The sequence below is a fragment of the Streptomyces endophytica genome (assembly GCF_026153355.1).
In the GTDB taxonomy this organism is placed as follows: Bacteria; Actinomycetota; Actinomycetes; order Streptomycetales; family Streptomycetaceae; genus Streptomyces; species Streptomyces endophytica.
In genome coordinates this window covers 2585965-2701307 of the sequence record NZ_CP110636.1, presented here as the reverse complement: position 1 = coordinate 2701307, position 115343 = coordinate 2585965, and the positions used below count along the sequence as shown (strand labels likewise).

At 72.3% G+C, this 115343-nt stretch carries 80 protein-coding genes, 1 tRNA gene and 14 pseudogenes (1 of these 95 running past the window's edge); 48 read left to right on the top strand and 47 right to left on the bottom strand.

What is annotated here, in order from left to right:
- The 3 genes and pseudogenes from moaC to galU form a co-directional block, all read right to left on the bottom strand.
- On the bottom strand, window positions 1-336 hold the 5' portion of the coding sequence (gene moaC, locus OJ254_RS12195) for a cyclic pyranopterin monophosphate synthase MoaC (protein WP_265362343.1). The gene continues 147 nt to the left of window position 1, outside the view; the window shows 336 of its 483 coding nt (coding positions 1-336); it begins with the start codon at window positions 334-336; its stop codon lies beyond the left edge, outside the window.
- A gap of 87 nt (window positions 337-423) precedes the next feature.
- Window positions 424-1739 (bottom strand): annotated as a pseudogene (gene glp / locus OJ254_RS12190) (molybdotransferase-like divisome protein Glp).
- A 4-nt stretch (window positions 1740-1743) separates the two neighbouring features.
- On the bottom strand, window positions 1744-2646 hold the full coding sequence (galU, locus tag OJ254_RS12185) for a UTP--glucose-1-phosphate uridylyltransferase GalU (RefSeq protein WP_261950938.1): 903 nt from the start codon (window positions 2644-2646) through the stop codon (window positions 1744-1746).
- Between the two features lie 111 nt (window positions 2647-2757).
- Here galU and OJ254_RS12180 point away from each other — a divergent pair, with 111 nt between their 5' ends.
- Window positions 2758-3360: a 5-formyltetrahydrofolate cyclo-ligase gene (locus OJ254_RS12180; RefSeq protein WP_265362342.1), complete on the top strand. Its 603-nt coding sequence runs from the start codon at window positions 2758-2760 to the stop codon at window positions 3358-3360.
- A 148-nt stretch (window positions 3361-3508) separates the two neighbouring features.
- Here the strand turns inward: OJ254_RS12180 and OJ254_RS12175 are convergent, their stop codons facing one another.
- Window positions 3509-6226, bottom strand: a complete 2718-nt coding sequence (locus OJ254_RS12175; protein ID WP_265362341.1) for a penicillin acylase family protein — start codon at window positions 6224-6226, stop codon at window positions 3509-3511.
- A 207-nt stretch (window positions 6227-6433) separates the two neighbouring features.
- On the opposite strand from OJ254_RS12175, the gene OJ254_RS12170 reads away from it, so the two are divergent.
- From OJ254_RS12170 to mscL, 5 genes and pseudogenes are all read left to right on the top strand, one after another.
- Window positions 6434-7954 (top strand): potassium/proton antiporter, encoded by a 1521-nt coding sequence (locus OJ254_RS12170; protein WP_265365130.1) that lies wholly within the window; start codon window positions 6434-6436, stop codon window positions 7952-7954.
- Window positions 7955-8270: 316 nt separating this feature from the next.
- A complete protein-coding gene (locus OJ254_RS12165; RefSeq protein ID WP_265362340.1) occupies window positions 8271-9572 on the top strand; it encodes an MFS transporter in 1302 nt (433 codons plus the stop codon).
- 194 nt (window positions 9573-9766) lie between these two features.
- A complete protein-coding gene (locus tag OJ254_RS12160) occupies window positions 9767-10102 on the top strand; it encodes an FmdB family zinc ribbon protein (protein ID WP_265362339.1) in 336 nt (111 codons plus the stop codon).
- Window positions 10103-10274: 172 nt separating this feature from the next.
- Window positions 10275-11107, top strand: a pseudogene (locus tag OJ254_RS12155) (S-methyl-5'-thioadenosine phosphorylase).
- Between the two features lie 950 nt (window positions 11108-12057).
- Entirely contained in the window at window positions 12058-12561 is a 504-nt protein-coding gene (mscL, locus tag OJ254_RS12150) for a large conductance mechanosensitive channel protein MscL (RefSeq protein WP_265362338.1), read from the top strand.
- Window positions 12562-13005: 444 nt separating this feature from the next.
- Here the strand turns inward: mscL and OJ254_RS31580 are convergent.
- The 4 genes and pseudogenes from OJ254_RS31580 to OJ254_RS12125 form a co-directional block, all read right to left on the bottom strand.
- Window positions 13006-14519: pseudogene (locus OJ254_RS31580) on the bottom strand (MFS transporter).
- Between the two features lie 470 nt (window positions 14520-14989).
- Complete coding sequence (locus OJ254_RS12135) at window positions 14990-15613, bottom strand: hypothetical protein (RefSeq protein WP_423835883.1); 624 nt, start codon at window positions 15611-15613, stop codon at window positions 14990-14992.
- Window positions 15614-15954: 341 nt separating this feature from the next.
- A complete protein-coding gene (locus OJ254_RS12130) occupies window positions 15955-16491 on the bottom strand; it encodes an AMP-binding protein (protein ID WP_265362336.1) in 537 nt (178 codons plus the stop codon).
- A 644-nt stretch (window positions 16492-17135) separates the two neighbouring features.
- Window positions 17136-18592: pseudogene (locus OJ254_RS12125) on the bottom strand (rhodanese-like domain-containing protein).
- Between the two features lie 357 nt (window positions 18593-18949).
- Here OJ254_RS12125 and OJ254_RS12120 point away from each other — a divergent pair.
- Window positions 18950-20545, top strand: a complete 1596-nt coding sequence (locus OJ254_RS12120) for a TSUP family transporter (RefSeq protein WP_265362335.1) — start codon at window positions 18950-18952, stop codon at window positions 20543-20545.
- Window positions 20546-20607: 62 nt separating this feature from the next.
- A pseudogene (locus tag OJ254_RS12115) lies at window positions 20608-21812 on the top strand (NAD(P)/FAD-dependent oxidoreductase).
- 17 nt (window positions 21813-21829) lie between these two features.
- On the opposite strand, the gene OJ254_RS12110 reads toward OJ254_RS12115, so the two are convergent.
- Window positions 21830-23011, bottom strand: coding sequence for a MerR family transcriptional regulator (locus tag OJ254_RS12110; protein WP_265365129.1), 1182 nt, complete (start codon window positions 23009-23011; stop codon window positions 21830-21832).
- Window positions 23012-23135: 124 nt separating this feature from the next.
- Window positions 23136-24449 carry an amidohydrolase gene (locus OJ254_RS12105; RefSeq protein WP_265362334.1) on the bottom strand — a complete coding sequence of 438 codons (1314 nt, stop codon included), beginning with the start codon at window positions 24447-24449 and terminating at the stop codon, window positions 23136-23138.
- Window positions 24450-24635: 186 nt separating this feature from the next.
- Here OJ254_RS12105 and OJ254_RS12100 point away from each other — a divergent pair, with 186 nt between their 5' ends.
- The 4 genes from OJ254_RS12100 (at window position 24636) to OJ254_RS12085 (ending at window position 29263) form a co-directional block, all read left to right on the top strand.
- Window positions 24636-25667 (top strand): methyltransferase, encoded by a 1032-nt coding sequence (locus OJ254_RS12100; protein ID WP_265362333.1) that lies wholly within the window; start codon window positions 24636-24638, stop codon window positions 25665-25667.
- 144 nt (window positions 25668-25811) lie between these two features.
- Window positions 25812-26969 carry a low temperature requirement protein A gene (locus OJ254_RS12095; protein WP_265362332.1) on the top strand — a complete coding sequence of 386 codons (1158 nt, stop codon included), beginning with the start codon at window positions 25812-25814 and terminating at the stop codon, window positions 26967-26969.
- Between the two features lie 358 nt (window positions 26970-27327).
- Window positions 27328-28161 (top strand): L,D-transpeptidase family protein, encoded by an 834-nt coding sequence (locus tag OJ254_RS12090; protein WP_265362331.1) that lies wholly within the window; start codon window positions 27328-27330, stop codon window positions 28159-28161.
- Window positions 28154-29263, top strand: a complete 1110-nt coding sequence (locus OJ254_RS12085; RefSeq protein WP_265365128.1) for a P1 family peptidase — start codon at window positions 28154-28156, stop codon at window positions 29261-29263. The genes OJ254_RS12090 and OJ254_RS12085 overlap by 8 nt, the downstream gene beginning before the upstream one ends.
- A 91-nt stretch (window positions 29264-29354) precedes the next feature.
- On the opposite strand, the gene OJ254_RS12080 is transcribed toward OJ254_RS12085, so the two are convergent.
- The gene (locus OJ254_RS12080) at window positions 29355-30071 is read right to left on the bottom strand and encodes a VIT1/CCC1 transporter family protein (protein WP_265362330.1); all 717 of its coding nucleotides are present in this window, start codon (window positions 30069-30071) and stop codon (window positions 29355-29357) included.
- A gap of 84 nt (window positions 30072-30155) precedes the next feature.
- Between OJ254_RS12080 and OJ254_RS12075 the strand changes: the two genes are divergently transcribed.
- Entirely contained in the window at window positions 30156-30788 is a 633-nt protein-coding gene (locus tag OJ254_RS12075; RefSeq protein ID WP_265362329.1) for a YIP1 family protein, read from the top strand.
- A gap of 64 nt (window positions 30789-30852) precedes the next feature.
- Here OJ254_RS12075 and OJ254_RS12070 read toward each other — a convergent pair whose 3' ends face one another.
- Window positions 30853-31167 carry a hypothetical protein gene (locus tag OJ254_RS12070; protein ID WP_265362328.1) on the bottom strand — a complete coding sequence of 105 codons (315 nt, stop codon included), beginning with the start codon at window positions 31165-31167 and terminating at the stop codon, window positions 30853-30855.
- Between the two features lie 284 nt (window positions 31168-31451).
- Between OJ254_RS12070 and OJ254_RS12065 the strand changes: the two genes are divergently transcribed.
- Both OJ254_RS12065 and OJ254_RS12060 read left to right on the top strand, forming a co-directional pair.
- Window positions 31452-32654 (top strand): CaiB/BaiF CoA transferase family protein, encoded by a 1203-nt coding sequence (locus OJ254_RS12065; protein ID WP_265362327.1) that lies wholly within the window; start codon window positions 31452-31454, stop codon window positions 32652-32654.
- A gap of 83 nt (window positions 32655-32737) precedes the next feature.
- Window positions 32738-34069: a L,D-transpeptidase gene (locus OJ254_RS12060; protein WP_265362326.1), complete on the top strand. Its 1332-nt coding sequence runs from the start codon at window positions 32738-32740 to the stop codon at window positions 34067-34069.
- 86 nt (window positions 34070-34155) lie between these two features.
- Here the strand turns inward: OJ254_RS12060 and OJ254_RS12055 are convergent, their stop codons facing one another.
- From OJ254_RS12055 to OJ254_RS12035, 5 genes and pseudogenes are all read right to left on the bottom strand, one after another.
- Window positions 34156-35031 (bottom strand): NAD(P)-dependent oxidoreductase, encoded by an 876-nt coding sequence (locus OJ254_RS12055; RefSeq protein ID WP_423835882.1) that lies wholly within the window; start codon window positions 35029-35031, stop codon window positions 34156-34158.
- 262 nt (window positions 35032-35293) lie between these two features.
- A pseudogene (locus OJ254_RS12050) lies at window positions 35294-37428 on the bottom strand (PTS fructose transporter subunit IIABC).
- Between the two features lie 223 nt (window positions 37429-37651).
- Window positions 37652-38598: pseudogene (gene pfkB, locus OJ254_RS12045) on the bottom strand (1-phosphofructokinase).
- Window positions 38599-38615: 17 nt separating this feature from the next.
- Window positions 38616-39422, bottom strand: coding sequence for a DeoR/GlpR family DNA-binding transcription regulator (locus OJ254_RS12040; protein WP_265362324.1), 807 nt, complete (start codon window positions 39420-39422; stop codon window positions 38616-38618).
- A 273-nt stretch (window positions 39423-39695) separates the two neighbouring features.
- Complete coding sequence (locus OJ254_RS12035; RefSeq protein ID WP_261950912.1) at window positions 39696-40697, bottom strand: sigma-70 family RNA polymerase sigma factor; 1002 nt, start codon at window positions 40695-40697, stop codon at window positions 39696-39698.
- Window positions 40698-40956: 259 nt separating this feature from the next.
- On the opposite strand from OJ254_RS12035, the gene OJ254_RS12030 reads away from it, so the two are divergent.
- Together OJ254_RS12030 and OJ254_RS12025 are read left to right on the top strand one after the other, a co-directional pair.
- The gene (locus OJ254_RS12030) at window positions 40957-41520 is read left to right on the top strand and encodes a GNAT family N-acetyltransferase (RefSeq protein ID WP_265362323.1); all 564 of its coding nucleotides are present in this window, start codon (window positions 40957-40959) and stop codon (window positions 41518-41520) included.
- A 192-nt stretch (window positions 41521-41712) separates the two neighbouring features.
- Window positions 41713-42291: a hypothetical protein gene (locus tag OJ254_RS12025; RefSeq protein WP_265362322.1), complete on the top strand. Its 579-nt coding sequence runs from the start codon at window positions 41713-41715 to the stop codon at window positions 42289-42291.
- A 68-nt stretch (window positions 42292-42359) separates the two neighbouring features.
- Here OJ254_RS12025 and OJ254_RS12020 read toward each other — a convergent pair whose 3' ends face one another.
- The gene (locus OJ254_RS12020) at window positions 42360-42893 is read right to left on the bottom strand and encodes a pyridoxamine 5'-phosphate oxidase family protein (RefSeq protein WP_265365127.1); all 534 of its coding nucleotides are present in this window, start codon (window positions 42891-42893) and stop codon (window positions 42360-42362) included.
- Window positions 42894-43049: 156 nt separating this feature from the next.
- Between OJ254_RS12020 and OJ254_RS12015 the strand changes: the two genes are divergently transcribed.
- Window positions 43050-44099, top strand: a complete 1050-nt coding sequence (locus tag OJ254_RS12015) for a questin oxidase family protein (RefSeq protein ID WP_265362321.1) — start codon at window positions 43050-43052, stop codon at window positions 44097-44099.
- Window positions 44100-44167: 68 nt separating this feature from the next.
- On the opposite strand, the gene OJ254_RS12010 is transcribed toward OJ254_RS12015, so the two are convergent.
- The gene (locus OJ254_RS12010; RefSeq protein ID WP_265362320.1) at window positions 44168-44944 is read right to left on the bottom strand and encodes a dioxygenase family protein; all 777 of its coding nucleotides are present in this window, start codon (window positions 44942-44944) and stop codon (window positions 44168-44170) included.
- A gap of 156 nt (window positions 44945-45100) precedes the next feature.
- Between OJ254_RS12010 and OJ254_RS12005 the strand changes: the two genes are divergently transcribed.
- The gene (locus tag OJ254_RS12005; RefSeq protein WP_265362319.1) at window positions 45101-45598 is read left to right on the top strand and encodes a MarR family winged helix-turn-helix transcriptional regulator; all 498 of its coding nucleotides are present in this window, start codon (window positions 45101-45103) and stop codon (window positions 45596-45598) included.
- A 146-nt stretch (window positions 45599-45744) separates the two neighbouring features.
- Here the strand turns inward: OJ254_RS12005 and OJ254_RS12000 are convergent, their stop codons facing one another.
- Together OJ254_RS12000 and OJ254_RS11995 are read right to left on the bottom strand one after the other, a co-directional pair.
- Window positions 45745-47271: an MFS transporter gene (locus OJ254_RS12000; protein WP_265362318.1), complete on the bottom strand. Its 1527-nt coding sequence runs from the start codon at window positions 47269-47271 to the stop codon at window positions 45745-45747.
- A gap of 146 nt (window positions 47272-47417) precedes the next feature.
- Window positions 47418-48092 (bottom strand): TetR/AcrR family transcriptional regulator, encoded by a 675-nt coding sequence (locus tag OJ254_RS11995; RefSeq protein WP_265362317.1) that lies wholly within the window; start codon window positions 48090-48092, stop codon window positions 47418-47420.
- A 298-nt stretch (window positions 48093-48390) separates the two neighbouring features.
- On the opposite strand from OJ254_RS11995, the gene OJ254_RS11990 reads away from it, so the two are divergent.
- Window positions 48391-49638, top strand: coding sequence for a M6 family metalloprotease domain-containing protein (locus OJ254_RS11990; RefSeq protein ID WP_265362316.1), 1248 nt, complete (start codon window positions 48391-48393; stop codon window positions 49636-49638).
- Here the strand turns inward: OJ254_RS11990 and OJ254_RS11985 are convergent.
- Entirely contained in the window at window positions 49619-50323 is a 705-nt protein-coding gene (locus OJ254_RS11985; RefSeq protein WP_265362315.1) for a TetR family transcriptional regulator, read from the bottom strand. The two genes, OJ254_RS11990 and OJ254_RS11985, sit on opposite strands and share 20 nt — an antisense overlap.
- A 39-nt stretch (window positions 50324-50362) precedes the next feature.
- On the opposite strand from OJ254_RS11985, the gene OJ254_RS11980 reads away from it, so the two are divergent.
- The 3 genes from OJ254_RS11980 to OJ254_RS11970 all read left to right on the top strand — a co-directional run bounded on the left by OJ254_RS11980 (window position 50363) and on the right by OJ254_RS11970 (window position 51084).
- Window positions 50363-50590, top strand: a complete 228-nt coding sequence (locus OJ254_RS11980) for a hypothetical protein (RefSeq protein ID WP_261957572.1) — start codon at window positions 50363-50365, stop codon at window positions 50588-50590.
- Complete coding sequence (locus OJ254_RS11975) at window positions 50587-50889, top strand: hypothetical protein (protein WP_265362314.1); 303 nt, start codon at window positions 50587-50589, stop codon at window positions 50887-50889. Before OJ254_RS11980 ends, OJ254_RS11975 begins: the two co-directional genes overlap by 4 nt.
- A gap of 122 nt (window positions 50890-51011) precedes the next feature.
- Window positions 51012-51084, top strand: a tRNA-Arg gene (locus OJ254_RS11970).
- A gap of 1330 nt (window positions 51085-52414) precedes the next feature.
- Here OJ254_RS11970 and OJ254_RS11965 read toward each other — a convergent pair.
- Together OJ254_RS11965 and OJ254_RS11960 are read right to left on the bottom strand one after the other, a co-directional pair.
- Window positions 52415-53932, bottom strand: a complete 1518-nt coding sequence (locus tag OJ254_RS11965) for a DEAD/DEAH box helicase (RefSeq protein WP_265362313.1) — start codon at window positions 53930-53932, stop codon at window positions 52415-52417.
- Between the two features lie 348 nt (window positions 53933-54280).
- The gene (locus OJ254_RS11960) at window positions 54281-54484 is read right to left on the bottom strand and encodes a cold-shock protein (RefSeq protein WP_069775160.1); all 204 of its coding nucleotides are present in this window, start codon (window positions 54482-54484) and stop codon (window positions 54281-54283) included.
- A gap of 986 nt (window positions 54485-55470) precedes the next feature.
- Between OJ254_RS11960 and OJ254_RS11955 the strand changes: the two genes are divergently transcribed.
- The gene (locus OJ254_RS11955; protein ID WP_265362312.1) at window positions 55471-55818 is read left to right on the top strand and encodes a helix-turn-helix domain-containing protein; all 348 of its coding nucleotides are present in this window, start codon (window positions 55471-55473) and stop codon (window positions 55816-55818) included.
- A gap of 379 nt (window positions 55819-56197) precedes the next feature.
- Here the strand turns inward: OJ254_RS11955 and OJ254_RS11950 are convergent, their stop codons facing one another.
- Complete coding sequence (locus tag OJ254_RS11950; protein WP_265362311.1) at window positions 56198-56518, bottom strand: GYD domain-containing protein; 321 nt, start codon at window positions 56516-56518, stop codon at window positions 56198-56200.
- A gap of 249 nt (window positions 56519-56767) precedes the next feature.
- On the opposite strand from OJ254_RS11950, the gene recQ reads away from it, so the two are divergent.
- Entirely contained in the window at window positions 56768-58777 is a 2010-nt protein-coding gene (gene recQ, locus OJ254_RS11945; RefSeq protein WP_423836009.1) for a DNA helicase RecQ, read from the top strand.
- A 363-nt stretch (window positions 58778-59140) separates the two neighbouring features.
- A complete protein-coding gene (locus OJ254_RS11940; RefSeq protein ID WP_265362309.1) occupies window positions 59141-59425 on the top strand; it encodes a hypothetical protein in 285 nt (94 codons plus the stop codon).
- 17 nt (window positions 59426-59442) lie between these two features.
- Here OJ254_RS11940 and OJ254_RS11935 read toward each other — a convergent pair whose 3' ends face one another.
- Window positions 59443-60276: an isocitrate lyase/PEP mutase family protein gene (locus OJ254_RS11935; protein ID WP_265362308.1), complete on the bottom strand. Its 834-nt coding sequence runs from the start codon at window positions 60274-60276 to the stop codon at window positions 59443-59445.
- A 63-nt stretch (window positions 60277-60339) separates the two neighbouring features.
- On the opposite strand from OJ254_RS11935, the pseudogene OJ254_RS11930 reads away from it, so the two are divergent.
- A pseudogene (locus OJ254_RS11930) lies at window positions 60340-60862 on the top strand (winged helix-turn-helix domain-containing protein); the annotation flags it as partial.
- 225 nt (window positions 60863-61087) lie between these two features.
- Here the strand turns inward: OJ254_RS11930 and OJ254_RS11925 are convergent.
- Together OJ254_RS11925 and OJ254_RS11920 are read right to left on the bottom strand one after the other, a co-directional pair.
- Window positions 61088-62575: a glycosyltransferase family 39 protein gene (locus OJ254_RS11925; RefSeq protein ID WP_265362307.1), complete on the bottom strand. Its 1488-nt coding sequence runs from the start codon at window positions 62573-62575 to the stop codon at window positions 61088-61090.
- A gap of 214 nt (window positions 62576-62789) precedes the next feature.
- A complete protein-coding gene (locus tag OJ254_RS11920) occupies window positions 62790-63974 on the bottom strand; it encodes a serine hydrolase (RefSeq protein ID WP_265362306.1) in 1185 nt (394 codons plus the stop codon).
- A 1826-nt stretch (window positions 63975-65800) separates the two neighbouring features.
- Here OJ254_RS11920 and OJ254_RS11915 point away from each other — a divergent pair.
- From OJ254_RS11915 to OJ254_RS11905, 3 genes and pseudogenes are all read left to right on the top strand, one after another.
- A pseudogene (locus tag OJ254_RS11915) lies at window positions 65801-66561 on the top strand (GOLPH3/VPS74 family protein).
- A 288-nt stretch (window positions 66562-66849) separates the two neighbouring features.
- Window positions 66850-67716, top strand: a complete 867-nt coding sequence (locus tag OJ254_RS11910) for a helix-turn-helix domain-containing protein (RefSeq protein ID WP_261950883.1) — start codon at window positions 66850-66852, stop codon at window positions 67714-67716.
- Window positions 67717-67967: 251 nt separating this feature from the next.
- Complete coding sequence (locus OJ254_RS11905; RefSeq protein WP_265362305.1) at window positions 67968-68177, top strand: DUF397 domain-containing protein; 210 nt, start codon at window positions 67968-67970, stop codon at window positions 68175-68177.
- 138 nt (window positions 68178-68315) lie between these two features.
- Here the strand turns inward: OJ254_RS11905 and OJ254_RS11900 are convergent.
- Window positions 68316-69196 (bottom strand): annotated as a pseudogene (locus tag OJ254_RS11900) (hypothetical protein).
- Window positions 69197-69352: 156 nt separating this feature from the next.
- On the opposite strand from OJ254_RS11900, the gene OJ254_RS11895 reads away from it, so the two are divergent.
- From OJ254_RS11895 to OJ254_RS11875, 5 genes are all read left to right on the top strand, one after another.
- A complete protein-coding gene (locus tag OJ254_RS11895) occupies window positions 69353-70612 on the top strand; it encodes an aminotransferase-like domain-containing protein (RefSeq protein ID WP_265362304.1) in 1260 nt (419 codons plus the stop codon).
- A gap of 105 nt (window positions 70613-70717) precedes the next feature.
- Window positions 70718-70936, top strand: coding sequence for a hypothetical protein (locus tag OJ254_RS11890; protein WP_265362303.1), 219 nt, complete (start codon window positions 70718-70720; stop codon window positions 70934-70936).
- Window positions 70937-71059: 123 nt separating this feature from the next.
- Window positions 71060-71845, top strand: a complete 786-nt coding sequence (locus tag OJ254_RS11885; protein ID WP_265362301.1) for an SDR family oxidoreductase — start codon at window positions 71060-71062, stop codon at window positions 71843-71845.
- 431 nt (window positions 71846-72276) lie between these two features.
- On the top strand, window positions 72277-73863 hold the full coding sequence (locus OJ254_RS11880) for a sodium:solute symporter family protein (protein WP_265362300.1): 1587 nt from the start codon (window positions 72277-72279) through the stop codon (window positions 73861-73863).
- A 241-nt stretch (window positions 73864-74104) separates the two neighbouring features.
- The gene (locus OJ254_RS11875) at window positions 74105-75268 is read left to right on the top strand and encodes an IS701 family transposase (RefSeq protein WP_265365060.1); all 1164 of its coding nucleotides are present in this window, start codon (window positions 74105-74107) and stop codon (window positions 75266-75268) included.
- Window positions 75269-75556: 288 nt separating this feature from the next.
- Here OJ254_RS11875 and OJ254_RS11870 read toward each other — a convergent pair whose 3' ends face one another.
- A complete protein-coding gene (locus OJ254_RS11870) occupies window positions 75557-76678 on the bottom strand; it encodes an ADP-ribosylglycohydrolase family protein (RefSeq protein WP_265362299.1) in 1122 nt (373 codons plus the stop codon).
- 176 nt (window positions 76679-76854) lie between these two features.
- Here OJ254_RS11870 and OJ254_RS11865 point away from each other — a divergent pair, with 176 nt between their 5' ends.
- On the top strand, window positions 76855-77814 hold the full coding sequence (locus OJ254_RS11865) for a D-2-hydroxyacid dehydrogenase family protein (RefSeq protein WP_265362298.1): 960 nt from the start codon (window positions 76855-76857) through the stop codon (window positions 77812-77814).
- 64 nt (window positions 77815-77878) lie between these two features.
- The gene (locus OJ254_RS11860; RefSeq protein WP_030415575.1) at window positions 77879-78133 is read left to right on the top strand and encodes a hypothetical protein; all 255 of its coding nucleotides are present in this window, start codon (window positions 77879-77881) and stop codon (window positions 78131-78133) included.
- A gap of 97 nt (window positions 78134-78230) precedes the next feature.
- On the opposite strand, the gene OJ254_RS11855 is transcribed toward OJ254_RS11860, so the two are convergent.
- The 6 genes from OJ254_RS11855 to OJ254_RS11830 all read right to left on the bottom strand — a co-directional run bounded on the left by OJ254_RS11855 (window position 78231) and on the right by OJ254_RS11830 (window position 86153).
- On the bottom strand, window positions 78231-80903 hold the full coding sequence (locus tag OJ254_RS11855) for a bifunctional FO biosynthesis protein CofGH (RefSeq protein WP_265362297.1): 2673 nt from the start codon (window positions 80901-80903) through the stop codon (window positions 78231-78233).
- 127 nt (window positions 80904-81030) lie between these two features.
- Window positions 81031-81432 carry a VOC family protein gene (locus OJ254_RS11850; RefSeq protein ID WP_265362296.1) on the bottom strand — a complete coding sequence of 134 codons (402 nt, stop codon included), beginning with the start codon at window positions 81430-81432 and terminating at the stop codon, window positions 81031-81033.
- Window positions 81433-81683: 251 nt separating this feature from the next.
- Window positions 81684-82889, bottom strand: coding sequence for a S8 family peptidase (locus OJ254_RS11845; protein WP_265362295.1), 1206 nt, complete (start codon window positions 82887-82889; stop codon window positions 81684-81686).
- 244 nt (window positions 82890-83133) lie between these two features.
- Window positions 83134-83757: an HAD family acid phosphatase gene (locus OJ254_RS11840; protein ID WP_265362294.1), complete on the bottom strand. Its 624-nt coding sequence runs from the start codon at window positions 83755-83757 to the stop codon at window positions 83134-83136.
- A gap of 279 nt (window positions 83758-84036) precedes the next feature.
- The gene (locus OJ254_RS11835) at window positions 84037-85023 is read right to left on the bottom strand and encodes a helix-turn-helix transcriptional regulator (RefSeq protein WP_265362293.1); all 987 of its coding nucleotides are present in this window, start codon (window positions 85021-85023) and stop codon (window positions 84037-84039) included.
- Between the two features lie 305 nt (window positions 85024-85328).
- The gene (locus OJ254_RS11830) at window positions 85329-86153 is read right to left on the bottom strand and encodes a TIGR03619 family F420-dependent LLM class oxidoreductase (RefSeq protein ID WP_265362292.1); all 825 of its coding nucleotides are present in this window, start codon (window positions 86151-86153) and stop codon (window positions 85329-85331) included.
- Window positions 86154-86298: 145 nt separating this feature from the next.
- Between OJ254_RS11830 and OJ254_RS11825 the strand changes: the two genes are divergently transcribed.
- Window positions 86299-87867, top strand: coding sequence for a CehA/McbA family metallohydrolase (locus OJ254_RS11825; RefSeq protein ID WP_265362291.1), 1569 nt, complete (start codon window positions 86299-86301; stop codon window positions 87865-87867).
- Window positions 87868-88100: 233 nt separating this feature from the next.
- Here OJ254_RS11825 and OJ254_RS11820 read toward each other — a convergent pair whose 3' ends face one another.
- From OJ254_RS11820 to OJ254_RS11790, 7 genes and pseudogenes are all read right to left on the bottom strand, one after another.
- Window positions 88101-89579, bottom strand: a complete 1479-nt coding sequence (locus tag OJ254_RS11820) for an aldehyde dehydrogenase family protein (RefSeq protein WP_265362290.1) — start codon at window positions 89577-89579, stop codon at window positions 88101-88103.
- A 40-nt stretch (window positions 89580-89619) separates the two neighbouring features.
- Entirely contained in the window at window positions 89620-91359 is a 1740-nt protein-coding gene (locus tag OJ254_RS11815) for an N-acyl-D-amino-acid deacylase family protein (protein WP_265362289.1), read from the bottom strand.
- 69 nt (window positions 91360-91428) lie between these two features.
- The gene (locus tag OJ254_RS11810) at window positions 91429-92553 is read right to left on the bottom strand and encodes an LLM class flavin-dependent oxidoreductase (RefSeq protein ID WP_265362288.1); all 1125 of its coding nucleotides are present in this window, start codon (window positions 92551-92553) and stop codon (window positions 91429-91431) included.
- Window positions 92554-92731: 178 nt separating this feature from the next.
- Window positions 92732-93517: an SDR family NAD(P)-dependent oxidoreductase gene (locus OJ254_RS11805; protein WP_265362287.1), complete on the bottom strand. Its 786-nt coding sequence runs from the start codon at window positions 93515-93517 to the stop codon at window positions 92732-92734.
- Between the two features lie 158 nt (window positions 93518-93675).
- Window positions 93676-94640, bottom strand: a pseudogene (locus OJ254_RS11800) (TIGR03619 family F420-dependent LLM class oxidoreductase).
- A gap of 192 nt (window positions 94641-94832) precedes the next feature.
- On the bottom strand, window positions 94833-95147 hold the full coding sequence (locus OJ254_RS11795; RefSeq protein WP_265362286.1) for a hypothetical protein: 315 nt from the start codon (window positions 95145-95147) through the stop codon (window positions 94833-94835).
- A 260-nt stretch (window positions 95148-95407) separates the two neighbouring features.
- Window positions 95408-96658, bottom strand: a complete 1251-nt coding sequence (locus OJ254_RS11790) for a helix-turn-helix domain-containing protein (RefSeq protein ID WP_265362285.1) — start codon at window positions 96656-96658, stop codon at window positions 95408-95410.
- A gap of 691 nt (window positions 96659-97349) precedes the next feature.
- On the opposite strand from OJ254_RS11790, the gene OJ254_RS31005 reads away from it, so the two are divergent.
- Window positions 97350-97634 (top strand): hypothetical protein, encoded by a 285-nt coding sequence (locus OJ254_RS31005; protein WP_341483600.1) that lies wholly within the window; start codon window positions 97350-97352, stop codon window positions 97632-97634.
- 133 nt (window positions 97635-97767) lie between these two features.
- Here OJ254_RS31005 and OJ254_RS11780 read toward each other — a convergent pair.
- Window positions 97768-98980, bottom strand: a pseudogene (locus tag OJ254_RS11780) (amidohydrolase family protein).
- 339 nt (window positions 98981-99319) lie between these two features.
- On the opposite strand from OJ254_RS11780, the gene afsR reads away from it, so the two are divergent.
- The 5 genes and pseudogenes from afsR to OJ254_RS11755 all read left to right on the top strand — a co-directional run bounded on the left by afsR (window position 99320) and on the right by OJ254_RS11755 (window position 105704).
- Window positions 99320-102256 (top strand): SARP-family global regulator AfsR, encoded by a 2937-nt coding sequence (afsR, locus tag OJ254_RS11775; RefSeq protein ID WP_265362284.1) that lies wholly within the window; start codon window positions 99320-99322, stop codon window positions 102254-102256.
- A 236-nt stretch (window positions 102257-102492) separates the two neighbouring features.
- The gene (locus tag OJ254_RS11770) at window positions 102493-102696 is read left to right on the top strand and encodes a hypothetical protein (RefSeq protein WP_265362283.1); all 204 of its coding nucleotides are present in this window, start codon (window positions 102493-102495) and stop codon (window positions 102694-102696) included.
- A 246-nt stretch (window positions 102697-102942) separates the two neighbouring features.
- Window positions 102943-103221, top strand: a complete 279-nt coding sequence (locus OJ254_RS11765) for a hypothetical protein (RefSeq protein WP_265362282.1) — start codon at window positions 102943-102945, stop codon at window positions 103219-103221.
- A gap of 166 nt (window positions 103222-103387) precedes the next feature.
- Window positions 103388-104937: pseudogene (locus OJ254_RS11760) on the top strand (class I adenylate-forming enzyme family protein).
- A gap of 176 nt (window positions 104938-105113) precedes the next feature.
- Window positions 105114-105704, top strand: a complete 591-nt coding sequence (locus OJ254_RS11755; RefSeq protein WP_265362281.1) for a TIGR03086 family metal-binding protein — start codon at window positions 105114-105116, stop codon at window positions 105702-105704.
- Window positions 105705-106207: 503 nt separating this feature from the next.
- On the opposite strand, the pseudogene OJ254_RS11750 reads toward OJ254_RS11755, so the two are convergent.
- A pseudogene (locus OJ254_RS11750) lies at window positions 106208-107781 on the bottom strand (FadD3 family acyl-CoA ligase); the annotation flags it as partial.
- A gap of 130 nt (window positions 107782-107911) precedes the next feature.
- Here OJ254_RS11750 and OJ254_RS11745 point away from each other — a divergent pair.
- The 3 genes from OJ254_RS11745 to OJ254_RS11735 are packed head-to-tail and all read left to right on the top strand — an operon-like array spanning window position 107912 to window position 110305.
- Window positions 107912-109063, top strand: a complete 1152-nt coding sequence (locus OJ254_RS11745; protein ID WP_265362280.1) for a lipid-transfer protein — start codon at window positions 107912-107914, stop codon at window positions 109061-109063.
- Window position 109064: 1 nt separating this feature from the next.
- Window positions 109065-109496, top strand: a complete 432-nt coding sequence (locus OJ254_RS11740; RefSeq protein ID WP_265362279.1) for a Zn-ribbon domain-containing OB-fold protein — start codon at window positions 109065-109067, stop codon at window positions 109494-109496.
- On the top strand, window positions 109493-110305 hold the full coding sequence (locus OJ254_RS11735; protein ID WP_265362278.1) for an enoyl-CoA hydratase/isomerase family protein: 813 nt from the start codon (window positions 109493-109495) through the stop codon (window positions 110303-110305). The genes OJ254_RS11740 and OJ254_RS11735 overlap by 4 nt, the downstream gene beginning before the upstream one ends.
- A 46-nt stretch (window positions 110306-110351) precedes the next feature.
- Here OJ254_RS11735 and OJ254_RS11730 read toward each other — a convergent pair whose 3' ends face one another.
- On the bottom strand, window positions 110352-110906 hold the full coding sequence (locus tag OJ254_RS11730; protein ID WP_265362277.1) for a hypothetical protein: 555 nt from the start codon (window positions 110904-110906) through the stop codon (window positions 110352-110354).
- A gap of 196 nt (window positions 110907-111102) precedes the next feature.
- On the opposite strand from OJ254_RS11730, the gene OJ254_RS31575 reads away from it, so the two are divergent.
- The gene (locus OJ254_RS31575) at window positions 111103-112179 is read left to right on the top strand and encodes a hypothetical protein (RefSeq protein WP_423835880.1); all 1077 of its coding nucleotides are present in this window, start codon (window positions 111103-111105) and stop codon (window positions 112177-112179) included.
- Here the strand turns inward: OJ254_RS31575 and afsK are convergent.
- Window positions 112070-114697, bottom strand: coding sequence for a protein serine/threonine kinase AfsK (gene afsK, locus OJ254_RS11720; RefSeq protein WP_265362276.1), 2628 nt, complete (start codon window positions 114695-114697; stop codon window positions 112070-112072). The two genes, OJ254_RS31575 and afsK, sit on opposite strands and share 110 nt — an antisense overlap.
- Window positions 114698-115343 lie beyond the last annotated feature (646 nt).

Genomic DNA, 115343 nt, shown 5'->3' with positions numbered 1-115343 from the left:
GCCGGTGCGGTCGGTGGTCTTGACGGTGGCGGCGATCTCCACGGCCTCGTCGGTGACCGAGAGGTCCACCTTCACGCCGGAGACGGCCAGCGGGTGGCAGAGCGGGATCAGCTCGGGGGTGCGCTTGGCGCCCATGATCCCGGCGATCCGGGCGGTGGCCAGGGCGTCGCCCTTGGGCATGCCCTCGCCCCGCAGCAACTCGACGACCTGCGGTGACACCAGCACCCGGCCGCGGGCGCGGGCGGTGCGGGCGGTGACGTCCTTGGCCGAGACGTCGACCATCCGGGCCGCGCCCGCCGCGTCGAGGTGGGTGAGGTGTTGCTGGCCGCTGCTCATCGTTCTCCCGGTCCAAACTGCCGCCTGTGGGACGACACCGTACCTCCGGTGGCCGCGGAGCACCCGGTACGGGTTTTCGGGGGCCGGTTATCCGAGCGGGACGACCTCCACGTCGGCGCCCTCGGGGACCTCGGTGGTGTCCTCGGGGACGACGATCAGGGCGTTGGCGTGCGCCATGGCCTTGATCAGGTGGGAGCCGGCGCCGCCGACCGGGGTGACGGTGCCGGCGTCGGCGTCGTAGGAGCCGCGCAGGAACTGCCGCTTACCCTTGGGCGAGGAGGCGAGGGCGGCGGTGCAGCGGGCCGTGGCCGTCGTGCGGTGCACGTCCGGCAGGCCCATCAGGGCGCGGATGACCGGGCGGACGAACAGCTCGAAGGAGACGTAGCTGCTGACGGGGTTGCCGGGCAGGGCCAGCAGCGGGATGCGGTCGGGGCCGATGAGGCCGAAGCCCTGGGGCTTGCCGGGCTGCATCGCGAGCTTGCGGAACTCGACCTTCCCCTCGTCGTCGGAGAGGCCGGCCAGGGTCTCCTTGACCACGTCGTACGCGCCGACGCTGACGCCGCCGCTGGTGACGAGGACGTCGGCCCGGATGAGCTGGTCCTCCAGGGTGGCGCGCAGGGTCTCGGCGTCGTCGGCGACCGCGCCGACGCGGTAGGCGAGGGCGCCGGCGGCGCGGGCCGCGGCGGTGAGCTGGAAGCTGTTGGAGTCGTGGATCTGGCCGGGGCCCAACGCCTCGCCGGGCTGGACCAGTTCGCTGCCGGTGGACAGCACCACGACGCGGGGGCGCGGGCGGACCCGGACCGTGCCGCGGCCGAGGGCGGCGAGCAAGCCGATCTGGGAGGGCCCGAGGAGGGTGCCGGTGCGCAGGGCGAGTTCGCCCTGGGTGACGTCGCTGCCGCGGGCGCGGACGTGGGCGCCGGCCGGGCCGGGCGGTGGATGCGGACCTCGCCGCCGGCGCCCTCGGGGGCGGCGCTGGCCGCCCGCATCGTGGCGGCCGGGCCGGCTCCGGCGCCGCCGTCGGTCCATTCGACGGGGACGACCGCCTCGGCGCCGGGCGGGAGGGGGGCGCCGGTCATGATGCGGGCGGCCTGGCCGGGGCCGACCTCGGGGAGCTCGCCGCTGCCGGCCGCGACGTCGCCGATGACGGTCAGGGTGGCCGGGGCGGCCTCGGTGGCCCCGGCGACGTCGGCGGCGCGGACCGCGTAGCCGTCCATGGAGCTGTTGTCGAAGGGCGGCAGGGGGACGGTGACGGTGACGTCCTCGACCAGGACGCAGCCCTGGGCGTCGAGGAGCTGCAGCTCGATCGGGTCCAGCGGGGCGATCTTCGACAGGACGTCGTCGAGGTGCTCGGCCACCGACCAGACGCGGTCCGGGTGGCTGGTCTGGCCGGTGGCGTGGTTCAACGTCCTACATCTCCTCGGTGACGTAACTGCGAAGCCAGGCCCGGAAGTCGGGGCCCAGGTCCTCACGTTCGCATGCCAGTCTGACAATGGCACGCAGGTAGTCGCCACGGTCACCGGTGTCATAGCGCCGGCCCTTGAAGACGACGCCGTGCACCGGGCCGCCCAGCGACGGGTCGGCGGCGAGCGCCTGGAGGGCGTCGGTGAGCTGGATCTCGCCGCCGCGGCCGGGGTCGGTCTTGCGCAGCACCTCGAAGACGGCCGGGTCGAGGACGTAGCGGCCGATGATCGCGAGGTTGCTGGGGGCCTCGGACGGGTCGGGCTTCTCGACCAGGTCGGAGACGGTGACCACGTCGTCGTCGCCGGTGGGCGCGGCGGCCGCGCAGCCGTAGAGGTGGATCTGGGCCGGGTCGACCTCCATGAGGGCGATGACCGAGCCGCCGTACTGCTCCTGCACCTCGACCATGCGGGCCAGCAGGGGGTCGCGGGGGTCGATCAGGTCGTCACCGAGGAGCACGGCGAAGGGCTGGTCGCCCACGTGGGGCGCGGCGCACAGCACCGCGTGGCCGAGGCCCTTGGGGTCGCCCTGGCGGACGTAGTGCATGGTCGCGAGGTCGCTGGATTCCTGGACCTTGGCGAGGCGGGACTCGTCGCCCTTGCGGTGCAGGGCCTCTTCGAGTTCGTAGTTGCGGTCGAAGTGGTCCTCGAGGGGGCGCTTGTTGCGGCCGGTGACCATCAGGACGTCGGAGAGCCCGGCGGCGGCCGCCTCCTCCACCACGTACTGGATGGCGGGCTTGTCGACGACCGGGAGCATCTCCTTGGGTGTGGCCTTCGTAGCGGGGAGAAACCGGGTGCCGAGGCCGGCTGCCGGAATGACAGCCTTGCTGATCCGTGTGTGCGATGGAGTCATGCGCGACACCATAACCGGCCCATTCGGAACGATGATGAGGGTCCGGTGAATAGAGCATGAGAGCGGGAGCAAGGGCACACAGTGAGCAAGCAGCACGATAGGAAACGAAGGTTGCGGCGGGATCTCCAGGAGGTAAGGAGATCGTTGCCACCGGATGTCCTCGCGGCGGCGGGCGAGGCACTGGCCCGACGGACCCTGGAACTGGAGGAGTTGGCGCCGTTCCTCGCCCCGTCGGCGGGGGACGAGGGGGCCGCCCGCCGGCCGACGGTGGCGGCGTACGTGTCGATGGGCTCGGAGCCGCCCACCGGGGCGCTGCTGGACCGGCTGCGGGACGCGGGGGTGCGGGTGCTGCTGCCGGTGCTGATGCCGGACAACGACCTCGACTGGGCGCCGTACGAGGGCGCCGGCGGTCTGGTGCCGGCGGGCTGGGGGCTGCACGAGCCGGCCGGTGAGCGGCTGGGCCCGCAGGCGGTCACGCGGGCGGACGTGGTGCTGCTGCCGGGGCTGGCGGTGGACCGCGACGGGGTGCGGCTGGGCCGCGGCGGCGGCTCGTACGACCGGGTGCTGGAGCGGCTGGACCGGGCCGGGGCGCCGGCGCACCTGGTGGTGCTGCTGTTCGACGCGGAGGTGCGGGACGAGGTGCCGGCCGAGCCGCACGACCGGCGGGTGCACGCCGCGGTGACCCCGTCGGGGGTGCACCGGTTCCGGCACTGAGCCCGCCGGACCGCTGCGTACGCCGGAACCGCCGGGCGCCCCCGGGCGCCGCGGCCCCTCCGGACCGGGCCCGAACGCCGCCGGGCGGGCCGGAGATCGTCCCGTGGGAGATCTCCGGCCCGCCCGGCGGCTCGTTGCGGCTGCGGCCTTACGGCGACAGCGTCAGGGTGTCCTTGCCGGCCTTCTTGACGGCGTCCTCGCTGTACGGCCAGGACAGCAGCTCGCCCTTGGCCCACTTGTCGGTCTGGTCGTAGTAGTGGGCCTCGTAGGCGTGCCCGGAGGCGCCGGTGAGGTTGATCCAGCGGGACTTGTCGAGGTCGGCGAGGTTGACCACCATCCGCATGGACGGGACCCAGGTGACCTTGTAGCCGCTGGCCGCGTTCCAGCCGGTGGCGTCGACCGCGGCCTCACCGCCGCCGACGTTCCACGGGCCGCGGTTGAACAGGCCCTGCAGCATCCCGGGGCCGTCGGTGCCCAGGGTCTGGTTCTTCAGGAACATCTGGTGCAGCCGGCCCCAGGTCCAGTTGTCGATGTTCTTGCCCAGCTTGGAGGTCAGCTCGTAGCGGGCGTCCTTCATGGCGTGCGCGAGGAGCTGGTCGCGGTTCTTGTCGCCGGGGCGGCCGGGCCGGTCCTCGGTCTTCCACCAGGCGTTGCCGGGGTCGTCGAGGATGTTGCGGACGACCTCGTACCAGCGGTCGCCGCCGTCGGGCTGGGCGGTGTCGCCGGCCCGCTCGCCGCATTCGCGGACGTACTTGTCGTTCTCGTCGGCGGGGCCGGTCTCGTCGGCCGGGCGGACGGTGAGGCACTGGCCCTCGGGGCGCAGTTCCTTGGGCATCTTGTTGCCGAAGGCGAGCTTGAGGGTGTTGCGCCAGACGGCGTTGAAGTAGGCGGCCGCGGCGGAGTCGGGCTCCTGGGTGAAGTCCCAGCCCTCCAGCAGCTGCTGGGCGTCGCGGACGTACTTGTCCTTGATGTCGATCTTCGTCAGGTAGGGCGTCAGCAGCCGGGCGATCTCACTGCTGTTGTCCTTCTGGAAGGCCTGCATGTCGTCGGTGGAGACCTTGCCGCCGTCCTTGATCTTCGACTGGATCAGGTCGTTGATCCGCTGGCTGCGGGAGCCGTAGCCCCAGTCCTTGGTGATCAGGTACGGGTACTTCTCGTCGGTGACGGCCTGGTTGGCGGTGACGATGTAGCCGCGCTCGGGGTTGTACTCGTACGGCAGGGCGGACTGCGGGATGTAGCCCTTCCACTGGTAGCGGGAGTCCCAGCCGGGCGCCGGGTAGGTGCCGTCGAAGTGGCCGTCGCCCTTGCCGCGGACCGGGATCCGGCCGGGTGCCTGGTAGCCGATGTTGCCCTTGGTGTCGGCGTAGATCAGGTTCTGCGAGGGCACCTCGAAGTGCGCGGCGGCCTTGCGGAAGCCGGTCCAGTCGTGGGCGCGGTCGAGCTCGAAGACGGCGTCCATGGAACGGCCGGGGTCGAGCGCGGTCCAGCGGAGCGAGACGGCGTAGCCGTCGCCGCGGTCCGGGGCGGCGTTGCCCACGGGGGCGTCCTTGCCGACGTTGCCGAGCTCGTCGTCGCGGTCGGAGACGATCGGTCCGTTCCTGGTGGAGCGGACGGTGATCTGGTGGCTCCCGCCGCCGGCGACCTTGATGGTCTCCTTGCGCACGAGGAACGGCCGCTGCTTGTCGTCGAAGAGGTAGCCGTCGGCGTTGACCTTCTCCAGGTACAGGTCGGTGACGTCGGCGCCGAGGTTGGTCATGCCCCAGGAGATGTCCTGGTTGTGGCCGATGACGACGCCGGGCATCCCGGAGAAGGTGAAGCCGGAGACGTCGTAGCCGCACTTGGGGCCGGTGTTACGGCAGTGCAGGCCCATCTGGTACCAGAGCGAGGGCATCTGCGGTGCCAGGTGCGGGTCGTTGGCGAGCAGCGGCTTGCCGGTGGGGGTGTGCGCGCCGGAGACGACCCAGGAGTTGGAGCCGATGCCGTTGCCGTTGGGGCCGAGCAGCGCCGGGACCTCGTTCACCGTCTTGGACAGCGAGCTCAGCTGGGACCGCAGTCCGGTGACGGCGCCGCCGGCCGGGGTGGCGTTGGCCGAGCCCTTGGGCGTGAACTTCTTGGTGGCCGGGTCGACCGCGCCGCCGTCCACGATCGGCTTGTTCCGCTGGTACGGGTATGCCGGGTAGAGCTCGTTGATCTGCTGCTGGGTGAAGCGGCTGGTCATCAGGGACCGGTCGATCTCCTCCTGCATGTTGCCGCGCAGGTCCCAGGCCATCGCCTTGAGCCAGGCCACCGAGTCGGCCGGCGTCCACTTCTCCGGCTTGTAGTCGTTCTCGAAGTCCAGCGCCGCGTACTCCAGGGAGAGCGCGGAACCCTCGTGGTCCTTGAGGTAGGCGTTGACACCGGCGGAGTACGCCTGGAGGTACTTCTTGGTGCTGGGCGAGAGCTTGGTGTCGTACTCCTGCTGCGCCACCCGGTGCCAGCCCAGGGTGCGCAGGAACTCATCGGTCTTGACCTGGCTCTTGCCGAACATCTCGGACAGCCGGCCGGCGGTCATGTGGCGCCGGACGTCCATCTCCCAGAAGCGGTCCTGGGCCTGGACGTAGCCCTGGGCGCGGAAGAGGTCCTCGTCGGTGTCGGCGTAGATCTGCGGGATGCCGTTGGCGTCGCGGACGACGTCCACCGGGTCGGTCAGGCCCGGGAGTTTGAGCGAGCCGGTGGTCTGCGGGAACGAGGCTCGGACGGTGCTGACTCCCCAGTACGCGCCGAAGCCGATGCCCGCCACGAGCAGCAGCACGACCGTGATGGCGACGAGGCGGCCGCGCCGCCCCTTCTTCTTCCTGGGGACTGGGCCGGACTTGTTGGCGGGCATCTCTGTCCTTCGAGGGGCAGGGTGGGAGTGCTGGAGCAACCATAGGCGCACGGGTTCGGCGACCCCTACGCGGAGTCACCGCCAGCACCCCCAACCTTCAAGTAATGGTAAATTGTTAGTCTCAGTAACTAGATACGGTAAGGAAAGAGCCCCCGAAGACCACCCCCGGACCGTCGTTTCGGAACCCGTGCGAGGAAGGACCAGCTCCTGACTGTCGACCACCTCAACCAACTCCTGCTGCTCTGCTCGCTCGTGCTGCTCATCGCGGTCGCCGCAGTACGGCTTTCCTCGCGCAGCGGGCTCCCCAGCCTGCTCATCTACCTGGGGATAGGCATCGCCATGGGGCAGGACGGCCTCGGCGGGGTCGTCTTCGACGACGCTCAGCTGACCCAACTCCTGGGCTATGCCGCGCTGGTCGTGATCCTCGCCGAGGGCGGTCTGGGCACCAAATGGAAAGAGATCAAGCCGGCCCTGCCCCAGGCGGCGATGCTGTCGACGGTCGGCGTCGCGGTGAGCGTGGGGGTCACCGCGGCCGGAGCGCACTACCTCGCCGGGCTCGGCTGGCGGCAGGCGCTGCTGATCGGCGCCGTGGTCTCGTCCACGGACGCCGCGGCGGTCTTCTCGGTCCTGCGCAGCGTGCCGCTGCCGGCCCGGCTGACGGGTGTCCTCGAAGCGGAGTCCGGGTTCAACGACGCCCCGGTGGTCATCCTGGTCGTCGCCTTCTCCACCTCGCGAGAGGTCGACCACTGGTACGTCCTGCTCGGCGAGATCGCCCTGGAGCTGGCGATCGGCGCCGCGCTCGGCCTGGCGATCGGCTGGCTCGGCGCCTACTGCATGCGGCACGTGGCACTGCCGGCCTCCGGCCTCTACCCCATCGCCGTCATGGCCATCGCGGTCTCCGCCTACGCCGCCGGCGCACTGGCGCACGGCTCGGGCTTCCTCGCCGTCTATCTGGCCGCGATGATCCTCGGCAACGCCAAACTGCCGCACGCCCCGGCCACCCGCGGCTTCGCCGAGGGGCTCGGCTGGATCGGCCAGATCGGCATGTTCGTCCTGCTGGGCCTGCTGGTCACCCCGCACAATCTCCTCGACGACGTGGTGCCGGCCCTGGTCATCGGCATGATCCTCACCCTCGTCGCCCGCCCGACGTCGGTCTTCGTCTCGCTGCTGCCGTTCCGGGTGCCCTGGCAGGAGAAGACCCTGCTGTCGTGGGCCGGGCTGCGCGGCGCGGTCCCCATCGTGCTGGCCACCATCCCGATGGTGGGCGCCGTCCCCGGCAGCGAGGGCGTCTTCAACGTCGTCTTCGTCCTGGTCGTGGTCTACACCCTGATCCAGGGGCCGACCCTGCCCTGGCTCGCCCGGCACCTCCGGCTGGGCGACGGCGAGGAGCCCGCCGACCTGGGCATCGAGTCCGCCCCGCTGGAGCGGCTGCGCGGCCATCTGCTGTCCACGTCCATCGGACCGGCCTCCCGGATGCACGGCGTCGAGGTCGGCGAGCTGCGGATGCCGGCGGGCGCCGCGGTCACCCTCGTCGTCCGGGACGGCTCCAGCTTCGTGCCCTCGCCGACGACCGTGCTGCGGCGCGGCGACGAGCTGCTGGTGGTCGCCACGGACCCGGTGCGCGACGCGGCCGAGCGACGGTTGCAGGCGGTCTCCCGGGGCGGCAAGCTGGCCGGCTGGCTGGGCACCGGCGCCGCCCCGCGGCGGCACGGTCACGGCCGCCACTGAGCCGCCGTGGGCCCGTCGGGGCGCAATGTGGCGGACATCTCCAAGAAACCCAAGGAAAAGCGGGTGAAGCACTGGCTAATCCCAGGGCCTCACCCGCTCGGGCCTGTACAATGAAGAAGGAACAACGACGAACCACCTCTGCCTGATGCAGAGCTGGCGCGACCGCTCGGCGGCCGCGGTCCCCTGCCATCTGCAGCCACCTCTCGGGGTGCGGACCACGCGGTATCACTCGGTCCAGCGCGAGAGGACAGCTCTCGGCGCGTACCTGTGACGACCTCGCGGGCGACGCGCTACCAGGCGGCAGAAAGGCCCGGCCGTGGCATCCGCGGTCAAGCAATCCCGTCCCGGTTACGGACAACTGCTGCGCACCCCTGGTGCGTGGACCTTCCTCCTTCCCGGTTTCCTGGCCCGGCAGCCGTTCGCGATGCTGACGATCGGCATCGTGCTGCTCGTCCAGTCCACCACCGGCTCCTACGGCACCGCCGGCGCGGTCTCGGCCGCCACCGGCGTCTCGATGGCGCTGTTCGCCCCGCAGAGCGGCAAGCTCGCCGACCGCTTCGGCCAGCGCGCGGTGCTGATCCCCGGCATCCTCGTGCACACCGCCGGCGTCGCGACGCTGATCGTCCTGGCCCTGGCGCACGCCCCCCTGTGGGCGCTGCTCGCCGTGGCCGTCCCCACGGGCGCCTCGACGCCGCAGGTCGGCCCGATGGTGCGGGCCCGCTGGGCGTCCCGGCTCGGCGGCAGCCCGCTGATGCCGACGGCGGCCGCCTTCGAGTCGGTGACCGACGAGTTCACCTTCGTGGTCGGCCCGGTCCTGGCGACCGCGCTGTGCACCGGCCTCCACCCGGCCGCCGGCCTGATCGCCGAGGCCGCGCTGACCCTGGCCGGCGGTCTGCTCTTCGCCTCCCAGCGCCGCACCCAGCCCCCCGTCCACCAAGCGCAGGCCGACGACCGGCCGCGCGTCTCGGCCCTGTCGGTCCCCGGCGTCCGCGTCCTGATCGTGGCGTTCCTCGGCATCGGCGCCGTCTTCGGCGGCATGCAGGTCTCGCTGACCGCGTTCACCCAGGCCATCGGCCAGCCCGGCATCAACGGCCTGCTCTACGGGATCTTCGCCGGCGGCAACATGCTCGCCGGGATCGTCTGCGGCACCCTCGCCTGGAAGGTCGGCCCGCGCCGCCGGCTGCTGGTCGCCTACGGGCTGCTGGCGCTGGCCACCACCCCGCTGTGGGCGGTGACCGCGGTACCGCTGCTGGCCGCCGTCGGCCTGGTCGTCGGCCTGTGCATCGCCCCCGCGCTGATCACCGGCTACACCCTGGTCGAGTCCCTGGTCCCGGCCGCCGCCCGCACCGAGGCCTTCACCTGGCTGACCGGTGCGGTCGCCCTGGGCCAGGCCGTCGCCGCCACCTCCGCCGGCCAGCTCACCGACCGCTTCGGCCCCAGCAGCGGCTTCCTGGTCCCCCTGGCCGGCACCGCCCTGGCCCTGGTGGTGCTGCTGGCCCTCCGCGCCCACCTGCTGCCGCGCACCTCGTCCGTGGTGGCCGGCCCGGATCTGCCGGACCCGGCGGCCGAGACGGGCCCGGCGGCCGAGGACCGCGAACGGGAGCTGGCGAACGCCTGACGAACGGCGCCCGGACGGTTGCCGGCGCACGCCCGCAGCCGTCCGTTCCGGACCGGTTCCACGCCCCGGCTCGGGCCTCCGCCGGACGTGGGGTCGGTCACCGTCTGCCCGGTCGCAGTGGACTGACGCGGCGGAATACTGCAATATGGAGCGTCGTTAGCACTCATCGAGTGAGAGTGCCAGGAGGAAGTCAAGTGCCGACCTACCAGTACCAGTGCACCGCGTGCGGCGAGGGCCTTGAGGCGGTGCAGAAGTTCACCGACGACGCGCTCACGGAGTGCCCGAGCTGCCAGGGACGCCTCAAGAAGGTGTTCTCCGCGGTCGGCATCGTCTTCAAGGGCTCCGGCTTCTACCGCAACGACAGCCGCGGCTCGTCGTCCAGCAGCAGCCCCGCGAAGAGCTCCTCCTCGTCGAGCACGACGTCGTCCTCGGACTCCGCCGGCTCCTCGTCGAGCAGTTCCGACAGCAAGTCGTCCACCGCCACCACGTCGTCCTCCGGCAGCGCGTCGAGCACCAGCTCCGCGGCCTGAGCCCGGCCGGCGGCGCCGGCGGCACAGACGTCTTCGGGCCCCGCCGTCTTCGGACGGCGGGGCCCGCTGCATGCCGGCCCGCTCCATGCCGGCCCGCTCCATGCCGGCCCGCTCCACGTACGCCTCCGGGGCGGCGGCCCTCGTGCCGGCCGGCCCCGCTAAGGTGACCGCCATGGCTGACGCGGAAATAGGCGTAATCGGTGGATCGGGCTTCTACTCCTTCCTCGACGACGTGACCGAGGTCACGGTCGACACCCCCTACGGCCGCCCCAGCGACTCGGTGTTCCTCGGCGAGATCGCCGGCCGCCAGGTCGCCTTCCTCCCCCGGCACGGCCGCGACCACCGCCTCCCGCCGCACCGCATCAACTACCGCGCCAACCTGTGGGCGCTGCGCTCGCTCGGCGTACGGCAGGTCCTCGGCCCGTGCGCGGTGGGCGGGCTGCGCCCCGAATACGGCCCCGGCACACTGCTGGTCCCCGACCAGCTCGTGGACCGCACCAAGGCCCGCGTCCAGACCTACTTCGACGGCGAGCCGCTGCCCGGAGGGAGCGTCCCCAACGTCGTCCACCTGACGTTCGCCGACCCCTACTGCCCCGCCGGCCGCCAGGCCGCCCTCGCGGCCGCCCGCGGCCGCGCGTGGGAACCGGTCGACGGCGGGACGCTCGTCGTCATCGAGGGCCCGCGCTTCTCGACCCGCGCCGAATCGCGCTGGCACGCCGCCCAGGGCTGGTCGGTGGTCGGCATGACCGGCCACCCGAAGCCGTCCTGGCCCGCGAACTGAGCCTCTGCTACACCTCGTTGACCCTGGTCACCGACCTGGACGCGGGCACCGAGACCGGCCACGGCGTCTCCCACGAGGAAGTCCTCCAGGTCTTCGCCCAGAACGTCGGCCGGCTCCGCGAGGTCCTCTTCGACGCGGTCGCCGCCCTGCCCGAGACCACCGACCGCGCCTGCCCCTGCGCCGACGCCCACGCGGGCTGGGACCTGGGCATCGAACTGCCGTAAGGCCCTGGCGGGCCGGGGACCGGACCCGGGCCCGCCACCTCTCCCCCACTCCGGGCCGCCCTCTCCTGCCCGCTCGTCCCCCACCCGAGCGGCGAAGTTGTCCACATCCCGGAGCTTCTCCACAGGCCACAGCGGGCGCGGGCGCGATACGGCACGGTGGTGCTCGCCGATTCCACCGAGGCCCGTCCGACCTCCTGGTCGCCGACGAGCCCCTCACCCAGGCGGTGCCACCATGCCCACGACGCCTTACCTCCCGCCGACCACCAGGTCGTACCCCCCGTCCACCCCCCTCGCCTCGCCCTCCCCCGTTCCCTCCCCTGATCCCTTGTCCGATCCCTCGTCTGCTCTCTCGCCCGACCTCTCGTCTGATCCCTCATCGCCGCCCCTCCCCACTCCCCCGCGGTGTGAAGTGCCCCACTTTCCACCGGTACGAGCCGGCGGCGGCAGACGCGGATGGGGGCGGACCGGGACGCGCCGGATGCTGATCGCCGGGCTCGCGATGGCCGCCGCAGCACTGGCCGGGGCGGCCTCGTACGGAGCCGTACGAGCCTTACCCGCGACGGGCTGCCCGCCGGCGGCGGCCCTGGGAGGGCCGTAGCGGTGCCGCAAGATCGAGTGGCTTCTCCGCACACCGGCCGGGAGACTGCTGCGAGTGGCGGGGCATCTGCCGCGGGGGGGCCGGGGCCGGCCGCGCCAACGGTGGCGCGCCGCTCTCACCGGGGCTGTCGGACCGGTCCACCCCACGAAACCCGTCCGCCGGACCCGCACAGACGCACTGGCCGATCGCCGGTGTGATCGCGGGCGTGATCGCCGGTTCGATCACTGGTCGGTGTTGCCCGGCTGGACATCTCCGCCGTGCCCTGCCGTAAGTTGCGGTGCTGATTGTTCGTGCACCGTTTGTTCGTGCACCGTCCATGGTGAACGTCGTGAGCGTGGAAAGAGGCTGTCAGGTGAGCGAGAGCAAGGGCGTCCTGCAGGGATTCAAGGATTTCCTGATGCGGGGCAACGTCATCGAACTCGCGGTCGCGGTCGTTGTCGGTGCTGCCTTCACCAACATCGTCAACGCCGTGGTCAAGGGCGTGATCAACCCGATCGTCGGCGCCCTGGGTTCGCAGAACCTCGACAACTACAAGGCGTGCCTCACCACCTGCCACACGGACAAGAAGACGGGCGCGTTCACCGACGGGATCTACATCCTCTGGGGCTCGGTGCTCAGCTCCGCGCTGACCTTCCTGATCACCGCCGGGGTCGTCTACTTCCTCATGATCCTTCCGATGAACAAGTGGAAGGAGCGCCAGGCGGCCAGGAAGCCGGTCGACGACACCCCGCTGGCCCTGACCGAGGTCGAGCTGCTCACCGAGATCCGCGACGCCCTCGTCGCCCAGCGCGCCGCCTCTCCCGCCGTGCCCTTCTCCACCTCCGGCACGATCGGCGCGCAGAAGACGCAGGACTAGCAGGTCGGAGGCGGCCGCGCCCGGCGGCCGCCCCGGAGATCTCCGAGCTCTCCGAGATCTTCGAGCTCTCCGGGACTTCCGAAACCTCCGGGGCCCCGAGACGCCGAGACCATCGGGACTTCGCCGATGCCATCGGGATTTCGCCGAGACTCCCGGGATGTCGCCCAGACCCCCGGGATCTCGTGGATCTCAGAGGTGGTGCGGTGGCTTCTCGTCGAGGAAACGGGCGAGGTCGGTGGCGCTGTCTCCACCGGCCGGCCGTTCGCCCCAGCCCCTGTCGGTGTCGTCCGAGGACTGCTGGTTCAGCGGGTCGTCGAAGATCAGCGCCGCGGCGGACTTGGGGCAGGATCGGCCTGGGGCTCGGCGTCCGGCTCGAAATCAGGGGTGGTGCTCACCCCTCCAGAGTACGGGCGGCCCGACCGAGGCCACGCCGTCGACTGCCGCTCATGACCGCTCGTCCGGCCCTCGCCTCCTGGTTCCTCGTGCGGTGCGGGTCACGATCAGCGGCGCGGTGACGCACGCGGCGACGAGGAGGATGCCGAAGCCGACGGTCAGGGCGGTGGTGTAGCCGTGCACGGAGGCCGCGGTCGACGTGGCATGGCGGGCCGACGCCAGATAGGTGGCGGTGGTGCCGGCCGCGATGGTGTTGAGCAGTGCGGTCCCGAGTGCTGCTCCGAGTTGCTGAGAGGCGTTGTAGGCGGCCGATGCGGCTCCGATGTCGTGCCCGGTCACGCCCGCGGTGGCCAGGCCGGCGGTCGGGGGGATGACGCAGCCGAGGCCGATGCCGGTCAGTACCAGGGCGGGCACCAGGTGCAGCGGCAGGACGTCCGTGCTCTGCGGCGTCAAACGGGTCAGGATCAGCATGCCGACGGCCGCGGCGATCAGACCCGCCAGGATCAACGCCGCAGGCACGACGCGTCCGTGCAGCTTCCCGGCGATGAAGGTGGAACCGAGCAGCGCGGCCAGGGCGTTGATGATCAGCGTCAGGCCGGCCTGGACCGGTGAGTAGCCGAGGACGGTCTGCGTGTAGTAGCTCATGAACAGGTAGAAGCCGAACATCGCGACGAACATCAGGGTGATCGAGAGGAACGCACCCGCACGCGCGCGGTGCAGGAGGAGACGCATCGGCAGCAACGGGCGGGAGGCGCGGACCTCGACGACAGCGAACCCGGCCAGCAAGAGGACGCCAGCAGCCATCGGGCCAGCACCCGCGGGGAATCCCAGCCGAGCGGTTCGGCTTCGTCGAAGGCATAGGCCACGGCGGCGAAGCCCGCGGCGCTGAGCAATGCGCCCGGGATGTCGAGCCGGCCGCCGCCGCGGAGGGGGCGGTCCGGTGGCACGAACGTCGTGCCGAGCACGGCGATCAGGGCGACGGGGACGTTGATGTACAGGCACCAGCGCCAGCTGGCGTACTCGGTGAGCAGTCCCCCCGTGACCAGACCGAGGGCCGATCCGGCCGCACCGACCGCGGCGAACACCCCGAACGCCCGGCCGCGTTCGCGCGGCTCGGTGAACGTCGTGGTCAGCAAGGACAATCCCGCGGGTGCGAGCGCGGCGGCGAAGGCGCCCTGAAGGGCCCGCGCGCCGAAGAGCATTTCGGGATTCACGGCGGCCCCGCCGAGCGCGGACGAGGCGGCGAAGCCGGCCAGGCCGATGATGAACGTGCGCCGGTGGCCGAGCGACCCGCTGATTCTGCCGCCGATCAACAGCAGTCCGCCGAAGGCCAGGGCGTACGCGGTGATCGCCCATTGCCGGCTCGCGTCGGACATGCCCAGCGCGCTCTGGGCGGAGGGCAGCGCGATGTTCACGATCGTCCCGTCCAGCACCACGAGGAGCTGGGCCGCGCTCACCGCCCACAGCGTCCACCACCGCCGCTGTGCGGAGGCCGGTCCTGCCGTGTGGTCTCGGGTCGCGACGTCAGGCTCCGCCACGGGCGGTTCGATGTCTCGAACAGTCATATCTGCAAGTGTTTCGTTGAAGCGATCCCGGAGACTTTTCCTCCCTTCCGCCCGTCAACTCAGGGCCGATAAGCGGAAATCTTCAACCCCCGCTTGAGCCTGGCGGATGGCTCCCGGACTGGCGGGCGTCCGCCGGCCAGCGGGTGTCTGCCGGCCAGCGGGTGTCTGCCGGACTCGCGAACATCCCCGCCAGGGGCGCCCCGGTGCCTCCCGGGCGGCGCGCCGTTTTCTAGTGACCCTTGTCGTGGGTGGGTATGGGGCGCGGGCGCCGGCCGCCGTCGGGTCTGGTCGGCGGGCTCTGTGAGGCGTGGCTGCGTTTGTGCGGACGGGTGCGGTCGGTGCTGCCGGGAAGGGGGTGGCGAGCGGATGCGGAGGGCATGGGGATCGGTCACCTTTCCGAGGTAGCGGGATGGGTCAGCGGTCGGTCTTGTCGACGGACCAGAGGGTGCGGACGGCGAGGAAGAAGACCGTCAGGAAGGCTGCGCACCACCAGGCGGTCTCGCGAATCGCCGGCCGGTGGCGGCCGTTCGGTCCCGTAGGCGGCGCCTCAGGAAACAACCGGCGCCCGGGATGACGAGAACGGCGGCGAGACCGAGGCCGTGGAACATGGCCCGGCCGACGGCGCCGGAGGAAGACGAGTCCAGGATTTGCAGACCCCAGAGCCGCATCCCGTAGCCCGACCCCGCGCCAGGCGACGCGGTGGAGGTGAACCATCCCCCGGTGAGCGGGAAGGTGGTCAGCGCGGCGAGCAGGCGGCCCCGGAAGGCGAGTTGGTGCGCGGCCCGGCAGGCGGTGCTACGGGCGGTGCTACGGGCGCCGAGGAATTTCTGGAAGCCCAGGGAGACGGCGGCCGGCCGGGGCAGCGCGGTGGGCGCTGTGCGGAAATTCGCGCGGGAGGAGAGGGCGTGCAGGCCCTGCCGGAGCAGTCGGCGGGCGGGCGGTTCGCGGACCCAGACGGTGCAGCGGTGGGCGGTGCCGAAGGCGAGGAAGACGGTGCCGGCGGCGTACGGGAGCAGCGCCGAGTCGAAGTCCCGGAGCATGCGGCTGCCCGGGACGATGGCGAGGACGAGGAGCAGCACGACGGCGGAGGCCACGACTGGGGCGCGAACGGTCGCCGTTGGCCTGGTCCGCCCGGTGGCCGCCGGCGTGCCGGTTGCGTGATCCGTCCCGGCTGGGTTATCCGTCCTGGTTACGCCACCCGTCCCGGTTGCTTCGTCCGCCCTGGCCGCGTCGACCGCCCCGGTTGCGCCGTCCGCCCCGGTTGCGTCGTCTGCCTCGGTCCCGTCCGGGGTGGCAGCAGGGCGGGGTGGGGCGGCTGGGGGCTGGGGCACGAGGCCCACGCTAAGCAGGTATGGGGCAGTTCGCCCGTTTTATGGCCTCAGTGGGTGAATTTGCCTCAGCGGGTGACGTACACGCGAGAGCGCGGAGCGCTCCCCTACCGGCAGGCGGGTGCCCGTCCCTCCAGGGCCTCGTGCCACCACAGGTCGCGGTTCGGCTTCCAGGACACCGGGCGGGAGCAGCGGTTGACCACCAGGACCTTCTGCACGGACGCACCCCCCGCCGCGGCGGCGCGCGCCAGTGCGTGGTCGAGCAGCGGCTTCACCGGCCGTACCGCCCCGTCCCAGAACGCCGCGTCCGCCGTGATCACCACGCGCGCCGACGACTCCCGCGTACGCGCCACGAGTTCGGGCACCGTCAGGGAGACCGGCAGGGTCGTCCGAATCGCCTCCAGCCGACCGCAGGCGAGGGTGGCGATGACGGATTCCGGCACCAGCGGCAGGTGCACCGCGACCCGGTCACCGGCCTGGACCCCGAGGCGGGTGAGCGCGCGGGCGGCGCGTTCGGCCTGGTCCAGGAGCATGCCGTGGGTGAGCTCTTCCAGGCGGCCCGGTTCCCCGCTCCAGGTGAGGGCGATCCGCGAGGAATCGGGCTCTTGTATTTCCCCGGCGGGCTCTGCATGCTTGGTGATCACACGGCGCAACATGCGGATCAGCATGGAGATCACCGATCAACGATCGCTGAACGTCCGCTGTACGGGGCTCCGCGCCCGCCCCTTCACGCACTCCGGCAGCTCGCCCGCCCTCTGACGTCATGCGCTCCGACGTCATGCCTCCTGCCCACTTCCGGTGCACTCCATCCTCCTCTCGGCTTCCGTTTTCCGTTCCCTGCCGCACGTCGCACGCAGCACGTGGTGAGAGGTGGTCCGTCCCTTCCCATGTCCACGCCGACGCCCACACCCACGCCCGCACCCACGCCCACCCCCACGCCCCTCTCTTCTTCCCCCGCGTCGCACCGCCGCCGGGCCCGCTGGGCGCTGGCGGCCGTCGCCACGGCGCCTTCTGCGTCCAGCTGGATTCCTTTGCCTTGACTCCGCGTTGGATGACGGCCACCGCGGGCCTCGGACTCACGGCCGGCGGCGGCGCGGGCCGTCCCTGGCACTCCCGGCCGCGGCCTGCCTGCTCGCGGCCGGAGCGCTGGTACTCGCGCCGGTCCTCACGTCCGTCCTCGCGCCGGTCCTCGCGCCGGTCCTCACGTCCGTACGGCGCCCGGGGCGGCGGCACTGACCGCTCGACGGGCCAGCGGAAAGGGCCGTCCCGCGGCACCCGTCCGCCCGTCTCAGGACCCGGTCAGCGCCTCGTAGCCCCCGGCCACATCGCACACGTCGCCGAACCCGCGGGCCTCCAGGAGGGCCGCCGCGATCACCGAGCGGTTTCCGCTGCGGCAGTAGAGGACGACCGGGCGGGCCGGGTCCAGTTCGGTGATGCGGTCCGGGAGGGTGGCCAACGGGATGCTGCGGGCGCCCGGGACGGCTCCCGCCGCGTACTCGGCGGGATTGCGGACGTCGACCAGCTGGGCACGGGGAGAGCGGCCCGCGCTCACACCGCCGCCGATAACTCCGCCGACACCCCCACCGTTCAACTCCCCGCCCACCTGGAGGAGTTCCTCAGGACCGACCCGGTGGCTACGGCGGACCAGTGCGGGTTCCCGGTCCAATACGGCGGCCGGATCGGGGAGATGGCCGAGGACGTGGTCGTAGCCGATGCGGGCGAGGCGCAGACGGGCCTCGCGTTCCTTCCCCGGGTCGGCGAGCAGCACGATCGGGGTGCCCGGGGCGACCACGCTGCCCGCGTACTCCGCGAACCGCGTGTCCAGGCTCGTGTGCAGCGAACCCTTCAGGTGCGCCCGGGTGTAGGAGGCCAGCGGGCGGCAGTCCAGCAGCACGGCGCCCTGCTGGTCGCGGGCGGCGAGCGCCTCCTCCAGGGTGAGGGCGGGCGGTTCGTCGGCGTCCAGGAGCGGGTGCCCGTCCCGGTTGAGGGCGGCGTCGTGGGCGAAGTAGCCGGGCGTGGCGGGTTGTCCGGCGGTGACGAGCCGTACGAATTCGGCCACCGGCATGGGCTGCAGGGCGTAGTTGAGGCGGCGCTGGTCCCGATGGTGGAGCTGGTCTCGGTGGACAGGCTCCGGCCGCAGGCCGATCCGGCGCCGTGGGCGGGAAAGACCCGGGTCGCGTCCGGGAGCGTCAGGAGTTTGGTGTGCAGGGAGTGGTGCAGGCGTACGGCCATGTCGTGCGGGGAGTGGCCGGCGGCGGAGAGCAGGTCGGGGCGGCCGACGTCGCCGACGAACAGGGTGTCGCCGGTGAGCACGCCGAACGGCACGGGGTCGTCGGGGTGTTCGTGGACGACCAGGCAGAGGGACTCCAGGGTGTGGCCGGGGGTGGCCAGCACGGTCAGGGTGACGCCGCCGCTGCTTCCGCCCTGATGGTCGCCCCCCTCCTCCCCCAGGAAGATCCGCTCGCCGTCCCGTAACCGCCGTATGGGGAAGCCGGTTCGGGCGGCCTCTCCGAAGGCGATGGTGGCGCCGGTGGCGCGGGCGAGTTCGAGGTGGCCGGAGAGGAAGTCGGCGTGCACATGCGTCTCGATGACGAGCTCGATGCGCAGGCCGGCGGCGGCCGCGTCCTGGAGGTAGTCGTCGATGTCGCGGCGCGGGTCGACGAGGACGGCGCGTCCGGTGGTTTCGTCGCCGATCAGGTACGACGCCTGGGACAGGCAGTCGAGGTAGTACTGCGCGAAGTGCACGGTCGGCCTCCAGGGGGTGGGCGCCCCGGGCGGCGGCTGAGGTCCGCTCGGGCGGGCAGGACGATGCGTTGTGCGGATGCACGGATGTACGTACATTAGGGAGCCGGGTTGGCGGGCGACAAGCCGGGTTCCGGTGCGGACGCCCCGACCTGACCTTGCATCAGCCGATCCGTCCCCCAGGCCGCGGAGGGGTATCCCGCACATGTCGACCGAGCCGGCAGACCCTCCGCACCGGGGGCACGGTGCGTACGGCGCTCACGACGCACACGCCGCCCCGGCGCGCACGCCCCGCGCCCCCTGGACCGGCGCTCGCCGCTCCCCCTCTGGGCGCAGCTCCTCACCGATCTGCGCCGTCGGATGGACGCCGGCGCGTTCACCGAGGAGTTCCCCGCCGAGCACCGGCTCACCGCCGAGTACGAGGTCAGCCGGCACACCGTCCGCGAGGCGCTGCGCAAGCTGCGCGCCGACGGGCTGGTGATCGCCGAACGGGGGCGCGCCAGCCGCCTGGACACCCGCCGCATACAGCAGCCGCTCGGCTCGCTCTACAGCCTCTTCCGGGAGCTGGAGGGGCAGGGCGTGGAGCAGCGCAGTGAGGTGCTGCGCCTGGAGCGGACCGCGGACGGAACGATCGCCGGGCATCTGGGGCTGGTACCGGACGCGCCGCTGGTCGTGCTGGAGCGGCTGCGGCTCGCGGACGGCGAACCGCTCGCCCACGACACCGCGTACCTGCCCGCCGAGTTCGCCGAGCCCCTGCTGGAGGCGGACTTCGGGCACACCTCGCTCTACGGCGAGCTGTCGCGGCGCTGTGCCGTGAAGGTCACCGGAGGCCGGGAGCGGATCCAACCGTTCCTGCCGGACATCCGGCAGGCGTGGCTGCTGGGGCTGGCGGACCGGGAGCCGGCGTTCGCGATCGAGCGGCTGGGGCGGTCCGGGGAACGGCCGGTGGAATGGCGCGAAACGGTGGTCCGCGGTGACCGGTTCACGTTCGTCGCGGAGTGGTCGGACGACAGTCCGGCCGTGGCGCTGGCCCCGCGCGCGGCACACCCGTCCGCCGCCCCGCACGCCGCGGACCCCTCGGCTTCGTCCCGCATCCGTCCTCGTGTCCGTCCGCCTAGCGTGTCCGTCCTCATAGCCGCCGCGGCGCTGCCGTGCGGGCTGCTGATCGGTCTGCTGCTGGGGGCGCTCGGCGGCGGCGGTTCGGTGCTCGCCGTGCCGGTGCTGGTGTACGTGCTGGGCCAGTCGCCGCACGAGGCGACCGCGGGCGCACTGGTCGTCGTCACGGTCGGCGCGGTGACCGGGCTGCTGTGCCACGCCCGCGCGGGCCGGGTCCGGTGGGCGGCCGGTGTCACCTTCGGCGCCCTGGGGACGGCCGGCAGCTACCTCGGCTCCCGTTGGAGCGCGGCGGTGCCTCCCGCCGTCCTGATGGCGGCGTTCGCCGGGCTGATGCTCGTCGTCGCGGCGCTGCTGCTGTTACGGGGCCGGAGCGAGCGGCGCGCGGCACGGTCCCCCCGGCCTCCCCGGTCGGCCCGATTACGCACGCCCCGCCCGGACCGCTCCCCCGCTCCGCACCCCGCCCTCCGCTCCGGCCGGGTCGCCGTGACCGCCTCCGCCGTCGGCCTGCTCACCGGGTTCTTCGGGGTCGGCGGCGGCTTCGTCGTCGTCCCGGCCCTCACCCTCGTCCTGGGCCTGGAGATGCCGATCGCGATCGGCACGTCGCTGCTGGTCATCCTCCTCAACTCGGTTACGGCGCTGGCGACCCGGGCCGGCACCGGCCACCTGGACTGGCCGCTGCTGGCCGGCTTCGCGGCCTGCGCGGCGCTCGGCAGTCACCTCGGCAACCGGCTGACCACCCGGCTGCCCGCACAGGTCCTGACCACCGCCTTCGCCGCCCTCGTCACGCTGCTCGCCCTCACCACGGCGGCGGCCGCCGTCCCCCGCCTGTGGCCCCCGTGACCACGCACCACACGAACCACACGAACAACAACGCCCTCACCACCCCCGTAGGAGGAACCCGTATGTCCCCCGCCCCCTCCCGCCACCAAGTCATCGTCGTCGGCGGCGGAACCGCAGGCATCACCGTCGCCGCCCGGTTACGCCGGGCCGGGGTCACGGACATCGCCCTGCTGGAGCCGTCCGAGACGCACTGGTACCAGCCGCTGTGGACCCTCGTCGGCGGCGGGCAGGCGCCGTTGCGTTCCTCCCTGCGCACCGAGGCGGAACTGATACCGCCCGGCGTGCGCTGGCTGCGGGAGCGGGCCACCGGCGTGGACCCGGTGGCCCGTACGGTCACCACCGCCTCCGGCCGGGTGCTCTCCTACGGGCGGCTGGTCCTCGCCCCCGGTCTGCACCTCGACTGGGACGGCGTGCCGGGGCTGGCCGCCGCCCTCGGCCACGGCGGGGTGAGCAGCAACTACCGCCCCGACCTCGCCCGCTCACCTGGGACCTGATCCGTCGGACGCGGCGGGGGACCGCGCTGTTCACCATGCCGTCGGGGCCGGTGAAGTGCGGCGGCGCACCGCAGAAGATCGCGTACCTGGCGGCCGACTACTGGCGCAAGCGCGGCGTCCTCGGCAACATCCGCACGATCCTGGTGCTGCCCGAACCGGCGATGTTCAAGGTACCGGTCTTCTCGCGGGCGCTGACCGAGACGGCCCGGCGCTACGGCATCGAGGTGCGGCTGAGTTCCGAGATGACCCGCCTGGACGGTGCGGCGCGCGAGGCGGTGATCACCGATCACACCACCGGCGCCACGGAGACGGTCCGCTACGACCTGCTGCACGCGGTGCCGCCGCAGCGGGCCCCCGAGTGGCTGGCCGACGGCCCGCTGGCCGACCCCGACTCCCCCCAGGGGTACGTCAAGGCCGACCGCGAAACCCTCCAACACCCCGATTTCCCCACGGTCTTCGCGCTGGGGGACGTGGCGGCGCTGCCCACCTCCAAGACGGGCGCGGCCGTCCGCAAGCAGGCCCCGGTCGTGGTCGCCAACCTCCTCGCGAGCCTGCGCGGCCGCCCGGCCACCGCCCGCTACGACGGCTACACCTCCTGCCCGCTGGTCACCGCCCGGCACAAGATGCTGCTCGCCGAATTCGACTACGACCTGCGGCCCGCCCCCTCGTTCCCCTTCCTCGACACGACGCGGGAGCGGACCGACATGTGGTTCCTCAAGCGCTACGGCCTGCCGCAGCTCTACTTCAAGGGCATGCTCAAGGGCCTGGCGTAGCAACCGCCTTGGCGTTCCTACGCCGCCGCGGCCTCCGCCGGCCCCGCCGCCCGCACGTCCGCCACCACGCACCCCACGTTGTCGGGCGCGCCCGCCTCGTGGGCCAGGGCGATCAGCTCCGTCACGGCCTCGGCGGGGCCGGGGGCCGTGGCGAGGACCCGCTGGAGCGTCTCCGGCGGGACCACGCCGGTCAGGCCGTCGGTGCAGAGCAGGTACCGCTCGCCGGGGCGGACCTCCAGGAGCGTCACGTCGGGGGCGCATGCGGTGGTCGGGTCGAGGGAGCGCAGGAGCAGGGCGCGCTGGGGGTGGGCGGGGGCCTCGTCGGGGGTGAGGCGGCCCTCGTCGATGAGGGACTGGACGAAGCTGTGGTCGTGGGTGAGGCGGATGAGGCCGGTGTCCCGCAGGACGTAGGCGCGGGAGTCACCGATGTGCAGCAGTCCGAGCTGCCCGTCGTGGTGGAGGAGCGCGGTGAGCGTGGTCCCGGTGGTCCCGGGGCCGCCAGTGGCTTCCCGGGTGCCCGTGGACGTGGCCAACGGCGCGTCCCGGAGGGCCTGGTGGGCGCGCCCGGCCGCCTCCTCCAGCGCGGTCGACAGGTCCTCCGGGCTCAGGCCGGGCCGGTCGTCGGCGTCGAGGTGCCGGAGGGCGTCGAGGGCCGTGGTGGCGGCCGCGGCGCCGTCGGGGCCGTAGCCGTCGGCGACGGCCAGCAGCCGGTGGCCCGCGTAGGCGGCGTCCTGGTTGGCCGGCCGGACCAGGCCGCGGTCGGTTCGGGCGGCGGAGCGCAGGGTCAGCGGTATACGGGAAGCGGCCATGGTGGTGGGGTCCTTCCTGGAGAGCTGGTCCACGAGGAAGGCGGCCAGGTCGCGGCGGGCTGCCGTGTCGGCCTCGACCTGCGCCCAGTACGCGGCGACCGCCTCGGCCGCCGCGGCCGGTGCCAGCCCGCACACCTCACGGATGCGGGCCAGCGGCATGCCGAGCCGGCGCAGCCAGGCGACGAGCCGGGCCCGTTCCAGCTGGGCCGGGGCGTAGTGCCGGTAGCCGCTGTGCGGGTCGACCCGGGCCGGGGTCAGCAGACCGAGCTCGTCGTAGAGGCGCAGGGCCTTCGGCGAGAGCCGGGAGGCGCGGGCGAACGCGCCGATGGTCAGCAGCTCGCCGCCGTCCTTCTCCCACGGCTCCACGCCGCTCACCTCCCACGGCTGCACGCCGCTCACCTCCACGGCTCCCGGCCGTCCTCCTCGTGCCGGGCCCGTCGCCCGGCACGACCGACTCTGGGGCTTCCCCCAGGGACAAGGTCAACGTCCCCGAAGCCGCCCCCGCGCGGCCGCCTCAGCCGGCCGCCGGTTCCCCCAGCTGATTGAGGGCCGCCGCCGTCAGCGCCTCGACGCCCATGGTGAGGGTGGGCCGGAGGACCGGGGCGAAGTGCGGCGAGTGGTTGGAGGGGATGTCCTGGGCCAGCCGGCCGGCGGCCAGCGCGGTCCGGAAGGCGTCGGGGTCCCAGCCGCCCAGCCACCAGTAGTAGAGGGGCGCACCGGCCGCGGTCGCCAGCAGCCCGGCGTCCTCGCTGCCGGTCGCCGGTTCGTAGGCGAACAGCCGCTGTTCGCCGAAGAGTTGGGTGAAGTCCTGGTTGACCTGGGCCAGCACGCCGGTGTCGTTGACGGTGACCGGGAAGGTGTCGAGGGTGGTGACCTCCGGGTCCCGGTCGGCACCGGAGGCGGCGGCCTCGGCGCGGGCGATCCGTTCGATGGCGGCCAGGACGGCGGTGCGTACCGCCTCGTCGAAGGTGCGGACGCTCAGCCGTACGACGGCGCGGTCGGGGATGACGTTGGCGGTGTCGCCGGCGTGGAAGGAGCCGACGGTGACCACGGCCCGGTCCTTGGGCGCGACCTCGCGGGCCACCACGGCCTGGACGCGCTGGACGAAGGAGGCCGCCATCAGGATGGGGTCGATGGTGGTCTCGGGCCGGGATCCGTGGCCGCCGGTGCCGTGGAAGGTGATCTCCAGGCTGTCGGCGGCGGCCATGCAGGCGCCGGGGCAGTACGCGATGAGCCCGGCGCCGAACGGGGCGACGTGCTGCGCCAGCACCACGTCGGGGGTGGGGACCAGGCCCTCGCTGTAGAGCCCGGCCTCGATCATCGCGCGGGCGCCGCTGCCGACCTCCTCGGCGGGCTGGAAGAGGACGACGAGGGTGCCGGACCAGTGCGCGCGGCCCGCGGCGAGCAGGTCGGCGGCGCCCAGCAGGCAGGTGACGTGCACGTCGTGGCCGCAGGCGTGCATCCGGCCGGGGACGGTGGAGGCGTAGTCGAGGCCGGTGTCCTCGGTGACCGGCAGCGCGTCCATGTCGGCGCGCAGCAGCACGACCGGGCCGGGGCCGTTGCGCAGCACTCCGGCGACGCCGGTTTTGGCGATGCCGGTGGTGACGTCGTAGCCGTGGCCGGTCAGCCGGCGGGCGACCTCGGCGGCGGTGCGGGTCTCCTGGTAGCCGAGTTCGGGGTGGCGGTGCAGGTCCTTGTAGAGCGCTTCGAGGTCCGGGAGGCGGTCGTCGAGGCCGGCGAGGACGGCGGCGGGGGCGGCCGCTTCCGCCCCGTCGGTCCGTACTGTCGTATCGGTCTTTCCGGTCGTGTCGCTGTCGCTGTCGCGCATACACGCATTCGACCATGAACCGCCGCCCGCCATCGAGCGTCGGCCAGCCACCCCGGACACCCGCTGCCCTGGCCGGACTTAGCGGTTGGTCATCCCGGTCTTCGTGACACCACCGCCCGCTGCTGCAACCGTGGATCACCCGCCTGCGACCGTCGATCCGCAGGCCGAGCCGACCGGAGGCTGACGTTGGCCACCTCATCCCAGCGACCGACCGGCGCGCCCCAGGACCTCGCGGCCCACCTGATGGACCTCGCCATGGGCCACCTCTTCTCCGCGGCGCTGCGCACCGCGGCCCAGCACCGCCTCGCCGACCACCTCGCCGGCGGCCCGCGCACCGTCGAGCAGCTCGCCACCGCCACCGGCACCCACGCCCCGCACCTGCGCCGGGTGCTGCGCTACCTGGCCGCCCGGGGCATCTTCCACGAGGACGCCACCGGCGCCTACCAGCTCACCCCGGCCGCCCGGCCGCTCCGTACCGACGTTCCCGATTCCCTGCACACCGCCGTGCTGATGGCCACCGACGAGCTGTTCCTGCGGACCTCGGCCGGAATGCCGGAGGCGGTACGGCACGGCGGCGCGTCCTTCGAGCGGCTCTCCGGCGCCCCGTTCTTCGAGCACCTGGGGGCCCACCCGGCCACCCGGCAGCTGTTCGACGACGGGATGGCGTCGCTGTCCGCGCCGGTGGACGAGGCGGTGGCCGGCGCCTACCCGTTCCCCGAGACCGGCACGGTCGTGGACGTCGGCGGCGGCCGCGGCGGGCTGCTGCGTGCCGTGCTGCGCCGCCGTCCGCAGCTGACCGGGGTGCTCTTCGACCAGGCGCCGCCGCTGGCCCACCACCTCCTGGACGGCGACGAGTTGAAGGGCCGCTGGCGCACCCAGGAGGGCGATTTCTTCGCGGCCGTGCCCGAGGGCGGGGACGTGTACGTCCTCAAGCACGTGCTGCACGACTGGCCGGACGACCACTGCCGGCGGATCCTGCGGGCCTGCCGTGCGGCGACCGCGCCCGGCAGCCGGCTGCTGGTCGTCGACTGCGTGCTGCCGCCGGGCAACGCCCCGCACTTCGGCAAGACCCTCGACGTGGCGATGATGGCGGTCCTCGACGGGCGGGAGCGGACCGCGGAGGAGTTCGCGACGCTGCTGTCGGCGGGCGGGTTCCGGCTGACGCGGGTGCTGCCGACCGGGGCGTTCCCGTCGATCGTGGAGGCCGTCGCCGAGTGACCGCCGCGCCGCGCCCCCGGATGCCGCGCGACACGCCGTGCGCCCCTCATGGTCGGCATCAGCCGCCCGCGCTCTACTGATCACGTCCGCCCCGGCCGACGTGCCTTCCCGGCCGGCGGGCCCCGGCCGACGAGAGGAGCCGACGTGCCGGTCCGCATGCGTGCCCGCCACCGCGACGAGGCGCACCGCGCCGCCACCCCGCTGGAGCTCTTCTTCGACCTGTGTTTCGTCGTGGCGGTCGCGCAGGCCGGCCGCCAGTTGGCGCATGCGCTGGCCGAGGGCCACTGGGGGCACGGCGTGTCGGGCTATCTGATGCTCTTCTTCGCCGTCTGGTGGGCGTGGATGAACTTCAGCTGGTTCTCGTCGGCGTACGACACCGACGATCCGCTCTACCGCGTGGTGACGCTGGTCCAGATGGCGGGCGTGCTGATCCTGGCGGCCGGCGTGCCGCGGGCGTTCGCCAGCAGCGACTTCACCGTCATCTGGTTCGGCTTCCTGGTGATGCGGCTGGCCATGGTCACCCAGTGGCTGCGGGCGGCCCTGGGCAGCGCGGGCGCCGAGCGGCGGACCGCGCTGCGCTACGCCCTGGGGGTGACGGTGTGCCAGGTCGGCTGGCTGGGACTGCTCGTCCTGCCGCGCCAGGACGTCCCGTGGGTGTTCCTCGTCGTGGGCCTGCTGGAACTGGCCGTTCCGGCGCTGGCGGAGCGGGCCCGGCAGACGACCTGGCATCCGCACCACATCGCCGAGCGCTACGGCCTGTTCACCATCATCGTGCTGGGCGAGACGGTCGCCGCGGCCACCGTCGCGGTGCAGGCGGCGCTGGACGCGCACGAGGAGCTGGGCCGTCTGCTGCCGATCGCGGCCGGCGGGCTGCTGGTGGTCTTCTGCGCGTACTGGATCTACTTCGCGGTGCCCATCCACCTCCATCTGCGCTCGAACCGCCAGGCGTTCGTGTGGGGCTACGGGCACTACCCGGTGTTCGGGTCGGCGGCCGCGGTCGGGGCGGGCATCGAGATCGCGGTGGCGCAGGCGTTCGGCAAGGCGCACCTGTCGACGGCGGCGGCCGCCGCGTGTGTCACGGTGCCGGCCGCGCTGTTCATGTTCACCGTCTGGCTGATCCATTCCCGGCACCAGAAGCGCGGCCTGGCGCAGCAGCTGGTGCTGCCGGTGTCGTCGGTGCTGGTGCTCGCGTGCACCTTCGCGGGGCGCTGGGCGGTGCTCGCGGCGGGCCTGGTGGCGTCGGCCGCGGTCACGGTGGGCGTCACCCTTACGGCCCGTCAGGGCACCGCTCTGGCCGAATAGGCCCGGACCGGCCCGCCGGGCACCCCGGCGGGGCCTCCTCCATAAGCGTGCCGAACGGCCGTACCTGTCCGGGCATCACCCTGATTCCGCATCAGATCCGGCCATCTTCGCCCGCCCCGTCCCCCTGGCCGGCCGCGCGGACCGCGCTCGCCCGTCAGCCCATTGCCCGTCAATTACCCACTAATGGATTCCACTTCCCGGCGGCTCGCGTTGTTGTTCCCCCGGCTTGCCCCCGGCCAGCGGAGGCGCCCCGACACAGACGCGGTAGGGTGCAGATTGCCCTTTTTATGACAGGGGGGTCCCTTACGGGAGGCCCCGGAGGGCACGCCCGCCGTCCGTACCTGAGGAGACGCCAGCCATGGCCCGCCACGCCCAGACCCGCGCGCGGACGAGACTGTCCCGGCGCAGCAAGGCCGTCGGCGGTCTCGCCCTCTCCACGCTCGTCGGCACCGCCCTGTGGGCGTGGCCGGCATCGGGTGACGACCACGAAACCCGGACCGACGCCAAGAGCACCACGTCCACGACGGCTTCCGGCCCGGACACGCCACGCACGCCCGCCGCCGCGGCGAAATCCGCCCCGAACGCCGCACCCGGCCTCGCGGCCGGTCAGCCGATCCCCGGCCTCAGCGACGCGGCCCGCAAGGCGATACCGGCGAACTCCCGGCAGGTGCTCGTCGTCACCGGCAAGGGCATGGACTCCTACGAGTCCCAGGTCGTCCTCTACACCCGCGCGGAGGACTCCGACAGCTGGGAGCCGGGCCCCACCTGGTCCGCGCACAACGCCGCCCACGGCTGGACCGACAACCACCACTACGGCGATCTGCGCTCCCCCATCGGCGTCTACACCCTCACCGACGCCGGTGGCCGGCTGCCCGCCCCGGACGGCACCAAGCTCCCCTACGACCACAACGACAGCTTCGTCGCCGACGGCACCGGTGTGGAGGGCGAGCCGCTGGCCGGCGCCTTCGACTACGTCATCGCCATCAACTACAACCGCGACCCCGGCACCTCCCCGCTGGACCCGCACCGCCCCTGGGGCGACTTCAAGGGCGGCGGCGTCTGGCTGCACGTCGACCACGACGGCCCGACCCAGGGCTGTGTGAGCCTCAAGCCCAAGGTGATGCGGGAGCTGCTGCGCACCCTCGACCCCGCTCTGCACCCGGTCATCGTGATGGGACCGGCCCATTACTGAGCGGGCCACGGCCGCCGGGCTCCCCGCCGGGCCGCGGGACGCGCTGACCGACGTCCGCGGCCTGCGGGTCGGCCACGCCCGGCGGGCCGGCGGCGGCGCGCTGACCGGCACCACCGTCGTCCTCGCCCCGGACGGCGGCATGGTCGCGGCCGTCGACGTGCGCGGCGGCGGGCCGGGCACCCGGGAGACCGACGCGCTGGACCCGCGCAATCTCGTGCCGCGCATCGAGGCGGTCGTGCTGACCGGCGGCAGCGCCTACGGTCTTGACGCCGCGTCCGGTGTGGCCGGCTGGCTGGAGGACCACGGCCGCGGCTTCCGCGTCGGCCCGGACCCCGCCCAGGTCGTACCGGTCGTGCCGGCCGCCGCACTGTTCGACCTGGGCCGCGGCGGCGACTGGCGGGCCCGCCCGGACGCGGCCCTGGGGCGCGCGGCCGCCGAGGCCGCCGCGGCCACCGGGCCCGGCGCACCGGTCGCCGAGGGCAACACGGGCGCCGGCACCGGAGCCGTGGCCGGCGGCGTCAAGGGCGGCACCGGCACCGCGAGCGCGGTCCTCCCCTCGGGCGTGACGGTCGCCGCGCTGGCCGCCGTCAACGCCGCGGGCTCGTTCGCCGATCCCCGCACCGGCGCCCTCTACGGCCTGCCGGACGCGGCCCCGCCCGACCCCGAGGTGCACACCGCGGCGCTCCGCCGCCTGGCCGAGGCCCGGGAGACGTCCCAGGCCCGCTTCGCCGCCTCGGTCCGTCCTCCGCTCAACACCACCCTCGCCGTGGTCGCCACCGACGCCGTGCTCACCCGCGCCCAGGCCCAGAAGCTCGCCGGCACCGCGCACGACGGGCTGGCCCGCGCGGTCCGCCCGGTGCATCTGCTCTCCGACGGCGACACCGTCTTCGCGCTGTCCACCGCCGCCCGCCCGCTGGTCCCGGAAGGGACCGCCGCCGACCCCGCCTTCGGCGTCCATGTGGAGGCCGGTGCGCTCAACGACATCCTGGCCGCCGGTGCGGACGTGCTGACCCGCGCGGTGGTGCGGGCCGCGCTCACCGCGGAGACGGTGGACGGGCCCGGCGGCCACTTCCCCTCGTACCGGGACCTGTACGGCGGCTGAGCGCCCTCCGGGGTGCGGGCGGCGGGCGCCACGGAGGCGGTGGACGGGCCCGGCGGCCGCGTCCCCTCGTACCGGGACCGGGACGGCCGGGTCAGGCGCCGACGGCGCCCAGCAGGGTCCCCGCCACGTAGGTGACCGCCATGGCCAGCGCGCCGCCGCCGGCGTTCCGCAGCACCGCGCGCCCGGGCGGCGCGGACCCCAGCCGGGCGCTGGACCAGCCGCAGATCGCCAGCGCGGCCAGCACCGCCACCACCGTGATCCACAGCCGGTGCGCGGCGGGCGGCAGCACGATCGCGAGCAGCGGCAGCAGTGCCCCGGCGGTGAAGGCGAGGAAGCTGGCGGCGGCCGCGTGCCAGGGGTTGGTGAGTTCGTCGGGGTCGATGCCCAGCTCGACCTCGGCATGGGCGCGCAGCGCGTCGTGTTCGGTGAGCTGCTCGGCGACCTCGCGGGCGAGCTGCCGCTCCAGCCCCTTGCCCTCCAACAGCTCGGTCAGCTCGATCAGTTCGGCCTGCGGTGCGGTGGCCAGCTCCCGGCGCTCCAGGGCCAGCGCCGCCTTCTCCGAGTCGCGTTGGGTGGACACCGAGACGTACTCGCCGGCCGCCATCGACATCGAACCGGCCAGCAGCCCGGCCAGACCGGCCGTCAGCAGCGTCGCGCGGTCCTGGGTCGCGCCGGCCACGCCGACGACCAGCCCGGCGGTGGACACGATGCCGTCGTTGGCGCCGAGCACCGCCGCCCGCAGCCAGTTGAGCCGGCTGCCGAGGCCGCCGCCGTGCGCCTCGTCGTGCTCCGGAGTCTGCAAGGTCACCTCCTGAGGGTCTCACCCGTATCCCTTGTGCCCCGCCCGACGCCCCCGCCGCACCCCGGTTCGGCCGGTGGTAGAAACGGCCGTATGTCCGCACCACCCCCCTCCCGTCCTCCCCAACACCCGCCGCCCACGCTCGTCCAGCCGGCTGCCAAGAAGCCCGGAGCACCCGCGCCACGCCGCCGGCTGTGGTGGCACCGGCTGATATTCGGGCTCTGGTACCGGCCGGTGGAGGTCCTGGACGAGGCCCGGGACCGCAGCGCGTGGAGTGCGGCGGTGCTGCTGTCGCTGATCAGCGGCGGCATCGGGATGCTGTCGGTGGACGCGTTCCACGGCCAGTGGGCGGCCGACCGCTCGGCCGCGCTGAAGCTCGTCGGGCTGGCCGAGGCCGGGGTGCTGGCGGCGAGCCTGGCGCTGGGCGCGGTGACCCATGCGATAGCCCGCACGCTCGGGGGCAGCGGCCGGTTCGCGCCGACCGCGAGCCTGTTCATCGTGCTCTTCTGGGTGACGGACCTGCCGCGGCTGGCGATCGTCGCCTGGCTGCCGACCGATGCCACCTTCGTCCAGGCCGCGACCTGGACGACCTGGGGCTTCGGCTACGTCCTCGCGGTGCTGCTGATACGCGGCCAGCACCACCTGCCGACGGGGAAGTCGGCGCTGTCGGTGACCGTGCAGATGCTGGCCGCGCTGGCCCTGCTCAGGCTCGGCCCGGTGCGCTGAACCGGGCCGGCGCTCCCTCGTTCGCCCACGGGGCCGGCCGGTCCGGGTCCCCCCGCGGCACCGGTCAGCTGCGGCTGGTCAGCTGCCGGACGAGCTCCTCGAACGCCTCGCGCTCGGCGGCGCTCAGCTCCACGCACTCCGCCGGGGGCCCGGCCGGGCCGGTCTGCCGGGGCACCGAGCCGAGCAGCTCCGGCGGTTCGGGGAGCCGCTCCGGACCGGGCGCCGCGTACCGCACCCGCATCTCGCGCCGGTCGCGCCGCATGGCCGCCTCGTACCGGCCGTTCCGCAGCAGTCTGACGATGCCGACGACCCAGAGCACGGCCACCGCGAGGAGCACGCCGAGGCCGATCTGCTGCAGAATCGATACGGAGGGGAGCATGCGGTCCTCCAGGACGTATGAGGCTCTGGGCTAGAGCCAGTAGACACCACGCATCCACGGTTACAACAGAGGATCTTGGGACTTAAGTCCCGAAGTGACGCATCTCCTATGACATTTCGCCACATTTCTGGCGCCGCTCCAGGTCCCTGCAACTGTCTATACGTACCGAAGAGGCCGACCCGTCAGAGTCGGGGCCGTGTCCTTGGACACCCCGGACGCTTCCGCGCGGCGCGGCGGGCCGCCCAGGATGGCGGCACCCCGCCCGCGACGTGAGGAGCACCGCCGTGCCGCAGCCGCCCCGACCGCCCGCGTCCCCGCCCGACCGCGCCCTCGACGGCATCCTCGTCGCGGACTTCAGCCGGGTGCTGGCCGGCCCGCTGGCCGCCGCGACGCTCGCCGACCTCGGCGCCGAGGTGATCAAGGTGGAGCGGCCGGGCGCCGGTGACGACACCCGCGCCTGGGGCCCGCCGTTCGGCCCGGACGGCACGGCCGCGTACTTCGACGCCGCCAACCGTTCCAAGCGGGGGCTCGCCCTGGACCTCGGCGACCCGGCCGACGCGGCCGCGGCCCGCGAGCTGGCGCGGCGGGCCGACGTACTGATCGAGAACTTCCGCCCCGGCGCGCTCACCAAGTTCGGCCTGGACCACGCCGCCACCCTCGCCGCCAACCCGCGCCTGGTGCACTGCACCATCACCGGCTTCGGCTCCGGCGCGGGGGCCGCGCTGCCCGGCTACGACTTCGTCGTGCAGGCCGTCGGCGGGCTGATGAGCATCACCGGCGAGCCCGGCGGCCCGCCCCTGAAGGCGGGGGTCGCGCTGGTGGACGTACTGACCGCCAAGGACGCCACGACCGGCATCCTCGCCGCCCTGCGCCACCGCGACCGCACCGGCCGGGGCCAGCTGGTGGAGGTCAATCTGCTGTCGTCCCTGCTGGGTTCGCTGGTCAACCAGGCGTCCGGCCACCTGGCCACCGGCCGCGACCCGGGCCCGATGGGCAACCGCCACCCGAGCATCGCCCCGTACGAGACGCTGGCCTGCCGGGACGGACGGCCGCTGGCGGTGGCGGCGGGCAACGACCGCCAATTCCGGGCCCTGGCCACGGCCCTGGGCGCCCCGGAGCTGGCCGACGACCCCCGCTTCGCCCGCAACCAGGACCGGGTGCAAAACCGTACAGATCTCATCAAAGCGCTGGAGGAGCGACTGGCCTCCGACACCCCGGAGAGCTGGACCTCCCGCCTGCTCGCGGCTTCCGTCCCCTGCGGCCCGGTCAACACCCTCTCGCAGGCCCTTCAGTTGGCCGAGCGACTCGGGCTCGACCCGGTCACCCCCGTCGGCGAGGGCCGGATCCGCCAAGTCACCAGCCCGCTCCGACTCTCGGAGACCCCGGTGACACCGCCGACGGCACCACCCCGCCTGGACGAACACGGCACCGCGCTGCGAACCTGGCTGTCGGGACCGGCCGACCACCCACTCCCTCCCGGAATGTGACGTTCGTCACAACATGGCCTGACCCGCAACCAAATCTGCCCGTAGGTGCTGTTTACCAGCACGGAAATACACAACACCCCTGTATGGAGCAGCTCGTGACATCGCCGGACACCCCCGCGCCCGATCGGTCCCGCACCCCGCACCAGCTGTTCCCGTCAGCCGAGCAGCAGGTGACCGGCGCCCCGCGCCGCACCCGCCGGATGCGCCGCACGCTCGCGGTGACCGCCCTGCTCGCAGCGGGTGCGCTGGCCCTGTCGGCCTGTGGCGGCGACGCCGAGGCCGGCGGCAACGACGACGGGAAGAACGGCCAGGCGGGCGCGGACGCCGCGGCCAAGAAGGACGCCTCGGACGCCAAGATCACCGTCTCCTCGAAGGACGGCGCCACCGACGCCAGCATCAACGACACGGGTGTGAAGGTCACCGGTGGCAAGTTGACCGACGTCAAGCTCACCGCCGCCGACACGGGCGCCACGGTGGCGGGCGCCATATCGCCCGACGGCACGTCCTGGAAGCCGGGCGCCCAGCTGGAGCGCGGCACCAAGTACAAGATCGTGGCGAACGCGAAGGACGCCAAGGGCCGTCCGGCCACCGAGAACGCCACCTTCACGACGGTCTCGTCGGCCAACAGCTTCATCGGCACCTACACCCCCGACAACGGCAAGACCGTCGGCGTCGGCATGCCGGTGTCCTTCAACTTCGACAAGGTGATCACCAACAAGAAGGACGTCCAGTCCCACATCAAGGTGAGCTCCAGCAGCGGCCAGGAGGTCGTCGGCCACTGGTTCGGGTCCCAGCGCCTGGACTTCCGGCCGGAGGACTACTGGAAGGCCGGCTCCAAGATCACGATGAAGATCGACCTGGACGGTGTGAAGGGCGGCAACGGCATCACCGGCGTGCAGTCCAAGACGGTGACCTTCACGATCGGCCGCTCGCAGGTCTCCACGGTCGACATGAACACCCAGACCATGACGGTCAAGCGGGACGGCAAGGTCCTCAAGCGGGTCCCGATCTCCGGCGGCAGCCCCGAGCACCCCACCTACAACGGCCAGATGGTGATCTCGGAGAAGTTCGAGCAGACCCGGATGGACGGCTCGACGGTCGGCTTCGGCGGTGAGTACGACATCAAGGACGTCCCGCACGCCATGCGGCTGTCGTCGTCCGGCACCTTCATCCACGGCAACTACTGGGGCCCCTCCTCCGTCTTCGGCAACTCCGGCACCAGCCACGGCTGCGTCGGCCTGCGCGACAACAAGGGCGGCGGGGGCGACACCCCCGGCAAGTGGTTCTTCAACGAGTCGCTGGTCGGCGACGTCGTCATCGTGAAGAACTCCCACGACCGGATGGTCCAGCCGGACAACGGCCTCAACGGCTGGAACCTCTCCTGGTCCGACTGGAAGGCGGGCAGCGCGTCCTGACGCGCGTCCCGGACGAACAGAGCGGTGGCCGGCCCCGAAAGGGACCGGCCGCCGTCGTCTGCCGTACCTGGTAGGGGCCTACAGCCCTAGCCCCTCAGCAACTCCACGACCCCCGCGAACCCCTCGCTCCCGTGCCCGTCCGCCACCCGCCGCTCCATCAGCGCCAGCACCGGCGCCCAGAGCTCCGGGCTCACCCCCTGCGCCCGCGAGAGGTCGCCGATGGCGTCGTGCGAGACCTGCATGGCCAGGGGCGACCCGGTGACCGAGTAGTCGCCGGAATCGACCTGCTCGGCCATCGCGGGCAGCGCGCCGGCCATCGCCTGGATCCAGGGCACCAGCAGCGTGCTGGTGAACCCGGCGACCGGCCCGCCCGCCGAGCGGATCAACGCCGCGGCGTGCGCGAAGCCGCCGAACATCCCGTACATCCCGCTCAGCAGCGCAAGATCGTTGAGCGGTGCGAGCCCGGGGTCCTCGCCCAGGTAGACGCTCCGCGCGAAGGAGTCCAGCAGCCCGCGGGACGTCTCGAAGGCCGTCCGGGACCCGCTGTACAGCACGAACGCCTGCGGCGTCGCCAGGATCTCCGGCACGGCCATGATGCCGCCGTCGAGGTATGCGCCGCCGAGCGCGGCCACCCGCTCCGCCATCTCCCGGGCCTCCTCGGGCGACCCGTTGGTCACATTGACCACCACCCGCCCCTGCAACCCCGCCGGCCCGCCGGCCTGCTCCAGCAGCGGTCCGACATCGCCGTAATCCAGGATGCAGACGATCACGACGTCACTGCCGTCCACCGCCTCGGCCACCGACCCGGCCTCCCGGGCCCCCCGCGCAACGAGCTCCCCGGCCTTCCCCGGGGTGCGGTTCCACACCCGCACCGCATGCCCGCCCGCCAACAGCGCCCCGGCCAGCGCACTCCCCATGCTGCCCAGCCCCAGCACCGCAACACCGGTCTTCTCCACCGACACGACAGAACTCCCCCTCCACCTGGTGACTCGCGATCTCTCGCGCTTTCGATCTTGCGATCTCCCGCTCAGTCTTGGCCCAGGCAGAAGCAGCGACAAGTACCCACTTTTTAGTGCGTACTTACTTTGAGGTGGCCGGCTTACTCCCAGGTGAGCGAGGCCGCGGACCGCAGAGTCGGCGGGGGGTCGGTGCCGGTACCGCCGACAGAGGCCGGGGCCCGGGACGCCTGTGGTGGCGGTCCCGGGCCCCGGTGGGACGTGAGGGTCAGGCGGCGGCCGGGACGACGGGGTGGTCGGGGGACGGGGTCTCGGCCGGGGCGGCGGGGGTGGGCTTGCGGAGGGTCTTGAGGAGGAGGACCAGGGCGGTGCTGACGCACGTACCGGCGGCGATGGCGAGCAGGTAGAGCAGTGGCTGGCCGATCAGCGGGACGACGAAGATGCCGCCGTGCGGGGCCCGCAGGGTGCAGCCGAAGGCCATCGACAGGGCGCCGGTGACCGCGCCGCCGACCATCACGGAAGGGATGACGCGCAACGGATCGGCGGCCGCGAACGGGATCGCGCCCTCGGTGATGAAGGACGCCCCGAGCACCCAGGCCGCCTTGCCGTTCTCCCGCTCGGTCTTGGTGAACAGCCGCCCGCGGACGGTCGTCGCCAGGGCCATCGCCAGCGGCGGGACCATACCGGCGGCCATCACCGCGGCCATCACCTTCAGGCTGCCCTCGTTGGGATTGGCCAGGCCGCCGACCGCGAAGGCGTAGGCGACCTTGTTCAGCGGACCGCCGAGGTCGAAGCACATCATGAGGCCGAGCAGCGCGCCGAGGATGATCGCGTTGGCGCCGGTGAGCCCGGACAGCCAGTCGGTCAGCCCCTTCTGCAGTGCGGCGATCGGCTTGCCGACCACCAGGAACATCAGGAAGCCGACGAGCGCGGAGGACACCAGCGGGATCACGACGACCGGCATGATGCCGCGCAACGGTGCCGGGACGTTCAGGCGCTGGATCGTCAGCACCACCCCGCCCGCGAGGAGACCGCGATCAGACCGCCGAGGAAGCCCGCGTTGATGGTGAGCGCGATGGCCCCGCCGACGAAGCCGGGGACGAGCCCGGGCCGGTCGGCCATGCCGTACGCGATGAAGCCGGCCAGGACGGGGACGAGGAAGCCGAAGGCGACGCTGCCTATCTGGAACAGCAGGGCCGCCCAGCTGGCGGACTCGGTCCACAGGAAGTGGTCGGCGACGGACGGCGCCTTGTTGATCGTGTAGCCGCCGATCGCGAAGGCGAGCGCGATGAGCAGACCGCCGGCGGCGACGAACGGAACCATGTAACTGACGCCGGTCATCAGCCACTTGCGCAGGCGGGTGGCGTAGCCGTCGGCGGCGTCGGCACCCCGGTCCATGGGCACGGCGGGGCGGGCGGCCGCGCCGGCCTCACCGGTCTCGCCCCGGGCGGCCTTCTCCCGTACCTCCGCGATGAGTTCGGCGGAGCGGTTGATGCCCGCCTTCACGCCGACGTCGACGGTCGGCTTGCCGGCGAACCGCTCCTTCTCCCGCACCTCGACGTCATGGGCGAAGATCACGCCGTCCGCGTCGGCCACGAGCTGCGGATCGAGCCGCTTGAACCCGGCCGAGCCCTGCGTCTCGACGAACACCTCGACGCCGGCGGCCCGTCCGGCCTTCTCCAGCGACTCGGCGGCCATGTAGGTGTGCGCGATGCCGGTGGGACAGGAGGTGATGGCGACGATACGGAAGGGGGCGGGGGTGGGAGCGGTAGCGGGAGCGGGAGTGGCGGCGGGGGTGGGGGCCGAGGCGGTCTCCGGTTCCGGTTCCGGGGTGGGCTCCGCTTTCGGGGTGGGCTCCGGTTCCTGCTCCGGGGTGGCTGCGGCCGTCGGCTCCGGGACGGCCGTCGGCTCCTCCGCCGCGGTGGGCTGCTCCGCCGCGGTGGGCTCCGCCGCCTCCTCCGGTGTCTCGCCCCGTATCAGCGCCGCCGCGCGGCCCGGGCCGGTGGCGGAGCGCAGGGCTCCGGTGAAGGACTCGTCCATCAGCTGGCGGGCGAGGGTGGAGAGGATCGACAGGTGGTCCGCGTCGCCGCCCGCCGGGGCCGCGATCAGGAAGATCAGGTCGGCCGGGCCGTCCGGCGCCCCGAAGTCGATCCCGGCGGCACTGCGCCCGAAGGCCAGCGTCGGCTCGGTGACGTGCGCGCTGCGGCAGTGCGGGATCCCGATCCCGCCGTCCAGCCCGGTCGGCATCTGGGCCTCGCGTGCGGCCACGTCCGCGAGGAAACCCTCCAGGTCGGTGACGCGACCGGACGCGACCATCCGCTCGGCCAGCGACCGCGCGGCGGCGTCCTTGGTGTCTGCGGACAGGTCGAGATCGACCAGGTCCGCGGTGATCAGCTCGCTCATCGCGGGCTCCCTTCAGTACCGGCCCGAACGCCTGCCGGGCGACCGACCCTCGCGAACAACACGTCGGCGGACGGCAGCACACACTCCGTACCTGCCACCGCCCTGCTCCCCCGGCTCTTGATGACCCCCGCCCGGCGCCGCATACCGCCCGCCCGGGCCCGGCTGACGCTCACCCGCGTCCGCCGCTCGCCCGCCCGGCGCCGTATAGCGCCCGCCCGCCCGGTCATGACACCGGCTCCGTGAGCGGCCGGTCGTACGGCACGTCATCGGTGGTCATGACCGCCGCCGGAGCCAGGTCCCGCGGCGTCGGCATCTGGCTGCCGGGCAGTTGGACGGCGGCCGCGCCGTGCGCCAGCGCGGCGGCCAGCGCGGCCGTCCCCGTACCGCCGGCCGCGAGGAATCCGGCCAGCGACGCGTCGCCGGCCCCACGTTGCTGCGGACGGCGGCGACCGGTGCGCTGCCGAAGTGGGCGCCGTCCTCGTCGACCAGCAGCTGGCCGTCCGCCCCCAGGGAGGCGAGGACCGCCCGCGCACCGCGCGCCCGCAGCTCCTCGGCGGCCTTGACCGCCTCGCCCACGGTCGCGAGCGGGCGGCCGACGGCCTGCGCCAGCTCCTCGGCGTTCGGCTTCACGACGTCCGGCCGTTCGCGCAGGGCGGCGGTCAGCGACGGGCCGGACGTGTCCAGGGCGATCCGGGCCCCGGCACCGTGCGCCCGGGCGACCAGTTCCGCGTACCACTCGGGTGCCAGGCCGCGCGGCAGACTGCCGCAGCAGGCGATCCAGCCGGCGCCCGCCGACCGCTCGCCGACCGTCGCGAGCAGTGCCTCCGACTCCTCGGCGGACAGCTCCGGACCGGTCGCGTTGATCTTGGTGAGGGTGCCGTCGGGCTCGGCGACCGAGATGTTGGAGCGGGTCTGGCCGGCCACCGGTACGCCCGCCACCTCGATCCCCTCCGCGTTCAGCAGCCCGGCCAGCGCCGCGCCCGCGGGGCCGCCCAGCGGCAGTACGGCGAGGGTGCGGTGTCCGGCGGCGGCGAGCGCCCGGGAGACGTTGACGCCCTTGCCGCCGGGGTCGATCCGGTCCGCGGTGGCCCGGAGCACGGCCCCGCGGTCCAGCGCCGGGATCTCGTACGTGCGGTCCAGGCTGGGGTTGGGCGTGACAGTGAGGATCATGGGCTTCTCGGAGGGGGTCATGCGCGTACTACTTCCGTGCCCGCGCGCTCGATGGCGAGGGCGTCGTCGGGGCTCAGCCCGGTGTCGGTGATGAGCAGGTCCACGTCCGAGAGGTCGCCGAAGCGGGCGAAGTGCCGCTGCTCGAACTTGCCGGAGTCGGCGAGCAGGACGACCCGGCGGGCGGCGCGGATCAGCGCCCGCTTGACCGCGGCCTCCGCGAGGTCGGGGGTGGTCAGCCCGCCCTCCAGGGAGAAGCCGTTGGTCGCCAGGAACAGCACGTCGGCGTTGATCTCGCGGTAGGCGCGCAGCGCCCAGTCGTCGACCGCGGCCCGGGTACGGTGCCGGATCCGGCCGCCTACGAGGTGCAGGGTCAGCCCGGGGTGGTCGGCCAGCCGCGCGGCCACCGGCAGGCCGTGGGTGACCACGGTCAGCTCGGCCTCCAGCGGGATCTCGGCGGCGAGCCGGGCGGACGTCGTACCGGCGTCCAGGATCACGCTGCCGAAACCGCGGCCGCCGGGGGACCCGGTGCCCCGCTCGCCGTTCTCGCTGCCCGGGAGCTCGGCGAGCGCCGCGCGGGCGATGCGCAGCTTCTCGTCGGCGGCGACGGCGTCCCGCTCGGCGAGGTCCGGCTCGAAGTCCAGCCGGCCGGCCGGGATGGCACCGCCGTGCACCCTGCGCACCAGACCGGCCCGGTCCAGCGCCTTGAGGTCGCGCCGCACGGTCTCGGCGGTGACCTGGAACTCCTCGGCGAGGGAGAGCACGTCGACCCGCCCGCCCTCACGGGCCAGTCGCAGAATCTCCTGCTGCCGTTCCGGTGCGTACATCGCGTTTGTGTCCGTTCCCCTGCCCGAACCTGTGGTTTCACTCCGATGCTACGCCCGCATCTCGGTGAAGTAAACAGACTCGGGCGCCGATCGGACTCAAACAGACATCGGCGGGGGGGTGGGGCGGCGGAGGGAGCCCGGGCGCGCGCCCTCGCCGGGCGAGCGGGCGGCACCGTGGGCGGCACCGCGGGCGACCCAGGCGGGCACAAAAGGGCCCCGGCGCCGCGAAGGGCGCCGGGGCTCGTCCTGCTTGCCGGGGAGGGTGCGGCGGGGTTACGCGGCCGCGTCGAACCCCGTGTCGTGCGCCATCCGCTTCAGCTCCAGCAGCGCGTGCTTCTCGATCTGCCGGATCCGCTCGCGGGTGAGGCCGTGCTGCTTGCCGACCTCGGTCAGCGTGCGCTCGCGGCCGTCCTCGATGCCGTAGCGCGCCTTGATGATCGAGGCGGTGCGGTGGTCGAGGCGGTCGATGAGGTCCTCCAGCTCCTCGCTGCGCAGCAGCGTGAGGACCGACTGCTCGGGCGAGGCCGCGGAGGTGTCCTCCAGCAGGTCGCCGAACTGCGTGTCGCCGTCGTCGTCCACGGACATGTTGAGGCTGACCGGGTCGCGCGCCCAGTCCAGTACGTCGGTGACGCGGGCGGGCGTGGTGCCCAGCTCGCCGGCGACCTCCTCGGGCTCCGGGTCGCGGCCGTTCTCGCGGTTGAACTCGCGCTGCACCCGGCGGATCCGGCCCAGCTCCTCGACGAGGTGCACGGGCAGCCGGATCGTGCGCGACTGGTCGGCGATGGAGCGGGTGATCGCCTGACGGATCCACCACGTGGCGTACGTCGAGAACTTGAAGCCCTTGGCGTAGTCGAACTTCTCCACGGCCCGCACCAGGCCGGCGTTGCCCTCCTGGATCAGGTCGAGCAGGGGGAGTCCGGCGCGCGGGTAACGGCGCGCCACCGCGACGACCAGCCGCAGGTTGGAGCGGATGAAGACGTCCTTGGCCTTGGCGGCCTCCGCGGCCAGCGCCTCCAGCTCCTCACGGCCGGCACCTGCGGCATTGCCGTCGGTGACCTCACCGTCCAGGATCTGCTGGGCGTAGACACCCGCCTCGATGGTCTGGGACAGCTCGACCTCCTTGGCGGCGTCGAGCAGGGGCGTACGCGCGATCTCGTCGAGGTACATGCCGACCAGGTCGCGGTCGGCGATCTCCCCGCCTACGGCGCGAACGCTGTGGGCCCCGTCAGAAGCGCTGCTGCTTTCCTGACGTCGGGCGACGGCACGGGTTGCCATGCGTGTGCTCCCTTTGCGATGAGTCGGTCGCGGGACGGTGGGGCGGGCCGGTTGGCGCACCGACGTGCTGCGACGTTTTCCGTACGACATGGGGTGTCGCACCGGCTGACGTGCGCCGATACCGGTAGGGCATCGACTGCGATGCTTGCCGAGTGACCCGTCCGAAGGAAACAACGGCTGGAATCCGGACAGAATTCCCACCCGGCGCGGCTATTTTTCTGATCATGCAGTACCCTGCCCCCTCATCGAGGGAGGCCGTATGCCGTTCGGGCAAGGGGAAGTGCAGGTCAGAGCGGGCGTCGAGGCGGACCTTCCGGCCCTTACGGATCTTTACAACCACTACATCCGTGAGACTCCGATCACCTTCGACCTGGAGCCCTTCACCCCTGAGGAGCGCCGCCCCTGGCTGCTCTCCCACCCTCAAGACGGCCCCCACCGCCTTCTGGTTGCGCAGGTACCCGCAGACCGGACGCACCACACGCCCGACGGGCCGGTGAAGGAACAGGCGGCTCCGCTGCTCGGCTACGCGACCAGCAGCGCCTTCCGCCCCAAGGCGGCCTACGACCCGTCCGTCGAGGTCACCGTCTACTGCGCCCCGGAGGCCGCGGGCCGTGGCGTCGGCACGCTCCTCTACGAGGCCCTGTTCGAGGCGCTGGCCAAAGAGGACGTGCACCGCGCCTACGCGGGCATCACCCAGCCGAACGAGGCGTCCACCCGGCTGCACACCCGCTTCGGCTTCCGGCACATCGGCACGTACACGGAGGTGGGGCGCAAATTCGGCCGCTACTGGGACGTGGCCTGGTTCCAGAAGGACCTCGGCTGATCACCTTGATCACCTCGTAAGGCGCACCCGGTAAGGCCCTCCGCCGCTCCGGTTGACGCGGCGGCCCCCCGGGTGTCGCCTGGACAGGAGGCGTGCCCGGCTGGCACGAAGACGCCCGGGCACGCAGGCATACGGCCCTGGGCCCGGGGAACGCGGGCCCAGGACCAGCGGGGCGATCGAGAGGAGCCCGCCATGGACCAGCACGCTCGCCGGCACGGCGCGAGGGCCGCCCGCTCACACGGCACGGTCGAGGGCGAACACGGAGCCACCGCCGGCCCCCGCCCCGGCTCCGCGGAAGCGGAAGGGGCCTCCGGCAGCCCGGGGACCTCACGCCTGGCGGCCATGGCCGAGCGCGTCCCGGCCACCGTCGCCTGGCCGCTCATCGCGGCGCTCGCCTTCGGGCTGTTCACGATCTTCCGCACCCACACCGCCGGCACGAAGGGCGGACCGGCCCTGCTGTACGGCGTGGCCGCGGCCGTGGTCAGCGGCGTCCTCGGGCTGCTGGTGGCGCACTTCCAGTCGTCGATGCTCACCGAAACCCGGGCGCTCTCCTACGGCGCGCTCTTCGGGCTGTCGATCGGCTGGGTCTACAGCCTGGGCGGCGAGTCGATCCTGAAGTCGTGCATCTTCGGGTTCGTCATGGGCGGGATCATGTTCCTCTCCGCTCTCTACCTCTTCCGCACCCACAGCGCCCGCGAACCGCACGGCCGGCACCGTCCGCACGAGGAGCACGGCACCCGGCGCCGCAGCCTGCCCGCCGCCACCCACTGATTCCGGCGTCCTCAACGACGACGACACCCTCGTTCAGAGGCCGGCCCCTGACCACCCGGCCAGGAGCCTCACCCCACCGCCTTCGGTGTCGCGTCCTCCGACGTCCGCCGTATCGTGCGCGGCGGCCGCCCCGGCCACCAGGCCTCCACCACCACATACGGGCTCTCGATGTACGTACGCACCACCTCCGTCAGCTCCGCCCGGAACAGCTGGAACGGCTCGGGCGGACGCACCTCCGCCGCATAGCGCGCGATCAGCCCGGGGTCGGTCACCTCGACCGCCCGCCCGGACACCCGTACGTCTCCCAGCTCCGGCACCTCGCCGTGCTCCCCCGGATTGGCGTGGAGCGAGAAGCGGGGATCGCGCCGCAGGTCCAGGACCTTGCGGGAGCCGTTCATCATCCCCAGCCACAGTTCTCCGTGCCGGAAGTCCGCCTCCAGGCCGCTGAGTCGCGGTGCGCCGTCCCGCCGGAGCGTGGCCAGCACGTGGTGCCGGTACGCCGCGAAGCGCGCCCGCACCCGGCCGGCCAGCTCGGGCACCGCCTCCTCGACCACCGACCAGGCCGCCCCGTCGATCGCCGCGCCGTCACTTCGGCCCGCCATGCCGTCACTCATGCCGTTACTCATGCCGTTGCTCATGACGCCACTCTCCGCCCGATACCCGACACCCCCTGTCGGGATTTCCGTACGGCCTTACGACCAGCGCCGTAAGCCGAAAGCCCGTTACGTTCCCGCCCGCGGCCGACCTAGCCTCGCTCCATGGACACGACGAGCGGCACACTCGACGAGGCATTACAGCGCCTGCACGCAGCCGGCCCCGAATTCAAGGGATTCCTGAGCAATCACGGCCCGATGGCCATCGAGGCGATGGTCCGCAACGGCCAGGCCCGCACCGTCCACCGCTGGCTCGACACCTACGAGCACAAGCTGGAGGACGTACCGGTCGCCAAGTCGCCGATCACCGACGCCGACTGGGAGCAGGCGCTCGGCGAGACCGACCGGGTCACCGACTGGACCGCGTACTTCATCGAGCGGGTCGCCGAACGGCCCTGGCGGGACGTCCTCGCCGAGTGGTGGCCGCGACTGCTCCCCGGTATCGCGGGCGCCGCCACCCACCCGGTCATCCGCCTGGGCCACGCCGTCCGCAGCCTCCTGGCGGACGGTGAGAACGCCCCGCGGCTGGCGGAGTTCGCGCACGCCCTCGGCTACTGGGCCGCCCGGCACCTGCTGCTCCCCACCGCCGTACGCCCCACGGGCCGCGCCACCCCGGCCGAGGCGCTGGCAGCCGTTCCCCGTATCGCCGACCAGCGGGTGGCGCCGGTCCAGGGGTATGCGCAACTCCCCGACACCGCGGGCTGGTTGACGACGACCGAGTCGCTGCACGTGCCCGGGGACCCGGAGGCCGTACGGGAGGGCCTGACCGCGCTCGTCCGGGCCGCCACCCTCAACTACGGCGACTACGGCCACGGGAACGGCATCATGCTGGTCCACGCCGCCACCGCGCCGAACGCGGTCCTGCGCATCCTGCCCGCGCTCCCCCAGGACCTGTGGGCGCCGTCCTTCACGGTGGCCTGGGCGGCGACCTCGGCGATCACCGCCATCTACGCCGCGGACACCCCGCGCCGGGCCCCGGAGGCCGGCTCCCTCAGCCCGGAGGAGGTCTTCGCGCGGGCGGTCGCCAACGGGAACGAGCACGCGATCAAGTTCGCCGACACCGCGCTGGACGTGGCCGCGGCCTCCGAGGACGGCGACACCCGTGCCCTGTCGGCGGCCCTGAACGCCGTGGCGCTGATCGACGTGGACGACTGACCAGCGCCTGATCGCCCCCCAACCGCCCGGCACGAACGCCCCCGAGCGGTCCGCTCGGCCGTACACCGTCAGCCGTACTGCAGCGACCGCTTCGCCAGCCCCATGCAGAAGCCGTCGATCACACTCCGCCCGCTGTCCAGCTGCCCCCGGGCGTCCGCGGCCCCCAGGGTCACGAACAGCGGCGCGAAGTGCTCGGTGCGGGGATGCGCCAGCCGCCCGGCCGGCGCCTTGTGGACGAAGTCGAAGAGGGCGTCGAGGTCCTGGGCCTCCAGGGCCTGCCGCCCCCAGTCGTCGAACTCCACCGACCAGGCGGGCGGGCCGTTGTGGGACTGCCGCAGCGCCGCCAGATTGTGCGTGAAGAACCCGCTGCCGACGATCAGTACGCCCTCGTCGCGCAGGGGGGCGAGCCGGCGGCCGGTCTCGTACAGGAGGCGCGGATCGAGTGTGGGCAGCGAGAGCTGGAGGACCGGAACATCGGCGTCCGGGTACATCTCGGCGAGCGGGACGTACGCGCCGTGGTCGAGGCCCCGGTCGGGGAGGTCCACCACCGGGGTGTCCGCGGTGCGCAGCGTCTTCCGTAGGCGCTCGGCCAGCTCCGGCGCACCGGGAGCGGGGTAGCGGACCTCGTAGTAGTGGCGCGGGAATCCCCAGAAGTCGTAGACGAGCGGCACGGTCTCGGTGGCGCCCAGGGCGATCGGGGCCGCCTCCCAGTGCGCGGAGATGATCAGCACCGCCTTCGGGCGCGGCAGCTGCGCGGACCAGGCGGCCAGTTGGCCGGGCCATATCGGGTCGTCGGCGAGCGGGGGCGCGCCATGACTGAGGTAGAGGGCCGGCATTACGGACATCACATCTCCACGGCGTCACACTGGCGGTAGTCGGTGATGCAGAGGCATCCGGCCACCGCAGGACCATTTACTTGAATCTTCAAGCGTCGGATGACAGTCTAACCCCGGCGTTGTTAAAACTTAAATAACTCTCCGAGCGGTGAGAGAGTGGATGGCATGAGCAACGAAGCCGCAATCGAGCCACGCTGGCTCAGTGACGAGGAGCAATACGCCTGGCAGTGCTACCTCCACGCCACCACGCTCCTGGAGGACCACCTCGACCGTCAGCTGCAGCGTGACGCCGGGATGCCGCATGTCTACTACGGGCTGCTCGTCCAGCTCTCCCGGGCACCGCGGCGCCGGTTGCGGATGACCGAGCTGGCCCAGAACGCCAAGATCACCCGCTCCCGGCTCTCGCACGCGATCGCCCGCCTGGAGAAGAACGGCTGGGTACGGCGCGAGAACTGTCCGTCCGACAAGCGTGGTCAGAACGCGTACCTCACGGACGAGGGCATGCGGGTGCTGGAGAAGGCCGCCCCGGGACACGTCGCGGCCGTCCGCGCCGCGATCTTCGACCGTCTGTCGCCGGAGCAGGTCGGTCAGCTGGCCGAAATCTGCCAGGTGATGACCGAAGGGCTGCAACCCCAGGGCGCCGACCTCCCCTGGCTCCGCTGACCGTTCAGCGAAGCCGGGGAAAGCCGGCGCCCTCGGAAGCTCCCGGAAGCTCCGCCCGCCCCCGTACGGGGCGGGTGAGGAACCCGTGGAGGCGAGTCACCCGTAGGAGCGAGGTAGGAGTCCGGTAAGAGTTGGCGCGGAGCGCCTCAGTGGGCCAGCACCGGGACCGGGACCTCGTCCGCGCCCTCGGCCGCGCGCTCGCCGTCCGCCGAGGAGGCCGCCGGCGAACCGGCACCCGGACGCCCCGTGTTGATGAGGGTGAAGGCGATCGCACCGGCCAGCAGCAGGATGCCGACCGCCCACCAGATGGCGGTGGAGTAGCCGTGCACCATCGACTGGAGCTTGAGCAGGTCGCGGGAGCGGGCACCGGCCGCGTGCGAGGTGGCGTACGCCGTGGTGGCGCTCGCCGCGATCGTGTTCAGCAGGGCCGTTCCGATCGCGCCGCCCACCTGCTGCGAGGTGTTGACCATCGCGGAGGCGACACCGGCGTCGCGCGGCTCGACCCCGTGGGTCGCCAGCGACATCGCGGGCATGAACGCCGTACCCATGCCGAGGCCCATCAGCAGGAAGCCGGGCAGGATCAGCGCCGGGTAGGACGTGTCCAGGTCGATCTGGGTCAGCACCAGCATGCCGGTCGCGGCCACCACGAAGCCGGGGGCCATCAGCAGCCGCGGCCGGATCCGGGTCATCAGCCGGGCGCCGATCTGCGTCGAGCCGGTGATCATGCCCGCGACCATCGGGAGGAAGGCCAGACCGGTCTCGACCGGCGTGTAGTGCTTCACGATCTGCAGGTAGTAGGTCAGGAAGAGGAAGAGACCGAACATGCCGATCACGGCCAGGCCGAGCGACGCGTAGACGCCGGCGCGGTTGCGGTCGGAGACCACCCGCAGCGGCAGCAGCGGGGCCTTCACCTTGGACTCGACCCGGACGAAGGACAGCAGCAGCACGGCGGCCGCGGCGAACAGTCCGAGCGTCGGGCCGGCCAGCCAGCCGTCGGACTCGGCGCGGGTGAACCCGTAGACCAGCGAGACCAGACCGAGCGTGGCCAGGACGACGCCCGGGATGTCCAGCCGGGAGGGGTTACGGCTGCCCGCGGGCTCCCGGATGACCAGGTAGGCACCGGTCGCGGCAACCACGGCGAACGGGATGTTCACGAAGAAGGTCCAGCGCCAGTTCAGGTACTCGGTGAGCACGCCGCCGAGGATCAGACCGACGGCGCCACCACCACCGGCGATCGCACCGAAGATGCCGAACGCCTTGGCGCGTTCCCGGGCCTCGGTGAAGGTCACGGCGAGGAGGGAGAGGGCGGAGGGCGCCAGCAGCGCGCCGAAGACGCCCTGCAGTGCCCGCGCGCCGAGCAGCACGCCCTCGTTGGCCGCGGCCCCGCCGAGCGCGGAGGCGAGCGCGAAGCCGGCCAGCCCGGTGATGAAGGTCCGCTTCCGGCCCCACAGGTCGGCGACCCGCCCGCCGAACAGCAGCAGTCCGCCGAAGGCCAGCGCGTAGGCGGTGATCACCCACTGCCGGTTGGCGTCGGTGATGCGGAGGTCCTTCTGGGCGGAGGGCAGCGCGATGTTCACGATGGTCGCGTCGAGGACGACCATCAGCTGGGCGAGGGCGATGAATATCAGCGCTTTCCAGCGCCGGGGATCGACGGTCGGGACGGTTTCAGGCATGGCGGGATCCACCTAGTGGGGCGTGAGTGAACAAGAGCGAAGAACGGGACGGAAGGGGGTGGGACGAGCGGGGCGGGACAGGACGGTGAAACGGGAGTGGGGCGGGCGGAGAGGGCGTAACGGGCGGTGCGCGGAGGTGTGGCGCGTCAGGGCTTCCGGCGCCTGAGGTCCTCCAACGTGGCGGCACAGCCGGGGAGTTCGGAGCGGGCGGGCGCCTGCAGGCCGTCCAGGAACAGCTGCAGGTGCCGGTGGACGAACTTGTCGAAGTCGACGCAAGCACTGCCCGGCAGGGGCCGGGTGAGCTGGGTGATCGCGACCATCAGGTCACCGACGGCGATGTCGGTGCGCAGCTGACCGCTGTCGCGCGCCGCGCCCATGAGGGCCTCGACGGCCGCCTCCAGGCGATCGCGCGCGGCGAGCAGATCGGGGTGGTCACGGTCCACGCCGTCGGAGAGCAGCGGGCACAGGGCCCCGATCTTCTCCTCCACCGCGGCGTGGACGAAGCGCCTCAGCGCTCGGAAGGCATCGGGCTCCTCGGCAAGGACGGATTCCGCCTGGTCCGCGGTACGGGACATGACGGAAAGCGTGACGTGGTGGATCAACTCCAGGCGATCCGCAAAGTGACGATAAAGCGTCGCATTGCCGACCCCCGCACGTCGAGCGATTTCATCGAAGGGGACCTCGGCGCCGAACTCGACCATCGTCTCGCGGGCGGCCGCGATGATCCGTTCCCGGTTGCGCAGCGCGTCGGCCCGCAGTCGGGGTGACGACGCACCGCACTTCGCCTTCTTGGCACTCGTGGTGCCGACACCTGCGGACATCCGACTCACCCCTTTCGGCTTCCGGCGACTCCGGCGGCTCCGGCGACTTCCGGCGGCCCAACCGGGGAGACGCTCCCCGTTTCGGCCGAACGACTGGTTAAACGGGGAACTGCTCCCCGGATATTTCGCGTCGCCCTGTGACCTGAAGCACACGACCGCGGCGCCCGGCGTCCCGCCCCTCGCGCTCCCCGATGGCCCCGGGCGCCCCCGGGTGGCCCGGGTGGCCCGGGTGGCCCCGTGCCTCCGATTGATGTAACTCCGCGCGCGAGCGATCACCCGGCACTCCAAGGTGATCGTTATGAAGCTCAAGGTATCCGCGGTGCTGGCCGCCGGTGCGGCCACCGCGGCGGCGGCCATAGCGCTGGGTTCACCCCCCAACGCCGTGGCCATACCTCCCGGGCCCGGCGCTCCGCCCAGCGGCCCCTGCGCGCTGCACGGCATCACCACCGACGTCGCCGAATCGGCCGACACCCCCGCCGGTTTCGCCCGCTCGTCCGGCGTCGTACGGGCCTTGACGCTCTTCATCGACTTCCCGGACGCCCGCGCCACGATGCCGGCCAGCGCCCGCTTCGCCGAGTTCTTCCCGGCCACCACGGACTTCTTCCGCACCAGCTCGTACGGCAGGCTGACCTACCTGCCGATGCCGCTGTTCCGGTGGATCCGGATGTCCCGGCCGCTGGCGGCGTACGGCATCCAGCGCGGCACCAACTTCGACCCGGCCTCGGACGGCGGCTACCACGCGCTGGCGCAGGAGGTCGTGCGCGCCGTCGACCCGATCGTCAACTTCCGTGACTACGACGTCATCAACATCATCGCGGCGCCCAACGCGGGACCCCCGGCCACCCGTACGGTCCTGTCGGTCACCTTCAGCGGGGGCGACATGGGGCTGAAGACGGCCGACGGGGTGCCGTTCCGGAACGCGTCCTTCATCTGGAGCCGGCAGTCGGGGCTGAGCGCCTTCCGGGTCCTCAACCACGAGAACGCGCACAGTTTCGGCCTGCCGGACCTCTACTACACGGACGACCGCCAGGAGCCGCCACCGGTGGGCCACTGGGACCCGATGGACGAGGACTGGGGGCCGAACAACGACTTCGTCGGCTGGCACAAGTGGAAGCTCGGCTGGCTGTCGCCCCAACAGGTGCACTGCGCACCGCCGCACGGGACGCCCGGCGAACACACCCTCACCCCGGTCTCCACACCGGGCGGCACCAAGATCGTCGTCATCCCGACCTCGCCGCACAGCGCCCTGGTGGTCGAGGCCCGCAGCCGCGGCCTGCTCGAACCCGCGGTCTGCCGGCCGGGCGTCCTGCTCTACCGCGTCGCCACCGACGTGCCCTCGGGCCGCGGCCCGCTCCGGATCGTGGACGCCACCCCGCACAGCGGCGGCTGCTACCGGGACAACCCCTACGTCGACCCGGAACTGACCGATGCGACCTTCCTCCCCGGCGAGAGCTACACCGACCAGGCCACCGGGGCCTCGGTCACCGTCCTCACCGAAAACCAGGACGGCACCTACCGCGTCCGCGTCACCCCGGCCCGCGCCTGACCCGGCCGCCCCTCTGGGCAGGCCCCTCTGGTGGCGACAGGTCAGGAAAGATCCCGGCCTCCCGCCAGTGCTGCCGCCCGATGCTGATCAGCCGCAGCTGGCGGCGCGCCGTACACACCACCTGGTCGGCGGCCCCGGGCGCCCCGTCCTCGTCGGCGTCTAGCAGCGCGGCGGCCGTCGTGACCAGCCGGTCCACGTACAGCTCGGCCAGCATCCGGACGTCGTCATCGCGCCATCCCTCCGACACCGGCTGGGACTTGAGCGCCGCCGCGACCTCCTCCGCGAACCGGTCGAGCTCGTCCGCGATGGCCTGCCGCACGGCCCGTACGCCGCCGTGCCGCTCGCGGGCGATGAACCGGATGTGCAGGGGATACGTCCGTACGTGCCGCTCGACCACCGCGACCGTGCGGTCTATCCGCTCCTCGGCGCCGTCCTGTTCGGCGAGGATCGCCCGCACCATCACGTGCAGGCTGCCGAGCGCCTCCTCGACCAGTGCGACGCCGAGTTCCCCCAGGTCCTTGAAGTGCCGGTAGAACGCGGCCGGGGCGATCCCCACCACCCGCGTCACCTCCCGCAGACCCAGGCTGCTCAGGCTCTGCTCCGCCAACAGGCCGAGCGCCGCGTCGAGCAGCGCCTGACGGGTCTTCTGCTTCTGGGCCTGACGGACCCCAAGAGTGTGACTCATGTCATCCAGTAAACAACCGTTCTCTTAACTTCTCCACCCATGAACAGTCGTATGCTGGAGGCACTGAGTGAACAAGTGTCCTCCGAGTGGAAAAGGCAGATCATGCTCTTCCTCGTCGCAGCCCTCCTCCTGATGGGGATCATGCTGGGCACCGCGGCACACCTCCCCGTCCCCGTCACCCTCATCGCGGCCGCCGTCATCAGCGGCTGGCTGCTCGTCTTCTTCCTCCGCGAACGCCGCCACAAGACCGAGGTGACCTCCCGATGACCGCGCTCAGCCACGCCCCGCGGACGACCTCCCCCGCGCCGGCCGCCGCCACCCGCGCCGCCCGCCCGCACGCCGACGGCATGGCCGTGGCCTCGTTCATCCTCGGCCTGCTCGGCACCCTGGTCCTCAACCTCGTCCTCGGCCCCTGTGCCCTGATCCTCGGCGGCCTCGCCCTGGCCCGCGGCACCACCCGCCGCGGCCGCGCCCTCCTGGGCCTCGCCCTCGGCGCCACGGACCTCCTCCTGCTCGCCCTCCTGGTCACCACGGACGGCACGGTCAGCTGGCACATCGCCGGCTGACCCACCCCCGGGAGACGCCCCCGCACACCCCGCCACGACCCCGCTGACCTGCCAAAAGGCAAACCTTGCAAGCGCAGATCCCTTATCCGCTACGCTAGTCGCCGGATCACGCAGTGATCCACGCCTCCGTAGCTCAGGGGATAGAGCACCGCTCTCCTAAAGCGGGTGTCGCAGGTTCGAATCCTGCCGGGGGCACCCTGCAACAAACCACTGACCTGGGGCTTCCCCCCTCCAGGGAGGGGTTCTGCTCGGCCTCGGACTTCTCGTCCGAGGCCGTTTGCGTGAGCGGACGGGAGTCGGCCTCCCGGACAGTACCCAACGGATCAGCATCTCCCTGCACGACCTCGTCGGCCTCGTCGGCCTCGTCGGCTTGGACGTCCGCCTCGGGCCCGGCGTCCTGGGAGGTGGCGCGTGTTCACGGCCAAGCCGGGCCGCGGCCTACACCGAGTTGGCATTCGGACCCCTGGTGACTTGATCGGCCGTCACCTTGCATCGCACGGCCCGCTGAACGGCGGCACCTTCGACGGCCGGCCGGCTCCTCGCACAGATCGTGCTGTTCATGCGCGTTCACCACGCCTGTGATCTGCTGCCCGGTTTTGCTGTGGCAGGCAACGTTCCCGACCTTTCGGCTCCCACGCCCCATCGCGGTCTACGGTGCAGCTTCCATTAGACGTAGACAACAGAAGCTTGAGCCTCACCTTCACAGAAAATCTATCGCAGCGAAGATAGACATGTGGCTCTTTGGAGGTTAGCGTCTTCCTCGTAGCCAAGAGATCGAAAGGCGCGGCAGAGGTCGAACTGCCGTGCATGCAGTGCCAGAAGAGGGCACGGCAGTGGGGTAGCGGGGCCGGAAGGCATGTACGTGGGCCGCGCAACCGACTGCCGGGCCGGGCGGCCCCAAGGGGCCGCGAGCAGAATCGCAGGATCCGCAGTTGCAAGCAGGTTGATGGAAGAAGACAAGGAGGCAGACGCCATCAGGATCGCCCGAGCGAGGACGAGTCCGCTCGGGTACCGCAGGCCCCGGAATGGAAGGTGGTCCCCGGTCACGCATCCGCGATCCCCGCACACGCTGCCCTCTCCCGGGCGACGGTGCGGAAACAGTAGGCCGGCAGCACAGTAAGCCGGCAGATGGTGTTCGAATCCCCTCGGGGCCCTGGTGCGTGTTCGCACCAGGGCCCCACAATCCGTTACTGGTCGAGATGGGCTGTGACCGCTGACCCCCTCTTGACCGTCGACGACGAGGGCCACCCCTGCTTCCGAGGGCTACCGCCGTTACTCCCGTCACCGGCTGTGAATCGCCGCACGCGCCCGGGAACCTGCCGACGCCCTGCCGCATCGTCATCCTGGTCGAACCCGTACACCGCCCGGCCTCGTCACGGACGGGAAGGCGGCCAACAGCGGCGCCGATGAGGACGGCCAGGGCCAGGTCGACGATCATGTCGCCGCCGAACCGTGCTCCGTGCGACAACGTGACGTCTTTGGCTGTCACGCCGGATCCGGCCCTGATCGCCCGGGCAGGACCTGGCTAGGCGGCCGCGGTGGTGGAGGTCTGCCGCGGAGTCGGAGCGGGAGTCGTGGTCGTGCCTCGGGACGTTCCGGCGGCACGACGGGCCTGGGCGGGGCGGCTGCGTCGACCGCGGGTGGAGGAGCCGCTGCGCTTGGCGCGTTCCACCACAGGTGCGGTGAGGGTGACCGGGATCCCGGAGGGAGCCTGGGCGCCGGTGATCCGGCTGAGTTCGGCCTCGCCGGATCGGACCTGGGTGGACTGCGGGGTGATGCCCGCGTCGGCCATCAGGCGGTTCATGGTGCGGCGCTGGTTGGGCAGGACAAGGGTGACGACACTGCCGGACTCGCCGGCGCGGGCGGTGCGTCCGCCGCGGTGCAGGTAGTCCTTGTGATCGCTCGGCGGGTCGACGTTGACGACGAGATCGAGGTTGTCCACGTGGATACCGCGTGCCGCGACGTTGGTGGCCACCAGGACGGTGACATGACCGGTCCTGAACTGCGCCAGCGTGCGCGTGCGTTGGGGCTGCGACTTGCCTCCGTGCAGGGCCGCGGCGCGGACACCGCTGTTCAGTAGGTGCTTGGTGAGGTTGTCGACGGCGTGCTTGGTGTCCAGAAACATGATCGAGCGACCCTCGCGGGCGGCGATCTCGGTGGTGGCGGCGTGCTTGTCGGCGCCGTGGACATGCAGGAGGTGGTGCTCCATCGTGGTGACCGCGCCCGCCGAGGGGTCGACGGAATGGACCACCGGGTCCGTGAGGTAGCGCCGGACCAGCAGGTCGACATTACGGTCCAGGGTGGCCGAGAAAAGCATCCTCTGTCCCTCCGGCCGGACCTGGTCGAGCAGGGCGGTGACCTGGGGCATGAAGCCCATGTCGGCCATCTGGTCGGCCTCGTCCAGCACGGTGACGGCGACCTGGTTGAGGCGGCAGTCGCCGCGCTCGATGAGGTCCTTGAGCCGCCCCGGCGTCGCGACGACAACTTCGACGCCGCCGCGCAGCGCGCCGGACTGGCGGCCGATCGACATCCCGCCGACGACGGTGGCCAGCCGCAGCTTCAGCGGCCGTGCGTACGGGGTGAGCGCGTCGGTGACTTGCTGGGCCAGCTCACGGGTGGGGACCAGCACCAGGGCCAGCGGCTGGCGCGGCTCGGCGCGCTGTCCGGCGGTACGCGCCAGCAGGGCCAGGCCGAAAGCCAGCGTCTTACCCGATCCGGTGCGCCCACGGCCGAGAACGTCACGTCCGGCCAGCGAATTCGGCAGCGTGGCGGCCTGAATGGGGAACGGGGCGGACATGCCTTCCGCGCTGAGGGACGCCAGCAGCGCCGGCGGCATGTCCAGCTCGGCGAAAGTCTCGGCCGGGGGCAGGGCGGGAGTGTGGGTGACGGGCGGGGCGAACTCTCCCCGCAGCGCCGCAGGACGCCGTCCGTTGCTCCCGGAGCGGCCCGCACCGGAGCGATTCGGCGCGCCGGAGCGGTAGCCGCCGCGGCCGGAGCCGGACGAGCGTGCGTAGCGGTCATTCGTGCGAGCTGTGCGGTTCATGAGAAAGCCTTCCTCGATGCGGCACGTCGAGGAATTCCCGGCAGCAATGAGCCGCCGCACAAAGAATCGCAAGAACGAACCGATGAAAAGAAATGAAACAAAGCGGCCGGGAATATGCCGGCCCTGCACGCCGTAGAGAGGGCGGCAACACCACCAGGACGGGCGATACCGTTGCCGGGTCATGGAGCCGGGAGGTCTGCCGGCTCGCCGCGGCCGTGGCGAATTGGCACGAACGGGGCCGCCCCGTGCCGCCTGTGCGGAGATCGCGCGCACCAGGGAATCACGCAAAAGAAACGAACTGGGGCCCGCACCCAAGGTGCGGGCCCCAGCTTCGTGTACGCGTCAGCGTCAGGCGGGAACGATGTTCTCGGCCTGCGGGCCCTTCTGGCCCTGCGTCACGTCGAAGTTCACCTTCTGGCCTTCCTGCAGCTCGCGGAAGCCCTGGGCGGCGATGTTCGAGTAGTGGGCGAAGACGTCAGCGCCGCCACCGTCCTGCTCGATGAAGCCGAAACCCTTTTCCGCGTTGAACCACTTCACGGTGCCAGTAGCCATGTCATATCTCCTTCGGGGCAGTGCCCGGAGTCCGCACCGTGCGGACTCCGCATCGCTGCGTTGATCACCCGTCCGGAAATAAGCACCGGAAATACGAAAGCGTTCCCGCCGCACATACCGGCGAGCACGCTTGCAAGTCTTGGGAACCACAACTGCAACTGAGAACGACGATAGCACGGCACCGAAGACTCCGCGCGGCTCACCATCACCCGGATTTCGGGAGCACAAAAAACACTTGCCGCCACCGTATTCATTTCTGTAGTTGGGGCATTAGATATTCACCGTCGCCGCCGCCCCTGTACGGCCCGGGAAGTGCCGCCGCTCCGGCTCGCCACCGACGCTGCACGGGCCCCACCCCCCGGGGGAGGGAGTCATGGCGGCGCAGCCGGGTAAGGCGGGCGCGGAGGCGTCCGGCCGGACCGTGGCCCCACCACGCCGGGCCCAGGGGAAGCGGAACCGGCGCGGTGCGTGGCCGCCGGAGTGTGGATGGCGGGTCGACTCTGATGCCGGAGGCGACGTAAATCTGGAGTGAGCGCAGTAGACATTCACCGGTCACGTGGTTACCGTTTCTCTCGTAGCCAACGGAGTCAGTGCGTCGTGGCAGACAGGAACTGCCGCGAACACGACAGGCGCGGTAGTGGAGTAACGGAGCCAGGATGTGCAGGGGCCCCGCCACTGACTTCCGCGCCGGGCCTGAGGGCCGCCGGGCGTGACTGCACCACAGCGATAGCCGGAAGAGGAAGAAGAGAAGTACGAGCACCATCAGGATCGCCCGAGCGAGGACGAGTCCGCTCGGGTGCCGCAGCCCCCGGAGGGGAAGGTGGTCCCCGGTCACACAGCTGCGATCCCCGCGTCCCCGCCCACTCGGGCGCGCAGGCGGAAAGAGAAGGCCGGCACTCAGTGCCGGCGGATGGTGTTGACACCCCTCGGGGCCCTGGTGCCGCACTGGCACCAGGGCCCCTCAACGCGTCCCATGAAGAGGTTCGATGCCCACAGAGACTCCCCCGCACACCACCGACAAATTCGATGACGACGACTACCCCGCTTACACCATGGGCCGGGCAGCGGAGATGATCGGCACCACGCCTGCCTTCCTGCGGGCAGTCGGTGACGCCCGCCTCATCGTCCCCCTGCGCTCCGAAGGCGGTCACCGCCGGTACTCCCGCTACCAGCTGCGCATCGCGGCCCGCGCCCGCGAACTCGTCGACCAGGGCACCCCGATCGATGCCGCCTGTCGCATCGTGATCCTCGAAGACCAGCTCGAAGAGGCCCGGCAGCTCAACGAAACACTGCGCCGTGCCGCCGCCGACCCGAGTCAGCCCACCGGTTCCTGACACACAGAGTCGGCTGACCGCCTCGCCTGGCCCTCATGCGGCCGAGAGAACGGTGAGTCGAGGGAGTGCGCCGGCACGAGAGTTTCGGCCCCTTTCACACCGCAGGCGGGCGTGAGGCCCGCCCGCGGCCCGGGCAAGGGAAGCCGAGGCAACAGCTGCGCCACGTACATGGTCAGCCGTCCGCTCAGCCGTCCGCCGTGCGTGAGCGATGCGTGAGCGGACGGCGCGACACAGAACGGCCCGGCGCTGGACCTGGCGTCCGACCCGTGCCCTGTGACCAGGAAGAACTGGACGCCGGCGAACTGCGGGGGACCCTCAGCCACCTGGTCACCGGGACTCCTGAAGCGGGTGTCGCAGGTTCTAGTCCTGCCGGGGGCACTCAGTTGCCGGGTGGGCGGAACGCGACGGCCTTCTTGGCGGCCTCGTCGATGTCCTCGACGGCAAGCAGCGGGGTCGCCGTGGACTGCAGCGCGCCCGAGGCCCGGACCGTCATGGCGACGGTGGCCATCGCGAGCGGGTCGGGGAAGTCGACGATGCAGTAGAGGTCCGTCTCGCCGTAGGCGAAATACATCGACTCCAGGGTGCCGCCGCAGGAGGCGACCGCCTGCTGTACGGCGGCCCGGCGGCCGCTGCCGCCCTCGGCGAGCAGCCCCTTCATCCCCTCAGGGGTGTAGCTCGCCTGCACCAGATACTTGGGCATCTGTTCTCCCGTGGTCCATGGGCCGGAGCGGCGGGCCGCCCGCCCCTGCTGCCGCGCGCGGCTCCCCTGACCATCGTGAGCCGGGAGGGAGGGGAGTGGGCCGTTGCGTGCGGCCGAACGGATTGCGCACGGCCTCCCACCGCGATGCGGGGGACCGCGCCGGGCCGGGCGAGGGGCGAGTTATCCACAGGGGCCGCGGGAGGTGGACGGAGCTCGTAGGCTTTCGGGGTGGCTCTGGCGGACGTGGGAATGGTCGAGGACATGGATGCAGCAGACGCTCCGGAGGCGGGCGAGGCGGTGCAGGTGCTGCGCCGCGTCTTCGGGTACGACGCGTTCCGGGGCAGTCAGCAGGAGATCATCGAGCACGTCATAGGGGGCGGCGACGCCGTCGTCCTGATGCCGACCGGTGGCGGCAAGTCGCTCTGCTATCAGATTCCGTCGCTGGTCAGGCCGGGTGTCGGGGTCGTGATCTCGCCGTTGATCGCGCTGATGCAGGACCAGGTCGACGCCCTGCGGGCGCTCGGGGTGCGGGCCGGGTTCCTCAATTCGACGCAGGACCTGGAGGAGCGGCGGCTCGTCGAGGCGGAGTTCCTGGCCGGCGAGCTGGATCTGCTGTATCTGGCGCCGGAGCGGCTGCGGGTGGAGCAGACACTGAGCCTGCTGGACCGCGGGAAGGTCTCCCTCTTCGCGATCGACGAGGCGCACTGCGTGGCGCAGTGGGGGCACGACTTCCGGCCGGACTATCTGGCGCTGTCGATGCTGCACGAGCGCTGGCCCGACGTGCCGCGGATCGCGCTGACGGCCACGGCGACCGACGCCACGCACGCCGAGATCACCTCCCGCCTGAAGATGGCGGAGGCCCGGCACTTCGTCGCGAGCTTCGACCGGCCGAACATCCAGTACCGGATCGTGGCCAAGAGCGAGCCCAAGCGGCAGCTGCTGGAGCTGCTGCGGAGCGAGCACGCCGGGGACGCCGGGATCGTCTACTGCCTCTCGCGGGCCTCCGTGGAGAAGACCGCGCAGTTCCTGGTGGAGAACGGCATCGCCGCGGTGCCGTACCACGCCGGCCTCGACGCCCGGACGCGCGCGGAGCACCAGGCGCGGTTCCTGCGGGAGGACGGGCTGGTCGTGGTCGCCACCATCGCGTTCGGGATGGGGATCGACAAGCCGGACGTGCGGTTCGTGGCGCATCTGGACCTGCCCAAGTCGGTGGAGGGCTACTACCAGGAGACCGGGCGCGCCGGCCGGGACGGCCAGCCCTCGACGGCCTGGCTGGCGTACGGACTGCAGGACGTGGTCCAGCAGCGGAAGATGATCGACGGTTCGGAGGGCGACGAGGCGCACCGGCGGCGGCTGTCCGCCCACCTCGACGCGATGCTGGCGCTGTGCGAGACGGTGCAGTGCCGGCGGGTCCGGCTGCTGGCGTACTTCGGGCAGGACAGCGCCGGCACCACCTGCGGCAACTGCGACACGTGCCTGTCCCCGCCGCAGACCTGGGACGGCACGGTCGCCGCGCAGAAGCTGCTGTCGACGGTCGTACGGCTGCAGCGCGAGCGCGGGCAGAAGTTCGGCGCGGGCCAGATCATCGACATCCTGATGGGGAAGAAGACCGCGAAGGTCATCCAGTTCGACCATGATGCGCTGAGCGTCTTCGGGGTGGGCGACGACCTCCGCGAGGCCGAATGGCGCGGTGTCGTACGGCAGTTGCTGGCGCAGGGACTGCTCTCCGTCGAGGGCGACTACGGCACGCTGGTGCTCACCGGGACGAGCGGCGAGGTGCTGCGCGGCGGGCGCGAGGTGCCGATGCGGCGGGAGCCGGAGAAGGCCGCGCGGGCCGCGAAGGCGAAGGCCGCGAAGGGGAAGCGGGCGCCGGTGGACCTGCCCGAGGAAAAGCTGCCGGTCTTCGAGGCGCTGCGCGGCTGGCGGGCCCGTACGGCCAAGGAGCAGGGCGTGCCCGCGTACGTGATCTTCCATGACGCGACGCTGCGGGAGATCGCCCTTCTGGGACCGGCGACGACGACCGAACTCGGGACGGTCACCGGGGTCGGCGAGAACAAGCTCGTGAAGTACGGCCAGCAGATCCTGGACGTGCTGGCGGGGCGGGAGCGCGACGGGGAGGACGCGGGCGGTGGGCGCGCGGCGGCGGCCGCCGATCCCGCGCCCGGCGGTGCGCCCGACGCCGCGCCCGCGCCCGACGCCGGGCCCGAGCCGGAGGACGACGAGGCGCTGCCGGAGCCGCCGGACGACATCGACTGGTGACCGGAGGCCATCGGGCGGTGATCGGCCGATGAGCGGCGGGCGCGGCTGAGCGGCGGGCGCGGCGTGGGCCGGTCAGCCGCTCAGGGCGGCGCCGAGGCGGCTTCCCGCGGGAGGCGGAGGACGGCGCGGGCGCCGCCGTCGGGGGCGTTGGCGAAGCGGCGGCCGATGCCCAGGACGGCGCCTCGAACACCTTGCCGGACTCGCGGCCTTTGGCCCGAACTGGTGGGCGCATTGTCACGGGACCGATCCCAGAGATCTTGCTGACTGTTACACAACGTACGGATTGCCGTTAAGGACGCTCCGTAAGGTGCCTGCCGTACCGTGACCCCGGGCGGCCCGAGCCGCCCCCGACGAGGAGTACCCATGCGGGCCCAGCGCCGCTCCATGATCCGTACCGCCACCGTCGCCGCCGGTGCGCTCGCCGTCCTGCTGCTGCCCGCGGGCGCCGCCGTCGCCGCGGACTCCACCGCGCCCACGGAAAGCCGTACGTCGATCATGCTGCCCGACAACGGGCTGGCCGGGATCGCCGAGAAGGCCGGGCACCTGCCGAAGGCGGGCCTGATCGGGGGCGCGGGCGCGCTGGGCGTGGCGGGCGCGGCCGTCGCCGTCCACCGCCGCCGCCAGGCGGGCCGGGGCCGGCAGGCCTGAGCGCCGGGCGGGGGGACCTACTCCCCCGGCTCCTCCCCCACCATCCGCTGGACGTCCTCGTACATGACCGCCGCGCCGCCCGGCTCCGGCAGCGGCTGCCCCGTACGGATCGCCTCCGCCGTCCCGAGGGTGGCCTGCAGGGCCGTACGGAAGAGCAGCGAACCGGTGCTGATCCGGCGCACGCCGAGCTCCGCCAGCCGGGCGACGGTGTGCCGGCCGGGCGTGAAGAGGATGTTCAGCGGGGCCTGGACCTCGCGGACCAGCACCGCGATGTCCTCGTCGGCGACGATCCCCGGCACGAACACCCCGTCCGCGCCCGCCGTCAGATAGGCCTCGGCGCGGGCCAGCGTCTCCGACAGCGGCGGTGGCGTGGTCACCCGCCAATGGGTGTCGATCCGGGCGTTCAGGAACAGTCCCGGCGCCCGCTGCTTCACCGCGGCGAGCATCTCGGCCTGCCGCGCCGCTTCCTGCAGCCCCGCGCCACCGGGCAGCCCGTCCTCAAGATTGAGCCCCGCCGCCCCGGCCTCCGCCAGCGCCCCGGCCAGATCCGCCACCTGCTCCGGCCCGCCACCGAACCCGCCCTCGATGTCGACGGTGTACGGGCAGGCCAGCCGGCCGTTGAGGCGCAGCGCCAGGGCGAGGGTGGCGTCCTTGACCTCGGCGAGCCCGCGGCCGTCCGGGTAGCCGTGGGCCGCCGCGACCCCCAGGCTCGTCGTGCCGACCGCCGCGAATCCGGCCCCGGCGAGGGCCACCGCCGACGCGACGTCCCAGGCGTTGGGCAGCAGCAGCGGCTGGTCGGCGTGGTGCAGCGCGTGGAAGTGGAAGGTGGCGTACTCCGGGGAGGTGCTCATACGGGCACCGTAGGCACGAGTCCCTTCGGTACGCACCGAAGACTCGCGGCGGACAATCGAGTCATGACCACTCCGGCGTACAGCACCGCGACGAACCGGACCGCGACCCACCGCGCCCCTGCGGACGGCACTCCGGCGTACAGCACCGAGCTCGCACGGCTGGCCGCGCTGCTCGCTGACCGCACCCGGGCCGCCTTCCGCCCGGCGCTGCTCGACGGGCGGCCTGGACGGCCGGCGAGCCGGCCGCGTACGCGCGGGTCGCGCCCTCGACGGCGAGCGAGCACCTGACCCGGCTGACCGAGGGCGGACTGCTCGTCGAACGGCGCCAGGGCCGCCACCACTACCTCCAGCTCGCCGGCCTGCTCGGCGAGGGGGTACCTCCCGCGCCCTTAAGGCGTGGGGGAGATCACCGATGCGAGGACCGCACGCGGCCTGGTCGACCAGGACGGCGGCTTCGCGCTCACCGGCGCCGGCCGGGACTGGTTCACCGACGCGCTGGGCGTCGAACCGGCCGACCTGCGCACCGGCCGCCGGCCGCCGGCCGCCGGCCCGTGCCTGCCTCGACTGGACCGAGCGCCGCAACCACCTCGCGGGCACGCGCCGCAACCATCTCGCGGGCACGGCCGGGCCCGGCTCTGCGACCGGCTGCTCGACCGCCGCTGGGCCCGCCGCAGCGGCAGCGGCAGGGCGGTACGCCTCACCGACGCCGGCGCGGCGGCCCTCCAGGAGCTGCTGGGGCTGGACGGGACGGCGGCCGGGCTGCGCTGAAGGGGCCGGCACCTCGGTCGGACGTGGCTCCCCGTGCGGTGTTTCAGCGGGCGTTTCCCGCCCCGCACGCCCCCGCCCGCCCGTACACCGTGATGCGGGCGCCCCGGACCTCCGTGGTGCCGCAGACCCGGAAGCTGTCGCGCAGGGTGGCCCGTTTGGCGATTTCCTGGTCGTTGTCGTCGGCGGGCTGGCCGTCCGGGTCACCGGCGACCACGATCCGGCGGCTGGCCAGCATCCGGGCGCGGATGGCGTCGCCGGAGCGTTCGGTGCCGTAGAGGGTGTGGGAGGCCAACGGGCTCTTGGCCAGGGCGAGATCGGTCAGGCCGCGGAAGTCGTGCGGCCGGGTCGCCTTCCAGATCCGCCGCCGGGCCGGCATGAAGAGCAGCCCGTCGCCCGGCTCGGCCGCCGCGCGTACGGCCTGGGCGACCGCGGTGACGTCGTCGACCCGGCTGTCCGGGCTGCGCAGATGGACGTCGATGGGCAGCAGGGCGGCCAGCACCAGCGCGACGGCCGCGGTCCGGCGCAGCCGGCGGGCCCGGGTCTGCCCCAGTTCGCCGGCCGGGCGCAGCAGCCGGGCCAGCGCGGCACCGGCGAGCAGGGCGAAGCCGACGACGTAGTAGAGGACGTAGCGGTCGACGTAGGCCGGTTCGACGTGCGAGAGCAGCAGCAACAGGACGGTGGGCAGGAGCAGCAGCGGGATGCCCAGGGCGCGCAGGCCGATCGGGCCGCGGGAGCGGATCCGCACCCGGGCACAGGCCAGACCGAGGACCGCGAGCACGGCGAAGGTCAGCAGCTGCAGCGGGTCCGGCCACATCAGCCAGCTGATCTGCGCCGACTGCCGGGTGCTGAAGACCGCGAGCGGGGCCAGGGCGGCGAGGACGGTGACCGCGGACAGCGCCCAGGCGCGCAGTACGCGGCGGGGCAGCCGGGCGAGGATCAGCGCGGCGGCGTGGACGGGCAGCACCAGGCACGCGAACTCGTGCAGCAGGCAGGCGGCCAGCATCAGCGCCGTGTAGCCGGGCCACAGCCCGGGGCGCGGGACCGGTTGTGGGCGCGGACGCGAGGGCGGGGGTGCCGCCGCGGCCGCGGTCAGGACCAGCAGGTACGTGGCCCAGACGACCAGTGCGCAGACGGTCGCGTAGGAGCGCCCCTCCTGCGCGTACTGCTGGACGACGGGGATGCACGCGAACGTGAAGCCGGCCAGCAGGCCCGCCCGCCGCCCGACGAGGCGGTGTCCCAGCAGGGCGACGCCCGCGGTGGCGGCGGTCATCGCGGCCACCGACGGCAGCCGCAGCCCCACCACCGCGCCGAACGTCCCGTCGAGGGTGGCGTCGTAGACCCGGAACCAGGCGTGCATCAGCGCGTAGTACAGGCCGTGGACGACATCGGCGTGCAGCAGTGTGTGCCACAGGTCGGGCAGGCTGCGGTGGGCCATGTCGTAGGTGACCGCCTCGTCGCGCCATAGGGCGTCCTGGCGGCGGATCCCCCACGCCCCCAGGAGCAGCATCACCCCGGAGGGCAGCAGCGTCACCGCGCCCTGCGCCGCCCACGCTCTGCGCGTGGCGACGGTGGACGCATAGGCCGGCTTCTGTGCTTGCGCTACGTCGATGACGGGCTCCGGTCACGTACGGGACGGAGGACGGGCGAGCGGGAAAAGCGGTGTTGCCGGGAGGCGGGTGCCGGGAGGACTCCGGTGGCGGCGCCGGGCGGGTGTGCCCGTCACCACCACCGGAGTCCGTGGACGCTCACCCGATGCGGGTCAGCTTCGCGCCGAAGGTCGGCTCGACGAGGTCGTCCTTCAGGGCGACCGGGACCTTCTGGGTGCTCGCGCCGTTGCCGACCGTCAGCACACCGACCTTGGTGCCGGCCTTCGCCTCGTGCGGCAGGGTCTTGCCGGTGCTCATCGAGAACGTCGCCTTCATGCCGGGCCAGCCGACCGCCGACAGGTCCTTGGTCGCCACGACCGGCGTCTGACCGCCGAGGCCGTCGTCCACGTACCCGACGACCTGGCCCTTCTTCACCACGGTGTCCGACGCCAGCGCACCCCGGGCCGCGGTGATCACCTTCTCGGTGTTGTTCAGCACCAGGTCGAGCTGGGCGTTGGGGTCCGGGCTGTTGGTGTGCTGGTCCATCGTCACACCGAGGATCAGCTGGTCCTTGCCGCCGACGGTGCGGTAGCTGGCCCACATGAACGTGCCGCCGGCGGGCGTGCTCGAACCGGTCTTGATGCCGGCGACCTGACCGGCCATCGTCGTGAGCAGGCGGTTGTTGTTGTAGATCTTCTCCGGCAGGCCGGCGATCTGGACGTTCTCGGTGCGCACGACCTCACGGAACACGTCGTTCTTCATGACCTGCTCGGCCAGCTTGAGCTGGTCGACGGCGGTGCTCACGGTCGACTTGTCCAGGCCGCTGGGGTCGGTGTACGTCGTCTTGGTCATGCCCAGCTGCTTGGCGGCGGCGTTCATCTTCTTCACGAACGCCTCCTCGGAATCGGCGTCCCAACGGGCCAGCTGCCGCGCGACGTTGTTGCCCGAGGGGATCATCAGCATCTGCATCATCTGGTACTGGGTGAAGTGCTGGTCCTTCTTGAGCGGAACGCGCGACTCGTCCCCCTTGTTCGAGTCCGCCTCGCCCTGCGCGTCGATCGTGATCGTCTCGCCCTTCTCGCCCTTCTTGAGCGGGTGGTCGCGGAGGATCACGTATGCGGTCATCACCTTGGCGACGCTCGCGGTCGGCACCGGCTTGGCCGCACCGGAACTGCCCATCCGGCCCACGCCGACGACCTCGGCGGCGGCCTGGCCCTGGTCCGGCCACGGCATCGAGAGGGTGCCGCCCTTGAAGGTGAACGAGGTGGCGGCGCCGACGGCGAGTTGCGGGTTGGGCAGCGGGCGCACGCCCTGGACGATCACGAAGATGATCGCCAGCAGCACCACCAGCGGGGTCCAGATCTTGAACCGGCGGACGACCGTGCGCAGCGGGGTCTCGGGCGGCGGCGGGGTGTTGGTGAGCTCCGCCAGGAGGTCGAGCGGCGGCAGCGGCTGCTGCTTGGTCCGCTCGGACTCGGGCAGCGCCTCGGGACGGGCCGGCGCGGCGGCACCCGTCGGAGCGGCCGTCGGCAGGGCACCGGTCCGACCGGCGGGCTTGGCCGGGGCGGCGGGCGCGGCGGATGCCGCGGCCGGCAGGGCTCCGGAGGCCTTCTCCTTCGCCCCGGCCTTGTCGGCCGCCTTGTCGGCCGCCTTCTCCGCGGACTTGTCCGCGGACTTGTTCCCCGCCTTGCCGACGGGCTTCTCGGCGGTCTTGCCGGTGGCCTTCTCGTCGGCCTTGGCAGTGGGCTTGCCGGGCGTACCGAGGGGGGTCCGGGGCGCCGTCTTGCCGAGGGACTTGCCGTCCTTCCCGCTGTCCTTCTTGGCGTCCTTCTCGTTGTCCTTCTTGGCGTCCTTCTCGGCGTCCTTCGCCTTGTAGCTCTTGCCGGAGTCCTTGGCCGGGGCCTTGGCGGAGTCCTCGGAGTCCTTCTCGGAGTCCTTCGCCGGGCCGGTCTCGGAGTCCTTGTCCTTCTTGGCGTCGGAGTCCTTGGCGGCGGCCTTGGTGGCGGCCTTCGCGGGGACTTGTCAGGGGACTTGGCAGGCGGGTTGATCTTGAGGGCGGTGGTCGCCTGATCGACCGGCGCGGCCGTGTCGGCGGAGGCGCTCTTCCCCTTGAGCTTCGCAACAGCGAACACCCGGGTCGCATCATCCACTGCCGACCCGTCGGCCCCGTCCTCCTCGTCGGCCGCCTCCACGGGCTTGCTCTTCTGCGGCCCGACGGTCTTGAACACAGCCGTCGGCTGATCAACGACCTCGGCCTTGCCCTTGCCGCCGGACTCGGCCTCAGCCTTGGTCTCGGCCTCCGACTTGGCCTTGGACTCCGGCTTGGCCTTGCTCTTGGCCTCAGCCTTGGCCTTGGACTCCGCCTTGGCCTCGGGCTTGGCCTCGGACTCAGCCCTGGCCTCCGACTTGGACTCGTCCGCCGAGTCCTTGGGCGCAGGCTCGTCGTCACCCTCGGGGTCGTCCGCACCGGGCTCAGCCCCGGCCGCGTCGTCACCCTCCGGCTCGGCGGCAGCCTCAGCGCCCCCGTCCGACTCCTGCTCCCCCTCCGGCTTTGCGGAAGCGTCGTCCGCCTCCGCGCGCCCCTCATCGCCCTTCCCGGCGACCCAGGCGGCCACGGCCGACCGCAGACGCTCGTCACCGGCCTCGGGGGCCTCCTCGTCGCCGGCGGGCTTCTGCGCCCCGTCGGACGCCTCCGGCGCCCCGCCATCCCCGTTCGGCTCCGACGCCCCGGACGCCTCAGACGCCTCAGACGCCTCCGACGCCTCGGACGGCGCGGACGGATTCACGTCCTCGTCCTCGCCCGCCGTCGCTTCCTCCGCCGGCTCGGCCGGCTCCCCTCGGAGGACGGACAGGCGCGGATCACGTTCACTCCGCGCCGTCTCCCCCGACGACTGCTTCTTGTCCGACTTGTCGGGGGACTCGCCCGCCACCGATGTCTCCTTCATATGTCGCACTGCCGCATTGGACCAGTGTTCCCAAGTCTCCTGTGTTCACGTGGCAGCACCTCGCCGCCACGCGAACCGGTGCGCGCCGCACCCCACGGATAGATGTCGCCAACGCGCAAGACGAGAACGACATACCTACCGGTTCCCTACCGAACCCCCCACGCACTCTCGACAGATGAATGTGAGAGGGGTCACCCTGTCATTCATCCACGCGGGGAGGCATGGATGGGCAGGAGCCGCAGAACAATTCCGGAGGAGCTTCTGCTGCTCGCTTTGGACCCGGCGACGGGCACCACAGCGCAGCCGCAGTCGCTCGACCTCGGCCTGGCCGGGGCCCAGCTAGTAGAGCTGGCTCTGGCAGGACGGATAGCCCCAGACGGGGATCGTATCGCCGTGGTGATGGCACGGCCGACAGGAGATCCGACTCTGGACTCCGCGCTCGAACTGCTGCGCCGACGCGGCAGTCCGGTGCGCGCGGTCCACTGGATCGGCGGGCCCCGGCTGGGGCTGCGCCAGACGTACCTCACGCATCTCGAACGGTGCGGCATGGTGCATGCCGTGGCGGGCCAGATGTGCGGGGTACTGCCGACGACGCGCTACCAAGCGACGGAGACGGCCATCAGCCGGGAGATCAGGGCCCGGCTGGACAACGCGATCCGCACCGGCGTACCCCCGGACCCGCGGACCGCGGCGCTCGCCGCGCTGGCCCATGCGGTCGGACTCGGCAAGCACCTCTATCCAGGGAACGAGGGCGGTCATCGCGCTCCCGTCTCCGGGATCTGATCCGGCACGACCCCATGGGCGGGCTGGTGGCCCACGCCGTCATGGACGTACAGAACGGCGCCGCGGCGCAACCACGGCGGTCGCAGGCCGCCGCCGGCGGTGCCGTACGGCAACCGGCGTCCCATGCCACGGCGAACGCGTCCGGCACGCCGGGCCAGTCGCGGCACGGTCACGGCAGGATGGCCCGCGTGGGCGCCCGCTGACGCCCTGAAGGGCCCGTACGACCGGGTGGGCACCCCGCTAGGGCGCCCCACCGTTCCACCAGTGCCACACCAGCACCACCAGCGCACCACCCGTCCCACGATCCCGTTCGGGAGCCGCAGCAAGGAAGCGCGGGGTGGCGGGCCGGCCGATCCGGACGACGGCCGGCCCGCCACCCCGCGCACACGCTCGCTCGCCTTGTGTGCGCATTTCACTGCGCGGCGTCACTCCGGAGTGGCAGTCTGCTGACCAGGAAATGACAGCAGTACGGAGCCGGAGGTGCACATCCCGTGGCGTCCCACGTCAATCCCACCGTCAGGCGACGCCGGCTGGGCCAGGAGCTGCGCAGGCTCCGCGAGCTCAAGGGCATGACGGCGGAAGAGGTGGCCGAGCGGCTGCTGGTCTCGCAATCCAAGATCAGCAGACTCGAGAACGGCCGCCGCAGCATCAGCCAGCGTGATGTCCGCGATCTCTGCGGGGTCTACGAGGTCGAGGACCACCGGATAGTCGATTCGCTGATGCAGATGGCGAAGGACTCCCGCCAGCAGGGCTGGTGGCACGCCTTCGGCGACATCCCGTACAGCGTCTACATCGGCCTGGAGACCGAGGCCGCCTCGCTGCGGATCTACGAGTCGCTGCTCGTGCCCGGGCTGCTGCAGACGCCCGGTTACGCGGAGGCGGTCATTCCTGGCACGGTCCCCGAGCTGGCGCCGGACCATCTGGAGAAGCGCATCCAGGTGCGGATGCGCCGCCAGGAGCGGGTCAACGAGCCCGAGCGCCCGCTGCGGCTGTGGGTCGTGCTGGACGAGAGCGCGCTGCGGCGGGTGGTCGGCAGCCACCTGATCATGCGCGAACAGCTCGATCATCTCGTCGAGGTGAGCCATCTCCCGCACGTGACCGTGCAGGTGCTCCCCTATGACGCCGGTGCGCACGCGGGAATGTCGGGAACGTTCTCCATCCTGGAATTCGACGATGCCGCGGATTCCAGCGTGGTGTACATCGAGGGCGTCACCAGTGACCTTTATCTGGAGAAGACCAATGATGTGCACAAATACACGATCATGTACGAGCATTTGCGAGCCCAGGCCCTGAGCGCGGAAGCGAGCCGGGAGTTCATCGCGGACGCGGCGAAATTGCATGCGGACGCGAGGGGGTGAGACCGGAGCGCCGAACCGGAACGGTGGACGGGCGTGCCAGACCGGAACGGCCAGTCCGGAACATGACGGAAAGAGGGTGGAATGCGTCATTCCGGATAGCGGGTTCGCACGGTACACCCGCGCCTATCGCCGTGAAAAGAGATCAAGGAATATGCCATTCGGACGGGTGAACGGCCCCTGCGGTTGGTGATGTTGGCGCGTAGCGTCGTCACTACCGAATCCGCGGTAACTCAGAGTAAGTTGGAGTGAACATGGCCGTGCAGCCGAATTCCGCATTCTCCTGGACCAAGTCCTCGTACTCCGGTGGTAACGGCGCCTGTGTGGAAATCGCCGTACCGACCACCGCAGCCATCGCGGTGCGCGACTCCAAGGACCCCGAGGGGCCGCGCCTCACGTTCGACAACGCCTCCTGGAGCAGCTTCGTGTCGGACGTCGCCGACGGCGCGTTCGACGTGGCGTGACCTGAGCCGGCACGCTCCACCGTCCGCATCCGCGGATACGAGCCCTCTCGACTGGATCGCCGTCCCGGCCGAGGGGGCTCGGCCTTGCCCGCACCTCGACGCGTTCGCTCCCGCCCCGTCACCGCGCGTCAGCACCCATCAGCGCAATTCGGCCACGTACCGGTCCGTCCCGGGCACGGTCGGCACGAACGGCGCCACCAGCTCCACCCGCCCCAGCCCCGCGTCCGCGACCTCCTCCCCCCGGTCCGCGAAGTGCGCCGCCCAGGCGTCGCGGGGATCCCGCTCCAGGAACCACAGCAGCGTCAGCCGGGTGTCGACGCCCTCGACCTGCCGTACGTACGACATCCGGTCACCGGGCAGCGGGGTCGGCCGGAAGACCGTGACCATCGCGGCGGGTGAACCGGCCAGCCGCCGCGGCAGCTGCCGGTCCCGCAGCCACTCCAGCAGCCCGGTCCGCTCCTCCGGTCCGGCCGCGTCGACCACCTCCAGCACCAGCCCCGCGTAGGGGTGGTCCAGTGCGTGGAAGTCCCGGGGCCCGCCGCACCGTCCCGGTAGACCGTCGCCAGGTGGTCCTGGAAGGCCGTGAAGACGTGCGTACGGTCCTGGTGGACCCGGCCGTCCTGGTTGAGGCGCCGGTTGATCGCCACCGTCCACCGCATGTGCTCGTCGTAGCGGCCTTCGGTGAGCCAGTACGTGGAGAGGTAGCAGCCGGCCGTGACCGGCCGGGCGACGGCGGACTCCGCGGGATAGCGCAGGAGTTGCAGGTCGCGGGTGGCGACCCAGCGGCGGCCGGCGAACATCCAGGGCATCGCCATGGCGCCGGCGATGTAGTGGTCGTCCTCGTACCAGCGGTTGTAGGCGTTCTCGTGGCCGGGATGCGGTTCGACCATGGTGATCAGCGCATGCCCGGGGCGGACGCCGTAGGGGCCGACGGCGGCCAGTTCGCCGTAGGCGGCGACATGGGTGGCGGTGGCGTCCTCCGGCGCGGTCCTGCTCGTGCTCTCGCGGTCTGCGGTCATGGTGAACAGGTGTAGCTGACGCAGCGTCAGAACGGGAGGGGTCCGGCATGCTCACCATGTGGGCATCCCTGCACATCCGTTCCCTTCCCGCTTAAGCTGCCTGGCATTTACACCTAACGCGGGTTAACCCGCGGCCGGAGTGAAGGGGGAACCGCCATGCCGGATGCGATCCTTGCCGATGCCCGTACGCCTCTCCGTACGCCCCGCCAAACGCCCGCCCGTGCGCCGCTCCCCGAGCTCGCCGCGCGGGCGGCGCGCACCGGCGGCTCGCCCGTACGCGACATCCTGGCGCTCACCGCCCGGCCCGAGGTCATCTCGTTCGCCGGCGGGCTGCCCGCCCCGGAGCTGTTCGACGCGGCGGGGATAGCGGCCGCCTTCCAGCACGTGCTCGCCGACGACCCGCGGCGCACCCTGCAGTACTCCACCAGCGAGGGCGATCCGGCGTTGCGCGCGGCCGTCGCGGCGCGCACCACCGCCCGCGGGCTGCCCACCGGTCCCGACGAGTTGCTGGTGACCACCGGCTCCCAGCAGGGCCTGTCGCTGCTGGCCACCGTCCTGCTGGAGCCGGGCGACACGGTGCTGGTCGAGGACCCCTGCTATCTGGCGGCGCTGCAGATCTTCTCGCTGGCGGGCGCCCGGGTGGTGCCGGTGCCCACCGACGACGAGGGCCTCGACCCGGCCGCGCTGGACGAACTCGCCGCCCGTGAACGGCCGAAGCTGCTGTACGTCATCCCCACCTTCCAGAACCCGACCGGCCGCACGCTCTCCGCCGAGCGCCGGGCCGCGGTCGCCGAGATCGCCGCCCGGCGCGGACTGTGGATCGCCGAGGACGACCCGTACGGCGAACTCCGCTTCGAGGGCGAGGCGGTGCCGTGGGTGGCGTCGTTCCCGGGGGCCGAGGACCGTACGGTGCTGCTGGGTTCGTTCTCGAAGGTGATGGCGCCCGGTCTGCGGCTGGGCACGCTGCGGCTGCCGGCCCCGCTGCGGCGGCCGTGCGTCATCGCCAAGCAGGCCGCCGATCTGCACACCTCGACCGTCGACCAGGCGGCCGCGGCACGGTACTTGGCGACCACGGACCTGGACGTCCACCTGGCGCGGGTGCGCGAGGCGTACCGCGAGCGCCGGGACGCGCTGGTCGACGGGCTCACCACGGCGCTCCCCGAGGGCTCGCGGTGGAACCGGCCGTCGGGCGGCATGTTCGTGTGGGCCACCCTGCCCGCCGGCTACGACGCGACCGCCCTGCTGCCCGAGGTCGTGCGGCACGACGTCGCGTACGTGCCCGGGGCGCCGTTCTTCGCCGGCCCGCCGGACCCGGCCGCGGTCCGCCTGTCGTTCGTCACGCATACGCCGGAGGAGATCCGCGAGGGGCTCGGGCGGCTGCGCGGGGCGCTGGCGGAGGCGCGCGGGAAGGAGTGAGCGCGGAGAGCGGCGCGCCCGGGGGCTTCCGGGGAGCGCCGCTTCGGGGTGGCCGCCGCGGGGAAGAACAGGGTGGGAACACCTTTCCGGGAGGCGGGAGGACGGATGACCCACGGCACGCACGACACCCCAGGCCCCCACGACGCGGACGACCCGACAGGCGGCGCGCCGGAGCCCGATGTCTCCGAGAGCGGTCCGACCGAGCCGCCCCCTTCGCTCGCCCGTCACCTCTGGGCCCGGCTGTGCGGGGCCCGGGTGCGGGTGGTCGCGGTCCTGCGCCGGCTGCGGGCCGTGGTTCCGCTGCGCCGGGGGCACGCGCACTGACCGGGCGGCAGCACGGCCGGACGCGAAATCCACGGCGGGACGGGCCTGTTGCTTTCGGGGCGGGCACCCTAACCTGACGACTCGTCAGGAGATGGGCGTGGTGCGCGATGTCCGGAGGCGGAGATGCTGCTGCGGAACAAGACCGTCGTCGTCTCGGGCGTGGGGCCCGGCCTCGGCCATCAGGTCGCGGCGGCCTGTGTGCGGGACGGCGCCTCGGTGGTGCTGGGCGCGCGTACGGAGGTGAACCTCGCCAAGTCGGCGGCGCGGATCGACCCTTCGGGGACGCGTACCGCCTGGCGGGTGACCGACATCGGTGACGAGGCGCAGTGCACGGCGCTGGCCGCGCTGGCGGTGGAGCGGTTCGGCGGGATCGACGCGGTGATCCATGTCGCGGCGCTGGACTCGTTGTTCGGCGGGCTGCGGGACGCCGACTTCGACTCCTGGCGCGACGTCGTGGACGTCAACCTCTTCGGCACGCTGCGGATGACCCGGGCCTGTCTGCCGTCGCTGACCGCGCGCGGCGGGGGTTCGGTGGTGTTCATCGGCACCCAGTCGTCGGTCGCGGCGCCCTCGCAGGTGCGGCAGGCGGCGTACGCGGCGTCGAAGGGCGGGCTGGTCTCGGCGATGTACTCGCTCGCCCGCGAGCTGGGACCGGACCGGATACGCGTCAACACCGTGCAGCCGGGCTGGATGTGGGGCCCGCCGGTCGAGGCGTACGTACGGTTCCAGGCGCAGGCCGAGGGCGTGGCGGAGTCCGAGGTGCTCGGGCGGCTCACCGAGCGGATGGCGCTGCCGGAGCTGGCCATGGATGCCGATGTGGCCGAGACCGCGGTCTTCCTGGCGTCCGACCGGGCGCGCGCCATCACGGGCCAGTCGCTGCTGGTCAACGCGGGTGAGCTGATGCGGTAGCGGCAGCGGCTGAGCTGAGGGGGTAGCGGTCGCACCGCCTTTCCGCACCGCCATTCCGCGCTCCCTTTCCACGCTCCTTCCCTCCCTTTACGGCCGTACGGGTTCCGCACCCGTACGGCCGTTGTGCTGGCCGGGGATGCGGCGGCCGTTTCCGTAGTGGGTTTCCGTAGTGGCCCTGTCGGTGGCGCTGTCTGTGGCGCTGTCTGTGCGCGGGGGTGACAACGTTCCGGGTGGTCAAGGGAAGGCGCATAAGTCCAGTTCCCTGATCGCTGTTCATATCTGTGATTGTCGGGAGTCTTGACCGGCACGCTCAACGGACGCTTCAATCCCGGGAGTTCCTGGAGTTTCCCGCTCCCGAGCGGGGGCACGGCGCCGCGGAACGCATCACGGCGAAGTGATCGATGTTCATAAGGCGGACCCCTGGAGGGGGCATGAACAGTCTCGACTGGGCCGTGCTCATCGGCTACTTCGGTGTGATGGTCGCGATCGGTGTGTGGTCGCACAAACGGGTGGACGACGTCAGCGACTTCTTCACCGCGGGCGGCCGGATGCCGTGGTGGCTCTCCGGGATCTCCCACCACATGTCCGGCTACAGCGCGGTGATGTTCACCGGGTACGCCGGGATCGCCTACCAATACGGGGTCACCTCGTACGTGACCTGGTCCTTCCCCATCGCGATCGGGGTCGCCATCGGCTCCCAGCTGTTCGCCGGCCGGCTGAACCGGCTGCGGTCGCGGCTGGGTGTCGCCTCGCCGCTGGAGTACCTCAAGAGCCGCTACAACCTGCCGACGCAGCAGGCGCTGGCCTGGTCCGGTGTGCTGCTGAAGATCGTCGACGTGGGCGCCAAGTGGGCCGCGATCGCCACCCTGCTGTCCGTCTTCACCGGGATCTCGCTCCACCAGGGCATCCTCATCACGGGCGTGATCACCGGCGTCTACTGCACGGTCGGCGGTCTGTGGGCGGATGCGCTGACCGAGCTGGGGCAGTTCGTCATCCAGCTGCTGGCGGGCGTCGCGATGCTGGTCACCGTTCTGGGGAAGCTGGGGGGCGTCAGCGCGCTGTGGACCGTATGGGGCGAGCTGCCGGACACCCACACCCGGCCCACCGTCGGCCCGTACACCTTCACCTTTCTGCTCGCCTATCTCTTCATCAAGACCTTCGAGTACAGCGGCGGGATGTGGAACCAGGCGCAGCGCTTCATGGCGACGGGCAGCGCCCGGCAGGCCAAGCGCTCCGCGCGGCTGTCCGCGGCGCTGTGGTTCGTCTGGCCGGCCGTCCTCTTCTTCCCGATGTGGGCCGCGCCGCTGCTGGTCACGGCGCACCGGCCGGACGCCTCCGACGCGTATGCGGTGCTGACCGAACGCCTGCTGCCGCACGGGCTGCTGGGGCTGGTGATCGTCGGCTTCTTCTCCCACACGATGGCCATGTGTTCCTCGGACGCCAACGCCATCTCCGCGGTGTTCACCCGCGACATCGCGCCGGCCCTCTCGGCGCGGGCGCGCGAGTGGTCGCACCGGGCCGGGCTGCTGGCCGCGCGGCTGTCGACGGTCGCGTTCCTGGGCCTGTCGATGGCGATCGCGACCCAGGTCAACTCGCCCACGTTCAAGGACATCATCACCGTCGTCATCAAGTGGGTGGCCGGGCTGGTCGGGCCGATCTCCATCCCGTTCCTGCTCGGCATGGTGCGGATCTTCCGCCGCTCGGGCCCCACCGCGGCCCTGGTGTCCTGGGCGGCCGGCCTGTTCGCGTTCTGGCTGACCAACTACGGCCTGAACGGCGTCCAACTCCAGATCCAGATCGCCGCCCCGGTCGCCACCTCGCTGCTGCTCTTCGTCCTGCTCGGCCACCTGCGGCCCGAGGCCACCCCGGAACGCGACGCGGTGCTGGCACGGATCAACGACGGGGAGGGGGACGGCGACGGGGACACCGGAGGCACCGCGGCGGGCGTTGCGGGCGTTGCGGGCATCCCGGAGCAGGGGGACGGGTCGGACGGGGTACGGGGGGTGCGGGCGCCTTGAGAAGGGGACGGAATGCCTCCGCCCCCCGGCCTGTTGTGGCCCCCGAGGGGGCGCTCGCGTCCCCTACGGGAGGTGTTCGACCTGCCCGTAAGGGCCTGGGCCGGGAATGCCGCCGCCCCCCGCGCCGTTGTGGCCCCGAGGGGGCGCTCGGGTCCCCTAGTACTGCAACCGCATGTGGTGTGACCGTGTGGGCTGGGGCTCGTTGGTGTGACTGTGTGAGAAGTCGCTGACGGTTGAGCAGATCGAGTCGTGGTCCGAGGGAATAGCGGATTTGCATGCCCGCATCGGGCATCGTTTCGGCAGGTCAGAGCCACGAGACCGGGCCTTGGACTACCTGCGGGGCCTCCTGGCCCCTTTGGAGAGGAAGAACGGCTGGACGCTGGCCGAGCAGGTCGGCCAGCTCCGCCCGGACGGCGTCCAGCGGCTGCTGAACCATTCGGACTGGGACGAGAACGCCGTCCGTGACGACGTCCGCGACTTCGTCGTGGAAACCATCGGGACCAAGGACGGGATCCTCATCGGCGACGACACCGGCTTTGTGAAGAAGGGCACCAAGTCAGCCGGGGTCCAGCGGCAGTACTCCGGCACCGCCGGACGCAGGGAGAACTGCCAGGTCGGCACGTTCTTGGCCTATGCCTCCACCCGGGGGCGGGCGTTGATCGACCGCGAGCTGTATCTGCCCGCCTCCTGGACGGACGACCGCGCCCGGTGCCGGGCGGCCAAGATCGGCGACGAGGTGCCCTTCGCCACCAAGATCGAGCACCTGAAGTGGATGCTGCAACGCGCCCTGGACGCGGCCGTGCCCTTCGCCTGGGTCACCACCGACGAGGCCTACGGACAAGTCCGCCATTTTCGGTCCTGGCTGGAAGAACGCAAGGTGGCTTATGTGGTGGCCACCAAGGTCAACGACACGGTGACCGGTCTCGACGGCTGGCAGTACCGGGTCGACGAGCTGATCGCCACCCGCCCGAAGCAGGCATGGAAACCGCTCTCGGCGGGAGCCGGCGCCCACGGCCAGAGGATCTATCACTGGGCCCGCGCCGCCCTCAGGCCGCGACAGGAGAACGGGTTCGGGCACTGGGTGCTGGCCCGCCGCAACATCAGCAACCCTGCCGACATCGCCTACTACGTCTGCTTCGGACCGGTCTCTACGCGTCTGAAAGACCTGGTCAAGGTGGCTGGAGCGCGGTGGGCGGTGGAGGAGTGCTTCCAGAGCGCCAAGGGCGAGTGCGGCCTGGATCACTACCAGGTGCGGCACTACCGGGCCTGGTACCGGCACATCACCCTGGCCATGGCGGCCCTGGCCTACCTGACCGCCGTCCGCGCAACACAAGCCGCAAAAGGGGCAGCGGATGCGACGAACACGACCTCGTACCCCTCAGCGTCCCCGAAATCCGCCGCCTGATCGGGCACCTCGCCCGCACACCCCACTGTCACACCAACGAACACCGTCTGCACTGGTCACACTTCCGCAGACACAGCCAAGCCCGAGCCCGCCACAGCCACTACCAACACCGCGGCCACACACCCCACATGCGGTTGCAGTACTAGGGAAAGTGTTCGGCTCTCCCGTAAGGGCCCGCAAGGTCCGTAAGGGCCCGCAAAGGCCCATAAGGGCCCGCCGAGCCCCGGCACCTTCGGCCCTTCCCGTGAAGCCCTATCCCTTACGCCCTAATCCCCCGCGCCCAAGCCCCTACGCCCGCGGATACCGTGCCAGCCACCCCAGGGCCGAGCCGGCCGGGCCGTGCAGGGCGGGGCCCTGGGTCATTTCCATGGCGAAGTCGTCGGCGAGTTGCAGGATCGTGGCCCGGCCCTCCAGTTCGACCAGCCAGTCCGGCGGCAGCGCCGTTTCGCCGTGCAGGGTGCCGAGGAGGTTGCCGCAGATGGCGCCGGTGGAGTCGCTGTCGCCGCCGTGGTTGACGGCGAGCAGCAGGCCGTGCCGGATGTCCTCGGCGACCAGTGCGCAGTAGACGCCGATGGACAGCGCCTCCTCGGCCGTCCAGCCCTCGCCCAGCGACTCCACCCGGGCCGGCGCCGGCATGCCCTGCCGTACGGCGCCCAGCGCGCGCTTGAGGGCCTCGGTGGTCTCCTCGTGGCCGGGGCGGGTGGCCAGGTGGGCCAGCGACTTCTGCACCGCGCTGTCGAGGTCCTCGCCACGGGCCAGTGAGTGGCTGATGACGGCGAACGCGCCGGCCGCCAGATAGCCGGTGGGGTGGCCGTGCGTCTGCGCCGCGCACTCCGCGGCGAGCTGGAAGACCAGCTGCGGCTCCCAGCCGACCAGCAGCCCGAACGGTGCCGAGCGCATGACCGCGCCGCACCCCTTGGAGTCCGGGTTCTTCGGTGCCTCCAGGGTGCCCATCACCTCGTCGCCGAGACCGCTCAGGCAGGCCCGGCCGGGCGCGCGGCGGGCGTACAGCCACTCCTCGCGGGCCAGCCAGCCGTCGTCCGTCTTGCGCTCGTCGGGGCCCCAGTCGTGCTGGGTGGCGGCCCAGCGCAGGTAGGCGCGGTGGACGTCGGTGGGCGGGTGCCAGGCGCCGGTGTCGCGGCGTACCTGGGCGCGGATCAGCCCGTCGACGGTGAACAGGGTCATCTGGGTGTCGTCGGTGACCGCACCGCGCCGCCCGAAGGCGGGTACGAATTCGGTCACGCCCTCCTGGCCGTGCGCCGTGCGGATGGCGTCGAGCGAGTCGAATTCGATACCGGCACCGAGCGCATCGCCGATGGCACCGCCGAGCAGGCAGCCGCGTACCCGGCTGCGGAAGTCCTGCTGTTCCGCGCGCCCCCAGATGGCGGCGCCGCCTCCTGCTGCGCTCACTGTGCCTCCCGAAGCTCACCACGTTCCGGGGCCTTGCGGGGCCCCTGGCGCAGCACTGTAATCGACCGGGATTGATCAGTTTCCGGCCAGGTGAGTATGCGCATAGTCGCTGGCTAGGCGGCTTTTGGGCGCTACGGTCCGGATGACCGCCGAACTGCACCTCCGGGAGATCTCCTATGACACCGCGCTGCGCCGTACTCGACGACTACCAGGGCGTCGCCCTCTCCCTGGCCGACTGGTCACCGCTGGGCGGCACCGTCGAGGTCCGTACGCTGCGCGAGCCGTTCCGCTCCGAGGACGAGGTGGTCGCGGCGATCGGCGACTGCGAGATCGTCGTGGCGATGCGTGAGCGCACCCCGTTCCCCGCCTCGCTGCTCACCCGGCTGCCCCGGCTCCGGCTGCTGATCACCTCCGGGATGCGGAATGCCGCCATCGACCTGGCGGCCGCCGCCCGGCACGGGATCACCGTGTGCGGCACCGCCAGCAACACCGAGCCGCCCGTCGAACTGACCTGGGCGCTGATTCTGGGCCTCGCCCGCAACGTCGCCACCGAGAGCACCGCGATGCAGGCCGGCGGCCCCTGGCAGTCCACCCTCGGCGCCGATCTGCACGGCCGTACGCTCGGGCTGCTCGGCCTCGGCAAGATCGGCAGCCGGGTCGCCCGGATCGGCCTGGCCTTCGGCATGGACGTGGTGGCGTGGAGCCGGAACCTGACCGCCGAGCGCGCCGCGGAGGTGGGCGTACGCGCCGCCGCCACCAAGGAAGAGCTCCTGGAGGCCGCCGATTACGTCTCCGTCCATCTGGTGCTCGGCGACCGCACCCGGGGGCTGCTCGGCGCGGACGAACTCCGCCGGATGCGGCCCACGAGCTACCTCGTCAACACCTCGCGCGCCGCGATCGTCGACCAGGAGGCGCTGCTGCGGGCGCTGCGCGAGAACTGGATCGCCGGGGCCGGCCTGGACGTCTTCGACCAGGAGCCGCTGCCGGCCGGTCACCCCTTCCGCACCCTCCCGAACGTGCTCGCGCTCCCGCACCTCGGCTATGTCACCCGCCGCAACTACGAGGGGTACTTCCAGCAGGCCGTCGAGGACATCACCGCCTTTCTGGCGGGCAGCCCGGTGCGTCAACTCAACTGATGCGCAACGCGCCGGGCTCATCCGTTCGATGATGGCGGCGCCGCACGGTGGGCATGCTTTCCCCATGTCCGAGTACGAGTGGGATCGCACCACCATGGCCGTTGTCGCCTCGGCCCTCTCCGGGGACAGCGACGGCGCGGTGGAACTCCTCCGGCCGCTCCCCCAGAGCGACGTCTGCCACATCGCCGTGCGGCTCGCCGCGATGGCCGCCGACGCCCTGATCGTCGCCGCCCAGGACAGCGGGGGCGACCGCGAGGAGGCGCTGTCCCAGTGGCAGCAGTGCATCCTCCAGCACGAGTCGGAGTACGACGGGGACTGAGGCGGGAGCCGAGACAGGGGCCGGGCCGGGTCCCGGCCACTGCGGCCGGTGGCTCCCGGGGCAGGTATGGCGATGACCCGGCCACTACGGCGGGCGGTCAGTCCACCACCGGCAGCAGCTCCGGCAGGTGGCCGTCCGAGGCGAGGGCGGCCGCCCGGCGCTCCTCGGGGACCGGGCCGTAGGTCGTGGTGCGGGGGCGGGCGGGGCGGCCGGCCCGGTCGGCGATGGCGATCAGGTCCTGGATGGAGCGGTAGGAGCCGTAACTGGAGCCCGCCATACGGGAGATGGTCTCCTCCATCAAGGTGCCGCCGAGGTCGTTGGCGCCGGAGCGGAGCATTTCCGCGGCGCCTTCCGTGCCCAGTTTGACCCAGCTGGTCTGGATGTTGGTGATGTGCGGGTGCAGCAGGACCCGGGCCATGGCCGTCACGGCGCGGTTGTCGCGGGTCGTCGGGCCGGGGCGGGCGATCCCGGCGAGGTAGACGGGCGCGTTGGTGTGGATGAACGGGAGCGTGACGAACTCCGTGAAGCCGCCGGTCTCCTGCTGGATCCGGGCCAGCAGCCGGAGGTGCCCGAGCCAGTGGCGCGGCTGGTCGACATGGCCGTACATCATCGTCGAGGACGAGCGGATGCCCAGCTCGTGGGCGGTCTTGATGACCTCGACCCAGGTGGCGGTGGGGAGTTTGCCCTTGGTGAGGATCCAGCGGACCTCGTCGTCGAGGATCTCGGCGGCGGTGCCGGGGATCGTGTCCAGGCCGGCCGCCTTGGCCTCGCTCAGCCATTCGCGGATCGACAGCCCGGTGCGGGTGGCGCCGTTGACCACCTCCATGGGGGAGAAGGCGTGTACGTGCATGCCGGGGACGCGTTCCTTGACGGCGCGCGCGATGTCGAAGTAGGCCGTGCCGGGCAGATCGGGGTGGATGCCGCCCTGCATGCACACCTCGACGGCGCCCACGTCCCAGGCCTGCTGGGCGCGGTCGGCGACCTGGGAGAGGGAGAGGGTGTAGGCGTCGGCGTCGGTGCGGCGCTGGGCGAAGGCGCAGAAACGGCAGCCGGTGTAGCAGACGTTGGTGAAGTTGATGTTCCTGGTGACGATGTAGGTGACGTCGTCGCCGACCGTGGCGCGGCGCAGGTCGTCCGCGATGCGGCAGAGCGCGTCGAGGGCCGGTCCGTCGGCGTGCAGCAGGGCCAGCGCCTCGGGGTCGGTGAGCCGGGTGGGGTCGTCCGCGGCCCGGGAGAGCGCCTGCCGTACGTCCGCGTCGATGCGCTCGGGCGCCATACCGGGCGCGGCGGCCTCGCGCAGTGCCTCCCAGTCGCCGTAGACCTCGTCGAAGTCGTCCCGGCGGTCGGCGCTGCGGCCCTCGGTGTCGATGGTGTGGTGCAGGTCCGTACGGCCCGAGGAGCTCATCGTGAAGCCCTCGTCGGGCTCCTGCCAGGGCCGGCCGACGACGGGCGCGTCCTCGACGGCCAGGCCCGTCTCCGGGTCGGCGAGGGCGCGGACGTGCGGCAGCAGTCGGGGGTCGAGCCAGGGTTCGCCGCGCTGGAGGAACTCGGGGTAGATGGGGAGCCGTTCGCGCAGGCGGAAGCCGGCGGCGGCGCAGTGCTCGGTCAGCTCCTCGATCTGCGGCCAGGGCCGCTCGGGGTTGACGTGGTCCAGGGTCAGCGGGGAGACGCCGCCCCAGTCGTCGATGCCGGCGCCGATCAGCAGCGCGTACTCGCCGTCGACCAGGTTGGGCGGTGCCTGGATGCGGGTCGAGGGGCCCATGATGTGCCGGGCCACCGCGATGGTCGCGGCCAGCTCCTCCAGTTCGGCGTCCGGCATGCCGCGCATCGCCGTGTCCGGCTTGGCGCGGAAGTTCTGCATGATCAGTTCCTGGATGCCGTGGTAGGCGCGCTGGATGCGGCGCAGCGCGAACAGGGACTCGGCGCGCTCCTCGTAGGTCTCGCCGATGCCGATCAGCAGTCCGCTGGTGAAGGGGACGTTGGAGCGGCCGGCGTCCTCCAGGACGCGCAGCCGGACGGCCGGTTCCTTGTCCGGTGAGCCGTGGTGCGGGCCGCCGGGCTCGCTCCACAGGCGCTCGGCGGTGGTCTCCAGCATCATTCCCAGGGACGGGGCGACGGGCTTGAGCCGCTGGAAGTCCGTCCAGGACAGCACGCCGGGGTTGAGGTGCGGCAGCAGTCCGGTCTCCTCCAGGACGCGGATGGCCATGGCGCGGACGTACGAGAGCGTGTCGTCGTAGCCGTGCGCCTCCAGCCATTCGCGGGCCTCGGGCCAGCGGTCCTCGGGCTTGTCCCCGAGGGTGAACAGGGCTTCCTTGCAGCCCAGTTCGGCGCCGCGGCGGGCGATGTCCAGCACTTCGTCGGGCGACATGAACATCCCGTGCCCGGCCCGGCGCAGCTTGCCGGGGACGGTGACGAAGGTGCAGTAGTGGCACTTGTCCCGGCACAGCCGCGTCAGGGGGATGAAGACGCCCTTGGAGTACGTGATGACGCCGGGGCGGCCGGCGGCCTCCAGGCCGGCGTCGCGCACCCGGGCCGCGGACGCGCACAGGTCCGTCAGGTCGGCGCCGCGGGCCTGCAGCAGCACCACGGCCTCGCCGACGTCCAGCGCCACGCCGTCGCGGGCCCGCTTGAGCGCGCGGCGCATCGCGTTCGCCGTCGGGCGGCTCTCCGGGGCGGGCCGGGCGCCCGTGCCGCGGTCGGCCGCTTGCCCGGACGCCTGGTCGGATCCCTCGTCGGATACCTGGTCAGGTCCCTGCGCGCTGGAAGTCATCCTCCGAGCATACGAGCGACCACCGACAGTGCCGCCGCCATAGAACGACGGCCGGTTGTGCCGCTGATCACTGGGCCGTCCGGTCCCGGCCGACCGGGCCCCAGGAGGCTGTTCCTACAGGCTGCTCCTACAGGCTGGACAGCAGCTCGTCGGAGTACGTACGGGTCAGGAACTCCATGTAGTGGCCGTCGGGGTCGTCGACGTACACACCGCGGCCGCCGTCCCGCGTGTTGATCTTCTGCGGCTCGGCGTGCCGCGGGTCGGCCCAGTACGGCAGGTTGCGGTCCTTTATGCGCGCCAGGATCTTGTCGAACTCGTCCTCCGTCACCAGGAACGCGTAGTGCGTGGGCACGAATTCCTTGCCTCCGGCCGCGTGCTCGGCGTAGTCGAGCGCCACTCCGTTGTCCAGCTTGAGGGTGGCGAAGGGGCCGAACGCCTTGGGCTCCGGCGCGTCCAGAAGGTCGGCGAGGAAGCGGGCCGAGGCGAAGCGGTCGGTGCTGTGCACGATGGTGTGGTCGAGGCTGGGCATGAGATCTCCTTGATCTGCCGAGGCTCTTCATGGATCACGTTGCGTGGACCTTGATGCGTGGATCCCGTTCACCTTCGACGCTACGTCCGCAGGGGCCGACCGCGGATCGGTCTGCGGTCCCAACCAGCGCGGGCGCCCCGTAGGCCGCTGGGCCTAGGCCGCGACGGCGACCTGGGGGTGCCCGTCGTGTGATCGACGGGCACCCGCTGTCCGTCATCCCCGGTATCGCCGCGGATACGGTGCGCAGTCGCCTACCGGGCGGCCGGCCCGCCGGTGTGGAGGAGTCGGTTGGGGGTGCCGCTGCCCGCGTCCGAGATCCGGCCGGAGGTGGCGTCGTCGAGCAGGGCCTGCTGGACCTCGGCCGGGGAGGCGTCGGGGTGCGCGGAGAGGTAGAGCGCGGCGGCGCCGGTCACGTGCGGTGCGGCCATCGACGTCCCGGTGAGGGAGCGGGTGTCGCGGTCACCCGTGTTCCAGGCCGAGGCGATTCCGGTTCCCGGGGCGAAGAGGTCGGTGCAGGAGCCGTAGTTGGAGTCGGAGCGGCGCCGGTCGTCGGCCGTTGCGTTGTTGACGACGAGCGCGGGAGCGATGTCGCCGGGCGAGTTGCCGCAGGCGTCGGCACCGTCGTTGCCCGAGGAGACGACCCAGGTGATCCCCGAGGCGATGGACTTCTTGATCGCGCTGTCCTCGCTGTTGCTCCTGGGCCCGTTGATGCTCATGTTGGCCACGGCGGGCCTGGCGGCATGGGCGGTGATCCAGTCCGCGGCGGCGATGATCGACGATGCCGATCCCTTGCCGCGGCAGTTGAGGACGCGCACGGACACCAGCTTGACGCCCTTGGCGACGCCGTAGTCCCGGCCGCCGATGGTGCCCGACACATGGGTGCCGTGACCGGCGCAGTCCTGGCCGTCACCGCCGTCCCCCACCTCGTCGGCGCCGACGGACGCCCGGCCCTGGAACTGGGTGTGGGAGGTGCGGATGCCGGTGTCGACGACGTACGCCGTGACGTTGTCCGCCGTGGTGGCATAGCTGTAGCTCCGGTCCAGCGGGAGGGTGCGCTGGTCCACCCGGTCGAGGCCCCAGGACGGCGGGTCGCTCTGCACGGCGGAGCCGCGGACCTCGACGTCCGGCTCCACGGAGGCGACCTGCGGATCGGCCGCGACCCGGCGGGCCTGGTCGGCGGTCATCGTGGCCGCGTAGCCCTTGAGCACGGTCCGGTAGGTCTGCCGGACGGTGCCTCCGTGCGCCTTCGCCAGGCGGGCGCTCGCGGCCGTCACCGAACCGGCCGACAGCGCCCGGTCCTTGAGGACGACGATGTACCGCCCGGGGAGGGCGTGGGCGGGGGTGCGGGCGCCGGATGTGGGCTGGGGTTCCTGCGCCTGGGAGACCTGTCCGGCGAAGAGGGGGAATGCCGTCGCGAGGGCGATGACCGCGGTGAACCTTCGTATGCCTGTGTGCACGGCTGCTCCTGAGGGGAGGTCGGCTGAGGGGAGAGGCCGGTACCGGAGGTACCGGGTCCGGAAAGGTCGGTACCGGAAGGACCGGACCCCTTGGTGTACCGACCGCCGGCCCTCCGCGGCGGCACAGCTTCGCCAGTGGCACGGATGCGCAAGTGGCCGTGCGGTCACATGGGTTGGCGTTCTTGGCCGCGCACGACGAGGGCCCGCCACACGAGGTGGCGGGCCCGGTGAGGGGGCGCTGCGGTCAGCTCAGCGCGCCGTCGTAGTCGGGGAGCTTGAACCCCTTTTCGTAGTGTCCGCCCTCGAAATCGGTGCTGCGGTTACCCACGTTGGCGATGAGCGTGTACCCCGCCTCCTCGTACTTCTTGCGGCAGCCGAGTTTCACCGCGGCCTTGCCGGGGCTGTGGCCCTCCGGCTTGAGGCAGAGCCCGTCGACGGTGTACCCGGCCGAGGTGAGCTGCCTGGTCGTGGAGTCCTTCGAGTCGGCGCTGCGGTACGAGGCGAACAGCACGGCCGCGCCGTGTGCGTGCGCGTACTTCGTGGCGTCGAGGATCGCCTGGATGGGCTTTCCCTTGTCGTAGTGGGTGGCCAGGGAGGTGTTGTCGATGTCCAGGACGACCGCGGGCCGCTCACCGCTGTGGACATCGGCCAGGCGCTGCTCCAGATAGCTACGGAGTTCGGCCGCTACGGGTGCGACGTCGGCGAGCCACTCGCTCTTGGACGGCAGCGAGTCCGCATGGGTGGTGGCCTGCGTCGTCGTGCGGGGGGCCGGTGCTGCCGTGGAGACGGCCTGCGCCGCCGCGGGGAGTGACGCCAGGGCGCATATCGCCGCGCCGACGGTGAGAGCGATCTTCTTGCCGTGGTTCATGGTTCGCTGCTCCTTTGCACGATCGGGGTGTGGGGGCGCACGGCTCCGAGGGGTGGAGTCGGGCGGCCACCGGTGATCCGGTGGGGGTCGGGGCACCGGTGGGAAGCCCCCGAAGTTGTTGCCTGTGGTGCGTTGCCGGCGTCCTCTGCCGCCATGGGGAATTGGTATCCCAGTCGGCCCCCGGGTGGTGTCACAACTGCGCCAGTGGCGATCTCGGGCGCGCGTCACCCGTGGGAGCGCGGCGGTCGTCCGCTGCTGCACGCCGGGGTCAGGAAGGGCTCAGATCCACTGCTTGCGGGCGGCGTGCAGGGCGAGTTGGAAGCGGTTGGCGGCGCCGGCGAGGAGGTAGAGGCGTTCCATGTGGCGGGAGAGGGTACGGCGGCTGATGCCCAGCAACTGGGCGATGGTGTCGTCGGTGACCCCCGTCCCGAGCAGCTCCAGGATGCGCCGCTGTACGGGGGCGAGCGCACGGGGCACCTGATCACTGAGGTGCATGGGGTAGCCGGCGCGCCATGAGGTCTCGAAGAGCCCGAGGAGCGCGGTCAGCAGACTCGACGGCCGTACGAGCAGCAGGCATTCGTTGGATTCCGCCTCGACGGACGACATCGACACGATCGCCAGGCGCCGGTCGAAGACGGTGAGTTTGACCGGAACCGCCGTGAGGACCCGGGCCTTTTCGCCCGCGGCGATGCACGGCTGGATGTTCACCGCATAGTAGGCGCTGTTCCGCACCGCCGAGTTCGAGTACACCACGCGATATTCAACGCCGCGCTGGAGATTGTGCACCTCGACGTCATTTGCGCCGCCGTCCGTGTGATAGGGCGGAGAATCGAAGCGGACGACTTCCTTCTCCACCGATTTTTCGAACTGCCAAATGCAGTCCACGATCTGCTGCGGCCCGGTCACCACTTCGACCAAATCGTCCATGGTCTGTGCGCCGGTGCAGCGCCGGTAGTCCCGGTAGGCGTGCAGCGCGGCCAGCCGGGCCCGCTGGACCTCGGCCGACCGGAGGTGGGCCAGCCGGTCCAGGGCGAGGCTCGGCTCCGCGGGTGAGAGGGTGGCGTGATCGGGGCCGCCGGCGACGACCAGCCCCAGCTCGATCAGCCGGCCGACGGACTCCTCGGCCCGTTCGGGATCCCATCCCAGCTCCGCCCCGAGCTGCCCGGCACTGCGCCGCCCGGAGCGCAGCAGCGCCTGTAATGCCTCGGCCTCACGCGCCCCCACTCCGAGATCCCGGAGGTATTCCGCCACGTTTCTTTCGTCCATATGCACTCCCCCAGCGACAGATACTGATCCACCAGCGAGCGGCACAATGAAGCGGAATCCGAGATGAAGTAGACGGCGCGTCATTACTGGCGATCAGGACGTCAATGGCGAACATCGTGCCATGAGAAGGGAGCCTGTCAAGTTGAATACGCAGCAAATGAAGAGGAATCCGGAGAGGCATTCACTCAGGTACGGACCAACCCGTGGCCGATATTTCCCCGAACACCGCAAAAGGCGCTTGCAGGCGGTTTATCACCCGGCCGGGGACGACCACCGTCCCGTTCTGGGCCACAAGTACTGCGGGGTCACAAGTACTGTGCGAAGTCGTCCAGCGTTCGCAGGACCTCGCCCTCGTCCGCCGGGGGCAGTTGCAGCACCACCTCCTGGAGGCCCAGGTCTCGGTAGTGGGCCAGCTTGCCCGGGGTCGGCCGGACCGCGTACGGCACCACCACGGGGTCGCCGGCGCGTCCGGCCTCCGACCAGGCCTGCCGCAGGACCGGCAGGGTCTCGGTCAGGCCGCGCCCGCCGATCGGCAGCCAGCCGTCCGCGTAGGCGGCGATCTCCGCGAAGAGCTTGGGGCCGGCCGCGCCGCCGAGGAGGGTGCGTGGGGCGCCGTGGGCCGGCTTGGGGTGGGCCAGGGAGGCTCGTACGGACCCGAACGGGCCGTCGTACGCGGTGGGTTCGTCGGCCCACAGGGCACGCATCAGGGCCATCCGGTCGCGGGTCAGCGCGCGCCGGGTGGACCACGTGACCCCGTGGTCGGCGGCTTCCTCGACGTTCCAGCCGTAGCCGATGCCGAGGGTGAAGCGGCTGCCGGAGAGGAAGTCCAGGGTCGCGATCTGCTTGGCGAGGTCCACCGGGTCGTGCTGGGCGACGAGGGTGACGCCGGTGCCCAGGGCGAGCCGTTCGGTGACCGCTGCGGCCTGAGCGAGGGCCACGAACGGGTTCAGGGTGCGGCCGTATTCGCGGGGCAGCGGCTCGCCCATGGGGGCGGGGGTGTCGCGGCTGGCCGGGATGTGGGTGTGTTCGGGGAGGTAGAGGCCGGCGAAGCCGCGCTGTTCGAGCTCGCGGGCCAGCCGGGCCGGCCGGATCGTCTCGTCGGTCAGGAAGATCGTGGTCGCGATCCGCATGGTGGGGGACCTCCGTCAGGCGGGTGGATGACGGCATGTTGCCGCACCGTCCGACGGTTATCCACAGGCCTTTCGCCGCGCGTCACGTCGGCGTACAACAGTTTTCACGGAACGCAACACGGCAGACGGAAGGGGGTAGAGCGGGATGGAACGGCGCGATGTTCTGCGGATTTCCGCGCTCGCGGGCGCCACGGGCGCGCTCACGCTCGGCCGGGTGAGCTTCGCCGACGCGACGCCGGCGGCCGGAGCACCGGGCGGCGGAACGGGTAGCGGGAAGGGCGGCGGTGCGGATGACGGGGCGGGCGGCCGGACGGGCGAGCAGACCCGGCGCGTGACCGGCCATCTGCCCATGGGCGTACCGGACTTCGTCTACCTCCCGGTCGAAGTACCGCGCGGCGTACGGGAGATCGCCGTCTCCTACCGCTATGACAAACCCACCGTCCCCGAGGGCACGGTCGGCAACGCCTGCGACATCGGCATCTTCGACGAACGGGGCACCGGCCTCGGCGGCGCGGGCTTCCGCGGCTGGTCCGGCGGGGCACGCTCGGAGTTCTTCCTCCGCGCCGACGACGCCACTCCGGGCTACCTCCCCGGCCCCGTCAACGCAGGCCTCTGGCACATCGCCCTCGGTCCGTACACCGTCGCACCGCAGGGGCTCTCCTACGACGTCACGATCACCCTGCGGTACGGCCCCCCGGGGCAAACGCCCCGGCCCGTCCACCCACCGGAGCGCGCCCGGGGCCGCGGCCGCGCCTGGTACCGCGGCGACAACCATCTGCACTCGGTCCACTCCGACGGCAGGCGCACGCCCGCCGAGATCGCGGCGCTGGCCCGCGCCGCCGGGCTGGACTTCCTCACCACCACCGAGCACAACACCACTTCCGCGCACCGCGCCTGGGAGGGCCTGTGGGGTGACGACCTGCTGATCCTGACCGGCGAGGAGGTCACCACCCGCAACGGCCACGTGGTCGCGATGGGCACCGACCCCGGCGTCTTCATCGACTGGCGCTACCGCGCCCGGGACAACGCCTTCGGCAAGTACGCGCGGGCGATACGGCGGGCCGGCGGCCTCGTCATCCCGGCGCATCCGCACGCCACCTGCATCGGCTGCAACTGGAAGTTCGGGCTCAACGAAGCCGATGCGGTGGAGGTCTGGAACGGCCCGTACGGGCCCGATGACGAGGTCACCCTCGCCGAGTGGGACAACACCCTGGTCGCGCACGCCCGCGGCCGCGGGGACTGGCTGCCGGCCGTCGGGCACAGCGACGCCCACCGCGACCCGGACGTCGTCGGCCTGCCGCAGACGGTGGTGCTCGCCGACGACCTCTCCCGTCGCGCCCTGCAGGACGGCATACGGGCGGGCCGGGTGTGGATCGCCGAGTCCTCGACGATCGACCTGTCGTTCTCGGTCACCGGTGAGCGCGGCGAACACGCCGGTATCGGCGGGCGGTTGGCGCTGTCCGGAGCGTCCGGGGTCACCGCGCGGCTGACGGTCTCCGGGGCGCCGGGCTGCACGGTCTCCTTCGTCACCGACCAAGGACGCCTCCATACGGCCGCCCTGCCGCCGTCCGGCGCGGACACCGTCACCTGGCAGACCACGCCCGATCATGCCGCCTACATACGCGTCGAGGTCCGGCACCCGACGACCGCCCCCGGCCTCCCGGGCCCCATGGCGGCCCTGGCCAACCCGGTGTTCCTGGACCGCAGGGGGTGAGGGGAGGGGGAGGGTGAGGGGAGGGGTGAGGGGTGCGGGGGGAGGGTGGGGCGGGGGCGGGGGCCCCGGGGGAACGAAAGGCCGGCGCTACGGGCCACCCCACCCTCACCCCCCGCGCCCCTCACCCTCACCCCTCGCCCTCCCACCCCGCGCCCCTCACCCTCACCCCTCGCCCTCCCACCCCTCACCCCTCCCCCCTCACCCCTCGCCCCTCACCCCTCACCCCTCCCCCCTCACCCCGCCCAAACGATCGCCTGCAGCTCGCTGTACGCATGGAGGGCGTACGACCCGACGTCGCGGCCCACTCCGCTCCGTTTGAAGCCGCCGAACGGCGCCTCCATGTTGCGGCCGACGGTGTTCACCCCCACGCCGCCCGCCCGCAGCCGACGGGCCACGCGGAAGGCGCGGGCCGCATCGGCCGACCAGACGTAGTCGATCAGGCCGTAGTCGCTGTCGTTGGCGAGCGCGACGGCCTCGTCCTCGTCCCCGTCGAAGGGGACGACCGCGACCACCGGCCCGAAGATCTCCTCCCGGACCACCCGCATGTCGTTGGTGCAGTCGGCGAGCAGTGCCGGCGCGACGTAGAACCCCTTGCCGAGGTGCGCGGGCCGCTCCCCGCCCGCGACGACCGTGGCGCCCTCCTTGCGCCCCAGCTCCACGTACGCCTCGACGCGGTCCCGGTGCGCGGCGGAGATGACGGGCCCGACGACGGTGCCCGGCGCCCGCGGATCACCGACCTTCAGGAACCCGAGGTACGCGGTGAGCTTGGCGACGAACGCGTCGTACACGGAGCGGTGCACGAGCGCCCGGGTCGGCGCCGTGCAGATCTGCCCGCTGTAGAAGGCGTATGTCGTCCCGATGCCGGCGACGGCGGAGTCCAGATCGGCGTCGCCGAAGACGATCGCCGCCCCCTTGCCGCCCAGCTCCATCAGCTGCCGCTTCATCCCGCGCCCGCACACCTCGGCGATGCGCTGCCCGACGGCCGTGGAGCCGGTGAAGCTGACCATGTCGACGTCGGGCGAGTCGACGGCGGCCTCACCCACGGCGACCGCGGTCCCGCTGACGACGTTCACGACACCGGGCGGCGCCCCCGCCTCCGTCAGTGCCTCCTCCAGCGCCTCCGCCATCCGGTACACCGACAGCGGGTCCTGCGGGGCGGGCTTCACCAGGACGGTGTTGCCCATGGCGAGGGCCGGGGCGACCTTGCCGGCCGGGTTGGCCCACGGGTTGTTGTACGAGGTGATGCAGGTGACCACGCCGACCGGCTGCCGGACCGCCAGGGCGCCCAGCACGCCGCCCCGGCCCATCGGGCCCGCCTCGTTGATCTGCGGGGGCAGCGGCGTCTCGACCGGTTCCAGCGCCCCCTTGGCGTACCGCCGGAACCGTGCCGCCGCGACCGCGACCTGCATCCCGCGCGCCGTCGCGGTCGTGGCGCCGCTCTCCGCCTGGGCGAGCTCGGCGTACCGGCCGGCGTTGCGCTGGATGAGGTCCGCGGCCCGGGAGAGGACGGCCGCGCGCGCCTCCGGGCTGGTCCGGGACCACGGGCCGAAGGCGTCCCGGGCCGCCGCGGCCGCCGCGTGCACCTGGTCACGGCTCGCCTCGGGCGCGAGCCCCACGGTCTCCTCGGTCGCCGGGTCGGTCACCTCGTAGTGGCCGCCGTCCGGCACGACCCACTCGCCGCCGATGAAGAGCCGCTGACGGGCCGCCGTCACCGGAACCTCACCGCCCGCTTCCTCCCGCCCACGGTCCCGCTCACCGGGTGCTCACCGTCCTGGTGTCCCGCCCCGACCGCAGCACCGTGCCGGGCGTCGCGCCCGTCACCCGGTCCGCGCGGATCGCCTCGACGCCGTTGACCCACACCGCCGTGACGCCGATCGCCTTCGAGTCCAGCCGCGGGCTGTCGCCCGGCAGGTCGTGCACCAGCGTGGCCTTGCCCGCGTCGATCCGCTCGGGGTCGAAGAGGACCAGGTCCGCGTGCCAGCCCTCCTGGATCTGGCCGCGCTCGCGCAGTCCGAAGAGCCGCGCCGGGTCGTCGGTCAGCATCTTCACCGCCTGCTCCAGCCCGACCAGCTTCCGGCCGCGCAGACAGTCGCCGAGGAACCGGGTGGTGTACGGCGCCCCGCACATCCGGTCCAGGTGCGCCCCGGCGTCCGAGCCGCCAAGCAGGACGTCCTCGTGCTGCCAGGTCTCGGCGCGCAGCGCCCAGGAGTCCGGGTCGTTGTCGGTGGGCATGGGCCACAGGACCGTCCGCAGCCGGTCGTTGGCGCAGATCTCCACCAGGCAGGCGAACGGCTCCTGGCCGCGCTCGGCGGCGACGTCCCGGACGACCCGGCCGGTCAGGCCCTCGTTCGCGGCCGAGTAGGTGTCGCCGATGACGTACCGGCCGAAGTCGGTGAGCCGCCGGAAGACGCCGGCTTCCTCGCTGCCCGCGCGCCGCAGCATCTCGGCGCGGACCGCGGGGTCACGGAGCCGGGCGATCCGCTCGTCGACCGGCAGGCCGAGGACCTCGCCCCAGCCGGGGATCAGGTTCAGCGCGCAGAAGGTGCCCAGCGACATGTTCATGGGCGTGAGGATCGGCATGGTCAGCGCCACGATCCGGCCGCCGGCCTTACGGGCCCGCTCGCTCGGTATCAGCTGCCGGGGCACCCGGTCCGGCACGGCCGCGTCGATGGTCAGCACGTTCCAGTTCAGCGGGCGCCCGGCCGCCGCGCTCATCTCCACGAACAGGTCGATCTCGGCATCGCTGAACCGGTCCAGGCAGCCGGCCACGATCGCCTCGATCTGGGTGCCCTCGTGCTCGGCGACCGCCCGGGACAGCGCGAGCAGTTCGTCCGGCCCGGCGTGCCGGGAGGCGACCGGCCGGCCGTCACCGTCGGAGTGGGTGGACGACTGGGTGGTGGAGAACCCCCAGGCGCCCGCGTCCATCGCCTCGTGGAAGAGCGCGAGCATCTCGGCCAGTTGCCGGCCGGTCGGCTGCCCGCCCACCGCGTCCGGGCCCATCACGTACCGGCGCAGCGCGCAATGGCCCACCATGAAGCCGGCGTTGACGGCGATCCGCCCCTCCAGGGCGTCGAGGTACTCCCCGAACGAGTGCCAGGTCCAGGGCGCGCCCTCCTCCAGCGCCACCAGGGACATGCCCTCCACCTTGGACATCATCCGCCGGGTGTAGTCGGCGTCCTCGGGGCGGGCGGGGTGCAGGGGCGCGAGGGTGAATCCGCAGTTGCCGCCCGCCACGGTCGTCACACCGTGGTTGAGCGAGGGCGTCGCGTACGGGTCCCAGAACAGCTGGGCGTCGTAGTGGGTGTGCGGATCGACGAAGCCGGGGGCGAGGACCAGCCCGGTCGCGTCCTCCGCCGAGGACGACTCCTCGCTCACCCCGCCGGGGCGGGCGACGACGGCGATCCGGCCGCCCCGGATGCCGACGTCGGCGCGGTACGCGGGCGCGCCCGTACCGTCCACGACGGTCGCGCCCTTGATCAGGTGGTCGAGCATGACGGCGATTGCCTCCCCTCGGTTGCCGGCTCGCGGCCGGCGCGGTGCCGGTCCCGTCAGCGGCTCGGCTCAGTTGCCGGCCGCCTGGCGGAACCGGGTCGTCCGGTGCACCGGGTCCGTATCGATCTTCGGGATGACGTGCTCCCCGATCAGCTTGATCGTGTTCATGGTGTCCTCGTACGGGATGCCGATCGGCAGGCCGAAGCTCAGCTGGTCGGCCCCGGCCTGCTCCCAGCGCTTGCACTGCCGGAGCACCTCGTCCGGGTCGCCGCAGATCATCAGCTCCTCGGCGATCAGCAGCTCGATGATCTCGGCGGTGTAGTCCGGCAGCAGCTCGGGCCACTCCGGAATGCCGTCCGGCCGCGGGAAGGTGTCGTGGTACCGGAACACCAGCGACTGCAGGTAGTTGAGCCCGCCGTCGACGGCGATCTGCACCGCCTTCTCGTGCGTCTCGGCGCAGATCGCCGTCGACGTCACCATCACGTTGTCGTTGACGAAGTCGCCCACCGGCTCGGCGTCCCGGATCGCCGTCTTGTACTGCTCCAGCACCCACTCCATGTCGCCGACCTTCTGGACGCTGAAGCCGAGCACGCCCAGCCCCTTGCGGGCCGCCATCGCGTACGAGGAGGGCGACCCGGCCGCGTACCACATCGCCGGGTGCGAGGCCCCGTACGGCTTGGGGAAGACCTTCCGGGGCGGCAGCTGCCAGTGCTTGCCCTGGAACCCGGGGTACTCCTCCTGGAGCCACATCTTCGGGAACTCGGCGATGGTCTCTTCCCAGATCTCCTTGGTGTGGTTCATGTCCGTGATGCCCGGCAGGAAGCCGAGGATCTCGTGCGAACCGGCGCCCCGTCCGCTGCCGAACTCGAACCGCCCCTCGGAGAGGTGGTCGAGCATCGCGACCTTCTCGGCAACCTTCACCGGGTGGTTGACCTGCGCCAGCGGGTTGAAGATCCCGGACCCGAGGTGGATCCGCTCGGTCGCGTGGGCGAGGTAGCCGAGGAAGACGTCGTTGGCGGAGAGGTGGGAGTACTCCTCCAGGAAGTGGTGCTCCGACGCCCAGGCGTACTTGAACCCGGAGGCGTCCGCCTGGATGACGTACTCGGTCTCCTCCATCAGCGCCTTGTGCTCCGCGAGCGGGTCGGTCCTGGCCCGCTTGCCCACGTATCCCTGTACGAAGAGGCCGAATTCCACAGTGGATCACCGTCCCTGTATCCGCCGCCCGGCGTGCCCCGACGCGCGTGCCCGGGGCGCCCGCCCGACGGCTATCTGACGAACCGTCAGCTCTCGATTGCGCCGACTGTTCCACCGCCGCCCGGCACCGTCAAGAGCACCGGACGGCATTACCTGACGCTGCATCAGATGTACTGCCTCAGAGGACGCTCACCCCGGCCAGCCAGCCCCCGTCCACCACGAACGGCTGGCCCGTGATGTACGCCGAGTCCTCCTCGGACGTCAGGAACAGCGCGAGCCGCGCGACCTCCTCCGGCCGCCCCACCCGCCCCAGCGGCACCAGCTTGCGGTACAGCTCGTCCAGCGCCGCCGCGGCTTCGTCGGCGTCGGCCGTGGGGTCGAGCTGGGCGGGGTTGCTCATGGCGGTGTCGATCGCGCCCGGGCAGACGGCGTTCACCCGGATCCTCTTCGCCGCGAGCTCCAGCGCCGCGACCCGGGTCAGCCCCACGATCGCGTGCTTGGTCGCGGTGTACGCCCCGACGTACGCCATCCCCGTCACACCCGTGTACGACGCCGTGTTCACGATCGTGCCGCCGCCGGCCGCCGCGATCTCCGGCGCGGCCGTCTTGATCCCGAGGAACGCCCCGACCTGGTTGACCTGCACGATCTGCTGGAACTCGGCCAGCGGAGTGGCGGTCAGCTCGTTGAACCGCAGGATCCCGGCGTTGTTGACCAGCCCGTCGACCTTCCCGTACGCCTGCCGGGCGGCCGCCACCGCCGCCACCCACTGCTCCTCCTGGCTCACGTCCAGATGGACGTAGCGCGCGGCCGCGCCGATCTCCTTCGCGACGGCCTCGCCCTGCGCGTCGAGGACGTCGGCCAGCACGACCCGCGCCCCCTCCGCCGCGAACAGCCGCGCCTCCTGCTCACCCTGCCCACGCGCCGCCCCGGTGATGAGAACGACCCGCCCGTCGAGCTTGCCCATGCCGGTACTCCCTACTGGATGAAGGTGCGGAGCCATGTCACTGCTGAAGGTGCGGAAGCCATGCCACTGCCGAAGGTGCGGCGTCACGTCACTGCCGAAGGTGCGGAAGCCATGCCGCTACTGCAGCCGCGGAGCCCCGTCACTCCCGCAGTCGCGTGTCACACGCAGAGGTGCGGGGCGACCTCCGCCCCGAACGCCGCCATCTGATCGACGAGTTCGGCCCGGTCCCGGCTGCGGAACCGCACCTGGATCTGCCGCACGCCCATCTCCCCGTACGCCCGCAACGACTCGGCGACGGCCTCCGGCTTGCCCCGGAGGGTGTGCCGCCCGACGTCCCAGCCCGGCTCCCCCACGTACAGCGGCTCGGCGATCGCCCCGATCACCAGCGGTTCCGTGACCCCCGCCGCCTCCCGCGCCGCCCGGAGCGTCGCGATCTGCCGGGGCAACCGCTCCCGCCGGTCCCCCTGCGGCAGCCAGCCGTCCCCGCGCTCCGCGGCCCGGCGTACGGCGGCGGGCGAGGAGCCGCCCACCCAGATCGGCGGCCGGGGCGTCTGTACGGGCCGCGGCGCCTGCCCCAGCCCCTCGAACGCGAACCGCTCGCCCATGAAGGCGGGGAACTCCTCCGGCCCGAGCGCCACCTTCAGCGCATCGATCGTCTCGTCGAGCACCGCGCCCCGCCGCGCGAAGTCCACCCCAGCGCCTCGAACTCCTCCGCCACGTGCCCGGCGCCCACACCCAGGATCAGCCGCCCGCCCGACAACCGGTCGAGCGTCGCGTACTGCTTCGCGGTGAGCAGCGGATGCCGGAAGGCGACCACCGCCACATGGCTCAGCAGCCGCACCCGCTCCGTCACCGCGGCCAGATGCGCGAGCGTGGCCACCGGGTCGTACCACACGGTCCCCATCGCCTCCGCCAGCCGCCGCGGGATCGCCAGATGCTCACAGCAGGCGACGTACGCGAACCCGCCCCGGTCCGCGGCCCGCGCGATCTCCACCAGGTCCCGCGGCCCCGCCCCGGCCTCCCACCCCTCCGCGAACACGCTGCTCTGCGCCTGCACCGGCAACTGCATCCCGTACGCCAGCCGCCCGTCACCCCCAGGCCGCCACACGCCACCCTCACCCATCGCCGCCTCCGCCCGAATGCCTCCCCGTAGCTGACACTCCGTCAGCTCGGACTCGCGCGGCCATCGTCGTGCCTGGCGCTTCATCAGGCAAGAGAGCGGGACAGTAGGCCGGCAGCCGCGCTCGCTCGGGCACGCAGAACGCGCCGAACGAGCGCGGCAAGACCCCTAAGAGGGGCCCCGAAGGGGGGTTGATCACTCGCCTGCTGTCTCGTTGTCGCCGGCCAACCGTTCTCCCCGGCTGACGGCGACACGGTGGACATCGACCAAGGTGGCCCGCAACTGGCAGCACAGGAACCGCAGCTCCTGGTCCGTCACCTCGCTGTCCGCGAGCAGGTCGGCGGCGTGCTCGATCAGCCCCAGTGCCATCTCCAGTTGCACGGCTTCAAAGCGGTCCGCCAGGAACGAGAAGCCACCCTGGGGTCCGCCGTCACTGACGAGAATGCACGTCTTCCCCTCGGGTGTCGTCCACGGCAACAGCCTCGTGGTCGTCGGTAGTGGCCGGCTCATCGCGTGACCACCCCCACGGTGGGCGAGGGAGTGGGTACGTACGCGCCTTCCGGCCGAGACCGCCCGGAAGCCGGCAGTAACAGCTCCCCAAGCGACTCGAAGATACGGGCGATACAGTCCGGCATGTCGACCTGCTTTCCTCAGGTTGGCCATGCCCCCGGGCCGCCCTGCATGCGGCCGCGGGGGTCCTCATCGGTCGTACGAGGAACGACCGTAGGACCCCGAAGAAGGGTGAAGGGGCACAGTTTGTACCCCTCTGTTCATGCGGCCAATACCCCCATCTTCACGGCCAGTTCGCTGGCACGACGGCGCTGCGCCGGGCTCTTCGACTCCGTCTCTTCCAGCACGATGCGCCGCGCGTAGCCGTTGTAGCGGACGGTCTCCGGTGCCGCCTCGTGCGCCTTGCCGAGAGCGGCGAGGGCGGCCTCCGCCTGGCCGTCGAGCTGATAGCCGCGGGCTTCCTCGATGCGATGCCGCGCCCGGCGCGGCCGGGACGGAATCGTCGTCGCGTCCGCCGCAGATGCCTGCCGTACGCTCTCCGCTCCCGCATGCAACTCGACCGCGACCGTGACGGCGTGGGCTCCTATGACCGCGCGGGAGAACGAGGTCATGGGGTGGTAGTAGTCGGTGGGGAGCCGCTCCGCCACGGCGCGGGCCGTGTCCCAGTACCGCCAGGCGGTTCCGGTTTCTCCCCGGCGCGCCGCGGTGTACCCCGCTTCGAACTGCAGCGCTCCGGCGATGGCCAGGACGTCGTCGCTCGCCTCGGGCAGGAAGGCTTCGAGATAGCGGAGGGCCTCCAGATTCACTGCATCCGCGGCCTCGAAATGCGCATGCCCGCTGTCGCGGTGCGCCTGTGTCGCCAGCCAGGCGGCCATCCCGATGACGTGCGGGTCCTCCGATTCCTGGGCTGCGATCATTCCGCGCTCCACCACTCGCCAGAGCAAGGAGGCGTCCGGCTGGTACGCGAGGAAGAACTGGCTGAGGCTGTACGCCTCCGAGAGCAGCCCTTGTGCCGCCCGCCGCTCCCGCGCGGAGTCCGCTTGCAACACGGCGAGTTGTGCGTCCTGGAGGAGAGACGGCAGAAGCGCGCCGATGACCTCCCGGTGATTCGGGGAGGAGTGGCGGGCGCGCCAGGCGCGGGTGAGGCGTTCCCGAAGGTGACGGGGAGTCGGCGCCTCCTGCTGGGCGGTCAGCGGAAAGGCGTCCAGGGCAGCACGTACCTGCGGCAGCCGGGCATGCCCGGGGCCTGCGAAGAGGCCGACCGACATCGACTGGTCACCCGTGAGGTCGGCCAGGTCCCCTACGCGGAGAGCCTCCGCGATGCGCAAGATCGTGGGCAGCTTGGGCATGTGCAGCCGTCCGCCCTCGACCTGCTTGACCCAACTCGGCGACTTCCCCAGCAGGCCGGCCAGGACAGTGCGGCTCATCCCCCTCCGGGTCCGCAGGATCTGCATCCGCTGCCCGAAGACCACCGGCTCGGCGTACGGGTCCGGAGTGGCATCTGACGTCACGGCCTTGCCCCTCTCTGTCCATCTCGTGACTCTCAGAGTAGGGGCGGGTCGCCGTGCGTGGTGATCCCTGTGGAAAACCTGCCGGACCGGCCCGAGCCGCTCCCTGGGCCGGCCCGTTGCGATATGCGGCACCGAACCCCCGCCCCCTCCGGTAAGGTCGCTCTCTTCGCCCGGTGGGAGCCGGTGTGCGGAGTCATGAAAGCCGGTTCACGGTGTGCGCCGATGCAATCGATCCCTGTCCTTCGCTCCGGCTGGATGCCGCGCTGGAGCGGCTGGCCGGCACCTTCCGTGGGATGGCCGCCCATCCCGACGAGGACAACTGTGAGTGTCACTGGGGCAGCGCGGAGGAGCTGGCGCAGCTGAAGGTGGCGGACGTGGTGCTGGAGCCCGATCTGCTGCGGCGTACCTGGCAGGCGGTCGACTGGGAGTTTCCCGGGGAGGTGCTGCGGCGGATCCTGCCGCAGCTCGCCGGGGAGCTGGTCGCCGGGCGGGTCGAGCCGCTCTTCGGCATGGAGGAGGTCGGCCGGGCGTTCGCCCGCGGCCGGTGGCAGGCGTGGCCGGACGGACAGGCCACGGCGGTGCGGGAGTTCCTGTGCGCCTGGTGGGCACACACGCTCACGGACCCCCGCGCCGCCGTCCCCGCGTACGAGGTGCTCGCCTGCTGTGCCGAGGCCTCCGGCACGCTCACCCCGTGGCTCGCGGCATGGGCGGCGCGGACCGGCCCGGTGGCCGACCGGCGGCTGGTCGAGGCGGTGGAGGACTGGGAGCACGAGCTGCTCAGGACGAGCTGCCCTGGGACGCCTGGGAGGGCGAGGACGAGCTGTGTGCCGAACTCGCCGGCTGGCTGGTCCGGCACGCGCCGGCCCGGCTGCGGTCCCAGGGCGCCCCGGAGGAGCTGCTGCAGCACGTACGGCTGCTCGGTCTCACGGACGAGGCCCGCTGGGAGGATCCGCATTGGCCCGGTTACGCGTACTGATGCACGTACTGACCACGTGTTGATCAACGCGCCGATCAACGCGCCGATCCACGCGCTGATCCACGCGCTGATGCCGGGCCGGTGGCCGGCGGCGTCGTACCGCGGTCGTACGGGCGGACTCGCCGCCTCCCGCTCAGCCCGCCCAGAGGCCCTCCGCCGTCAGGCCGAGCAGGTCGATCGCGTTGCCGCGGACGATGCGTTCCACCACGTCCGGCGGCAGGTGGCCCATCTGGGCCTCGCCGACCTCCCTCGACTTGGGCCAGGTCGAGTCGGAGTGCGGGTAGTCCGTCTCGTACAGGACGTTGCCGACGCCGATCGCGTCCAGGTTGCGCAGGCCGAAGGCGTCGTCGAAGAAGCAGCCGTACACGTGCTCGGCGAAGAGTTCGGAGGGCGGGCGGAGGACCTTGTCGGCGACGCCGCCCCAGGCGCGGTTCTCCTCCCAGACGACGTCGGCACGCTCCAGGATGTACGGGATCCAGCCGATCTGGCCCTCGGCGTACATGATCCTCAGTCGGGGAAGCGGTCGAACTTACCGCTCATCAGCCAGTCGGTCATCGAGAAGCAGCAGTTGGCGAAGGTGATCGTCGAGCCGACGGCGGGCGGCGCGTCGGCCGAGGTGGACGGCATCTTCGACGACGAGCCGATGTGCATGGCGATGACCGTGCCGGTCTCGTCGCAGGCCCGCAGGAACGGGTCCCAGTAGTCGGTGTGGATGCTGGGCAGCCCCAGGTGGGGCGGGATCTCGCTGAAGCAGACCGCCCGTACGCCGCGGGCCGCGTTGCGCCGTACTTCCGCGGCGGCCAGCTCCGCGTCCCAGAGGGGGACGAGGGTGAGCGGGATCAGCCGGCCCCGCGCCTGCGGGCCGCACCATTCCTCCACCATCCAGTCGTTGTACGCGCGCACCCCCAGCAGGCCGAGCTCGCGGTCCTTGGCCTCGGTGAAGGTCTGGCCACAGAAACGGGGGAAGGTGGGGAAACACAAGGCGGACTGCACGTGATTGACGTCCATGTCCGCGAGCCGCTCGGGGACGCTGTAGGAGCCGGGGCGCATCTGCTCGTACGTGATGCCTTCGAGCTTGATCTCGTCGCGGGCGTAGCCGACGGCGGTGTCGAGGCGGGTCAGCGGCCGGTGCAGGTCTTCGTAGACCCACCAGTCGGCTATCGGCCCGTCGTCCCCCGGGCGCCCATCTTCGGGGCGAACTTGCCCCCGACGAAGGTCATTTCCGCGAGCGGTGCCCGGACGATGCGGGGCCGGTGTCCTGGTACTTCGACGGGAGCCGGTCCCGCCAGACGGGGGGGCTCCACCGTGTGGTCGTCCACCGAGATGATCCTGGGGAAGGTCTCCATGCGGTCACGGTAGCGCGTAACTGACGGTCCGTCAGCTAGTCGGAAGGCAGACCCGCGGTGCGGCTCGGCCGGCCCGCCCGGCGTCTCCGCGCACGCGCCTCCCGTGCCCCTGACGCGTACCAACTGCCCCGGGGGCGCACGGAAGCCGGCCCTCCGCGCCCCTGCCATGCGCCCCGGCGCCCCCGGCACCATCAGGCGAGGAGGCTTTGTGCACGGTCCGGACCCCTACTGACGTAAGGGGGCACGACAAGGCAGACTGGCCGTTGCGCACAGCGAGTAGGTGCATACAGCGAGAGGGCGCATACAGCGCGGATGGATGCCACAGGGCAGGGGGACACCATGGACGACGGTCCGGGGCGGGAGCGGCTCCGCTTCACCGTGCTCGGTCCCGTACGGGCCTGGCGCGGCGCGACGCCGTTGGCGGCGGGCTCCCCGCAGCAGCGAGCGCTGCTGGCCGCACTACTGCTGCGCGGCGGGCGGACCGCCACCGCGCCCGAGCTGGTCGACGCCCTGTGGGGCGACGAACCACCGCACGCCGCGCTCGCCGCGCTGCGGACGTACGCGTCCCGGCTCCGCAAGGCGCTGGGCGACGACGCCGCGGCCCTGGTCAGCGAGTCCGGCGGCTATGCGCTGCGGCCGGTGGACGGCTGCCCGCTGGATCTCGACCACGACCACGCGGAGCAGTACGCCTCCGAGGCGGAGAAGTCCAGGGCGGCCGGTGACCGGGCCCGGGCCCGGGAACTCCTCGACCGGGCGCTGGCGTTGTGGGACGGCGAGCCGCTGGCCGGCCTGGCCGGCCCGTACGCCGACACCCAGCGCACCCGTCTGCACGAGTGGCGGCTGTCCCTCATCGAGGCCCGCCTCGAACTGGACCTCGAACTCGGCCACCACGCCGACGCGGTCTCCGAGCTCACCGCCCTCACCGCCGCCCACCCCCTGCGCGAGCGCCTGCGCGAACTGCTGATGCTGGCCCTGTACCGCAGCGGCCGCCAGGCGGAGGCGCTCGCGGTCTACACCGACACCCGGCGCCTCCTCGACGACGAACTGGGCGTCGAGCCGTGCGCCTCGCTGTCGGAGCTGCAGCAGCGGATTCTGCGGGCGGACACGGATCTCGACGCGCCGCCCGTGGTCATCGACGGCCCGGACGCCACCGACCCCGTCGTGGTCCGACCACAGCAACTTCCGGCCACGGTGGCCGATTTCACCGGCCGCAACGCCTTCGTCGACGAGCTCGGCAAGCAACTGGCCACCGCCGAGGGCAGTGTCATGGCCGTCTCCGCGCTCACCGGCATCGGCGGCGTCGGCAAGACCACCCTCGCCGTGCACGTCGCGCACGCCGCCCGCGAGCACTTCCCCGACGGCCAGCTCTACGTCGACCTCCAGGGCGCCGGCCACACCCCGTCCGAGCCCGAAGCCGTACTGGGCTCCTTCCTCCGGGCCCTCGGCACACCGGACTCCTCCATTCCGGACGGTCTGGAGGAGCGCTCGGCCCTCTACCGCTCCACCCTCGCCGGGCGCCGGGTGCTGGCCCTGCTGGACAACGCCCGGGACGCGGCGCAGGTACGGCCGCTGCTGCCCGGCTCGGAAGGGTGCGCGGCGCTGATCACCAGCCGCGCCCGGCTGATCGACCTGGCGGGCGCGTACCTCATCGACGTCGACGTGATGAGCCCCGAGGAGGCACTGAAGCTCTTCACCCGCATCGTCGGGGAGGAACGGGTCACCGCCGAACGGCAGTCGGCGATGGCGGTGGTCGGTGCCTGCGGCTTCCTGCCCCTGGCGATCCGCATCGCCGCCTCCCGGCTCGCCGCCCGCCGTACGTGGACGGTCTCCACCCTCGCCCGCAAGCTCGCCGACGAACGCCGGCGGCTGGACGAGCTCCGGGCCGGTGACCTCGCGGTCACCGCCACCTTCGAGCTGGGCTACGGGCAGCTGGAGCCGCACCAGGCACGGGCGTTCCGGCTGCTGGGCCTCGCCGACGGCCCGGACATCTCGCTCGCCGCCGCGGCCGCCCTGCTGGACATGGACGCCGACTCGGCGGAAGACCTGATCGAATCCCTCGTCGACGCCAGCCTCCTGGAGTCCGCGGCGCCGGGCCGCTACCGCTTCCACGACCTGGTCCGGCTGTACGCCCGGGCGTGCGCGGAACGGGACGAGCACCCGCCCACGGAGCGGGACGCGGCGCTCTCCCGGCTGCTGGACTTCTACCTGGCGACGGCCAAGGAGGTCTACACCCTGGAGCGCCCGGGCGACCGGCTGGCCGACCACATGGAGCGCCCGCAGTACGCGGGGCTCACCTTCACCGACCGCATAGGAGCCCTGGAGTGGCTCTTCGCCGAGGCCCGCTGCCTGCTGGCGTGCGCCCAGCAGTCGGCCGGCCCGAAGACCCTGCGGCGGGCGGTGGACCTGCTGCTGCTGGCGCAGGACCTCGCCGAATCCGGTGCGGACTCCCGGCAGTACGAGCACGTGAACATGGCCCTGCTGGAGGCCGCCCGGGCGTTGGACTACCAGCGCGCCCAGGCCCGCATCCACGTCGCGCTCACCAACGTGCACACCCTCGCGGGCCGGTTCGACAAGGCGGACGAGCACGCCCAGTCGGCCATGCTGCTGGGCCTCGCGACCAAGGACGCCTTCGCCTCCTCGTACGCGCCGAACGACCGCGGCATCATCGCGAACTCGCAGAGCCGCCACGCCGACGCCGAGGCGTACCTCACGCAGGCGCTCAGCGCGTTCCGCGAGGACCGCAACAAGCCGTCGGAGGCCAGCGCCCTGTGCAACCTGTCGCGGGTCCACCTGGCCACCGACCGGGTGGACACCGCGATCCGGCTGGCGCAGGAGGGCATCGCCATCTACCGGGAGCTGGGCGCCACCCGACGGCTGGCCAACGGGATGTACGCGCTCGGGCTGGCCTTCACCCGCGCGCAGCGGCTGGAGGACGCCACCGAGCAGCTCAGCAAGGCCCTGGCGATCTTCCAGGCGAGCCGGCAGCGCTTCTGGGAGGGCATGACGTACTTCCGCCTGGCCGAGACCGACCTGACCGCAGGTCACCCCGCCCAGGCCGCCAACCACGCCGAACAGGCGCTGACCGCCCTCCGGGCCATCGGCGGCGAGTGGTGGCACGCCAACGTCCTGACCCTGCTCGGGCGCGCCCTGGACGGCGTGGGCCAGACCGGCCGGGCCCGGGTGTGCTGGCAGGAGGCGCTGAGCGTCTACGAGCGGCTGGATTCCCCGGAAGGAGCCGCGGTGCGCCGTCTGCTGCGTCCGGTGGCAGCCGCCTGACCTGCGCGGACCTCGGCCGGCAACACCCGGCGACGGCGCTGGACGCGGACGTTTATCGATCGTTCATCGCGTAGGGCCAGTCTTCTACTCACCGACCCGCCGCCTCGGGGGGCAAGCGGTTCGGTCAGTTGGCCCCACCGTTATGGTGTTCGGCCCCGACGCACCTGTCCGGCGACCCACGGGGGAGTCGCCGGCCGGGTGGCCGGAAACAAGCGCCCAAACAGGAGTTGATCAGCTTGGCCACCGAGAACACCCAGCCCAACGAGCGGGACATCATCAAGCCGCTCGACCACCACCAGCCCATCATCGGCCCCAACGGCCGTCGCATCGTGGGCAAGAACGACCAGCAGGCGACGCCTGGTGAGGACATCATCAAGCCGCTGGACCACCACCAGCCCATCGGCAAGCCGATCGGCGACGCCTTGGGCGAGCCCAAGTAGCACGCACCGGAGGGGTTCGGGGGATCGCAGGGGCCGTTCCGATGGCACGGAGGGGAGCCATCGGGAACGGTCCCTGCGGCATTTCCGCGCACGCGCAGGTCCGCACACGCGCATATCCGCACAGACTTCGGCTATCCGGCCGACCTGCACCGGTTTCCGGCCATGCGCTCGAACGTGTGGCTGAGGTCCGCGAAACCCTCCCTACGCTCAATGCACTGCCACCCCATCGTTAACGGAGGAAACAGCATGACCCGCGCTTACAAGGCCGTCCTTCTCACCGCTCTCACGGTTGCCGCGGCGGGTGCGGCCGCCGCACCGGCGATGGCCGATTCGACCCGCCCGGTATCCGGCCAGGTCTCGACGCTCGACCACCACGCCCCGATCACCGCGAGCGGGATAGCGTCCGGCACCTCCGTCGCCCTGGGGGACAACCACACGCCCGTCGCCCCGGCGGACAAGCACATGCCCGTCGCCCTGGGGGACAACCACGCCCCCGTTGCCCCGGCGGACAACCACACGCCCTGACCTGACCCGGCGCAGGCCCTACGACGGCACCACCTGAGCACCTCGGCAGCGGGACCATGCGACAGCGCATGGTCCCGCTGCCGTTGTGCGTGCACAATATCTGACGCTCCATCAGATCCGCTGCTACAGTGCGCCCCACCCGTCCCCCGGAGTCAGGAGGCGCGTCGTGTTCGAGGTCGGTCGTGTGCGGTCGCTCTGGGAGCTGGTGGAGTATCGGGCGGAGGCGTCGCGGGGGGCGCCGATGTTCTTCGACGCGGAGGGGCGGAGCGTCAGCTTCGACGGGGTGCGGGACGAGGCGTTGCGGGTGGCCGCCGGGCTGCGGGGGCTGGGGATCGGGCCGGGACGCGGGTGGCGTGGCAGTTGCCGACGCGGATCGGGACGGTGCTCGTCTCGCTGGCGCTGGCCCGGCTCGGGGCCGTGCAGACACCGGTCATTCCGCTGCACCGGGAGCGCGAAGTCGGCTTCATCCTGGCGGAGTCGGCGGCGGAGTACATGCTCGTCCCGGGCGAGTGGCGCGGGTTCGACTACGCCGCGATGGCCCGCAAGGCGGCCGGGGACGGCGTGCGGGTGGTGTCGGTGGGGGGCGGGTTGCCCGTAGGGGATCCGTCCGGGCTGCCGGACGACGTGCCGGAGCGGGACGGGACGCGCTGGATCTACTACACCTCCGGGACCACCTCGTCGCCCAAGGGCGTGGAGCACACCGACGCGAGTCTGATCGCCGGCGGCGTCGGGCTGGCGACCGCGCTCGGGATGTCCGCGGAGGACATCGGTTCGATCGCCTTCCCGTACGCGCACATCGCCGGGCCGGACTACGTCATCGCCATGCTGGTCAGCGGCTTTCCCGCGGTCGTGCTGGACAGCTTCGAGCCGGGCCGGGCGGCCGCGGTCTACCGGCGGTACGGGGTGACCATGGCCGGCGGCAGCACCGCGTTCTACCAGGCGTTCCTGGACGAGTCACGGCGCTACCGGCGGGACCGCCCGGACGCCGGGCGGCTGATCCCGACGCTCCGGGTGCTGTCGGGCGGCGGCGCCCCGATGTCTCCGGAGCTGTACGCGGCGGCCGGGCGGGAGCTGGGGTGTGCGGTGGTGCACGGCTACGGGATGACCGAGTGCCCGATGATCGCGATGGGCACGCCGTACGACAGCGACGACCAGCTGGCGCGGACGGTGGGCCGGCCGGTGACGGGGGCCCGGATACGCCTCGTCCGGCCCGACGGGAGCGAGGCGGCGCCCGGGGAGACCGGCGAGGTGACCCTCAAGGGCCCGATGCTCTTCCGGCGGTACACCGATCCGGCACTGACCGCGGAGGCGTTCGACGCCGACGGGTACTTCCGCACCGGCGACCTGGGCCGGCTGCGCCCCGACGGGCACCTCGTGCTCACCGGGCGGCTCAAGGACATCATCATCCGCAAGGGCGAGAACATCTCGGCCCAGGAGGTCGAGGGGCTGGTGCAGACCCATCCGGCGGTCGCCGAGGCGGCCGTCATCGGGCTGCCGGACCGGGAACGCGGTGAGCGGGTCTGCGCGGTGATCACGCCCGCCGACCCGGCCGCCCCGCCCCTCACCCTCGACGCGCTGACCGCGCACCTGCGGGCGGCCGGGGTGATGGCGCAGAAGCTGCCGGAACAGCTGGAGACCACCGCCGAGCTGCCGCGCGGCGGCCCGCTGAACAAGGTGCTGAAGGCGGCGCTGCGGGAGCGGTACGACCGGCGCTGAGCCTCTCGGCCCACCGCCGTAGGCCCGGCCCCGGGCCCGCGCGCGGCGACCTCGCCGGATGTCCGGTGTGGCGATGAGTTCTTCCGGCGTGCGGAGTCTGCACTGTGGAGGTGGCCGGCGGTACGGCGGCCGGCAGACGGACGACAAGCGCTCCGCAGGACGGAAGGAACCGCACGATGACCGAGATGATCGACTTCGCGGCGCAGGCCCGGGAGGTCTCGCGGCTTGCCGCGGGAACGACCGAGCAGCAGCTCGATGCGCCGACGCCGTGCGAGAAGTACGCGGTGCGCCATCTGCTGGGCCACCTCGTCGGCCTGGCCGCCGCCTTCCAGGACGTGGCGCGCAAGGACCTCGGGCCGGCGACCCGGCTGTCCCCCGACGCGATGCGGCCGGACGTGGACCCCGGCTGGCGTGCGGAGCTGGACCGCAACCTGGCGGGGATGACCGCGGCCTGGCACGCGCCGGACGCGTGGCAGGGCGAGACACAGGCGGGCGGCGTCACGCTCCCGGGCGCCGTCGCGGGCCGGGTCGCGCTCAACGAGCTGGTACTCCACGGCTGGGACCTGGCCCGCGCCACCGGCCAGGAGTACGTGCCCGACCCGGACGCCCTCCAGCTGTCGTACGAGCTGCTGTCCTCCTGGGCGGAGGACAGCGCGAACGGCCCGCTGTTCGGCAGCGTGGTCCCGGTACCGGAGGACGCACCCCTCCTGGACAGGGTGGTAGGCCTCGCGGGCCGCCGCCCTGACTGGGTACCTCCGGTTCGTTAGCCCACGTACCCGTCTGTCCCGCCGTCGGGCTTGCTCGCCGTTGCGCTTTGCGGCGCCCCGCACGTACCCGTCTTTCCCGCCGCGGGGCGTGTTCGCCGTTGCGCCTGGCGGCGGGCGTGGTGTTTTCGGGTGCGGTGCCGGCCCTCCAGACTTCGTCCTCCGGTCCAGCCCCTCCCGTAGTGGGGAGTTTCTCAGCTGGTCGGGGGCGGGCGTAATCCGTTGCCCGCGCGTACGTGGGCATTACGTGCACCCCCACCGTCCTTCACTTTCCCCCTCACGGGAGGGGACGGGCCGGAGGGGCCGGTTGTGTGGACGTAAAGCGTCAGCAGTCCACACAACCGGCCCCGGAGGCCCGTCACCGCACCCCACAACCCAGCCCGCCGCAGGCGCAACGGCGAGAACAACCGCGGCGGGACGGACAGGTACGTGCGGGGCGCCGCAAAGCGCGCAACGGCGAGCAAGACCCGCGGCGGGACGGCAAGGTACGTGGGGCCCTTACCCCGTCGCAGATGGTTTTTCAGGACCTTCCCACCCGCGTTCCGCGGCAGCTCCCGCACGAAGGCGACCTCCCGCGGGACCTTGTAGTTGGCCATCTCGCGGCGGGACCAGGCGATCAGGTCGTCCGCGGTGAGGGACGCGCCGGGGCGGCGGACCGCGTAGGCCTTGCCGACCTCGCCGAGGCGCGGGTCGGGGATGCCGATGACGGCGACGTCGGCGATGTCCGGGTGGCGGCCGAGGAGCTGCTCTATTTCGGCGGGGTAGGCGTTGAAGCCGCCGACGATGAACATGTCCTTGATGCGGTCGGTGATCCGGAGGTTGCCGGCCGGGTCGAGGACGCCGACGTCACCGGTGTGCAGCCAGCCGTCGGCGTCCACGGCCTTGGCGGTCTCCTCCGGGTCCTCGAAGTAGCCGCGCATGACGTGGTGGCCGCGCACCAGCACCTCGCCGGGCTCCCCCGGCCCGGCGAGGACCCGTACCTCCGTGTCGGGGATCGCGCGGCCCGAGGTCGCGGCGATGACCCCCGGGTCGTCGCCGCGCCGGCACATCGTGACCAGGCCGCTCGCCTCGGAGAGTCCGTACGCCGTCAGGACCGTGCGGACGCCCAGCTCGCCGCGCAGCCGCTCGACGAGCTGGAGCGGCACCACGGCCGCGCCGGTCACCACCAGGCGCAGCGCGCTCAGGTCGTGGGCGCCGCGGGCCGGGTGGTCGAGGAGGGACTGGTGCAGGGTGGGCGGGCCGGGCAGGACCGAGATCCGTTCGGCGGCGAGGTTGGCCAGCGTGGTGTCCACGCTGGACACCGGCTGCGGCACCATCACCGCGCCCGGAGCAGGCAGGCGATGATGCCCGCCTTGTAGCCGAAGGTGTGGAAGAACGGGTTGACGATCAGGTAGCGGTCGCCCGCGCGCAGGCCGGCCAGTTCGCTCCAGACGCCGTAGCAGCGCAGGGTCTGCTCGTGGGTGATGACGGCGCCCTTGGGGCGGCCGGTGGTGCCCGAGGTGAAGATGATGTCGGAGGGCGCGTCGGGCCGCACCGTGTCGGCGCGGCGCCGGACTTCCCCGGTCGTGATCCGGTCGCCGGCGGCGAGGAATTCCTTCCAGGTCCGGTAGCCCTCGGGTGCGCTGTCCGAGAGCACCACCACCTGTTCCAGGTGCGGGAGTCCGGCCGTGCTCTCCGCGGTCGCGCGGCGCAGGGCGGCCACGTAGGAGGTGCCGAGGAAGGTGCCGGTGACGAAGAGCAGCCGGGCGCGGGTGCGGTGCAGGAGGTGGGCGGCCTCGGTGCCCTTGAAGCGGGTGTTGACGGGGACGAGGACCGCGCCGGCGGTGACCGCGCCGAGGGCCGCGACGATCCAGTCGAGGGTGTTGGGCGCCCAGACGGCGACCCGGTCGCCGGGGGCGACGCCGGAGGCGATGCAGGCGGCGGCCGCCCGCTCGACGCGTTCGCCGAGTTCCGCGTAGGTGACCCGGGTACGGCCCTCGACGACCGCTTCCCGCGGGCCGTACCGCCGGGCGGCGGCGCGCACCAGGCGGGGGATGGTGCCGTGCTCCAGGTCCGCCCGCACCGCCGCGTCGTCGCCCATCGCACTGCCTCCCGCGGAAGAAGTTCCGGCCGCCGAGTGCGGACCGGTGGCATCCCAGTAGCTGACTACCCGTCAGATTAGCGGTAGCCTCCTCGGCTGTCAGTACGGACGACGGACCCCGGAGGTGGCGATGGGGGCGACCCTCAAGGACGCGACGGCGATAGCCGGCATCGGACAGACCCCGTTCGCCAAACGACTCCCTGATCCCGAGAAGACGCTGGCCTGCCGGGCGATCGTCGCCGCGCTCGACGACGCCGGGATCGCCCCCTCGGAGGTGGACGCCTTCGCCTCGTACACCATGGAGGAGACCGACGAGGTCGAGATAGCCAAGGCGATCGGCGCCGGGGACGTCACCTTCTTCTCCAAGGTCGGCTACGGCGGCGGCGGTTCCTGCGCGACGGTGGCCCATCTGGCCGCCGCCATCGCCACCGGCCAGGCGCACGTCGGCGTCGCCTGGCGCTCCCGCAAGCGCGGCTCGGGGCCGCGCCCCTGGAAGAACACCCAGGTGCAGCTGCCGACCCCCGGGCAGTGGACCCGGCCCTTCGGGCTGCTGCGCCCGGCCGACGAGATCGGCCTGCTGGCCCGCCGCTACCTGCACGAATACGGCGCCACCCGCGACCACCTCTTCAACGTCGCGCTCGCCTGCCGCAACCGGGCCAACCAGAACCCGGCCGCGATGATGTACGAGCGGCCGCTGACCCGCGAGATGTACATGACCTCGCGCTGGATCAGCGAGCCGCTCTGCCTCTTCGACAACTGCCTGGAGACGGATGGCGCGTTGGCGTGCGTCCTGGTCTCCGCCGAGCGGGCCCGCGACTGCCGCCACCGGCCCGTGTACGTCCACTCCGCCGCCCAGGGCCTGCCCGCCCAGCACCACGGGATGGTCAACTACTGGAACGACGACCCGCTGACCGGCCCGGCCTGGACCGCCGCCCGGCAGCTGTGGAAGCAGGCCGACTTCGGGCCGCAGGACGTGCACGTCGCGCAGATCTACGACGCCTTCACCCCGCTCATCCCGCTCTCCCTGGAGGGCTACGGCTTCTGCGGGCGCGGCGAGGGCGCGGCCTTCACCGAGGGGGGCGCCCTGGAGATCGGCGGCCGGCTGCCGATCAACACCGGTGGCGGCGGCCTCTCCGAGGCGTACGTGCACGGCTTCAACCTGATCACCGAGGGCGTCAAACAGCTGCGCGGCACCAGCACCGCGCAGGTGCCGGACGCCGCGACCTGCCTGGTCACCGCGGGCGAGGGCGTGCCCACCTCCGCCCTTCTGCTGAGGAGTTGAGATGCTGCTGACACCGGTCGTCGACGACGACGGCGCACCCTTCTGGGAGTACGCCGCGCGGGGCGAACTCCGCGTCCAGTGCTGTGCCGACTGCGACGAACTCCGCTTCCCGCCCCGGCCGTGCTGCCCGCACTGCCAGTCCTTCGCCGCCCACTGGCGGAAGATGAGCGGCCGCGGCCGCATCTGGTCCTACGTCGTTCCGCACCCGCCGCTGCTGCCCGCGTACGCGGACCTGCCCGGCTACAACGCGATCGTCGTGGAACTGGCCGACGCCCCCCGCATCCGCCTGGTCGGCAACCTCGTCACCGCCGCGGACGCCCCGCTCAATTCCGTCGCCCCGGAGCGGCTGCGGATCGGCGCCCCCGTGAAGGCCGTCTTCCACACGCCGCCCGGCGGTATGACCGTGCCGCGCTGGGTCCTGGAGCGGCCATGACGCTGCGCACCGAGATCGAGGACGGCGTCGCACTGGTCACCCTCGACCGGCCGGCGCGGCACAACGCGATCGACCTGGCCACCGCCCGCGAACTCGCCGCCCTGTGGCGGGAGTTCCGGTACGACGACACCGTACGGGCCGCGGTCGTCACCGGCGCCGGCGGCCGCGCCTTCTGCACCGGCATCGACCGCTCCGCCGAGGTCCCCCAGCCGTCCTCGCCCTACTCCCTCGACGATCCGCTGCTCACCATCGGCCCGAAGGCCAACGACCTGTGGAAACCGGTGATCGCCGCGGTCGACGGCATGGCCTGCGGCGGCGCCTTCTACCTCCTGGGCGAGGCCGAGTTCGTCGTCGCCTCCGAGAACTCCACCTTCTTCGACCCGCACACCACCTACGGGATGGTCAGCGCCTACGAGTCGCTCACCATGGCGCAGCGGATGCCCTACGGGGAGGCCGCGCGGCTGGCCCTGATGGGCACCGCCGAGCGGCTGGGCGCCCCGCGCGCGTACGCGATCGGCCTGGTCTCCGAGCTGACCGCGCCCGGCGCGGCGGCCGAGGTCGCGCTGCGCCGCGCCGCCACCCTCGCCACCCAGCCGACCGAGGCGGTCCAGGGCACCGTACGGGCCCTGTGGGCGGCCCACGAGGCGGGCCGGGCGCAGGCCCGGGCGCACGCCCCGGCGCTGATCGCGCTGGGCAATCTGCCGCCGGACCGCCAGGCGGAGCTGTTCGCCGCCCGGAAGGAGCGGACGCCCGGGGGTGGAGCGGGCGGCGGGCCCGCAGGGGCGGATCCCTACCCGTTCGTCAGATGACGCCTTGCCTCCGGGGCCGTCTTCGGGGCCGCCTCCGGGGCGCGGGCTACATCTTGGTCTTGTGCGCCCGGGTGATCTGGCAGGTGAACCAGAACTGCCCGATGGAGGACTGGTTGACCGTGTACTTGGCGGTGTAGGTCTCGGTGGCGCCGGGGCCCACGACGATGGACCGCTCGTGCAGCCCGTACGCCTTGCCGTCGGCCGGCTTGGCCTTCATCCAGTTCACGGCCATGTCGTAGGAGTACGAGGAGGTCGTCGACGGGTTGGTGATGGACACCGTGTAGGTGAACTGGCGCAGCGAGTTGGAGAAGTCGCAGTTGCTGCCGGTGGCGTCCGCGCGCCCGTCCGGGTCGTAGGTCTCCTCGGTCGGCGAGGGCGAGTACGACGGCGAGTAGCTGTCCGTCGGGTAGCCCGTGGGGGTCGCGTCGTACCCGGTGGCGCTGGGGCTCGCCAGGGCGGTCGGCATCGCCACCCGCGGGCGGCTGAAGGCACACCCCCCGACCGTGGCGACCGTGGCCAGTGCCAGCGCCCCGGCCACCGCCACCCTCGTCGCCCTGCGGGCACCGTCGCCGGACGTGCCCGTGCGTATGCGCTGCTTCATGATCGCCCATCCCCCGTGGAAACTTCTCGCCCGCCGGACTGCGGGTTGACGCGTGCACGGCACCCTAGCAAGAGCCCGGGACGCCCCGTACGGGCCCCGGCCGCGCGTCCGGCCCAACCTGTCTAGCGGGTGCCGGGGGGCGGGCGTAGCGTCGGTCGCGGAGGATGACCGAACGACCCGAAGCGAGGCGACGCCCGTGGTCCGCAACGTTCTCGGGTCACTGATCGCCCTCATCGGAGCGACGGCCGCCGTATGGAGCCCCTTCCGTCCCTGGTACGACGGCCGTCACGGAAGCGACATCCGGATCGAAGACCTCTTCAACGGCATCACCCGCAACAGCGCCGCGCTGTTCGGGTCCGTCGTGCTGCCCATGGCCTTCGCGGCGCTGCTGGCGCTGATCGGCGTCGCACTGCGCTCCCGGGCGCTGGTCGCGGTCGCCGGCGTGGTGGTGCTCGGCTTCACGATCCTGTGGATGGTCCGCCAGGGCCAGGCGGCGAGCGAACTCACCGCCGGCGCCCGCGGGCTGGGCGTGGGCGTGGCCAACGCGCTCGGCGGCGGCGCCCTGCTGCTGCTCGGCGCGCTCGTCATGCGCGGCCGGGACCGGCGGGTCTACGACCGCGGGTACGACCGGCGTTACGACGACCGCGGCTACGACGACCGCCGCTACGACGACGGCTACGGCCCCTACCCGCCCGACGACCGCTACGAGGCGCCCGCCGGCTACCCCCGGGCACCCGCCCGCCGGCCCCCTACCCGCCCGCGGCCTATCCGCCCGGCCCGCCGGAGCCGTGGGACGCGGGCCGCCCCGGCGCCGAGGAGTGGGACCCCGAGCCGTACACCGCCGGGCCGGCCGGCACCGGGGCGCCGCCGCCCCCGCCGCCGGGCCGCTCCGGAGGTCCGTACCCCGCCGAGGACGACACCCCCACCACGCCGCTGCCGCCGGTCCCCCGCCGCCACCGGCCCGGCAGCAGCCACCGGCGCCCCAGCAGCCCCGGGCGGGGCAGCCGGAGCCGTACGGACACGAGCCGCCGCCGACCATGCCGGCCCGCCGGCCGCCGCCCACCCCTCCCGTGGAGTGGGGCAGGGAGCAGCGGCAGCCCCGCCCTCCGGAGGACGAGGAGTAGGACGGGGAGTGCGGGCAGGAGCGGCCGGAGCCCGGGGGCTCAGGACCGCCGGGCCTGTCCCGTCCCCTTCGCCGCGTCCAGCGCGTACACGCAGCGGTCCTTGCTGCAGGCGTAGACGACGCCGCCGACCGCCACCGGCGAGCCGGTGATCTCCCCGCCGGTCGCCAGCTTCCAGCGCAGCTGGCCGCCCATCGCGTCGAGGGTGTACAGGCAGTGGTCGGCCGAACCGAAGTGCACCCGGCCCTCCGCGACGACCGGGGAGCCGACGACCTCCGCGCCCGCCTGGAACCGCCAGCGCGGGGTGCCGGTCACCGCGTCCAGGGTGTAGAGCGCCTTGCCGCTGCCCAGGTGGACCGCGCCGTGCGCGACCAGCACCGGTTCGGTGGACTGCCGGGCCTCGGTGGCGATCCGCCAGCGGTCGCGGCCGTCCGCCGGGTCCAGCGCGTAGACCGTGCCGAGGTAGTCCGCCAGATAGACCCCGCCGCCGGTGACCGCCGGTCCGGGTGCGAAGGCGGGCGGGCTGAGGAACGCCGCGGGCGCCTCGAAGTGCCAGCGGACGTCGCCGCGGGCGATGTCGAGCGCCAGCACCCGGGTGCCGGCCACGACGTAGACCGCCCCGTCCGGCGCCGGCAGCAGCCGCATCGGCACCCCGCCGCAGGCCGCCGCGTCCCCGACCGGGTACGACCAGCGCTCCGCGCCGGTGCGCGCCTCCAGCGCCTTCAGCCGGGCGTCGGCCCAGACGAACACCGTGCCGTCGTGGATCACCGGCCCGGCCTCGGCGGTCTCGAAGTCGGTCTGGACGCCGGTGGTCTCCCACAGCAGTTCGCCGGTGGCGGCCTCCCACGCCTGCACGCCGCCGCCGCGGGTGCTGGTGACGACGGTCCCGCGGTCGACCTTGAGGGCGTAGACCCAGCCGTCGGTGTTCAGCCGCCAGCGGTCGGTGCCGTCGGTGGCGTCCAGCGCGTACAGGCTCGGGCCGTCCGACGCGTGGATCCGGCCGTCCGCGACCGCCATCGCCCAGGCGACGTCACGGGTCTTGAACCGGCGCCGCCCGCTGGCCACGTCGAGCGCATGCACCTCGAAGGACGTGACGTAGAGCAGCTCGCCGTCCACGGCGGGGGTGCCCCAGACGTCGTTGGACATCCGGAACCGCCAGGGGCGCCAGCGGCCCGGGTCGGCGGGCGGTGCCTCGGCCGGCGCCGCGGCACCCTCGGACGACGGCGCACCGCCGGGCGCGCCCTGGTGGGGCACTCCGGTGACCGGCCCGCCACCGGGCGGCCGGACCCAGTTCGTCGCGGCACCGGCCTGGCCGCGGGGCTGCGGCTCCCCGGCGCGCGGCCCCGGCCCTATCGGGGCGGCCGAGCCGCCGAGGTGGACGGGACCGGCGGCGCCCTCCGCGGGCGCCGCGGAGAGCGCGGCGGCCGGGGACGGCGCGGCGGCGGGCGGTGCCGCGGAGACCGGGGTGACCCGGGCGGTCGAGACGTCCGGGCCGAGCGCGGCCGGCTGCGGCATCGGGCCGGGGTGGGCACCGCGCGGATCACCACCGCGGTGGGCGCCGGGGCCGGCACCGATCCGGCCGGGCCAGGCGTCCGCGGGTGCGTTCTCCGGCCGCGGCGGGGCCTGGGCGGGCTGCGGCAGGGCCGCTACGGGGGGCTGGGCGGGCGCCTGGGGCGGGGACGGCGGGACCGGCGGGGCGGCGGGCGCGGGACGGCCGGCGCCCCGCCCGGAGGCCGCCTGCCGGCTCTCCTGCGGTACGGCGGAGCGGCCGCCGCGGCGGCTCTCGATGAGCGCCACCGCGCCGGGCGGCAGCCAGGCCGACGCGGTGCCGCTGTCGTCGCTGCCGGAGCCGAAGAGGTGCGGGGCGAGCTGGGACTGCAGGTCGGCGGGGGACGGCCGGTGGGTCGCCTCCATCTGCATGCAGGACTCCATGAGCGGACGCAGTTCGTCCGGCAGCCCGGTCAGATCGGGGCCCTCGCGCAGCAGCATGAAGACCGTCTCGACGGGGTTGGCGCCGTGGAAGGGGGCGTGTCCGGTGGCGGCGAAGACCAGTGTCGAGCCGAGGGAGAAGACGTCGCTGGCACCCGTGACGCTGCGCGAGTCCCGGGCCTGCTCGGGCGACATGTAGGCGGGCGTGCCCACGGCCACGTTGGTCATCGTCAGCCGGGTGTTGGACACCCCGGAGGCGATGCCGAAGTCGATCACCCGGGGGCCGTCCTCGACGACCAGCACGTTGGACGGCTTCAGGTCGCGGTGGACCAGGCCGGCGCCGTGGATGGACTGCAGCGCCTCGGCGATCCCGGCCGCCAGCCAGCGCACCGCCTGGGCCGGCAGCGGTCCGCACTCATTGACTATTTCCTCCAGGGAGGGCGCGGGGACGTAGGCCGTCGCCAGCCACGGCACCGCCGCGCGCGGATCGGCGTCCACCACCGCCGCGGTGTAGAAACCGCTGACCGCGCGGGCCGCCTCGACCTCGCGTGTGAAGCGGACCCGGAACAGCTGGTCCTCGGCGAGCTCGGTACGCACCGTCTTGATCGCCACGCGCCGGCCGGACGCCGAACGGGCCAGATAGACCAGTCCCATGCCGCCGGCCCCGAGTCGGCCGAGCACCTCGAACGGCCCGATCCGCCGGGGATCGTGCTGCGTCAGCTGCTTCAGCTGCTCCACCACTTGTCTGCCACCTCCCCGTGGGGCGTAAAAAAGAGACTCTCAAAAGCCACGAGCCGTCGAGAGCCACTGCCCCGTGCAGCGTCTCCCCGCCTGCGGCGAGGACTATCGAAACGGCCGTACGCGTGCTGATTCTTCCTGGCCGCGCCGATGGTTGCGAACCCGGGGCCCGTCCGTCGTGTCCCGGCACACCACCCGCCTCCCGCCCCGGCCCGTTACCCGGCGTCACCCCACCCGGCCTGACGTGCGCCGATGGGCCCCACGGCGAACGACGGGCCGGCTGGTTACCGATGGGTTGGCGGCCCGGTTCGCCGCGGCCGCGACGGCCGGCCAATTCTGCGCCGGCCCGGGCCACTTCGGAGTCACGCCCCTTCTCCCCTTCGACCGGCGGTCCGGAAGCAAAGCGTCCGTCCATTCTTCGCACGGCTTTCCCCCGGGCCGTCGTTGCGGGCCACCGCAGCAGCTATATGTCCACGCTAGTACCGGTTCGTGCGTACCGAGCGAAGGGAATTCAAAATTCCGGTCGGTACCCGGCATTTTCCGCACGGAGCGTGACCGGTTATCCACCAAAGTTGTCCACAGGCTGTTGATAAGAGCATTCACCGGTTCGGACCAAGCCGCGCCCCGTTCACCAGGACCACGAGCGGGT

Coding starts and splice junctions, on each gene's coding strand:
- OJ254_RS11880 (WP_265362300.1), top strand. CDS start 72,277: ATGAACAGTCTCGACTGGGCCGTGCTCATCGGCTACTTCGGTGTGATG.
- afsR (WP_265362284.1), top strand. CDS start 99,320: ATGGACGACGGTCCGGGGCGGGAGCGGCTCCGCTTCACCGTGCTCGGT.
- OJ254_RS11965 (WP_265362313.1), bottom strand. CDS start 53,932: ATGAACCGCACAGCTCGCACGAATGACCGCTACGCACGCTCGTCCGGC.
- recQ (WP_423836009.1), top strand. CDS start 56,768: ATGGTCGAGGACATGGATGCAGCAGACGCTCCGGAGGCGGGCGAGGCG.
- OJ254_RS12040 (WP_265362324.1), bottom strand. CDS start 39,422: ATGTACGCACCGGAACGGCAGCAGGAGATTCTGCGACTGGCCCGTGAG.
- OJ254_RS11815 (WP_265362289.1), bottom strand. CDS start 91,359: ATGCTCGACCACCTGATCAAGGGCGCGACCGTCGTGGACGGTACGGGC.
- OJ254_RS12030 (WP_265362323.1), top strand. CDS start 40,957: ATGCCGTTCGGGCAAGGGGAAGTGCAGGTCAGAGCGGGCGTCGAGGCG.
- OJ254_RS11975 (WP_265362314.1), top strand. CDS start 50,587: ATGACCGCGCTCAGCCACGCCCCGCGGACGACCTCCCCCGCGCCGGCC.
- OJ254_RS11895 (WP_265362304.1), top strand. CDS start 69,353: ATGCCGGATGCGATCCTTGCCGATGCCCGTACGCCTCTCCGTACGCCC.
- OJ254_RS11835 (WP_265362293.1), bottom strand. CDS start 85,023: ATGGACGAAAGAAACGTGGCGGAATACCTCCGGGATCTCGGAGTGGGG.
- OJ254_RS12090 (WP_265362331.1), top strand. CDS start 27,328: ATGGCCCGCCACGCCCAGACCCGCGCGCGGACGAGACTGTCCCGGCGC.
- OJ254_RS11865 (WP_265362298.1), top strand. CDS start 76,855: ATGACACCGCGCTGCGCCGTACTCGACGACTACCAGGGCGTCGCCCTC.
- OJ254_RS11850 (WP_265362296.1), bottom strand. CDS start 81,432: ATGCCCAGCCTCGACCACACCATCGTGCACAGCACCGACCGCTTCGCC.
- OJ254_RS12005 (WP_265362319.1), top strand. CDS start 45,101: ATGAGCAACGAAGCCGCAATCGAGCCACGCTGGCTCAGTGACGAGGAG.
- OJ254_RS11860 (WP_030415575.1), top strand. CDS start 77,879: ATGTCCGAGTACGAGTGGGATCGCACCACCATGGCCGTTGTCGCCTCG.
- OJ254_RS11730 (WP_265362277.1), bottom strand. CDS start 110,906: ATGAAGCAGCGCATACGCACGGGCACGTCCGGCGACGGTGCCCGCAGG.
- OJ254_RS11940 (WP_265362309.1), top strand. CDS start 59,141: ATGCGGGCCCAGCGCCGCTCCATGATCCGTACCGCCACCGTCGCCGCC.
- OJ254_RS11745 (WP_265362280.1), top strand. CDS start 107,912: ATGGGGGCGACCCTCAAGGACGCGACGGCGATAGCCGGCATCGGACAG.
- OJ254_RS11755 (WP_265362281.1), top strand. CDS start 105,114: ATGACCGAGATGATCGACTTCGCGGCGCAGGCCCGGGAGGTCTCGCGG.
- OJ254_RS11825 (WP_265362291.1), top strand. CDS start 86,299: ATGGAACGGCGCGATGTTCTGCGGATTTCCGCGCTCGCGGGCGCCACG.
- OJ254_RS12175 (WP_265362341.1), bottom strand. CDS start 6,226: ATGCCCGCCAACAAGTCCGGCCCAGTCCCCAGGAAGAAGAAGGGGCGG.
- OJ254_RS11960 (WP_069775160.1), bottom strand. CDS start 54,484: ATGGCTACTGGCACCGTGAAGTGGTTCAACGCGGAAAAGGGTTTCGGC.
- galU (WP_261950938.1), bottom strand. CDS start 2,646: ATGACTCCATCGCACACACGGATCAGCAAGGCTGTCATTCCGGCAGCC.
- OJ254_RS11840 (WP_265362294.1), bottom strand. CDS start 83,757: ATGAACCACGGCAAGAAGATCGCTCTCACCGTCGGCGCGGCGATATGC.
- OJ254_RS11950 (WP_265362311.1), bottom strand. CDS start 56,518: ATGCCCAAGTATCTGGTGCAGGCGAGCTACACCCCTGAGGGGATGAAG.
- OJ254_RS12035 (WP_261950912.1), bottom strand. CDS start 40,697: ATGGCAACCCGTGCCGTCGCCCGACGTCAGGAAAGCAGCAGCGCTTCT.
- OJ254_RS12020 (WP_265365127.1), bottom strand. CDS start 42,893: ATGGCGGGCCGAAGTGACGGCGCGGCGATCGACGGGGCGGCCTGGTCG.
- OJ254_RS12000 (WP_265362318.1), bottom strand. CDS start 47,271: ATGCCTGAAACCGTCCCGACCGTCGATCCCCGGCGCTGGAAAGCGCTG.
- OJ254_RS11765 (WP_265362282.1), top strand. CDS start 102,943: ATGACCCGCGCTTACAAGGCCGTCCTTCTCACCGCTCTCACGGTTGCC.
- OJ254_RS11935 (WP_265362308.1), bottom strand. CDS start 60,276: ATGAGCACCTCCCCGGAGTACGCCACCTTCCACTTCCACGCGCTGCAC.
- OJ254_RS11985 (WP_265362315.1), bottom strand. CDS start 50,323: ATGAGTCACACTCTTGGGGTCCGTCAGGCCCAGAAGCAGAAGACCCGT.
- OJ254_RS11735 (WP_265362278.1), top strand. CDS start 109,493: ATGACGCTGCGCACCGAGATCGAGGACGGCGTCGCACTGGTCACCCTC.
- OJ254_RS12060 (WP_265362326.1), top strand. CDS start 32,738: ATGGAGCAGCTCGTGACATCGCCGGACACCCCCGCGCCCGATCGGTCC.
- OJ254_RS11890 (WP_265362303.1), top strand. CDS start 70,718: ATGACCCACGGCACGCACGACACCCCAGGCCCCCACGACGCGGACGAC.
- OJ254_RS12105 (WP_265362334.1), bottom strand. CDS start 24,449: ATGCGCGACAGCGACAGCGACACGACCGGAAAGACCGATACGACAGTA.
- OJ254_RS12010 (WP_265362320.1), bottom strand. CDS start 44,944: ATGTCCGTAATGCCGGCCCTCTACCTCAGTCATGGCGCGCCCCCGCTC.
- OJ254_RS12015 (WP_265362321.1), top strand. CDS start 43,050: ATGGACACGACGAGCGGCACACTCGACGAGGCATTACAGCGCCTGCAC.
- OJ254_RS12025 (WP_265362322.1), top strand. CDS start 41,713: ATGGACCAGCACGCTCGCCGGCACGGCGCGAGGGCCGCCCGCTCACAC.
- OJ254_RS11995 (WP_265362317.1), bottom strand. CDS start 48,092: ATGTCCGCAGGTGTCGGCACCACGAGTGCCAAGAAGGCGAAGTGCGGT.
- OJ254_RS11805 (WP_265362287.1), bottom strand. CDS start 93,517: ATGGGCAAGCTCGACGGGCGGGTCGTTCTCATCACCGGGGCGGCGCGT.
- OJ254_RS12070 (WP_265362328.1), bottom strand. CDS start 31,167: ATGCTCCCCTCCGTATCGATTCTGCAGCAGATCGGCCTCGGCGTGCTC.
- OJ254_RS11740 (WP_265362279.1), top strand. CDS start 109,065: ATGCTGCTGACACCGGTCGTCGACGACGACGGCGCACCCTTCTGGGAG.
- OJ254_RS11855 (WP_265362297.1), bottom strand. CDS start 80,903: ATGACTTCCAGCGCGCAGGGACCTGACCAGGTATCCGACGAGGGATCC.
- OJ254_RS12075 (WP_265362329.1), top strand. CDS start 30,156: ATGTCCGCACCACCCCCCTCCCGTCCTCCCCAACACCCGCCGCCCACG.
- OJ254_RS11905 (WP_265362305.1), top strand. CDS start 67,968: ATGGCCGTGCAGCCGAATTCCGCATTCTCCTGGACCAAGTCCTCGTAC.
- OJ254_RS11885 (WP_265362301.1), top strand. CDS start 71,060: ATGCTGCTGCGGAACAAGACCGTCGTCGTCTCGGGCGTGGGGCCCGGC.
- OJ254_RS11830 (WP_265362292.1), bottom strand. CDS start 86,153: ATGCGGATCGCGACCACGATCTTCCTGACCGACGAGACGATCCGGCCG.
- OJ254_RS12120 (WP_265362335.1), top strand. CDS start 18,950: ATGGACGCCGGCGCGTTCACCGAGGAGTTCCCCGCCGAGCACCGGCTC.
- OJ254_RS11795 (WP_265362286.1), bottom strand. CDS start 95,147: ATGAGCCGGCCACTACCGACGACCACGAGGCTGTTGCCGTGGACGACA.
- OJ254_RS11955 (WP_265362312.1), top strand. CDS start 55,471: ATGCCCACAGAGACTCCCCCGCACACCACCGACAAATTCGATGACGAC.
- OJ254_RS11990 (WP_265362316.1), top strand. CDS start 48,391: ATGAAGCTCAAGGTATCCGCGGTGCTGGCCGCCGGTGCGGCCACCGCG.
- OJ254_RS11980 (WP_261957572.1), top strand. CDS start 50,363: ATGAACAGTCGTATGCTGGAGGCACTGAGTGAACAAGTGTCCTCCGAG.